Raw genomic sequence first — 115343 nt, forward strand, 5'->3', positions numbered from 1 at the left:
TCTCCGCCGAACGGAACTGAATCGACGGATATCGGTCGGCGTCGAAGCTCTTGAGCGCGTTGGCTTTCGCCACGATCTTCTCCGGTCCGATCAAGGGCGTCAGTCCGCCCTCGCCGTGGACCACCTCGATCGATCTCACCTCGGCGGTCAGGGAAACCGCGGCGGGAGCGCCCCCGGACCACTCGACTGTCGCAGACCAGGAGTTCACCGCGATCGTCAGGCGATGCCCCATCTTGGATGCTTTTCCTGTGACATCCGTCCGGACAGCCAACTGCCCGCCGTGCGATGCGTCGAGCGTCCAGGTCTCGGTAGTCATGCCCCGACTGTATCCGTCTCGCAGAACCGACGAAGGGACGCGGCGCAGGTGGTTAGGGTGGAGTTATGTTCTCCAATTCCCCTCGAACATTCGTCGCCGACGCCCTCCGCGGTTTCGTCGCCGCCACCGACGACGTCACCTGGCACGCCGATCCCGGCTATCTCACCCGCCGCTACCGCATCTCGGACGGTCAGGTCGCCCTGCTGTCCGGTGGGGGATCGGGGCACGAGCCGCTGCATGCCGGCTTCATCGGTCGCGGCATGCTCACCGGCGCGTGCCCGGGGCTGGTCTTCACCTCACCCAACGCTCTCCAGGTACACGAGGCATCCAAGGCCGTGGACTCCGGCGGCGGAGTGTTGCACATCGTGAAGAACTACACCGGCGACGTGATGAACTTCAAGATCGCCCGGGAGTTGTTGCAGGAGGACAGCATTGCCGCCGATGTCGTTCTCGTCGACGACGACGTGGCCAGTGAGAGCGAGGACGGCCCGGGTCGTCGCGGCACCGCGGCGACCATCGTCGTCGAAAAGGTGTGCGGTGCAGCGGCAGAACGCGGCGACAGCCTGCAGGCGATCGTCGCGCTGGGGCGTCGAACCGCGGAGAACGCACGCAGCATGGCGGTGGCGCTGAACCCGCCCACACTGCCGGGAGCGGACGAACCGTCCTTCGAGTTGCCCAGGGAAGAGATCGAACTCGGCATCGGCATCCACGGAGAACGCGGCACCGACCGCGTGCCCCGGCTGCCTGCCCAGGAGATCGTCGCGAAGCTGACCGATCCCATCGTGGACTCGCTCGGGTTGAACTCGGGCGAATCGGTGATCGCCGTGGTCAACGGGCTCGGGGCAACGCACCCGCTGGAGCTGCACCTGCTGTTCGGTGAACTCTCGGAGTATCTGCACAGCAAAGGGATCGAGATATCCCGCTCGCTCGTCGGCAGCTTCGTCACCGCGCTCAACATGGGCGGAGCCTCGATCACCCTCGTGCGCGCCGACGACGAGATGCTCGAACTCTGGGACGCGCCGACCGACGCGCCCGGTTGGCCCAACGCCCAGAGCCGTGGTGCGAAGCCGGTGGGCGAACGCGGAGGCTTCGGGCCCTCCTTCGAGCCCTCTGACTCCGGAGAGGTTTCGGCGTTCGCCTCGACATGGATCGGGACGTGGGCGCAGCGGGTACTCGACGAGGAACCTGCCTTGACCGAGCTGGATCGCAAGGCAGGCGACGGCGATTTCGGGACCAACATGGTGGCGGCCCTCGAACAGCTCGATCTGGACGCCGTCAAGGAAACCTACTCGGCAGCAACGGTATTCGAGGCGGTGAGTGAGGCCTACCTCGGCCATGCGGGCGGTACGTCCGGCGCGCTGTTCGGCATCTGGTTCCGCCAGTTCTACCGGACGATGCTGGAATCCGAGCCGGATCTCGCGGCTGTCGGGCAGGCCGCCCGTGCCGGGCTGGACAGCATCACCGAACTCGGTGGCGCACGGGTGGGCGACAAGACGATGGTCGACGCCATCGCCCCGGCCGTAGACGCGCTCGAGAAGGACGGCGGAACCTTGCAGGACGCTGCCGACGCGGCGAGAACCGGAGCCGAATCGACGAAGGACATCACCGCAAACCGCGGCCGTGCCAGCTACGTCGGTGAGGCCGCGCGCGGCGTCGTCGACCCCGGTGCGCTGGTCATGGCCTGGTTCTTCGAGGCGGCAGCTGGTTCTACCCCAGAGAGTTGAGAAAAACCGCCGCGATCGCTTCGAGGCCGGCCTGATCGTCGGCGTCGAAGCGATCGGGGACAGGGCTGTCCAGATCGAACACACCGATCAGCGTCTCGCCCTGGTGCAGCGGTACGACGACCTCGGAGCGAGTGTTGGCATCGCACGCGATGTGGCCCGGGAAGGCATGGACGTCAGAGACGCGCTGCGTCTCACGGGTGGTCGCGGCGGCACCGCAGACACCCTTGCTCAGGGCGATGCGCACGCAGGCAGGCTGACCCTGAAACGGCCCGACCACCAGTTCGGTGCCGTCGTACAGGTAGAAGCCGACCCAATTGACCTCGGGCAGAGCGTGATAGACCAACGCAGAGAGATTGGCGGCGTTCGCGATCAGATTCGACTCTTCGTATACCAGGCCGCGGGCCTGCTCGGTGAGCTGCTGGTACTGCTCTACCTTGGATCCGTTCAGTTCGGTCGCGGTGAAGGACATGCGCCGAGTCTAAGCGCACATCCCAGCACCACCAGATACGCCGACATCCCGCCCACTTGAATCCGTTGCGCGATGCCGAGCCCGTACTGACCGGGCAGATTGTCGGCGATCAACAGCCACGCGGTGGCCAGCGTCGTGAGGATCAGGACGGCAAGGCCCAGCGTGCGAAGCAGCGGGTACAGCCGGTAGCGGAACGCGGCCAGCGTGAACGCAACCATGACGGTGAAGATCGCGAACACCGCGATGGTGCTGGTGAGTGCGTGAAGATGATGGAGTTGCGGGAAGAGCCCGCTGGGTTCGATCGGGCAACTCGGATCGTCGGCCGCGACACACTCGAGGGGGAGTTTTGCGTCGGCGATGGTGGCGATACCGAAGATGCCCGACGCGACCCAGCCGGTGACGACGAGCCGTCGACGCGGGGTTGCCAGGAAGCCGAGAACCGCGGCGAAGACCATCAGTGAACCCGTGACGACGTCTGCGGTGGAGAAGAACTCGCGGTACGGCTGATCGCGGGCGTCGAGTTCGCTGAGGAACGAGGTGGTCGGGTCCAGGCCGGTATCGAGAAAGAACTCGGCCACCCACGCGGAGTACAGCAGTCCGGCGAGGATCAAGCAGATCGCCACTACGACCCGGCGGATATCCACGCCTTCAGTTCTCGAACGCACCGACCAAGGCTAGCCAGTCAGTACATCGGCAGTTGCCACCGCCAGTGCGACCGCGGAGTCGCAGTGGTCGGTCAGGACGGTCAGTGTGGGAACCGTGCGGGCATAGCGAGCGGCGGTGTCGTCTTTCTCGGGCATGCCGAGCACGGGGTTGCCCAACACGATGTCCGCGAAGCACGACGAATCGGAATCGCGTGTTTCGACGGTGTAGCCGCCCTGCTGGACGGGCTCGCGGTCCGTCGAACGCATGTCGCCGTCGACGTAGCCGAGCGAGACGTCGAGCATCGCCAGGCTGTCCGCAAATGTTGCCGAGGACGCCGTGAAATGGCAACGGTACGGATCGGACGCAGGGTTCCAGCGCTCCACCGTCCAGGTTGCGGGCAAGTGCTCCAGGACGGCGCACAGGTCTTTCATGGCGAGTGGAAGGTTGTACCTGGACTCGGCGCGCAGTGGTGGATCGTCCAACAGACCGAGTGCGGTCTCGGTAACGGATGTCGCTGCGGTGCACGCGTCTCCTACACTGCGGGACACCTCGATCGCGGCGAAACTACGACCGGATTCGGTGAGGTAACCCGTAATGGCCCCCGCGGTGGCACCGTCGAACTCCCCGCGAAGCGGAAAGCTGATGCGGCACGAGCCGTGCACCGAGTTGTCGAGATACACCTGTTCGCCACCGATCGTGACCTGCTCGGTCCCCGGGTCGTCGGACGTCGGCCGATACGCGTTCAGATCGATGGAGACGGCGTCGGTGGCGCTCGATGTCGCAGGTCTCAGGGTGGCCGAGCACGTGCTCAATTCGCCATCGGGGCGGAGCTGCACCACCGTGCCGAGGTCGGCGAGATCGTCCTCGGTGAGAAAACCGCAGGGGTCGAGACTTCGGACGAATTCCGCCGAGTCGGCGAGATATCGGTCTGCCTCCGACATCTCGAATCCATACTTGTTCTGCGGCGACGAACTGCCTGCGGGGAGAGCATTGCCGAGCAACACCACCGCGCATCCACTCGTCGATACCGACATCGCCAGCGCCACTGCCGCGAGCAACCAATTTCTACGCACCGTTTCCCCCGAACTCGAATCAACCGATCATGGGGTTGGACGCGCGGGGGCTCGAGATGGTTTCAAGCGGGAGTGGAGCCGAACTATTCTGCGGCAAGTTCGTCGACCACTCGGTCGGCTGCCTCGGTGGGGTCCTCGTGTTCCCAGATTCGTACGACGCGCCAGCCCTCCGCGAGCAGCTTCTCGTCCGTGTCGCGATCGCGCGTGACGTTGGCCGCCAATTTGTCGGCCCACCATTGCGCGTTGTTGCGGGGCTTGGTGGCGTGCACCGGGCAGCTGTGCCAGAAGCAGCCGTCGACGTAGACCGCGACCTTGCGCCTGGGAAACACCAGATCTGCTCGACGCCGCATGCCCTTCAGCGGAGCGCGATCGACGAAATACCGCAGGCCTCGACGGTGCAGCGCTCGCCGCAGCGCCACCTCGGGCTTGGTGTCACGGCGTTTCTGCTTGCTCAGCCGGGCACTGGTCTTGGCGTCGGTGGCGGGTCGGTCTGCGCTCACACCGGAACTCGATCGACGTATCCGCCCATGCGCTCGAGGTGTGCGTCGAGGTCGTCGAGAAAGCCGTCGACGAAACGGAGATTGCCTGCTCGTGCCCGCTTGAGGAATCCGGCGGTCGCTCGCGCGGAGAGCAGCTTCGAGTCGTCGAGGAAATCGATCAGGTCCTCGTAGGGCTCGTGTACCGGCATGGTCGTCACGTCGACCCGGTAGCTGGTGCGATCGCGTCCCCACGCTGCGGTCGGCCAGGCCTGACCAGGCAGCAGAGCTTGATCGTTCGACGCGTCGTACGGCTTCGGATCGTCGAGTGCGCTCGCCGCCCACGACGCCATGCGCACACTGACGGCATTGCCGACGAGCTTCCAGCGATGTCCGCTGCGGACACCGGGCTGCTGGACGGCGGGCAGCGTCCACTCCGGATCGAAGCCCTGCAGGCGTTCGGCCCCGACGATGCCGGGAGTGACGATCTCTCCGGACGGCAGGCGAACCGCCGGGGGACTGGCGATACCGAGCGAAGATCCGCCCTTGAGCGTCGGGACGGCGTTGACCGCCCAGCCCAGGCCGCGAATGCCCTCGGTCCAGTAGAAGCCGCACGGCTGTGTGGTGGGGTCGCCGTCGGGCAGCGGTCCTGCGTCCTGCGAGAACAGCACCTCCCGTGGATCGTCGGTGCGCGAGGCCAGCATCACCACCCGCTGTCGACGCTGCGGCAAACCGAACGCGCGGGCGTCGACGACGCGGTAGGCCCACATGTAGCCGAGGTCCTCGAGCGCGTCGGTGATGTGGCGCATGGCTGCCCCGCGGCCGAGCTGCAGCATGAACGGCACGTTCTCCATCAGCAGCCATCGCGGACCGCGTCGACGGGAGACCAGCCGAAACACCTCGTCCACCAAACCGGAACGGGCACCGGTGATGCCCGCGGTGCGTCCGGCCTGGGAGAGGTCCTGACAGGGGAAACCGGCTGCGACCAGTTCGGTGTCGGCGGGCAGGCTTCGAAGAGTGGTCACGTCCGTGTGCAGAGGTGTCTCGGGCATGCGCGCTCGAAGGACGGCCCCGGCTCCGGGATCGATCTCGCACAGCAACTGCGTCGTCCACCCCGCGTCGGCCAACCCCAGCTCGAGCCCGCCGATCCCCGCGAACAACCCGACCATCGACCGTGCGCTCACGTGTGCCCTTCCCTCGCCCGACGGTCCTACGTTACTCGAGAGTCGGTTCACTTGACCTCGACCTTGCTCGAGGTTTCACACTGGAATGCGAGGGCCGAAAAATCGGTTGGAAACTGAGCCTGTGCAATGAAATCATTCGAGCACAGCAATAAGGAGAAGAACTGTGTCTACGGGTGTGCTCGATCCCGAAACCCGAACCCTGGATCAGCCGTACCCGGACACCGCGAAGCCACCCAGCTCACTGCGTCGTTTCGCGCCGTTTCTGCTGCCGTACAAGTGGTTCTACATCGCCTCGATCGTGGTCTCGCTGATCGCCACCATGACCGGTCTGGTGATTCCGCTGGTGATGCAACGCGTCATCGACGGCCCCATCACCGATCGCAATTTCTCGGCAGTCTGGTGGCCCGCGGCGTTCGTCCTGTTGCTCGGCACCATCGACGCACTCGGTATCTGGGTTCGCCGATACCTGGTCTCCCGCCCGTCGAGCCAATTCGAGATCTCTGCGCGGGCAACGGTATTCGACAAGTTGCAGCGGTTGTCGGTCTCGGCTCACGAAAGCTGGGAATCGGGTCAGCTGCTCTCTCGCGCCATCGCGGACCTCGGCTCGCTGCGGCGGTTCATGGCCTTCATCGGCCCGTTCATCATCATCAACGCCGTCACACTCGTCGTCGGTATCGGCGTATTGCTGGTCCAGTCCTGGCAGTTGGGGCTGATCATGCTGGTGACGTCGGTACCGCTGGTGATCGCCTGCACCAAGTTCGAGACGCTGTATCGCGTCGTGGCCCGTGACGCTCAGGATCAGGCAGGCGACGTCACGACGACGGTCGAAGAGTCCATCCAGGGTATTCGCGTCCTCAAGGCATTCGGTCGAAGTGCCCACTTGGGCAAGCAGTTTCTTCGTCAGGCGCGCACGTTGCGTGGCACCGAACTGAAGAAGGTGCGCTACCTGGCGATCATCTGGGCGGTGATCGTCGGACTGCAGCCGATCACCATCGGCGCGATCCTGGCGGTGGGCACGTACTCGATCGTGCAGGGCACCATGACGGTCGGCACGCTCGTCGCGGCCATCGCCATCGTCACCTTCCTGCTGTGGCCGATCGAATCGTTCGGGTATCTGCTGGCCGAGCTGAACAACGCGCGCACGGCAGCGGATCGGTACTGGGAGATCATGGACACTCCCGAAACCGTCACAGATCCGGACAATCCCGTCGAACTGCCCGAAAGAATCCGTGGCCGAGTGCAATTCGATCGCGTCGGATTCACCTTTCCCGACGCGTCCTCGCCGCTTCTCACCGACGTCAGCTTCGTCGTCGAGCCGGGTGAGACCGTCGCGCTGGTCGGCAACACCGGTAGCGGAAAGACTGCACTGACGAACCTCGTGCCTCGACTGTTCGACGCCACCGAGGGGTCCATCACCATCGACGGAATCGACGTGGCCTCGATGCGGTTGGCCGATCTGCGCTCGATCGTCACGGTGGCGTTCGAGGATCCGGTGTTGTTCTCGGCCAGTGCGCGCGAGAACATCGCGCTCGGTTCGCCCGGCGCGTCCGATGCCGAGATTGCCGAGGCGTTGGAGATCGCGCACGCAACGGATTTCGTCGAGCAGTTGCCGTGGGGTCTTGACACTCGCATCGGTGAGCAGGGCATGAGTCTGTCCGGTGGGCAGCGGCAGCGGCTCGCACTGGCGCGGGCGGTGCTGGGCAAGCCGCGGGTGCTGGTGCTCGACGACCCACTGTCCGCGCTCGACGTGGACACCGAAGCCAAAGTGCAGAAGGAATTGCGGCGTGTGTTGGCGCATTCGACGACAGTGCTGGTGGCGCACCGGCCGTCGACCGCTGCGTTGGCCGACCGCGTGCTGTATCTCGAGAACGGAAGAATTGTGGAGCAGGGAACACACGAGGGACTGCTGGCGTCGTCGCCGCGGTACCGCGAGGTGATGGGGTCGATTCATGGCTGAGCAAACTGCAGCTGCGGATTGGCGCGGCGTCGGCGGTGAGGAATCCGAGGTCGACGCAACCGGAAACCTGGTGTTGGCCGGGCGTTCTCGCCGGTTGCTCGTCTCGTTGGTGCGCCCGTACAAGAAGCAGGCCCTGCTGTCCTTCCTGATCATTCTGGTCGACAACATCACCTACGTTGCCGGTCCGCTGTTCATCGCCTATGCGCTGGACAACGGCGTCGGCGCTGCGGGACAGGGTGATTGGGGTCCGCTGCTGTGGGCGGTCGGCGGCTACACCGGCTTCGGTCTGCTCGGGATGCTCACCACCTACGCGTTTCTCACCGTCTCCGGTCGGCTGAGCCAGAACATCCTGTACGACCTGCGCGGACGGGTATTCGACCATGCCCAGAAGCTGAGCTTGTCGTTCCACGAGAAGTACACCTCGGGACGGCTGATCTCGCGACTGACCAGCGATGTCGAGTCTCTGCAAACGCTCCTCGAGAGTGCGCTCAACGATGCCTTGACGGCGATCCTGTCGATGGTGTCGATCGCGATCATCCTGGTGTACCTCGACGTTCCTATGGCGATGATCGTGCTGGCCGGCTTCGTTCCGCTGGTCCTCGTCACCCGCTGGTCACAGCGGCGACAACGCCAGGGATACCGTCGAACACGGGTGGCGATCGCGCGCGTGGTGGTCCATTTCGTGGAGTCGATGGGCGGCATCCGCGCGGTGCAGGTGTTCCGACGCGAGGGCCGCAACGACGCCATTCTCAGCACCGAGGACTCGGAGTATCGCGACGCCACCACCGCGGCGCTGCGCGGTATGGCGAGCTACACCGGCATCGTGCGCTGGATCGGCAACGTCACGCTCGCGATCATCCTGGTGTTCGGTAGCTGGCGAGTGATCAACGGCCACATGGACATCGGTGTGCTCGCGGCCTACGTGCTGTATCTGCGCCGGTTCTACGGGCCGCTGGACGAGCTGGCGATGGTGTTCAACGCCTACCAGTCCGCCGCCGCTGCCCTGGAGAAGATCTCCGGTGTACTCGAAGAGGAGCCGTCGGTGACGGCACCGAAGAACCCGGTGGAGATCGGAACTGCGAAGGGCGACATCACGTTCGACGACGTGCACTTCGCCTACGGCTCCGAACGCGTCGTGCTGCCGGAGTTCTCGCTGCACGTACCCGCCGGACAGGTGGTCGCGATGGTCGGAGCCACCGGAGCAGGCAAGTCGACACTGGCAAAGCTGTTGGCGCGCTTCTACGATCCGACGGCCGGAGCCGTGCGGCTCGACGGCATCGACATGCGGGAGATCGGCGACGAGGACCTGCGTCGCAACGTCGTGATGGTGACACAGGAGTCGTTCCTGTTCTCCGGTTCGGTGGCAGACAACATCCGGCTCGGACGCCCCACCGCGACCGATGCGGAGGTGCGGGCAGCGGCGGACGCCGTCGGGCTGACGGAGTTCATCGCGTCGCTACCGGAGGGAATCGACACCGACGTGCGCAAGCGCGGAGGTCGATTGTCCTCGGGCCAAAGGCAATTGGTGGCCTTCGCGCGGGTGTTCCTGGCCGCGCCGTCGGTGATCGTGCTGGACGAGGCAACGTCGAGCCTGGACATCCCGAGCGAGCGACTGGTGCAGCGCGCACTCGAGACGATCCTGCAGGGGCGAACTGCGCTGATCATCGCGCACCGCCTGTCGACGGTGGCGATCGCCGATCGGGTACTCGTCATGGCCGACGGGAACATCGTCGAGGACGGAACCCCCGAGGACCTCATCGCGGGAGAGGGACGCTTCGCGCACCTGCACGAGGCGTGGGAAGACTCGCTGGTCTGATTTTCGTAACGCGTCGTCGGTCCACGGCGAAATGACCTGTATGAGAAGAACATTTGTAGCGGCAACACGAGTTGCCACCGTCGTCGTCTCAGGTCTGGCCTTTTCAGCAATCATCGGCGCAGGCGTTTCCCATGCCGACACTCAGGATTGCTCCATCTCCCACGATGCCGTCGGCGCGTCGGCAACGTGCCACGACACCGGTGCTCCTCCGGGGAGGGAGTACGTACTCATCACCGAGTGTTGGGGTTTCCATGTCACCGCCGCTGTGCCGTTCCTTGCGGTCGGTCCCTACACCTCGTCGAGCCGATCCTTCGTGCCGACAGGTCAGGCGTCGGGTAATTGCGGTTCGAGCTGGGGCCAGCCGACGTCGACCCTCGGTGTGGTCACCGGTGCCCACGTGGAGATCTATCGCCAGTGAGATCGGCCTGGTGACCGGCTGATCAGGTCCAGGGAGTTATCGGCGGCTTGACCCACATGATCTTCTCGTCCGAGTGCTGGGGCGTCGCGCCGTCGTGGCCCGGGTGTTCGGCCGCCCATGCGGATTTACGGTCGAGCAACTCGGCCACGATGGTCCACGTCTCCATCGTGCTCGGTGGGTGCAGGTCGGCAGCGCGGGCCAGCTTTCGGCGGACGGCGTCGGTGAGGTCGAGGAGTTCGGCACCGGTGATGCCGCGATCCCACACGTAACGCGCCAGAGCGGTCGCCTTGTCCTGTCGACTCTTCGCGGCCTGTTCGGAGTGCGCGAAGTCGAACTGCCCGCCGCCGGTGTTCTCTGTCGTCACGGGCACAACCTTAATGAACTGCGAGAAAAGGCACGTCCGCTTGATCTTCTGGGGGCCTCGTCGCCTACCGTAGGTGCGTGATCACTCAAGCATCGGGTGCAGAGCATGTCTCCATCCCCGCGACCGGCTCCGCAGACGCGAAAACCTGGCCCTCGATCCTCACGTGGCGAGCGCACGACGTTCCCCGTATGGAATCGGTGCGGGTCCAGCTCTCGGGCAACCGCATCAAGGCTGCCGGACGCATCATCGGTGCCGCGTGCAGCGATCACCCCGCCTTCAGCGCGTCCTACGACTTGGTGACCGACGAATACGGCGTCACCAAGCGACTCTCGGTGCGCACCTCGCTCGCGTCCGGTGACCGGCAGGCGTCCGTCAGCCGCGACGACGAGGGCTACTGGATGGTGGAGAACAGCACCAGCCATCAGCGCTCCACCTACAGTGGCGCACTCGACGTCGACATGGTGCTCAGCCCCTTCTTCAACACTCTGCCGATCCGTCGATTCGGTCTGCACACCCAGGTCCAGGACCTCGAGGTGCCGACGGTCTACGTGAACGTGCTCGACCTCAGCATTCAGGAGGCGACGCTGACGTACAGCAGCGGTTCCGAGGGCATCCACGTCATCTCACCGGTGTCGACCTCGTCCGTCACGGTCGATGCCGACGGCTTCGTTGTCGACTACCCGGGACTGGCCGAGCGGATCTGACGCACGACGCCACCGCGTCGACCCGCGTTCTGTAGGTCTTCCCGCCAGCCCGGTTCGCCCGGGGTGATGTCGGTGATCTCGAAGCGTCGATGCTGCTCGTACTGCAGGCGTGCGCTGTTGCCGGCGTCGACCAGCGTTTTCGTCGAGCCCTCGTCCAGTTCCTCGCGCGCTGCGGTGAGTGCATCCAGCGCCTCGTCGAGCGCGGTGCGCAGAGCGGCCGCGTTGCCCTCGGTCATCGCGCGGACGAGATTCGGCGACGACGACGCAACCCGCGTCCCGTCGCGAAACGAGCCCGCAGCCAGGCCGAGGGCCAGCGGTCCGCCTGCCGCCCCGACCATTGCCAGCGCCTCGGCCAGCAGGTGCGGTAGGTGCGAGATTCTGGCGACCGCGCGATCGTGCTCGACGCTCTCGGCCGGTACCACCACCGAACCGCAGTCGAGGGCGAGCCGGGCCACCCGCACCCACACGTCGGCGTCGACTCCCGGGTCCGTGGCCACCACCCACACCGCGTCGGTGAAGAGCGTCGGATCGGTGGCCGACCACCCCGACTGGTTGGTGCCGGCCATCGGATGCCCACCGACGTAGCGCGCCTGAAGTCCGCGAGTGGCCACGGCTGCGGCGACCTCGGCTTTGACGCTGACGACATCGGTGATCGGAGCAGCGGGCGCGTGCTCGGCGATTGCCGCCAGAACCGAGTCCACGGCAGGCATCGGAACGGCGATGACGATCAACGCGTCTTCTGCTGCGGCCCTGCTCAGCGCGGCTTCCAGGTCGGTACCGACGTCGTAACCGTCGGCGACAGCACCGGCGATCGCGTCGGCCGATCGGTTCCATCCCCACACCGGACGCCCCGCGTCGTGTGCAGCCCGCAGGATCGACCCGCCGATCAGTCCGAGACCCAGAACGCACACCGAGGAAGAAGTCACCCGATCAGATTGACACAGGTGGGTGACGTCGACAGGAGGTGGACTTCGAATACCGGCCCCTACCGGACTACCGTTGCGCGCATGGCCGCACAGCGCGCGAACAACAACCGCGCATCCGCACCGGAGTACGACGACCTCGAGGGATTCGGCGTTGCAGTTGTCCGAGAGGAAGGCAAGTGGACCGTCACGCCGCTGTCCGACGACGCACTGACCAGTCTGTCGGCGGCAGAGACCGAACTGCGTGAACTTCGCAGCTCGGGAGCTGTGTTCGGACTGCTCGATGTGGACGAGGAATTCTTCGTCATCCTGCGTCCCGCACCGAACGGCACCCGACTGCTGCTGTCCGACGCGGTCGCGGCAGTGGACTACGAAATCGCCGCGGACGTTCTCGATGCGCTGAACATCGAGATCCCCGACGTCGACCCCGATGAACTCGACGACATCGAGCCCTACGAGGAAGGCGACCTCGCCCTGCTGGCGGACCTCGGACTACCCGAAGCCGTCCTCGGCATCATCGTCGCCCTGACCGACGACTACCCCGACGAACAGCTGCAGTCCATCGCCGAACGCCTGGGCTTCGAGGACGAGTTCGCCGCAGCGGTGAACAAGCTGCGGCGGTAATCGATGCCGGTGTCCGACGCGGACATGATCCGAGCAGCCCTGTCGGCTGCGGCCGAGGCATCGGATGCCGACGTCCCCGTCGGAGCCGTCGTGTTCGACGCCTCGGGACGCGAGATATCCCGGGCCTGCAATGCGCGGGAGGCGTCGGGCGACCCCACCGGACACGCTGAAGTGATCGCGTTGCGTCGAGCAGCGGCTGTCCACGGTGACGGCTGGCGACTCGAAGGCTGCACCCTGGCCGTGACGTTGGAACCCTGCACGATGTGCGCTGGCGCGCTCGTGCTGGCCCGCGTCGGAGCGGTGGTGTTCGGAGCGTGGGAACCCAAGACCGGAGCCGTCGGCTCGCTGTGGGACGTCGTACGAGACCGTCGACTCACCCACAGGCCACAGGTTCGCGGTGGTGTGTTGGAAGCCGAGTGCGCCGAAATGCTGACCCGATTCTTCGCTCGTCAGAGATAACGATCTCGTCACATGGTGGCCTGGATGTTCGATTTTGTGGAGGGTGGAGGGCAGAGCGCAACGCTGCGCTCCGAACTTGCGAAGGAGACACTTATGGGACTCGGCGACAAGATCTCGAACAAGACCGAAGACCTCGGCGGCAAGGCGAAAGAAGCCGCAGGTTCGGCGACCGGAGACAGGGACCTCGAAGCAGAGGGCAAGGGCGACCAGACCTCGGCCGCGTTCAAGGACGGTGCCGAGAAGGTCAAGGACGCAGCCTCGAACATCAAGGACAAGCTCACCGGCAACTAGATTCGACGGCTGAGCAGGCGATTTAGCCTCAGGCCGTCATTCCGGTACAGTCTTCTGCGGTGGCGTGTCCGAGCGGCCTAAGGAGCACGCCTCGAAAGCGTGTGACGGGTAATCCCCGTCCGAGGGTTCAAATCCCTCCGCCACCGCCAAGAACTCCCCACCCGATCCGTCGGGTGGGGAGTTTTTTTGTGTGCGCGGTCTGGGGTGGGGCCGGCGGGGTTGGGTGCCGCCGCAAACGCGCGCGCATTCGTTAGACGCGTTCGGATTTGCTACCGGTTCGGGGTCTATTTCGCGCGCACCTGGCAAATGCGCGCGCGTTTGCGGGATCACCGGGCGCACTCAGGAGTTCACGGGTGCTGGTTCGCGGGTGCTGGGGTTCGGTCCTCTGCGGCTGAGTCTGTCGCAAATGCGCGCGCATTCGTCAGACGCGCGCGGATTTGCTACCGGTTCGGGGTCTATTTTGCGCGCACCTGGCAAATGCGCGCGCGTTTGCGGGGAGTGAGCCGGGGGCGGGGTGCGGGGATGGTGGCAGGGCGAGACCACGCAGCGACTCAGCCCCTCAGCACTGTCCCGCACCCGCGGCGTCGAGTCCCCGCAGAATTTCGTTCTGATCGCTGGGTGGGACGTCGTTCCAGCTGGGTGCGGTGGTCATTTCGTTGCGCAGACCTTCGACCGACGTGGCGCGATCGGAGATCCCGGTCTGCTCCAGTGCATCGATCGACGTCATGAACTGCGTGCAGGTCTGCTGGTAGAGCGCTTCACCGGTGACGCCGGAGGTCGCGTCGCTCGGGGCCGCGGGCTCGGCGGCGGGCGGTGCCTCCGGTGCTTCGGCAGCAGGAGCAGGGGCAGGAGCCGGAGCGGGCGCATCGACCGTGGTGCTGGCGGGCACTGTCGTGGACGTTGCAGACGTCGTCGTGGCTGCGGCGGAAGTGGTCGACGCTTCCTCGCTCGACGGGTCGCTGCTACATCCGGCAATCGAGACGGCCACGATCAGCCCGAGCAATCCGGTCGCGATTTTTCCGTTCATCGCCACTGTGTACCACCCCGGCGAAACCACCGACGTCAGAGCAGTGTCTGCGCACGTCCGGTGATGGTGCTCAGAGCCGTCGACCAGGCGCGGTTCTTCGGGTCGAGGAACGCGCCGTGTCCGGCTCCGGGCAGTACGACGAGCTCGGTGTCGGTGCTGCCTGCCTTGGTCGCGGCATCGACGTAGACGCGGCTCTGGTTCACCGAGACGGTTTGGTCGGCATCACCGTGCAGCGCGGTCAGTGGGACGTCGAGCGGGAGATATTCGATGGGGGAGGCGATCTTGTAGCGTCCGGGCACTTCGTTGGGCATGCCGCCGAGGAAGGCAGGCACGAACTTGTCGCCGCCGATGTCGGCCGCTCGTTTCATGTCGAAGACGCCGGCCATGATGGTGGCGCTGCGGGGCTTGATCTTCGGTTCCGCTCCGGGCGCATCGACCGGCATCAGGTGTCGAGCGGCAACCCATGCGGCCAGCTGTCCACCGGCGGAATGTCCGGCGACGTGGACGCGATCGAGGTCGAGTCGCCCGTCCGCCGCACCCTGCACGACGGTTGCCAGTGCCTCGGTGGCGTCGTCGACGTCGGAGAGGGTGTTGGCCCAATTGTTCGGGCCGCGCCGATATTCGACGTTCCAGACGGCGATGCCTTGATCTGCGATGGCCTTCGACATCTGTTGGAAGTACGACAGGTCGAGGTCTTCCTGCCACCCGCCGCCGTGAATCATCACCACCACCGGGAGCGAACTGGCGGTGTTCTCGGGTAGGTACAGATCGCCGATGTTGTCCGAGTCGTATCCGTACTTCAGTCTGATGGGATCCCCGGCTGGGGCCGATACCGGTTGCAGCGCAGCCGAATACGTCTCGGCGGTACTCGGTGAGGAGTCGGTGTCGGCGGAGCTGCAGCCGACCAGCGCCACAGCGAGCAGGCCGGAGAGGAAATGACGACGATTCACGCGCGCTGCGCCGTCCACTCGAGCAGTTCGGCGAGCGGCCAGGTGTTGATCACACGCTCGGCGGGCACGCCCCGCGCTTCGGCGCGGATGCAGCCGTAGCCCTGCCAGTCGAGCTGCCCGGGTGCATGCGCGTCGGTGTCGATGGAGAACAGGCAGTCGCGTTCGAGGGCGATGTCGATCAGTCGCTCGGGGGGATCCTGGCGCTCGGGCCTGGCGTTGATCTCCACTGCTGTGCCGAACTGGCGGCAACCCTCGAACACCACGGGAGCGTCGAACGTCGATTCGGGCCGGGTGCCGCGGCCGCCTTCGACGAGCCGTCCGGTGCAGTGACCGAGAACGTCGACGTGCGGGTTGGCGATGGCGGTGACCATGCGCTTGGTCATGGTCTTGGAGTCGGCTCGCAGATTGGAGTGCACGCTCGCCACCACCACGTCCAGCTCGGCGAGCAGACCTTCGTCCTGGTCGAGTGATCCGTCGTCGAGAATGTCGACTTCGATTCCGGTGAGGATGCGGAACGGTGCGAGCCGCTCGTTGAGCTCGGCGATGACGTCGAGCTGTGCTCGCAGGCGCTCGGCAGTGAGGCCGTTGGCGACCTTGAGGCGAGGGGAATGATCGGTGAGAGCGCAGTATTCGTGGCCGAGCCGCGCGGCGGTGCGCATCATCTCCTCTATGGGGCTGCCGCCGTCGGACCAGTTGGAATGGGTGTGCAGATCGCCCTTCAGTGCGCCGCGAAGTTCGTTGTCGCCGATGGGTTCTGCCGCGTCACGTTGCTCGCGGAGATAGTCCGGGACGTCCTGGGTCAGAGCCTGGCGAATGATCAGCGAGGTCTTGGCCCCGATGCCGGCCAGCGAGGACCAGCTGTCTGCCTTCTCGTGCTCGGATCGTTGTGCGGGTGTGAGGGATTCGACGACATCGGCGGCCCGGCGGTAGGCCTTGACTCGATGGGTGTCCGAGCGTGAGCGTTCGAGCCAATACTCGATCTCTCGAAGTGCGTCCACCGGATCCATGGGTTCCATTGTGCCTGGCGATACCGACACGTGTTCACGGGATAAACGGACAAAACTCTCAGGGAGTTACCAGGTCGCTCACTACCCATAGGCTTGAAGCTGCAACTATCATCGGCAGTCATGACCAAGAAATGGTGGATCGTAGGAGTAGTTGTCGTCGTCGTGGCGGCGCTCGGGCTGTACTTCGGCCCCAAGATCTATGCATCGCTGCAAGGAGACGACGCACCGGCAGCATCGGTGTCCACCTCGGGCGCGCAGGCCGCCAGTACCGAGAGCATCGACGGGCGGTGGATCGTCACCGCAGGTGACGCTGCCAACGCGACCGCTGCGGGCTACACCGTCGACGAGGTGCTCAACGGATCCGATGTCACGGTCGTCGGTTCGACGACCGAGGTCGCGGGCAACGTCGTCATCGCCGACGACACCCTCACCGAGGGCCAGGTGGTCGTCATGACCAACTCGATCAGCACCGACAGTGATCGTCGTGACAGCCAGTTCCGCGGCAACATCTTCGACACCGCCACGTACCCGACGGCGACGTTCAACATCGACTCGCCGATCGACCTGTCCTCGCTGCCCAAGGACGGCACCACCGAAATCGTCACCGCCGAGGGCACATTGACGCTCAAGGATCAGACGCGTCCGGTCTCGGTGCAGATGGAGGTGCTGCAGTCCGGTGACACGCTCATCGCGTCGGGCGCAATTCCGACCACGTGGGCCGATTACGGAATCGAACCGCCGTCGCTCGGCTTCGTCACCGTCGAGGGCTCGGGAACCGTCGACTTCCTGATCAATCTGAGTCAGCAGTAGCGCGTTCTCTCGCGGCTCCGGGTGTCCATCCCGGCGGTCCGACGAGATACCCGATGCGTTCCTTCCATGACCGCGATGCCGCAACATCCCGCGCGATGTTGCGGTATTCGTGTGTCTGGAGGGTCCAGATGTTGAAGGTGTCGACGGGCTTGGTGAGGCCGTAGTTCGGCCGCTCGACCTCCTCGGCGTAGGTGCCGAACAAGCGGTCCCAGATGATGAGGATGCCGCCGTAGTTCTTGTCGAGATACTGCGGATCGCGACCGTGATGGACGCGATGATGCGAGGGCGTGTTGAAGACGAACTCGAACGGACGCGGCAGCCGATCGATGCGCTCGGTGTGCACCCAGAATTGGTAGACGAGGTTGATCGAGAAGCCGACGAACACCATCCACGGCGGCATGCCCAGCAGGGGAAGCGGTAGCCACATGATGACCTCGCCGCTGTTGTTCCACTTCTGTCGTAGCGCCGCCGCGAAGTTGAAGTACTCGCTCGAATGATGGGCCTGATGCGTCGCCCAGATCAGTCGGGTTCGATGCGCGATGCGGTGATAGCCGTAGAACAGCAGGTCGACGCCCAGGATCAGGATCACCCACGTGTACCAGGCGTCGGCCGGGAGATGCCACGGCGCGACGTAGACATAGATGGCTGTGTAGCCGACGAGGGCCAGCGCCTTCCACGCCGTGGTGGTCGCGATGGACACCAGGCCCATGCTCAGGCTGGAGCGCGCATCTCTGGCGGAGTAACTACCGCGTTCACCGTCTTCGAGCTTCGCGGCCGCAATCCACTCGATTGCCAGCAGCAGTGCGAACGCGGGGATGGCCAACGCCACGGGATCGCGCAGCGGTTCGGGTAGAGCGTTCCACGCCGAACCGATCCAGTCGCTCATCGAACCTCCCGCGTGACAGTGAGAGGCCAAGTGTAACGCTGCCTGGCCGACTTTCCTACGGCTCGTACCGTGGAGGACGCACCTATCGACCAAGTGATCGGAGTCGGACTTGTTGCAGAAAATCGCATCCACGGCTGGAGAGGTGGTCTCGTCGGTTTTGGGTGTCGTCGGGATTCGGGTCGGTACCGAGGAACCGCAGCACACGAGCCGGCGACTGACCGATGCGGTCGAGATCCGTCGGTACGAACCACGCATCGCGGCGCAGACCACCGTGGACGCCGACGAGGAAGAGGCGCGCCAGGAGGGTTTCCGTCGCCTGGCCGGATACATCTTCGGTGGGAACGGGGGCAAACAGAAGGTCGCGATGACCGCTCCCGTCAGTCAGTCGTCCGCAGGCTCGCAGAAGATTGCGATGACTGCGCCGGTGTCGAGCACACCCGGCAGCGACGGCTGGGTCGTTCGGTTCTTCATGCCGGCCGAGTGGACGATGGACACGCTGCCCACGCCCGACGACGACCGTGTGACGTTGACGGAGGTTCCCGCCGAGACGGTAGCCGTGCTGCGTTTCAGCGGAGGCCGCGGCCGGGGCGACGTCGAACCGCAGATGGCAGCGTTGACCGAAGCGCTGCGCGCACACGGCATCGAGATGCTGGGTGAGCCGATGACCTGGTTCTACGATCCTCCGTGGACCTTGGCACCGTTCCGACGCAACGAGGTGGTCGTGGCGGTACCGGAAGGGTCCTGACGCGTCGGGGTATTCCGGCAACTGCTCGCTAATTTCCTACCGAAATGATAGGAATTTAGCGTGCACATCACGGCCAAGGCGGACTATGCGGTTCGGACGCTCGTCGAACTCGCTGCGGTCGGTGGGCAGCAGCCCGCGAAGGCCGAGGCGCTGGCCACCGCGCAGGGCATACCGCACAAGTTCCTCGAATCGGTGCTCTCGGATCTGCGTCGTGCAGATCTGGTGTGCAGTAGAAGGGGACCCGACGGCGGCTACTGGCTGGCGCGGGAGGCGTCGGACATTTCTGTTGCCGACGTGATGAGGGCCGTGGAGGGCCCGCTGGCGTCGGTGCGCGGTCAGCGGCCCGAGGATGCGGAGTATTCCGGTCCGGCCGAGCCGCTCACCAGAGTGTGGCTCGCGGTACGCGCCAATCTGCGTGCGGTACTCGAATCGGTGTCGCTTGCGGACATTGTCGAGGACGACTTGCCGGACTTCGTCGGGGAGCTGATCAGCGAGCCGACCGCATGGGCGCGTCGATGACGTGAGTCACATCTGCTGGTCGGTGTGGCGCGATCGTCAAAATTGCACATCACTGCAAACTTGCAGGATCGTGCAAGTTCCGTAGGTTGGTATGCGTGACCTCTCCGACGGGCCTTCGCGATCTGAAGAAGGCCGCCACCCGCGACGCCCTCGGCATGGCCGCCGTGCGTCTGGGTAAGGAACACGGCTTCGACGCGGTCACCGCCGACGCCATCGCGCACGAAGCGGGAGTCTCCACCCGCACGTTCCACAACTACTTCTCCAACAAGGAAGAAGCAGTTCTTCATCACATCGAAGTGTCTGCCCTCGAATGGTTCGAGCTCCTGCGCGCCAGGCCGTCTACCGAGCCCATCTGGGACTCGTTGCGGCACATCGCAATCAACCTCGTCGCGGACCCCGGTCGGGATCTGGACGACACCTTCGCGGCGGCGCGGCTGATCGAAGCCAACCCCGCCCTGATGGCCCGCAAGCTCGAGATGCACCAATCGCTGACCCGCAAACTCGGCGAAGCCATCGCCGAGCGAACCGGCACCGATATCGACACCGACCTCTACCCCAACCTGCTCCAGATGGCCGTCGGTGGTGCCGTCACGGCAGCACTGAACATCTGGGTCACCGACTCCGCCGGCGCATCGACACCGAGGGCCCTCATCGAGGACGCCTTCGATCAACTCCGAGCCGGGTTGCCCGAACCTCAGGGTCGTTCCGCAGGCTCCACTCCCGAGCCCAAGGGTCGTTCCGCAGGCTCCACTCCCGAACCCAACACCCTCACGTCCGAACCCAACCGAGGAGCTTGACAGTGGCCACCTATCTCTACCGAATCGGAAGATTCGCGTACCGACGCAAGGGCATGGTCCTCGGACTGTGGCTGGCGATTCTGGTTCTCGCCGGGGTGGGCGCTGCGACGCTGTCCGGCCCGACGGTCAACTCGTTCTCCATCCCGGGCACGCCCGCGCAGGCCGCACTGGACCTGCAGTCCGAGCGCTTCGGCTCCGCAGAGGATCCGCTGACCGCAGTCAGCGCGGAATACGTGTTCCAGGCACCCGACGGGCAGACGCTGGACACCCCGCAGTACACCTCGGCCATCGATGCCAGCATTGCCGAGATCCAGAAGATCGACGCAGCCAAGCCTGCGGAAGGTGCTCCGGCACTGGCCAACCCGGTCGCGGCCAACCAGTCGATCGTCGAGCGGTACACCGAAGCGGCGACGGAGGCGGGCACCCCGGCCGACCAGGTAGCCGCCGACGCCGCTGCCACGTCACCGCTGAGCCCCAACGGCAACGTCGGCACGGTCACCGTGCCGATCAACGTAGAACTCGCCGACGTCACCGACCAGATCCGCACCGAACTCGACGAGGCCGCGCAGCCCGCCCGTGACGCCGGCCTGACCGTCCTGCTCGGCGGTACCGTCGCGCAGGAGAACGTCTCGCCCGGCGGAACCTCGGAGCTCGTCGGTCTGGCCGTCGCCGCCGTTGTGCTGCTCATCATGTTCGGCTCCGCAGCAGCCGCGAGCCTGCCGCTCATCACCGCCATCGTCGGCATCGGTATCTCGAGTCTGGCGATCACCACGGCAACCGGCTTCGCCGACCTGTCGTCGTTCACGCCGGTTCTCGCCATCATGATCGGCCTGGCCGTCGCCATCGACTACTCGCTGTTCATCCTCGCCCGCTATCGACACGAGTTGACGCTCACCGACGACCGCGAGGAGGCCGTCGGGCGGTCCGTGGGAACCGCAGGCTCGGCCGTCGTGTTCGCCGGCGCGACCGTGCTCATCGCCCTCGTCGCACTGCGCGTCGTCGGCATCCCGTTCCTGTCCCAGATGGGTGCGGCAGCCGGATTCGCGGTGTTCATCGCGGTCCTCATCGCACTGACGTTCCTGCCCGCCATGCTCGGCCTCTACAAGGGCAAGGCCTTCGCAGGCAAGATCAAGGGCGTCAACACCACCGACCCGGAAGACCCGAACGCCAAGCCCACCAACGGACTCCGGTGGGCCCGCTTCCTGGTCAAGAAGCCCGCGTTGGGACTCATCGGCGGCATCGTTCTCCTCGGCGTCATCGCAGGCCCGACCACAGGACTGTCGTTGGCACTGCCGTCGACCGCCACCGCCGACCCGTCGACGCCCGCGCGTCAGGCCTACGACATCGTCGACGACGGCTTCGGACCGGGACGCAACGGACCGCTGCTGGTCATCGCCGACGCGTCGAACGTGGCCGAGGCCGATCGGACTGCCTCCTTCGGCAAGGTCGTCGAGGCCATCACCGGTCAGTCGGACGTCACGAACGCGCAGATCATCGCCGTCAACCCGGCCGGTGACACCGCACAGATCCTCGTCACCCCGTCGTCCTCGCCGAACAGTGAGCAGACCAAGAACCTGGTGGCGAACCTGCGTGACGCCGAACCGGGCGTGGTGGCGAGCGACGGCGTCTCCTACGGCGTCACCGGCCAGACGGCGCTCGAGCTGGACGTCTCCGAGCGACTGCAGGACGCGTTGATTCCGTACCTGGCGGTGGTCGTCGGCCTGGCATTCGTGCTGCTGATGCTGGTGTTCCGTTCCATCCTGGTGCCGCTGACCGCAACTCTCGGATTCCTGCTCAGCGTGCTGGCCACGTTCGGTGCCACGGTGTTCATCTTCCAAGAGGGTGGGCTCGGCCTGATCTCCAACCCGCAGCCGATCGTCAGCTTCATGCCGATCTTCCTGATCGGTGTCGTGTTCGGCCTGGCGATGGACTACCAGGTGTTCCTCGTCTCGCGAATGCGCGAGGAGTTCGTCCACGGAGCCGCCGCCAAGGATGCCGTCGTCAACGGCTTCAAGTACGGCGCACGCGTGGTCACCTCGGCAGCGATCATCATGATCTCGGTGTTCGCCGCATTCATCGCCGAGCCGGATTCGTTCATCAAGTCCATCGGATTCGCGCTCGCCGCCGCCGTGTTCTTCGACGCGTTCGTCGTGCGCATGGTGCTGATTCCGTCCGTGATGGCGCTGCTCGGCGACAAGGCCTGGTGGCTGCCGAAGTGGCTGGACAAGGTTCTGCCGGACGTCGACATCGAAGGTGCCAAACTGAAGACTGCACCGGAGAAGTCCGCGTAGTTCTCGACTGCAGCCGGTCGGCCGAAGATTGCCCGCAACACTCGAAAAACGGAGAGACTGTTATCCATGTGTACGAGTAATCTTCGGCCATCATGCTGATCCCCCTGCTGCGCACGTATCTGGCTCCGTACAAGATGCCGATCGTCGCGCTCATTCTGCTCCAACTGGTCGCCACACTGGCGGCACTGTTCCTGCCCAGTCTCAACGCCGACATCATCGACAAGGGCGTCACCACCGGCGACACGGGCTACATCCTCTCCGCCGGCGGAGTGATGTTGCTGGTGTCTGCAGTGCAGATCATCAGCTCGGTGTCCGCGGTGTTCATCGGTGCGCGCGCGGCCATGGGTGTCGGACGCGACCTGCGTGGGGCCATCCTGCATCGCGTCGGCACGTTCTCCGCCCGTGAGGTCGGCCAGTTCGGCGCGCCGTCGCTGATCACCCGCAACACCAACGACGTTCAGCAGGTGCAGTTGGTGATCGTCATGGGGTTCACCATCGTGGTGATGGCCCCCATCATGTGCGTCGGCGGCATCGTGATGTCGCTGCGCGAGGATCTCGGGTTGTCCTGGATCCTGATGATTGCGGTGCCGGGGCTCGCGATCTCCATGGGCCTGATCATCATCAAGATGGTGCCGGCGTTCCGCTCGATGCAGAAGCGGATCGACGCCGTCAATCGTGTTCTGCGTGAGCAGATCACCGGAATTCGCGTGGTGCGAGCGTTCGTTCGCGAGGATTTCGAGATCGACCGTTTCGGGTCGGCGAACGCCGCGCTCACCGGTACCGCTCTGCGCGTCGGACGGCTCATGGCCCTGATGTTCCCGACGGTCATGCTCATCAGCAACGTCACCAGCGTCGCCGTCATCTGGTTCGGTGGCCATGCGATCGACGAGGGCACGATGCAGATCGGCTCGCTCACAGCACTTCTGAGCTACATCATGCTCATCCTCATGTCGGTGATGATGGCCTCGTTCATCGCGATGATGGTTCCCCGCGCGTCGGTGTGCGCCGATCGCATCAGCGAGGTGCTCGCCACCGAATCCTCGGTCGTGTTGCCCCGCGAGCCCAAGACGTTCGTGTCGTCGCCGGGAACCGTCGAGCTCGTGAACGCCGAGTTCTCTTTCCCCGGAGCCGAATATCCGGTGCTGTGCGGGGTGAACCTCACAGCCGAGGCAGGCAAGATCACCGCCATCATCGGCGGCACCGGCTCGGGAAAGTCCACTCTCGTCAACCTGATTCCGCGACTCATCGACGTAACCGGCGGTGAGGTACGCGTCGGCGGAGTCGATATCCGCGAACTGGATCTGGACCTGCTGCGTTCCGAGATCGGCCTGATCCCGCAGAAGCCGTACCTGTTCTCGGGCACCATCGCGAGCAACCTGCGCTACGGCAAATCCGATGCCACCGACGACGAACTGTGGGAGGCACTCGAGATCGCCCAGGGAGCCGACTTCGTTCGCGCCATGCCCGAGGGCTTGGAGACGCCCGTCGCTCAGGGCGGTACGACGGTCTCCGGCGGTCAGCGGCAACGCCTCGCCATCGCTCGCGCCCTGGTGCGCAAACCCAGCATCTATCTGTTCGACGACTCGTTCTCCGCGCTGGACCTCACCACCGACGCCAATCTGCGCGCGGCTCTGAAGGCAGTGACGCGAGATTCATGCATGATCGTTGTCGCCCAGCGCGTCTCGACGATCATCGACGCCGATCAGATACTCGTACTCGACGACGGAAAGCCGGTAGGTGTGGGTACCCACGACCAATTGATGGCCGATTGCCCCACCTACGCCGAGATCGTCGACTCGCAGCACGCAGTGGGTGCACTGTGACCGCGCAGGTGGAGAAGGCGGAAGAGGAGGACATCGCCCCCGTCTCCAAGACTGTGAAGCCGGGAACCAAGGCCCGCAACTTCAAGGGTTCGTTCAAGCGTCTGGTGGGCCTGCTCGCTCCCGAGCGAGTGCTCCTGTCGGTGATGCTGGCGTTCGGTATCGCCAGCACCGTGCTGACCGTCGCGGCACCCAGCGTCCTCGGACACGCGACGGACCTCATCTTCAACGGCGTCGTCGGCCGCGAGCTCGATCCGGGTCAGACCAGAGATCAGGCCATCGACCAGCTCCGGGCGGAGGGGAACGATTCCATCGCAGATCTGGTGTCCGGTACGAACCTGACCCCCGGAGCCGGAATTGACTTCGGTGCAGTGGGAACCGTGCTGTTGTGGGTGCTGGTTCTGTATGTGCTCTCTGCGGTGCTGGCCTGGGCGCAGGGATACATCCTCAACATCGCGCTGCAGCGGCGAATCCTGTTGCTGCGCGGCAGCGTCGAAGCGAAGGTGCATCGCCTGCCGCTCAAGTACTTCGACAATCATGCTCGCGGCGAGACACTGAGCCGCGTCACCAACGACATCGACAACGTCTCCACGAGCCTGCAGCAGACGCTCAGCCAGTTGATCACCGGCATTCTCACCGTGCTGGGCATCCTCGGCGTCATGATCTGGATCTCGCCGTTGCTCGCTCTCGTTGCGGTGCTGACCATTCCGGCGTCGTTCGCGGTGACCGCCGTCATCGCCAAGCGCTCACAGCCGCACTTCGTGGCGCAGTGGAAGCACACCGGCAAGCTCAACGCGCAGATCGAAGAGACGTACACGGGCCACGAGATCGTCAAGGCCTTCGGCCGTCAGGCAGAGGTGGAACGCGAATTCGGCGAGCGCAACGAGAAGCTGTTCCAGTCGAGCTTCCGGGCGCAGTTCATCTCGGGCATGATCATGCCCGTCATCATGTTCCTCGGGAACATCAACTACGTGGTCATCGCTGTGGTCGGCGGGTTGCGGGTCGCGTCGGGCACGCTCACGCTGGGTGAGGTGCAGGCGTTCATCCAGTACTCGCGTCAGTTCACGCAGCCGCTCACCCAGGTGGGTTCGATGGTGAACCTGGTGCAGTCGGGTGTCGCGTCGGCCGAGCGTATCTTCGAGGTCCTCGACGCCGAGGAAGAGGACGCCGACCCGGCCGATGCGGTGCGGCCCACCGAGCGCCGAGGACGCGTCGAATTCGAGGACGTCTCGTTCGGCTACTCTCCCGACCGCCCGCTGATCGAGAACCTCTCGCTGGTTGCCGATCCCGGGCATCTGGTCGCGATCGTCGGACCGACCGGCGCGGGCAAGACCACCCTGGTGAACCTCATCATGCGGTTCTACGAGATCGATTCCGGCCGAATTACCCTCGACGGCGTCGACACCAGGAAGATGACCCGCGAGGAACTACGCGCTCGCACCGGAATGGTGCTGCAGGACACCTGGCTGTTCGGCGGAACCATTCGCGACAACATCGCCTACGGCGACCCGAGTGCCAGCGAGGAAGAAATCCTCGAGGCCGCGCGCGTCAGTTACGTCGACCGCTTCGTGCACTCGTTGCCCGACGGCTACGACACGATCATCGACGAGGAGGGCAACAACGTCAGCGCCGGTGAGAAGCAGCTCATCACCATCGCCCGTGCCTTCCTGGCCAAGCCGCTGATCCTCATCCTCGACGAGGCCACGAGCTCGGTCGACACCCGAACCGAGCTACTGGTGCAGAAGGCCACCGCGAAGCTGCGCACCGATCGCACCAGCTTCGTTATTGCACATAGGCTTTCGACCATCCGCGACGCGGACACCATCGTGGTGATGGAGAACGGCAGCATCGTCGAACAGGGCAATCACGAGGAACTGCTCGCGGCCAGGGGTGCGTACTTCCGCCTCAATGCGGCTGGAGCGGCTCCGCCTCAGGTGCACGGCTGAGTCACCGGTCCATTCGCAGGCTCCACTCCTGCCTCGTAGTGGGCTACGAATTTCCACTCACAAGCAGCGAAGCCGCATACTGACGCGGTGAGTTCCTCCAGTTTCGGCTTCGATATCGGCACCCGGCTCGACGGTGAGCTGGGCCGCACCGGCACCATCCACACACCACACGGTGACATCGCCACCCCCGCGTTCATCGCGGTGGGAACCAAGGCGACCGTCAAAGCGGTGCTGCCCGAGGCGATGAAGGAGCTCGGCGCGCAGGCTGTGCTCGCCAACGCGTACCACCTGTATCTGCAGCCGGGCTCGGACATCGTCGACGAGGCAGGTGGGCTGGGCAAGTTCATGAACTGGGACGGGCCGACGTTCACCGACAGCGGCGGTTTCCAGGTGATGTCGCTCGGTGTGGGGTTCAAGAAGGTCATCTCGATGGACGCCACGCGCGTGCAGTCCGACGACGTCATCGCCGAGGGCAAGGAACGGCTGGCTCACGTCGACGACGACGGGGTGACGTTCAAGTCCCATCTCGACGGCTCCAAGCATCGGTTCACTCCCGAGGTGTCGATGCAGATTCAGCATCGCCTCGGAGCAGACATCATGTTCGCGTTCGACGAGCTGACCACGCTGATGAATACCCGCGGCTACCAGGAGAAGTCGGTCGATCGGACGCAGGCGTGGGCGAAGCGGTGCGTCCTCGAGCACGAGCGTCTCACGATCGAACGCGCCGACAAGCCGTATCAAGCGCTGTTCGGGGTGGTGCAGGGCGCGCAGTACGAGGATCTGCGACGCAAGGCCGCACGCGATCTCGAGACCATCACCGGAGAGACGGGTCGCGGCTTCGACGGCTACGGCATCGGCGGCGCACTCGAGAAGCAGAACCTGGGCACCATCACTCGGTGGGTGAACGAGGAACTGCCCGAGCACAAGCCGAGGCACATGCTCGGCATCAGCGAACCGGACGACTTCTTCACCGCCATCGAGAACGGTGCCGACACGTTCGACTGCGTCAATCCCTCACGCGTGGCGCGCAATGCAGCGATCTACGTGCCGACGGGACGCTTCAACATCAACACCGCCAAGCATCGGCGCGACTTCACCCCGATCGACGAGAACTGCGACTGCTACACCTGCGCGCACTACACCCGCGCATACATCCATCACCTGTTCAAGGCCAAGGAGATGCTCGCCTCGACCTTGTGCACCATCCACAACGAGCGCTTCACGGTCAAGCTGGTCGACGACATTCGCGCCGCCATCGATCAGGGACGCTTCGCGGAATTCAAGACGGAGTTCCTGGGTCGCTTCTATGCGTCGAAGACTGCGTGAGCTGATCTTCGAGCTCCGAAATGCGCTGTAGCAGTTCCTGTTCCCGCTCGGCGGCCTTGCGCTGGTAGACCTCGGAGAGCTCCGCGAGGTAGGCCGCGTCGTAGCGGGGGATGATGCTGCGAGTGCAATTCCAGTCGAATGCCTCGACGTTGATGACGACGCTGCGTTCGCACGTGGCCGCGACGGTCATGTCGCCGATCTTCCTCAGTCGGTCCAGCAGCTCGGGGTCGTCGGCCTTCTCGACGGTACGCGCCCGTCCGTAGAGCTTGAGCCGTTGGCGCAGAGGGTAATTCACCAGAAGTAGCGCGACGCGATCGTCGTGATCGAGATTGGCCGCCGTCACGTACTGGTGGTTTCCGGCGAAGTCGGCGAAGCCGACCGTGCGATCGTCGAGAACCTGCAGGAATCCTCTCGGTCCACTTCGATACTGAATGTAGGGCCAACCGGTCTCGGCGACAGTGGCGATCTGGAACTGATCCAGCGCGCGAATCATGGCCTTCTCGCGAGTGTCGAGAGGCGTCGGACCGTCGTCGGGTCGTTCGGTCTGTGAGCCGTAGGCGGTGTAACTGCCGTCGACCTTCTGCCGCGCAATCGCAGCAGGACCGAACATCAAATGGTGATAGTGGTTGCTCTGCGGCACGGGGTTCACCATAGGGCAACCACCGCGTCGACGTAGTTCCGCGACGTTCCTGCGGGGCTACGTCGACGCGGTTGTCGATGGCGGTCGGTCAGGCCTGGAGTCCCAGCCCGATGAGGGTGCCGATTCCGACAACGGTGACGAAGATCAGCGGGATGCAGATGATGTCGATGAAGACACCGGTGCCGATCATGCGCTTCATGGGAATGAAGCCCGATCCATAGACGATCGCATTCGGGGGTGTTGATACCGGGAGCATGGCTCCGGCATTGGCGCCGAAGACGCCCGCCATGGCGGGAATGATCGGGTCCACTCCGATCGCGATGGCAATCGGAATGATGATGGGGACAACGATTCCGACACTTGCGGTGTTGCTGGTGGTCTCCGAGATCACCAGGGCGATGACGATCGCGATCAGACTGAGCATCCAGGTGCTGTTGACGCCGGTCAGGTCCGCCAGGCCTTCACCGAGGGTGGCCGCGAGTCCGGTCTTGTTCATCATCGCACCGATGGTCAGTCCGACACCGACGAGAACGACAGTGCCCCAATCGATTGCTGCCGCCTCCTTCCACGTCAACGTTGGCTCACCCGAGCCGTTTCCGCGGGGAAGGAAGAACAGAACGCAGGCAGTGAGGATCACGACGGATCCCTCGTTGAGGTTGTCGGTGACATTGGTGACGACGGTCGTGGTGACGCCGAAGGTGGTGACGAGTGACGGCAGAATCCACAGCACCACGGTGCCGACGAAGACGATGAGAACGTTGCGTTCGGGAACGGTCATCGAACCGAGCTCGGAGTACCGCGCGCGGAAGTACTCCTGGCCTCCGTGAATCTTTTTCACTTCCGGTCGATTGACGATGATCAGTGCAATCCACATGACTGCAGCCATGGCTACCAGATAGGGGCCGGACATGGACACCCAGTCGAAGAGGTCGACCTTGTAGCCGGTCATCGTCTCGATGGTTCCGCGTCCGATGACGTTGGCAATCCCGGTGATCGGCGTGAGAACCGAGCCGACGCTTGCGCCGTACGCGATCGCCAACATGAGCAGGCAGGAGAATTTTGTTCGATTGGTCTTGATGTCGGGGTTCTGCTTCTGGATGAGATCGCCGATGGTTTTGACGACACCGATTCCGATCGGCAGCAGCATTGCTGCTGTGGCCGAGGCGGATACGAACATCGACAGAATGCAAGCGACCAGTCCGAACGCGCCGGCAGTGCGGTACGTACTGTTACCGACCCCGGGCAGTGACAGGACCTTGAGGGCGAATCGTCGGTCGAGTCCGTGCACGGTCATGGCCCTGGCAAGGATGAAGGCACCGATCACCAGGAATACCGTCGCCGATCCGAATCCTCCGTACACCTCGGTCGGTGTGCCGACTCCGAGGACGACCATCGCGGCGATACCGAGCAGTGCGGTGACGGGAATCGGAACGGGCTCGGTGATCCACATCAGGACCACCACGGTGAGCACGGCCAGCATCGATTGTTGGTTGCCCGGTAGATCGAGTGGGGCGAACAGGATGCCGAGTAGCAGAATCGGAGCCCCGATCATGCCGATACGGCCCCTGATCAGATCGAAGCGCTCTTCGCTGGCGAGTTTTGCGGGTTCTTCCGTGGTGTGGGGTGCGAGGGTCATGAGGTCACCTGTGCAAGGTCGTCGATACGGGTCAGCGTCGGCCTGGTGACAGGGAGCTGCTGCCAGGACCGAACAGCATTCGAGACGATTCCGACGGCCTCGCCGAGATAGTCGTCGGCCGTGGTGAGCTTCTCGGGCAGAAGCGATTCCTTCCCGGCTTCACGGGCGACTTCGGGCAGAGTGTCGGCGAGCACGCGACGAGTCGATCGAGCGCGCGCAGCTGCTTCGTACACCAGGTCGTGGGCGTGCTCTCGGCCCATGGCGTCGGCGAGATGAATCATGTGGGCCTCGGCCATGACGAGTCCGCCGTCGAGGTCGAGGTTCTCACGCATACGGTCTGCGTCGATGCGCATACCTTCGGCAATGACGATCGCCTCCGAGAGGGCACTGCCGGCGAGAACGGCCAACTGAGGAATGACGTGCCATTCGATCTGCCATTCTCCGGCACTGCGCTCGTGTCCCGCCTCTTGGATCCGGGGCAGGGTGGATGCAAGTGCCGCTGCGGTTCCGGACAATCCGATGATCGCCTCGGAGGATATGGGATTCACCTTCTGCGGCATGGTCGAAGACGCCCCACGGTGGCTCGAGTAGGGCTCGAACACCTCACCGATTTCGGTACGGGACAGGTCGACGACGTTGCGTGCGAGCTTGGCGCACGCGCCCGCGATGGTGGCGCACAGCCACCCGAACTCGGCCAGCCCATCACGTTCGACGTGCCAGGGTGTGTCGGTGTCGTGCAGTTCCAGCAGCTCCGCGACCCGGTGTCGTACGGCGACGGATTGTGGCCCGTACGCGGCCGAGGTGCCGCCCGCACCGAACATGGAGATCATCGCGACGCGCGGCCGCGCCTCGGCCAACCGCGTTCGATGGCGGGTCAGCTGCCCGAGCAGCGTGGACAGCGTGGCTCCGAACGTGGTGGGGACGGCCTGCTGTGCGTGGGTTCGGCCCGGCATCACCGTGGTCGCATGTTCTTGTGCCAGCACGGCAAGGGCGTCACCGAATTGCTGGAGCTGTGCATCGAGAGCGATCATGGAGCGCGAGAGCTGCAGTGCCAGTGCGCTGTCCATGATGTCCTGGGTCGTGGCACCGTAGTGCACCCGCCCATCTGGGCCTGCGGGGAGCTGCGCGCTGATCTGCCGAACCAGTCCCAGAATGGGATAGCCGACATTTTTCGACGATTTCCACAGTTCGTCCCTGTCCACGATGTCGATCGTCGCGGCGGCGGCAATCGCGCGAGCATCGTCGACGGTGATGATGCCGAGCTCGCCCTGGGCGATGGCCAATGCGCGTTCGGTTGCCAGCCATCCTTCGATACACGAATCGGCGGAAAAGATATCGATCTGGGTGGGGTCCCCGGCGAGGTGCATGAGCATCGAGAACGGTCCAGACGAGGCGGCTTCCATACGGCGTCCTTTTGTCGACATGAGTGGAGACACTCGATCGATCCAATGTGATCGAGGTCATGTGGAATCGGTTCCATATCAATATGGGGCGACGCGTTGGATTTGTCAATCCCCGGCGCAGGCGACGCTCTGCGGGCAGTCCAAGTGCGGTTATGCTCGATGGCGTGGCCAAACTGCGCGATGTCGCCCTCCGCGCCGGCGTCGGCGTCGGTACGGCATCTCGTGCAATGAGCGGTCGCGGTTACGTCGATCCGGCCACTCGCCAACGCATCGTCGACGCCGCTGACGAACTCGGCTATCGGCCCAACAAGGTCGCGCGCGCACTTCGCGAGAACCGCACCGGGGTGGTCGGCTTGCTGCTCCCCGACATGGCGAACGAGTTCTACACCGAAAGCGCATCGGTCATTCAAGCCGTTCTGGCCGAGGCCGGACTTCAACTCGTCGTCGCGACGAGCGGGCCCGATACGGACACGGAAGACCGAGGCATCAAGTCTCTCCTGGACCATCGGGTGGACGGCATCGTGCAGGTCCCGGTCGATGCCGACCGGCTCATGCCGGCGGGAATCCCGATCGTTCAGCTCAACCGTCGCTCCAACCTGCTCCAGTGTGACGCGGTGGTGAGCGACGACGAAACGGGAATCCGCGAATTGACCGAAGCCGCAACAGCTCTCGGGCATCGCGACATCGCGTTTGTGACCGGAGATCCGGAGCACAGTACGAGCCGTGATCGTCTGCGCGGGTTCATGTCCGCTGCGCGGGATGCCGGACTGCAGGTGGATGGGGAGAGCGGGGGCCGGGTCCGCGTTCTCGATGGAGAGTTCTCTTCGAAGTGGGGTCGGCAGGCTCTCCATTCCCTTCGGGACGACCTTCCGACGATGGTGGTCGCAGCCAGCAGTCGCATCGCACTCGGTGTCCTGCATGGGTGTGCCGATCTCGAGATCGACATTCCGACCGAGTTGTCGGTTGCCGCGCACGGCGATCCGGAGTGGTATCAGGTGTTTCCGCCTGCGATCGCATGCTACGCACCGCCGTTGGCAGAGATGGGACGGGTGGCGGCGACCCTGTTGCTGGATCGAATGCAGACGGACGCGGTGCTGCAGGGGCCCGAGATCACCCGGCTGCGCGGCGAGGTACACCTGCGGAAGTCCTTGGCGTCGACACCTGGCCGCTGATTCGGCGAGGTAGCCTATTACTACCGACTGTGTAGTAATAGAATCGCCCTGGGGGGACCAGCATGTTCGACGACGCCTTACCTGTGAGTTCGTCCCAGGCCGACATCTGGATTGCCCAACAGTTCATGCCCGACGTGCCCTTCACCATTGCCTACTACGTCGACATCGTCGGTGCCGTCGACGTCGACGCGTTGGCCGGCTGTGGCGGCAGGGCACATCGAGAGTTCTCGTCGTCGACGATGCGCATCATCGAGGTCGACGGCACTCCGATGCAGCGGTTCGAGCCTCGGGAGACCGAGGCGGTAGAGATCCTCGATTTCCGCGGACACGACGGTCCGGCCGATGCCGCCAGGAGGTGGATGGACGACGATTGCCGCACGCCCTTCTCGATGGACGGACAGCTGGTGCGCTTGCGGGTTCTGCGCGTCGGGGACGATCGCGTTTTCTGGTACACCCGAGCCCACCACATCGCGCTCGACGGCTATGCCTCGATGAAGGTGCTCGAGCGGGCGGCGGCTCTGTATGCGGCCGCGTCTTGTGGCGTCGAGCCGGAGCCGATGAGTCCCACTTCACCGGCTGCCCTCCTTGCCGAGGACGAGCGCTACCGCGCATCCGCCCGCGCGCGACGCGATCGGGCGCATTGGGAATCCGCCGATCTGGGCCATGCCGCGCCCTGGGGCCGAAGTGCTCAGCCTGCGTCGGTGCCGATCGTCGTCGGGGAGGATCGATCGATCTCCCTCGCCGGTCCCGGTCATGCGACCTCGACAGTGGTGATCGCAGCGTTCGCCGCGTACCTGGCGCGCATGAACGACACCGACGACGTGGATCTGTCGTTGCCGGTCTCTGCGCGGCCGACAGCATTGCTGCGCCGGGCCGGATCGTCGTTGTCGCATGTGGTGCCGTTGCGGTTGCCGGGCGTCGGATCGGCGACGGTGAACAGCGTGGTCAAGTCGGCCGAGGTGGCGATCGGGGCCGTGCTGCGGCATCAGCGCAGCAGACCGCCGGCGTCCGAGAGTGGACATGCTCTGCGCGATGGGCGTTTCGGGCCGACGATCAACGTGATGATGTTCGCGAACACCGTGGCCATCGGCGACTTCGACGGTGAGATCGACATTCTGACCACGGGCCCGGTGTCGGACCTCGCCGTCAATATCTACCCCGGTCGAGGTGGAGAGCGGCCGCGCATCGACTTCGAGGCCAACCCCGCCGTGTACACGCCGAGCGACCTCGCTCGCCACCACCGACGGTTCCTGCACTTTCTCGACCGTTTTGCCGAGTCCGGTTGCGGGGATACCGCGGTAGCAGACCTCGACCTGTTCTTGCCGGAGGAACCGCGTACGAACCCCGCGTCGGTGGGCGTGGCCGTGACGGAGCAGGGATCACTGAACGATGTGTTTTCGACGGCAATCACGCGGCACGGCAATCGAATTGCAATCCAGGACGCCGAGGTCTCCATCACCTACGGAGAATTGGGGTCGAGAGTCGCAGCACTCGCATCCATCTTGATCGCCCGAGGAATCGGTGCAGAGGACCGGGTCGCCGTTCGCGTCGGCCGATCCGCCGAGGGGGTCGTCGCGTTCTGGGCGATAGCACGGGTGGGCGCGGTGTACGTTCCGGTCGACCCGAATCACCCCCGAGAGCGGGCGCAGTTCGTACTGCGCGACAGCGGGGCGGTGTTGGGCCTGTGCACGGGCGGCGGCGAGTCCGGTGAGGTCGAATGGTTGGACCTCGATACCGTTAGTGCAGAGGGAGACTCGGGCAACGTTGCCGCGACGACAGCACCGCACCAGGCGGCGTACGTCATCTACACCTCCGGTTCCACCGGCACACCCAAGGGCGTCGTCGTGACCCACGATGGCATCGCCGCTCTGGTGCAACAGATTCGGAGCAGCTACGACCTGAACGTCGAGTCCCGAGTCTGTCACCTCGCCTCACCCGGATTCGACACGGCCATCGTCGAAGTGTTGGCCGCAGCGACAGCAGGTGCGGCAGTGGTCATCGCGCCGCCGGACAGCTACGGCGGCGCAGAACTGTCGGAACTGATTGCTCGGCAGGCGATTACACATCTGCTGATCACACCCTCGGCTCTGGTCACGTTGGATCCCGCAGCTCTGGCGGGCGTCGGGACGATCATCATCGGCGGCGAAGCGGCCCCTCGGGATACGGTCGACCGCTGGTCGATGGGTCGACGACTGCTCAACGCCTACGGCCCCACCGAGACGACCTGCAGTGTCACGATGACCGCGCCACTGCACCCGGGCAGCACGGACGGAATCGGTCGAGCCATGGTCGGGGCGGTGATTCACCTCCTCGATCACACGCTGCGGCCTGTTCCGTCGGGTGCGGTCGGCGAGATCTACATCGAGTCGCCCGGCGTCGCACGCGGATATCTCGGTCGTACCGCGGACACAGCAGCGCGATTCGTCGGGAACCCGTTCGGCAGCGTCGGGAGTCGGATGTTCCGTAGTGGAGATCGGGCGCGTCTGCGCGGCGACGGGACACTGGAGTTTCTCGGCCGCACCGACGATCAGATCAAGATCCGGGGAAATCGCGTCGAACTGGGTGAGATCGACGCAGCGCTGCGGGCGCTTCCGGAGGTTGCCGCGGCGTCATCGGCAGTGCGCCGCAGCCACACTGGCGACATGCGTATCGACGGCTACGTCGTGGCCGCGCACAGCGAACACGTGCTCGACACCGAGCGCATGCGCAGGGATCTCACCGGGCGATTGCCTGCCCACATGGTGCCGGCGACCATCTCGATTCTCGACGAGATTCCGCTGACGATCAATCGGAAGGTCGATCGCGGCGCACTTCCTGCGCCGGACCTCACCACGTCGACGACCGGTGCTCCAACCGAGCCGTCCGGTGCCACCGAGGAGATGGTGGCGGCAGCGTTCGTACGCGTCCTCGGCAGGGACGGTATCGATTGCGCTGCGTCGTTCTTCGATCTCGGAGGTGACTCGCTGGCGGCGACCAGAGTCGTGTCGGCGGTGCGGGCCGAGGCATCGGTGGACATCGGCGTGCGAGACCTCGTCGAGGCCCCGTCCGTGCAGGCCTTGGCGGCGCGGATCGATACACGTCGCTGTGATGGGCTGCAGCAGAATTCGCGGCCCGAACGAGGTATGTCGCAGGGTGTGGCCGCGATCCCGCTGGCTCCGCAGCAACGTCACATCGATCGGAGTGCTCGGCTACCGCTGTACAACCTGCCGTTCACGGTCACGATGTCCGGGGAGTTCCACCCAGCGGCAGCCTCGCAGGCCTTGACCGATCTGATCGATCGGCACAGCACGCTGCGTACGCGTTATCCGGATGTCGATGGGGCTCCGGCTCAGGTCGTCGAGCCGGATTCTGCTGCGGTGGCACCGAATCTCGACGTTGTCGACTTCGATGACGCCGCAGTGACGTACACCCTGGAGGGACCGTTCGATATGCGCACCGAGTTCCCCATCCGGGCTCGCCTGTTCGCGGTAGCGCCCGATCGCCATGTGCTCGCGTGCGCTGTTCACCACAGTGCAGCGGACGGTTGGTCGCTGGGGCTGTTGGCGTCGGACTTCGTAGTGGCGTATCACGCCAGGATCGCCGGCACCGCACCGTCGTGGCCCGAACTACCCCTGCAGTACGCCGATTACAGCGTCTGGGCCGCTGACCGCGACGTGTCGGCCGACATCGAGTTCTGGCACGCGGAACTGGCGGGCGTCCCCAGTCTCACCGAGTTGCCGTTGGACCGCCCGCGGGCACGGGAGTGGGACTTCTCCGGCGCACGCACGTCGCTTCGTTTCGATGCACACGCGACGGAGAGGATGTCCGATTTGGCGCAGCGGTGTGGGACAGGACGATTCACCGTGCTTCGTGCGGCGCTGTTGATTCTGCTCGTAGAGGCCACGGAATGCACCGACCTCGTTATCGGAACCCCGGTTGCCGGACGCGACGATCCGAGGCTCGAGCAGGTCGTCGGTACCTTCACCAACACCGTCGCGATCCGGACGGACATCGCAGCCGCAACGACCGTCGACGACGTCGTGCAGGCCGCTCGGTTCAGCGAATTGCGGGCCTTCGACCATGCGTCGGTGCCGTTCGAGGACGTCGTCGCCGATCTCGCTGCCGAGTCGGCGCAGGCGCGTCACCCGATCTTTCAGGTCGCACTGTCGTGGGACGTCTTCAGCGCCGCGACCGTCGACGTCGGGAATGTTCGCTTCGAGATCACGCCGCGGCCGATCGACATCGCCAAGTGCGACCTTCATTTTCACGTCACCGAACATCGAGACAGCGAAGGTAAGTCGATCGAGACTGCGGTCGATATCGTCTATCCCACAGCATTGTTCGACGCGAATACCGTTGTCGCGCTGGGGCGGCGTCTCGAGCAGATCGTGCATGAGATGGTCGCACAACCCGACTCGACGTGGCGATCCCTGATAGCACTCGAACCGTCGGCACAACTACTACATGGTGTGTAGCATGTGCGGTGCGTGAGGTGCACGCGACTTCGAAGCCAGCGGGAGAACGCATGTCCACCTTCAACGGCCTACCGGCCCACATTCTGCTCGTTCACTTCATCGTGGTGCTGGCGCCGTTGACCGCGCTGCTCGCCATCGCGGCGAGTATCTGGTCCGGGGTGCGCAGCAGGCTCGTGTGGCTCATCGCAGCCCTGGCGGTGTTCACGTTGGTGTTGACGCCGTTGACGACCGAGGCAGGCGAGTGGCTCGAGAAGCGCGTCCCCGAGACCGCTGCGGTCGAACAGCACGCCGAAATCGGCGACTGGATGATCTTCTTTTCCGTCGGTCTTGTCGTCGTCGCCGCGGCGCTCGTGTTCCTGCATCTGCGTGAGCGTCGGGGCAGCGCGCCCGTGCGGTGGCAGTCGATCGCGGTGGTGGTCTTGGCAGTGGTGATCGGAGCGACCACAATCGTCCAGGTGTACAGAATCGGAGAGTCCGGCGCGCGCGCCGCGTGGGACGACGTATCGGTGACGGCCGGCGATGAGTGAGCCCGAGCCGAGCCTGCACGAGCACGAACCGCACGGAGATCTGTCCGGTCGGCTGAACTGGTTGCGGGCCGGGGTGCTCGGTGCGAACGACGGCATCGTCTCCACCGCCGGTCTGGTCGTCGGTGTTGCTGCCGCCACCACCGACCGTGGGTCGCTTCTGACCGCAGGCGTTGCGGGGCTTGTCGCGGGAGCGGTATCCATGGCACTCGGTGAATACGTCTCGGTGAGCACACAACGTGACGCCGAGCGCTCGCTGTTGATCAAGGAACGTCGAGAACTCGACGAGCAGCCCGAGCAGGAATTGGCCGAGCTCGCGGCGCTCTATGAGGCCAAGGGCCTGTCGGCCGACACCGCGCAGACCGTCGCTCGCGAACTCACCGAACACGATCCGTTTGCGGCACATGTAGATATCGAATTGGGAATCGACCCCGATGCGTTGACCAATCCGTGGCAAGCGGCCGCGTCGTCGGCGGTGTCGTTCATCAGCGGTGCGCTCTTGCCGTTGCTCTCGATCCTGCTTCTGCCCGCTTCGCAACGTATTCCGGTCACCTTCGTCGTCGTGTTGCTCGCTCTGGCGTTGACCGGAACCATCAGCGCGCGCCTCGGTGGAGCGCCGAGTCGCCCGGCGGTGACTCGAATCGTGATCGGTGGCGCGATCGCGATGGCGGTCACCTACGCGATCGGCCAACTGGCGGGCGTCGCGGGCATCTGACCGAGATCAGCGAAAGATCGAGGTGGCGACTTCTCCGGTTTCGGGGGCCACCACATCTTGGACGACGTCGAACAACGCCACCGAGATCACGGTGAACGCGAGGACGAGGACCAGTCCGGCCGCAAGGATTCCGCGATCCTGACGGTGTCGTGGTGGTTCGCTGAGGGCCTGCACGCGGCGAACGACGTCGCCGCCGGTACTGGCGAGAGTGCGGGTTCCATGGTCGAGGTGTTTGCGCAGCAAGGCGGTTCTGGCGATGGCAGACAACGTATCTCGACGGCCGAGTGCCGCTGCGCTCTCGTCGGCCTGACGCTCGGCGGCGTGCCGGACCTTCGGGGGCACCGGCCGAAGAATAGGGTCCAGCCGAGCCGCGATTTCACACATCTGAATCCACACGCTGTGGCGATGCCGTAGGTGCGCACGCTCGTGTTCGACCACGGCGCGTAATTCGTTGTCCGACAGAGCCTCCGCGAGGCCGGTGGTGATCACGACTGCACCTCCGCCAGAGGGGACGGCGAAAGCGTCGGGAACGTCGGAGTCGACCACGACGATGCCGCCCGTCGCCCGCGCCTCGTCACCGAACTCGGAGGCGATCGACGCGCCGACGGCGACGCGTCGAACATGGCGGGCGACCTCGACCACGCGCCAGAACATCCACGCGGAGATGATGATTCCCACCGTCATCCAGGCAAGCTCACCTGACGCCAGCAGCACCGCGGCAACCGCGGCCAGGGATGCGGCGACTGCAAACGCGGTGACCATCGACAGGATGGGCAACAGGACGACGGCAGTCGACGGGTTGAGTCGACGGTCGATGTGGTCGGCTCCGAATCCCAGCAGCAGTGACAGCACCCAGGGCAGGACTGCGACGACCAGGAGCAGGGTCATGGGTGTTGCTCGGCTGCGTCCGACTTGGCCAGAAGTTCTCGCAGCGTTGCCTCGTCCTCGGGGTCGAGTGCGGCCACGAAGCTGGCCAGTACGTCTGCGCGTTCGGCTCGGGCACCGAGTTCGGTCCGCATCCGCATTGCGGCCCGGAGTGCGGGGATCTCGTCGACCGGGGCATTGAGGGTGTAGACGAAGGATCGCCCACGCCGCTCGCGATCGACGAGGCCTTTGCCGTGCAGGCGCACCAGCGCGGTCATGACAGTGGTGTGGGCGAGCTCGGAGTCCAGATGCTCGCGGGCCTGGGCCACCGAGAGTTCCGTGTGCTCGCCGAGCAACTCGAGGATCGACTCCTCCAACTGTCCGGACGCTCTACGCACTGCGATTCCTCACTCGGGTCGGTTACTTCGAGGATAGGCGACGGGTGGCTTTCACGAAACCGATGTATGTCGTATTACTGGCGGACGGCACAATGCTGTAATACGCTGTCGGTATCAGCCCATCACCACGAGGACCAGCCATGAGCGTCGAAGCGAATACTCGCGCGATAGAGAAGACCGTCGTCACCGACTTCAGCGACCGTATGAGCTACGGCGCGTACCTGGACCTCGACACGTTGCTCAGCGCCCAGAAGCCGGTGAGCACCCCCGAGCATCACGACGAACTGCTGTTCATCATTCAGCACCAGACCACCGAACTGTGGCTCAAGCTGGTGCTGCACGAGACGCTGGCCGCGCGGGCGGCTCTCGATGCCGACGACATCGGCACCGCCCTCAAATGCGTCGCCCGGGTCAAGCGCATTCAGAAGACGCTGACCGAGCAGTGGTCCGTCCTGGCCACGCTCACCCCGACGGAGTACTCACAGTTCCGTGGGTTTCTCGGCAACTCGTCGGGTTTCCAGTCGCATCAGTACCGGGCCGTGGAGTTCGTTCTCGGCAACAAGAATGCGGGCATGCTGACGGTCTTCGAGTCCGATCCGGCTGCGCATCAATTGCTTTCGACGCTGCTGCACGAGCCGAGCCTGTACGACGCCTTCTGGCAGTCGCTGGCGCGTCAGGGGTACGACGTACCGGCATCGGCGCTCGATCGCGATGTCACCGCGGCATACACGTTCAACGAGGATCTGATGCCGCTGATCAAGTTCGTCTACGAGAATCACACCGAACATTGGGCGGTGTACGAAGCCTTCGAGGAGTTCGTCGATCTCGAGGAGAACTTCCAGCTGTGGCGCTTCCGGCACATGCGGACGGTGCTCCGTACCATCGGAATGAAGAGCGGGACAGGAGGCTCGAGTGGTGTCGGATTTCTGCAGAAAGCGCTCGAACTCACCTTCTTTCCCGAATTGCTCGCTGTGAGAACGGAAATCGGCCGATGATGGAACGTGCACTCGAACTCGACAACAAGGATCCGCTCCGCAGCTATCGCGACAAGTTCCTAGGCAGCGACGACCCGTCGATCACCGCGTATCTCGACGGCAACTCGCTGGGCCGGCCCACCAAGGCAAGCGTCGAACGGATCAATGCCTTCATGACGCAGGCCTGGGGTGGACGCCTCATCCGCGGTTGGGACGAGCAGTGGTTCGATCTCCCCGTCACCATCGGCGACGCCCTGGCCGACGCCACCCTCGGGGCAGCGTCCGGTCAGACCACGATTGGCGATTCGACGACGGTACTGCTGTACAAGCTGGCACGGGCGGCGATCGCCATGCGGCCGGGTCGCACCGAGATCGTCATCGACCGCGACAACTTCCCGACCGACCGATACTTGCTCGAAGGCATTGCAGCAGAGCTGAATATGACCCTGCGATGGATCGAGACGGACCGCCGCGGTGGTATCGAGCCCGAACAACTAGCCGAGGTGGTGGGGGAGAACACTGCCTTGGTGGTGATCACCCACGTCGCCTACCGGTCGGGCTTCCTCGTCGACGTGGCCGAGACGACGCGCATCACGCACGCAGCCGGAGCGCTGATGCTGCTGGATGTGTGCCACTCCGTCGGGTCGGTACCGCTCGAACTCGATTCCTGGGGAGTGGATCTGGCCGTCGGATGTACGTACAAGTACCTCAACGGAGGGCCCGGATCACCGGCCTTCGCGTACGTGCGCAGTGATCTGCAGAGCGATTTCGTCCAACCGATCTGGGGCTGGATGGGTCGCGCCGATCCGTTCGAGATGGCGCAGGGTTACGTTCCGGCACAGGGTATTCGACGCGTCATCAGCGGCACGCCGTCGGTGTTCGGGATGATCGCGATGCAGGACACCATCGAGATGATCGCCGAGGTGGGGATGAACGCGATACGCGCGAAGTCCGTCGCACTCACCGAATACGCCCTCGAGCTCGTCCGCGAGATGCTGATACCGCTCGGTGTGGAGATCGCCTCACCCGAGGATTCGAATCGACGCGGCGGTCATATCACCATCGACCATCCCGAGTTCAAGGCGATCACCGCTCGCCTGTGGGATAAGGGCGTCATCCCGGATTACCGCGCGCCGCAGGGTATTCGCCTGGGATTGAGCCCACTGAGTACCTCGTACCGAGAGGTGTATCTGGGAATCGTGGCGATCCGTGACGAACTCCGCGCCTAGCACTGCCGGGGCCATCCTCGACGACTTCGACTCTCGCCCGGGAAGCGCCACCTCCTTGGTGCGTACCGTGCTCGGGGCTTACGTTCGCCCTCTGGGAGGGTGGTTCGCCATCGCCGATTTTGTGGTCTGGATGGACGCACTCGGGGTGCCACCGGAGAGCACGCGCATCGCGGTGGCCAGGTTGAAGAAGAAGGGCGTCGTCGAATCGAGTAATCGAGACGGCCGCACCGGCTATCGCATCACCGAGCAGGCCGACGCGATGTTCGCGCGCGGCGACGGTCGGATCTTCGGGTTCCGGCGGATGGCCGACGGCGATCCGTTTCGGCTCATCTCGTTCACCATCCCCGAGACCCAACGCGCCGCGCGCCACCAACTGAGGCGTCGACTCACCGGAATAGGATGCGGCACAGTCTCACCCGGTCTGTGGATCGCACCCGAATATCTCGCGGACGAGGCCGGTGCCATCGTCGACGCGTTGGAGCTCTCGCCCTACGTGACGACGTTCGTCGCCTCCGAGGTCGCGCCACCGACCACGCTGCGTGAGAGCGCCGCGCAGTGGTGGGATCTGGCCGGCATCGCCGACCGGCATCGGGCATTCTTGGCCGCCTACGACTCCGAGGTTCCGGCCGGGGACCCTCGCGACGCGTTCGTCACGTTCGTGCCGTTGCTCGACGAATGGCGCGTCATTCCCTACGTCGACCCGGGCCTTCCGCCGTCCATGACGCCGAAGGACTGGCCGGGAACCCGGGCCGTCGCGACCTTCGAGGCAGCGCGAGAGCGCTACCTCGAGGTCAGTCGAGAATGGGTCGCGAGCTAACTGCTCTGGTACGACGGTTCGCGCTTCTTGATGTACGAGATGACGCGGTACGTGATCGGCATGACGATGACCTCGGCCAGTGTCTTCCACAGGAATCCGACGATGACGTAGTTGATGAAGTCGGTCCAGGTGGTGATGCCGATGACTCCGGCGGCGATGGAGCAGAAGATCAGGGTGTCGAAGAATTCGCCGACGATGGTCGAGCCGATCAGTCGCGCCCACAGGTGCTTTTCCTTGGTGCGTTCCTTGATCTTGACCAGGACGACGGAGTTGAGCAGCTGCCCGACGGTATAGCCGGCGAGACCGGCGAGGACGAGTCGGGGGACGACACCGACGACGGTTTCGAGGGCCTCTTGATTCTCGTAGAACGAGGCGGCGGGAAGTTCGATGGCGATCCAGAAGCACACGGAGGTGAGCAGCAACGATCCGAAGCCGAGGTAGATCGCGCGGCGTGCGGCCTTGAAGCCGTAGACCTCGCTGAGGACGTCGCCGAGGATGTAGGCGAGGGGGAACAGGAAGAATGCCCCGTCGGTGTTGATCGGCAGGATTTGGAAGGGTCCGAGCATGACGTCGGACGAGGCGAAGAAGGCGACACCTTTGCTGGCGGCCACGTTCGAGATCAGCAGCGTCGCGACGAAGAGCGCGACGATGGTGGGGTAGTAGCCCCGGCTGATGTGAGCGAACGTGGCCTGCCCAGACTCGGTGCCGCCGTTGGCGGCGGTGTGTTCGGTAGTGGTCACTGCTCGATCCAAGCACCGAGACGACGATGGGCGCGAATCCCGGGTGAGGGATACGCGCCCATCGGGGCAGATCTCAGGTCAGGCGACGCGTCCGCGCACCGTGACGCGGTAGGCGTAGGTTCCGGCGATGATCGTGATCGGGATGGAGACCAGCAGACCGATGCCGATGAGGACGGCACCGACGATGTTGATACCGACCAGGGCAAGGGCCAGCACGAAGAGGGTTCCACCGTTGGACGCGATCGCCTGGGCGCTGGCCTTGATGGCGGGAATCGGCTCGTCACCGCGGTCGATGACGAACTGGAAGGTCCACCACGTGAAGAACGTGATGACGATGCCGGGGATGACCAGCAGGACGAAGCCGATGCTGGTGGCTATGCCGACGAGGATGCCGGCGATGATGACGGCGGCAACATTGCCGAACTGGAAGAAGGACCCGAACCCGGGCTTGATCCCGTCCACCTCGTGCAGGGCACCGCGGACGAGTGCCGCTTGAATGAGGAGCGCGACGACGCCGACGACGACACTGAAGATCAAGCTGAGGACGACGTTGTCGGAGCTCAACACGAAGTTCAGGACGCCCTGGATGATCGCGGCGACGAGGACGATGCCGACCCAGACGAGGGCGTTCTCCTTGAACTTGTCGAAGCCATATCCGATTGCCGTTCCCACGGACAGCTGCGTCGGCATCGGCGACTCACCGAAGGCCGGAGGCGGCGGGTAGTTGCCCTGCGGGGGCGGTGGGTAGCCGCCTTGCTGGGGGTAATCGCCGGGAGGAGGCGGGTAGTTCCCGGGTGGTGGGTAGCCGCCCTGCGGAGGTGGTGGGTAGCCGCCCTGCGGAGGTGGTGGGTAGTTGCCCTGGGGAGGTGGCGGGTAACCGCCCTGCGGGGGCGGGGGGTAGCCGCCGGGGTTCTGTGGATCCTTGTCGGGGTCGTAGCCGCCTGAGGTCATCGTGTCCTTCTCCCTCGGGAAGAGTTGTCGCGGTCACTGTACGTCCGATTCGTCCCTGAGTTGGGTCCTGTCGCATTGCAACGTGATCTCGATCGGTCGGTAGGTCAGGTATTCGATGGGGTGAACACCCACGGTTCGCGCGGTACCAGTGTCGGCTTCCACTGTTCGAGCAGTTCCTCGGCGTTCTTCGCGTTCGGCACACCGAGCGAGGCGGTGATGAGCGACCACGCGTCGGGCCGCTCACGCAGTGTCACCGCGCCGTCCCGCTTGGCCAGGCGCTTGCCCTCGACATTGAGTGCGAGGGGCACGTGGACGTAGGTGGCGGGGGTGAGGCCGAGGAGCTGCGCCAGATACCCCTGCCGCGGGGCAGAGGTGAGTAGGTCGTCGCCGCGCACGATCTGGTCGACGCCTTGCGCGCCATCGTCGACGACGACGGCGAGGTTGTAGGCGGGCACACCGTCGGATCGGCGAAGGACGAAGTCGTCCACTTGGCCCCGGAACAAGCCGTGCAGCTGGTCGACGATGGTGAATTGTGTTACCTGCGAACGCAATCGAATGGCCGGTGGGCGGTCCTTCGCTGCTTTTTGGTCTGCGGTGAGATTGCGACAGGTTCCGGGATACGCGCCGTCGGGAGCATGCGGCGCGGATGCGGCCTGGAGGATTTCCCGACGCGTACAGAAACATTCGTACGTCATCCCCGCTGCGGTGAGCGCCCGAATCGTGGCGTCGTAGATTTCCCGACGCTCGGATTGCCGCATGATCGGCCCGTCCCAATCGAGTCCGATGGCGGCGAGGTCGTCGAGTTGGCGTTGCTCCGAGCCGGCTTTCACGCGATCGAGGTCTTCCACGCGCATGACGAAACGTCGTTCAGTGGAGCGGGCGAAGAGCCAGGCCAGTAGCGCGGTGCGGAGATTGCCGAGATGCAAGTCGCCCGAAGGACTGGGAGCGAAGCGTCCGGCGGGCATGGGAGCAGCTTAGTTTCAGGCGGCTTTGGAATTGGGATGATGGGCAGTGCCAGGCTGGCTGTGGCTTCATTTGTCAGAAGCTCTGATCTGGGCTCGTCCACGACCGACCCGATGTAGGCGTTGTAAATTCATTCTCCGTAGCAGCTCCGGGAAATCGCAGGGCCCAGCGCAGTTTCGCTCCGTAAGAATCGGGCGATGTAGCTTACCGGGCACTCGCTCCGAGCAAGGTTCGTCACTCAGACCCCTGAACGGCACCGACGGATCGACCGTCGCTCGGTACAGCGGCGGTCGGGAACGCTGTCACCGACATCGGACTGTAGCTACTCATGATCAAACTGAAGCAATGTTGGTCATTTCTGCGCAAAACTGAAGTGCCGTGCTAGTCTCGATCCACGATCAAGGAGGTCGGCTTGGACGCTGGACGCCGCTGGGCTCTCGAAACGCTCGGCACACACGGACCGCTCATCAGGGACCGGATACCGGCTCTCATCATGGCGGAGCACCATGGATCGCTGGGGGCGCAGGACGCATCCGGGCATCGCTCGACAGGGCACTACGGTTTGTTCTGGCGCGGAATCTTGGAGAAGTTCGAGGAACTCGGCCAGCTGCCCGGAGCGACGTTAGTGAGGCCCGACAAGGCTCCGTACAAGATCCCTGTCGTAAATGGAGTCGCCATATTCCCCTGGCGTTACTCCCCGTCGGTCAAGCGAGAGATGGCCTCGGTTCGGTTCGGTACCTCAGATTCACGAACTGCAATCGCTGACATTCGTCCGCCAATGCTGCAGGGAGAACTGGATCTCGACGTCCCGGATCCACAACTGACCGACGAAGAACGCGTACTCGTCGACGGTTTCAACAGATATATCAAGGATCCTGTAGTAGATACCGGCCGCCTGGTGTTAGTGGCGATCTGCAGCTCTGTCCGCGGACTTAACGCCGCGCAATGGGGCGAAGCCGTCCTGACTCCAGACGGCTTCATCTCGTGGGTCTCACAACCCGAAGACCTGCTTGCCCTTCCCGAGATGCGACCCGTCTCGACATCGCCGGTCGGAACCTTCACCTCCGGTCCGATCCCGAACAAGTTCCCAGCCCCTGACTCCGACGAAGCATCAGGATCCAATGAGTGACGACCGTCCTCAGCTTCACCTTTTCGGCTCCGACGACAGCGCTTCGGGCGTCATCGCGCACGGCTTCGAACCTGCCCGACTCACTCAGGCCCGAGTGCTCGCCGAACTCACCAAATCTGAACTGGCCGAGCAAGTATCAGTATCTCCAGCAGCAATAGGCCAGTTCGAGTCTGGAATCACAAGGCCACGCGCCGACATCGTCGACACGTTGAGCCGCGTGCTAGAAGTACCACCGGAGTACTTCGCCACCGGACGACCCGTGGGAAGACTCGATGCTGCCGATGCTCACTTTCGAAGTCTGCGCTCCACGCGAGCCAAAGATCGCTCAAAAGCGGCCGCTCATGCAGAGCAGGTGTGGGAATTGAGCCACGCTTTGGAAAAACGGGTCAGGTTCCCCGACCTTGCCCTTCCTCCGATCCATCCTGATGCAACGCCTTGGGAAGCTGCGAGGATATTGAGGGACTTCTGGTCGCTGCCCAGGGGTCCAGTGTCCCATCTCGCGGCATTGATGGAATCTAACGGGATCATCGTGTGCTTGATTTCCATGACCGACGAAGCGTTCGGGCGTGTGAAGGCCTACTCCACCGACGCCCTCGGTCGGCCGATCGTCATCGTCACCCCAGAACGCTTCAAATCGGTCCACGAATACCGTTTCACCTGCGCACACGAACTGGGCCACCTGCTGCTCCATCCGAACGCGCTACCAGGTGACCGCCAGCAGGAACGCGAAGCCGATCAGTTCGCAGCTGAATTCCTTACTCCACGTGTCGAAATCGAGCCACTGCTGCCGAAGACCGTACGGATCCCAGCTTTGGATGCATTGAGCAAGACCTGGGGGGTATCGATCGAATCACTGATATACCGCATGGGTGAACTCCGTTTAGTGTCCGAAGCATCAATTCGGCGCGCCCACCAACGGTTGGCAAGCATGGCCGGTCTACGTGTGGAAGAGGCGTTAGTGTCGTTCCCCGGCGAAGTCCCGAGCCTTCTCAGGGATGCTCTCGCACTTGCCGAATCCACCGACTACACCCGCAGTCAGCTGGCAGCCGAGTTGTGCTGGTCCGAAAGACATTTAAGTGCGATGCTCGGCGACGTCGACACCCGACCGAAATTGACCGTGGTGCGCAGGCCCACCGCGTGATTATCGATACCAGGTGATAGCAGGAAGGTTAACCGGCTATCGGAATCGCCGCTTGCCGCGCGTTCAACCTTGTTGCGACCACTCTGCGTGGGACTATCAGCTCGGGGCCGTCGGTCCCGAGTCATTGACAGCCCGTTCCATTCGCGCTCACCGCTCTCACAACTTGAACGGTCAGCTTGATTCGAGAGCATGCAAGGAGTCCCCATGAGGGTCGCGCGTATTCGCATCGAACGCTTCCGGGGCTACCGCCACGCCGAAATCGAAGTGCCTAGGAACATGGTGCTTGCGGGGGAGCCACAGGCGGGCCGTACCGACATAGTCGAAGCGCTCCGCCACGTCCTGGACGCCCGCAGCACGCGAGCGCGTGTGAACCCCATTGATGTATTTCGTCCCGCTGATAGTGAAGAAGCGGCCTTGACCGAGGTGGAGGTGACTCTGCTCGACCTAGGCAAAGACCTCGAAATTCTCCTCAGCGAGAGCCTCGAGACGTTCGACGAGGAGACCGGCGAGATAGCCACGTCAAGCAACGCGGGAGACGCGGTTCTCGGTGTCCGCCTCTGCTATCGAGCGCGATATGACCTCGATACGGACACCGGTGAGCACTGGGTTGACTACCCTGCACGGAGTAATCCCGCTGCTGATGTATTCAAGAGAGCGAGCCGGATCGAACGCGAAGCTCTGCCTGTTCAATTTGTCGACAGTGCACCGGCTCTCCAGCTGCGGGCTGAGGGCGTCCTCAGAGAGCTTCTTGCCGATGCTGACTCTCATAACCTGGATGCCGCCCTCACTAACTTAGATTCTGCTATTCACACTGCAACCGAATCCTTCTCGGAGACGGAAGTAGTCACGGGGGTCCTGAACAAGGTTATTGATTCTGGGCCACAGCTCCTCTTCAACATTGCTGATTCCGCCGACATCACTTTCCTAGCGGATGACGGCTCGATGGCTTCGCTGCTCAGGGCGCTCCAGCCAGCGATTTTGATGGGGTCAGCCGGGCACCTTCCAGTCCGCTCCCAAGGCTCGACTGTCGAAAATGTGCTCTCAGCAGCTGAAGCTGTCGCTGCTGCGCGGGACACTCAATCGGGTGTCGTCATCATCGGCGATGACTTCGGTGATCGTCTTGACTCATCGTCCTCCGAATACATGGCCCGGCTCATACATGTAACAGCAGGGCAAGCCATCCTCACGACACGCCGTCCCGAGGTTGCGCGAGCATTCGATCCCGGCGAGCTGGTTCGGCTTACGATCAGTCACGGAGAGAGACGGCAGCACCGGCTCCCAATAGTCACCGACAAGAGTAGCCGCGTAAACCGCAGGCTGGTCCTCGAACAGCTTCTTGCGGCTCTGAGCGCAAGAACTGTCGTCCTCGTAGAGGGACCGCTCGATGTCGAGGGGTACGGCGCGATCGCGTCGCGGCTTTTCGTTAAGACGAAAAAACCGCAGCACAGCCTACCCGCGAACGGTATTCGACTCGTCGCCCCGCCAGGTTCAGACGGCGGTGTCACCCGGCTCCCCGCAATCGCCGAGATCGCTCTAGAACTCGGCTTTCACGTCCGCGCAATTGTCGACAACGATAAGCCCGGACGAGAAGATCCAGCAGTCGGGGCACTCGCAGGCATGGTCGAACAACTCGTCGTTCTCCCCACACGCACCGCAGTGGAGGCTGCTCTCATTCGCGGCATATCTGGAGATCACCTCCGAGAGACGGTCGAGACTCTGGAAGACTTCGGAATGCCACTTCTTCCAACCGATCTGGATGATGACGATATCGCGGACCACCTCATCTCGACAAAAGTAATCAAGAAGCAGGGACTTGGCGCGGCCTGGGCGAATGCGCTAACGCACAAGCCACCAATCGCGCGATCTGTGATCGAAGCGATCTGCGGCGACAAACTCGGCCGCATCGAAATCCCTGATGTGGCATGAGCTTCTCCCCTCAAAATCCTGAGCAAAAGCAAGTGGTCGAAACGCACGCCAAACTTACTGTCGTGCTCGGTGGCGCGGGGGTCGGGAAGACGACAAGCGCGCTAGCCGCGGCGCACGCCCATCTCGAACGGGTAGCAGAAAGCAAACCACGCGACCGGGTCTTATTCCTGTCGTTCTCTCGTTCCTCGGTGGCACGCATCGCTTCCCGCGCAGACGAGATACTGGGCCGACGCGGCTCCCAGGTGGACATCATGACGTTTCACTCGCTGGCTTTTTCCGCTGTCCGGAGATTTGGGAGTCTCGTCGGACACGGGGATGCCATCCTAGTCAGCCCTGCTCGCGAGAAGCTCGGCCTTGCCGAGAACGAGATCGGATACAGCAAGCTCATTCCGTTATTGCTTAAAATTGGCCAGGCAGCACCTGCAGTTGCAGAGCACCTGCGCACACGATGGGGCCTAATAGTCGTGGACGAATTCCAGGACACTGGCAACTCACAGCAAGAGCTTCTCCAGCTGATTTCTCGGGACAGCAGGGTCCTACTGCTAGGCGATCCAAACCAGTGTATTTACACGTTTCTGGTCACGGACGGCGTGAGAGTGGAGCGTATCCACGAGGCGTGCTTAGCAGCAGGACCTGGGAACACCATCGTTCTCCCGGAATCTTCGTTTCGAGACCCCTCTGGGGTCATCCCGGCCGTGGCCAATGCCATCAGGGCGCGTTTGTTCGAGTCGGAAGCGATCTCGACTGCAATTAAGAAAGGGAGATTGGTCATCCGCAGCGGAATATCCGGTGCCGACGAGACAAGTAGTGTCACCCAAACTATCAGCGAGCTGACTTCCGAGGGTATGGGCGTTGCCGTATTCACACACCATAATGACATGCTCGCGGCGCTGTCCGATTCACTTGAAGCCGCCGGCATCGAACATGAAGTGGCCGGACTTAGCGACGCTCTTGCCGCCGCTCTCGACGCCCAGACCGCCATGGCAAGGTTTTACATCGGTGACTGCGGCTGGGGCAACGTCCTCGAAGCTTTAGCAGTGTTCCTTACGAGCGCGCAACGAGGCCCACAGGTTCCGGCCCTAGCACGTCAGGTAATGAATGGTTCGGGCCCTGTTTCCCTTCAGGAGCGCCTCGCTATTCTTCGAACGCGGCTCTCCGGTGCGATATCGGTTCAAGAAGTAACCGAGATCGCGGGTACGGCACATCATGCGCTTGGGCTGCCGCAGAAGTCTGGTGCTTGGCAGCAAGCCGGCGCATTGCTCTCGTTGATGCGCATGAGGGCTGCTCGCGCGGGCCGGGGACGAATCGATGATCGACAGCTCGTGGCGGGTATGTGTGTTGAAGCTCGTGAAGCAACCTATGCAGCGCTCACGGACGCCGTCACCAGCCCCCGCGAGGTTCAGTTGATGAATCTCTACCAGACCAAGGGGCGTGAAGCTGATGCGACTGTCGTGGTCCTGCGGGAAGGAGATTTCATGGGATTCGAGTCGGAGCCGTTCCCGAATACCAGCCGCCTCCTCTATGTCGTATTCTCAAGGGCTAGGCAGAGGATCGTGGTGTTGCTCGTAGGCGACAAGCTTCACGCGTCAGTTGCTCCACTTGCCATTCTCTCCGAGCTCTGAGTGCTTTGGTGAATCAATAAGAACTCAGCACTTCGCGTTCATTGTCGGTGCACGTCTTGGATTCACATGATTAGGCCACGAGCGGGCTGGTCCCTAAGGATCTCGACGTGGCGAAGTAATCTTCCTACTCGCTTCCCGCCCGGAGTGGGCCGTGAGCTCTAGGCTCAGACCATGCCTATCTCACCGCTTCAGGCCGCGACCGACGTGATGGACCGGGCGGATGCCCTGCTAGCGCATGCGGCTGGTGCGGCAAATCCTCTGGTGGTAGATGACACCCGCCGATCAGCGCTTGCGCTGGGTGTCGCGGCCCTTGACACGTATCTTCATTGGGCGCTAGCGGACGTTCCCTTGCGGCAGATGCCTTCGGCTCTCAAGGGGCTTGACGTACCTTTCGGAGATCTGGTCGACCTCAGCGAGGCAATGGTGCAGAACCGCGCCAGAATTAGACCGAAGGTGCGGGCGCGTGGCGTCCTTGAGCGCGCAATTTTAACTCGCACCTTCCAGAGCAGTCGCGAAGTCGAGCAGGCAATGCTCATGATCGGAATCCGGAACGCGTTTCAGAAGATCTCGATCAGAATTGCGCCGGCACATAAGCCTTCAGACATCAAAGACCGGCTCAACCGAATTGTGTATCGCCGCAACCGGATCGTGCATGAGGGCGATCTCCAGCGACAGTCACGGCCGCAGCAAATCAAGCGGGAAACGACGGAAGCTGCCGCGATCCAGACTGATCTAGATTGGCTGCGTACTCTGATCGTGGCCATCGACAAGGTTCTCGTGTAGGAACGCGCATCGCGTTGGTGCGGCATGACTTCAGGCAACTTCCTGAGCATCGTCCTTGCGCGCATCTACAGTGACCTAGTAGTTCGAGGACCGAAAGTAGCAAGCCGCGCTCGCAGAACGAGACAAAAGTGTCTGCAGCGCATGTCAGGCAGCCATTGCTGACTAGGGCGAAGCAAGGTCAGCACCCACGATGCGGACCATAGACATGGTGCTCGCGGCGAGACCCGGAAGACCTACAACATTGCATCGTCCAGTAGCCGGCAATTTACCTGACAACGCGGTAAATGGACATTTCGTGGCTGAATGACAGGCCCGAGCGTTGAATCCCGGGAGCGAGAGATGCCGGCTGCCACATCTTCGACCTCAACCCGTGACGACAAATCTCGCCCCACTCGGAATCTCCAATCCCACCGAATCTCCCACCTCTACTACTGATCCCGCCGCCAACTCCACCTTCACCATCGCCGACCCCACGGTCACATCGGCGATGCTACGGAACCCGGTAGGCCTCAGACCGGAAACCGCTCCACGAATCCCGTTGTCATCCAAAGTGATCAGCTCCTGCCGCAGCAGCAAAACTGCGCGTCCAGCCGGCAGTGAAACCCCTGCGACCTCCAACTCCCCGAGCTCGGAGCGATGTACCCCAACCCCATCCCACTGCCCCTCGATTTCGTTCATCCCACCCATCAGTCGCGACACTGCCAGCGTGCTCGGTCGCGTGTAGGCGGTCGCGATATCCGAGTGATGTTCGAGCCGGCCGTCGATGAGCACCGCCACGGAATCGGCCAGCACGGCCGCTTCCTGCTGATCGTGGGTGACGAGCAGCAGAGTCTGATCCAGCGTCGAGCGCAATTCGCGAACCAGGTCGTGCATCTCGGTGCGCAATACCGGGTCCAGCGCGCTGAAAGGCTCGTCCAACAGCAAGACTCGCGGTGAACCGGCGAGCGAACGCGCCAACGCCACCCGTTGCGCTTGCCCACCCGATACCTCGGACACCGCACGATCGCCGATGTCACCGAGATGCACCAGGTCGAGGTACTCCCGGGCCCGCTCGCGCGACCTCTTGCGACTCTCCCCGGCCGCGCGGTAAGCAAAGCCGATGTTGTCGAGTACCGACATGTGCGGGAACAACATCGGACGCTGGAACACCATGCCGACCCCGCGATTCTCGGCCGCAACACCGTTCACCTCGCGGCCGTCGATGCGCACCGTGCCGGCGGTGGGCGAATCTAGTCCCGCGATGAGACGTAGCGCAGTGCTCTTGCCCGAACCCGACGGACCGAGAATCGCCGTGCAGGATCCCGGTGACACGGTGAGATCCAACGAATCCAGGGCCGCAACCGAGTGACCGGCATGGACTTTGGTGAGTCCGTGAACGGACAGTTCGACGCTCATCGTGCACTCCTACGACGCAGCCGGGCCAGCATGAGCACCAGCAACAACGGCGGCACGACGGCGGCGACCGACAGCGCAGCCACCACCGAATCGTTACCGGTTCCCGCAGCGAACGAGGCGACGAGAATAGGCACGGTGACCAGTCTGCCCCCGCCGATCAACAACGTGATCACGTAGTCGCTCCACGCCACGAGGAACGCGAGCAACGCAGCCCCTGCCAACGCCGGAGCCAACAGAGGAATGCGAATCTGCCACAGCACCATGGCACTCGACGCACCGAGAGTGCGCGCCTCCTCCTCGTAGCCGATCTCGTACGCGCCGAACGCCACTCGCATCAGGTACGTCGTGTATGGGATCGCCGCGACGGTCAGCAGAGCGATCACCGCGACCGTGCTCGGAATGCGCGAGCGCAGCACCAGGACATCGAGCCCCAATGCCACAGCGAACGGGGGCAGGGCCAGCGGCGCGAAGAGAACTCCGGCCACAAAAGCGGGAAAGCGCACAGTCCCGTTCACCAGGGCGCGAGCGGCCAACGCACCCAATGGTGTTGCGATGGCGGCGACGGCGAGAGCGAGCATGGTCGATTGCACGAACGCATCGGCACCCCCGGCGTCGAGGGCGCTGCGGACGCCGTCGAATCCCCATTCCTGCGGAATCGATCCGGGAAACGACCAGCGATTGCTGATGGCCCACAAGACAACCGGAATCAGCGGCAACAGGAACCACAGGACCAGAACGGACCTGCCGACAGCGGGAGCAACCTTGTTCATTTCCACGCTGCCGATCTGCGCAGATAGTGCAGTGCCACCGCGGCCACGACCACCGTCAGAGCGGTGGCGATCGTCGCGGTAGCGGCTGCCTGCGGACGCGTCTGAAGATCGATCGAGGTGAACAGGCGAATCGCCATCACCGACAACGGCTCCGGATACGGTCGACCCAGAATGCGGGCCACCTCGTACGAGCCGACGGTGTAGGCGAAGGCGATGGCCGCCGACGCGATCAGCGCGGGCCGAGCCAACGGCAGCGTGACCAAACGGAGCCGAGTCCACCGGCCGGCGCCCAAGGTTGCGGCCGTCTCGTCGAATGCAGCTACTCGGGTAGCGAGAGTCCCGGCCACGACGACGGCCACGAAAGCCGATTCTTTCCAGGCATATTCGGCGACGACGGCGATCCACCACCGCCCGCCGACCAACTCCGGCCAGCCGCCGTCGGTCATGCCGAGTATGCGGGGCAGCATTCCCGAATCCGCCAGCAACAGGGCCATCGCGGCCGCCCCGATCAGGTGCGGCACCGTGACCGTCAATCCGGCGGCGGCCAACGCGGCGCGTCCACCCGACAACGCCGTCAGCGCAGCCGCGAGCCCGATCACCGTGGCCAAGGCGGTCGACACGACGGCGATCGACAGCGTCAACGCCATCGAGCGCCACCGGTCACCGCCCAGCGCGGAATACGCGTCGACCGACAATTCGGGGGTTCCGACCAACGGCATCAGACCCAGGCTCTGCAGCACCACGGTGCCGAGACCGCCGCCGACGACGAGAACGACCAAGACTACGGCGGGGAGTACCGCCGCGGTGCCGCGAAAGCTCTTCGTGGACGCGCTCACTGCCCGGCGAGCACGCTTCGGCGCCATCCCTCGTCGAGCGGGGTGACCCAGTCGGCCGAGAGTTCGGGATGCGCGTTCGCCGAGAGCTCCTCGTAGGAGGGCAGAACCGTCGAACTCGGCAACGCCTCGAACTGCGCGCGGGCGTCATCGGGCAATCGGTCGATATCGAGCACAGTGAACTGCCCCCACACGTCCGGCGTCGCCTTCTCGAGTTGTTGCTCGGGCGACAACGCGAGATTGGCAACCACCTGTGCCGCCGCCGACTTCCCCGATGTCGACGGAATGGCAAGGAAACTCGCATTCCCGACGGTTCCCTCGTCGAGCGTCAGGACGCGGGTCTCCGGTGGGAAGGTGCCGTCGGCGACGAGCTTCGGGAGGGTCGCGGGGCCGTACGTCATGGTCATGTCGACCTGGCCACCGGCGTAGAGGGCGTCGAGCTCGGAGGAGGACTGCGGATACGTCGTTCCCTCGCGCCACAGTGACGGGGCGAGCTCGTTCAATCGATCGAACAAAGCCGGGGCGAGTCGGTCGTAGGAGTCCTGATCGAACTGAGCGGGAACCTCGTCGACACCGCCGGAGGCGTTGATCAACGCCTCACGGACGAACACCGAGCCGGTGAAGTCCGGGGGAGCGGGGTAGGTGAAGCGGCCCGGGTTCGCGCGGGCCCAGTCGAGCACGCCGTCGAATGTCGTCGGCGGATCGGGGACGGCTGCTGCGTTGTAGACCAATGTGAATTGAGCTTTGTGCCAGGGTGATTCGCAGTTCTCGACTGGAGTGCCGAAGTCGTCGAGCAACAGTGGATCCTCGGGATCGGTCAGTTCCATGTTCGGCAGATTCTGCGTCCACCCGCACAGCCACGCGCCGGCCTGCTTACCGGTGCCGAAGTTCGCGCCGTTGACCCACACCAGATCGACTTCGCCGTCGGTGACCCCGGCCTGCCGCTCGGACAGGATGCGGTTGACGGCATCGGTCGTCGATTCCACCGGCACGCGCCGCAGTGTGACGCCCTCTTCGGCCGCCGCGGGAGTGAGCACGTCGTCGACATAAGCATTGCCCTGCTCGTCGCCGCCGTACATCCACAGCGAGACGGTCTGCCCCTGCGCCTGCTGTTGGATCTCGCTCCAGGACAAGTCCTCGGCGCGCGGAGCCTCCGATGATGGTGCTGCGCATGCGGTGAGCAGCAGCCCTGCGCTCGCCGCAATCGTCACTGCGCACCGTACTGAACGAATCACCGTGGGCCCTCCAGATCAACCGAAGCAGCCGTCGTCGACGCTGCCCTCACCACCGTAATCGGTCGAATGAGACAACCGCTGAACACGCGGGCACACCGGTCGTGTGCACAATGGATCCTGACCGCCGGACGAGAGGCACACACCGTGACGCAGGACCGCCCGACGCGTAGTCGCCGCGGCACGACCCTGAAATTGCTCGCGGCTGCCGTGGTCGTCATCGCTCTGGTGATCGTGCTCGGCACCGTCGACCTGCCCGATCCGTCGTTCATCCGTGACCGAGTAGCGTCGGCCGGGCCCTGGGGCATCGCGCTGTTCGTCGTGCTCTACACCGTCCTGTCGGCCACCCCGTTCCCCGCCAGCACGTTGACCATCGCGTCGGGACTGCTGTTCGGATTGGCGGTGGGCGCAACCGTCGTGGTGTTCGCCGCCACGATGGGGGCGTATCTCGGGTACTGGGGAGCGCGGGCGCTGGGACGCGGCCAGGTGGCTCGCACCGAATGGGACAGGCTCCGCCGGCTCGACGCCATGCTCGGGCGACGCGGATTGCTGTCGGTGCTGCTCGTGCGTCTGGTGCCGCTGCCGTTCTCCTTGGTGAACTACGCGGCCGGAGTCAGCGCGGTGGGGCAACGTGACTACGTGGTGGGCACCATGATCGGCATCGTGCCCGCGACCGTCGCCTACACCGCGCTCGGTGCGTACGGGACCTCGCCGCTGTCGTGGCCGTTCGCCATCGCATTGCTCGCCGTGCTGGCGATCGCGGCCGGATCGGCCTTGTTGGCACGCCGCCTGGGACTCACCGGTGCAGCCGAATGATCGACAGCTTTCTGCGCCGCCACCTCGCAAGCCCGCTCGATCGCTGTGCCCGCGCCCTCGACCGCCCCGCGATCACACCCGACCGGATCACTGCCGCGGGACTGGTGCTGGGCCTCGGTAGCGCACTGGCCGCGAGCCTGCAGTTCTGGTTGCTTGCTTTGGTTCTGTGGATCGTCTCCCGGATCGCCGACGGCCTGGACGGGCCGCTGGCGCGCAGGCGGGCGACAACAGCCGGCGCCGGCGGATTCTTCGACATCACAGCCGACTTCGTGGTCTACGGCACGACGGTGGTGGGCGTCGCGGTGGGCGCCTCGGCCGGATACGACGCCCCCTGGTGGCCGTTCCTGCTGGTGCTGTTGGCGTACTACATCAACGGCACCGCGTTTCTTGCGTTCTCCTCGATTGCCGAGCGCACCGGTCGCACCATCGACGACGGCCGCTCGCTGTCGTTCCTCGGAGGGTTGGCCGAGGGAGCCGAAACCATTGCAGTACACAGTCTCTGGCTGCTATTGCCCGGTATCTCGTGGCAGATCGCGATGGTCTGGGCGGCGGTGGTCGCGGTGAGCTCCACCCAACGGATCATCGCCGGGTATCGCGCGCTCTCCTGATCCACGTGCCGCGCACTTTCGCCAGCGCGGCCGTTGCTCGGGAAATCACCGGAGAACCCAACTGCACCTTCACGTCCGCTATCGCCGCGTTCCACGGCCCGTCGTTGTACGTCGGATACGGGTGCGTGGCTCCGGCGAGATCGCGGGTACGCAGCCCCTGCTCGATGGCGATGATCAGCTCCCCGATCGTCTCGCCCGCTCGCGGTCCCACCACACAGGCCCCGACGATGCGACGCTTGGCGTCGAGCACGAGCGTCGTCGATCCGTTCGTTGCATTCTCGGTGACGGCCCGGTCGACGTGATGGTGGTCGAGAGTCTGCAGCCGCAATCCACGCTGCCGCGCGGTCCGTACATCGATTCCCGCCGAGGCGATCTCAGGATCGGTGAACGTCACCCGCGGAGTTCCCGTCGTACTCACTGTTCGGTTCAGGCCGAGTGCTGCGTTGCTCGCGGCCAGACTGCCGTGCACCCCTGCGGTGTGCGTGAACTGAGGGTGACCGGTGAGATCTCCCGCTGCCCAGATACGGGGATTGGTGGTCCGCAGATTCGCGTCGACGCGCACGAATCCGTTGTCGTCCAACGACACTCCGGCCGCATCCAAGCCGAGTGATGCGGTACGCGGAGTCCGCCCGGTGGCGATGAGCACTCGATCGAATTGGATCTCGACACCCGTATCGGTCACGGCCGAACTTTCGTCGATACGCACGACGGCGGTGGAGGTCAGGACGCGCACACCCTCGCCGGTCAACGCCTGCGTCAGGATCGACGAGGCCTCAGGGTGCTCACGCGGCAGGATCGTGGCCGACCGTCCGACCAGAGTCACGTCCGATCCGAGGCGCGAGAACGCTTGCGCCATTTCGCAACCCACCGATCCGGCCCCGACGATCAGCAGCTTGTCCGGTAGCGCCGTCAGATCCCACAGGGTGTCGCTGGTCAGGTAGTCCACGTGCTCGATGCCGTCGATCGCCGGCACCGTGGGATGCGCACCGGTGGTCACGATCGCCTGACCGAAATGCAGCAGCCGTGTGCCGACGGACACGGTGTTCGGACCGGTGAACACGGCGTCACCGCTGATCACGTGGACTTCGGCCGCGGTCAGTGCTTCCGGTGAATCGATCGGCGCGATCTCGGCGATCGACCCGTGCACGTGCTGCATCACGCGCCCGAAATCCACGCTCGGTGGCTGGGTGACGATGCCGAATCTGGACGCGGATCGAACCGTCTGTGCCACCGAAGCCGCCGCGAGCAGTGCTTTGGACGGAACGCATCCGGTCCACAGACAGTCGCCGCCGGTGCGTTCGCGCTCGATCAATACGACGCGAATGCCGAAGCCGGCCGCGGTCTTCGCCGCCACGATGCCGGCGGTGCCGCCGCCCACCACAACCACGTCGGCGCGGCTGTCGGGCACACTCGAAGACGAACGACGGATTCCCATACCTCCCACTATGCCCGCGCCCTGGAGAGACCCGAGATGAGACGACCGACCAAGTACACGACGTCGGCGCGCCTGTACGACCTGATCTCCTTCGAATGGCCGGTGTATCGCGCCGGCCGGGAGGTGGCATTCGAGTTGCTGAATCTGCCTGCCGGAAGCCATGTTCTGGACCTCGGCTGCGGGACGGGGCTGAACTTCGCCGGGCTGCAGCGGATGATCGGACCGACCGGCTCGATCACCGGAGTCGACGCCAGCCCGCAGATGCTCGAACAGGCCCGGCTTCGGGCCCACCGGGCCGGTTGGAACAACGTCACGCTCGTCGCAGCCGACGCCACCACCCTCGCCAGCGCGGATCTGGGCAAGCGCGCCCCGTTCGATGCGGCCCTGAGCACCTACGCACTCTCGCTGATGACGCCGTGGCAGGCGGCCCTCGAGGCGATGATCGCGGCAACGCGAGTGGGCGGCGTCGTGGCCGTCGTCGACATGCAGCGGCCCGTCGGACGCGCGGCGGTGTGGACCCCGCTGGCGAAGCTTGCGTGCCGACTCGGAGGGGCGGACATCGAGGCTCATCCGTGGACGGCGATGACGCCACTGCTGCGCGATCTGTCGACTCGCTCCGTCCGCGGCGGCCACATCCAGGTCCGCGTCGGGACTGTCGTCTCGCGCCCAGCAGAGCCGAGTTCGTAGCCGACGCTCGCCTTCGTGACGACCGGACGAGCGTTCCCGGTGAGTTTTCGCGCGGGCCGAGGTCCACACGACCATGACGACACAGACAGTTTCCGTTCCCGGTGCGACCCTGACCTATGACGTGATCGGTGAGCTCGAGCCCGGGGTCACCCCTTTGGTGCTCATCGGCTCACCGATGGATGCCAGTGGGTTCGGTACGTTGGTGTCGCACTTCCGCGACCGGGTGGTCGTCACGTACGACCCGAGAAATGTCGGACGCAGTCGACGAGACGACGCGACCGCCGCAGTCACCTTCGGCGAACATGCCGACGACCTGCATGCAGTGCTCACCGCCGTCGGTCATGGACCGGTGGATGTGTTCGCCTCGAGCGGGGGTGCGGTCAATGCGCTGGTGCTCGTCAGCAGTTACCCGTCCGACGTTCGGATGTTGGTTGCGCACGAACCACCCGCCGGAGGCACGCTTCCTGACCGGGAGAACATCGCGACGGTGTGCGCACACATGGTGGCCACGTACGACGCGCACGGCCGCGGCCCGGCCATGGCCGAATTCATGTCGCTGCTGATGCATGCAGGCCCCATCGACGACGCGTTCTTCGCTCGCCCGGCACCGGACCCGGCGCAGTTCGGCCTCCCGACCGAGGACGACGGAACCCGCGACGATGCCCTGATGTCCAACATGCGCGGGGGAGGCGTCGATTTCGCGCCGGATGTCGACGCATTGCGTGCTGCTCCCACCACCGTGGTGATCGGAGTAGGCGAAGAATCCGGCGGCCCCGAGGACGGTCACATCGCGGCTCGCGCAGCGTATTCGACTGCGGCGCTCCTCGGATCGGAGCCGATCGTCTTTCCCGGCGGCCACTCGGGCTTCCTCGGCGGCGAATTCGGTCAGACCGGAAAGCCGACCGAATTTGCCGAGAGTCTGCGAAAAGCATTGGGCTGAAAAAGGTTTGTCCCGAAGAAGACCCCACCGAACCAGGAGACATCATGGGCCTCATCACGTTGGAGCTCTTCGCCACCCTCGATCTCGTCGCACAATCACCCGGAAGTCCCGAGGAAGATCCCGAGAACTTCCCCTACGGTGGCTGGCAAGTTCCTCTCCTCGACGAGGTCTCCGGGGCGCAAGTCGACGCCGCATACGAGGGCACGGACGCGCTCCTGCTCGGGCGGCGCACCTACGACATCTTCGCCGCGTACTGGCCGAACCAAAACGGCTCGTTCGCAACGCTGTTCAACGCCATACCGAAATACGTGGCCTCGCGCGGCACACCCGATCTGCGGTGGGACGGTTCGACCCAACTCGGACCGGACCTGGTCGGCGCGGTGCGTGAGATCCGAGATCGACACGACCACATCAAAGTGGTCGGAAGCCTCGATCTGGTGCAGACTCTGTTGCGCGAGAAGCTCTTCGATCGACTCGATCTGTGGGTGCATCCCATCCTTCTCGGAGTGGGAAAGAGAGTGTTCGCCGACGGCACGGTACCCAGCAACCTGACGCTGCTCGAGCCACCGGCCGTCGGTGACAGAGGCGCCGTCTACCTGCGTTACGGCCTCGAGGCCGGAACCCCGGGAACCGGCAGCATGGACGACGTGCAGGGCGGCTGATTCGGCCGAGACGATCACTTCTTCTGGCGTCGACTCCCGGCATGCCAGTCCTGTTGCACGCCCGCTTCGTCCTCTTGGACCCCAAGGGCCTTCAGTTGGGGGAGCTCACGCAGACTGCGCTTCATCTCGGCGAAGCCGGGGAAGCGAGCGAGTCCGATCACGTTGTCCCACAGCGGTACTGCCTCCTCGTCGCTGGGCAGTCGGCTGATCACCGGCCCGAAGAACGCGACGCCGTCCGGCGGCTCGAACGCGATGATGGGGGTTCCGACGTCCTTGCCGGTCAGCGAGAGCGCATGATCGGTCTCGGCGCGGATCTCCTCATCGAGAGTCGAATCATCCAGTGCTGCAGTGTGATGGGTGGGCAGCCCGAGTTCTTCGAGGATCGGGGCAAGGAATGCTGCGGTGCCGCGGTGGCCGTGGCTCGCGGCGTCGTCGGGCACAACCTCTGTGTCGAAGATGCGCGCTCCGAGGGCCTCGTACAGCGGCCCGACAGCGGCCGACCCGTGCTCACGACGAACAGAGGCAGCGGCCCGCAACAGTCGCAGACCAGCAGTGTGCCCGGCCTCGTACTCGGGTGGGAAGTGAGCGTCGTAGTCGATGTGGGAATTGAGCAGTCGCAGCGAGATGAATCGCCAGTCGACGGTGTACTCGCGCTGGGCTTGGACCTTGCGGACCCACTTGCTGGTCATCCAGGCGAACGGGCACACCGGATCGAAATAGAAATCGATATCGGCCATCGAGTGGACGCTCCTTCTCGGGACGGAAGTTCTGTCCACTCGACGGTATACGCCTCCCGGAGCATCAGTGGGCGGTCGCCTGCGCCGGTACCACCGAGACGGCTGGCCGTGGCAGGTTCCATCGGGTGCACCCGTCACGCAGCGCAGCGTCCACAGAGCGCACGACGGACGTCAGGTAGGGGACGGAATAGTTCATCCACTCCTCGGTCGGTCCTCCGCTCAGAATGATGCGGTGCACCGGCGACTCGCCCGTCGTGGACACGGACGTGCGGCGCAGCGTCTCCTCGGCGGCCGAAGCCCATTCGGCCGGATCGCTGGAGTTGTCGACGTCGCTGTGGAGGCCGACCACCTGCACTCGGTGACCGCAGAGTGCTGCCGGCGCATCGTTGTCGAGATAGACATATTTCGTTCGCTGCGCGCACTGTGTCAATCGAGCGATCTGCGGCTCCGTACCGACGACAAAACGGAACACCCCGCGGTGCACGGCACTGCGGATACCATCGGTGCCGGCTCCGCATCGAAACACTATGTGGTTCGGCCGAATCCCGCTGAGCTGCACACGATCGAGCTCGTCGTCATCGTGCGCGAGGACGGTGACACCGGAGTTCCGTACCCAAGTGGCGAGACCGTGATCGCCGAGCGCGTTCGCGCGGACACCGAAACCGACCCCTGGAATGACCCGACGCATGAGGTGAATCGAATTGTGCAGTTGTGTCGAGTGATCGGGCGCTTCGAGCGAGAGTGTCATGCACTCAGATATACGCTCGCGCGAACCGCTAGGGCAGTTCGTTGACGGAGTTTTGACGCGACGTACCGAGATTCTTACGGGGTGCAGATGGTCGAGGCGCATCTGTTACCGCGGTGTCAAGGTCATCGTCCGCAGCGTCAATTTCCCGTCAAGGCAGGGCTGTTCGCCTCCGATCGGGACGATGATCGACTGTAGGCCCGCACTCGGTCCGGTATCGACGAGGAGATGTGTTCGATGACGTTGTTGGATTATCTGCCGTCGCTCAGAGGTGCACTGTCGTCGCGGTTGGATCATGCCGTGTGGCCGAGTACGACGCACTATCGACACGGTCGAGTGACGGTGGCAGGAATGTTCCTCGACGACATTGCCGATCGTTACTCGACGCCGGTGTGCGTGATCGACGAAACCAGCCTGCGCGGTAGGTGCAATCGCATCGCGCTCGGGTCGTTCACAGCCGAAATGCTCTACAGGCCAGGCAGTGTGCTGGCTCCGGTTGTCGCGCGCTGGATAGGGGAGCAGCACTTGACGCTGGTCGTCGAGTCGATGGCAGCGTTGTCGTCCGCCCGGCAGCTCGGTGTCGATCCCTCCCACATCGTCGGTCGTGCGCAGAGCGCGCAGGTTGCAGATCTGCTGCTGTCACTTCCGGTGGGTGAGCGAGTGGGCCGAATCGTCGTCGCCGCAGGTCTTCACCGGATTTCGGATGCGGACCGTGCCGTAGCCGTCGCACAGTCGACTCTGGTCAGCACCGACGGCAATCGTGATTATGCGGAAAACGTCATCGCTCAGGTTGTCGATTGCCCTGCAACGGTATTCGACGGTGTCGAATGCAGCGCGGCCACCCTCGACGGCGTGTTCGCACGGATCGTCGAGTCTCTCGGGGTGATGGCTCAGGCCTACCGAGATCACGGCGTGCTCGGTAATCGCCTGCATCTACGGATCGATTCTCCGACGGGACTCGATAGTGCGCTCCTGTCCGACGTCGTCGAAGACGCCATCGACGAAGGCTGCATTCGGCATCGCTTTCCGCGTCCGCAGCTTGCCGTCGAGACCGGGGAGTCGATCACCGACGCGTCCATGGTGACGGTGTGCCGCGTCCGGTCGATCGACCGGACGGATTCACACAGAGTCGTCGTGGTGGTGGACGGTGGAACCGGTTGCGCCCCTGCCGGTCCGGCCGCGGCGGTCATCGCCAACCGCCACAGCCTGGGCGGCGAGGAATTGTTCGTACTCGCCGACGGCAGTGATCCTCTGCGTCGGTGCGTCATCGACTCGGAAGTGTCGCTCCCGGCAGATGTTCGGGTCGGTGACGTCCTCGCGATCGCCGACGGTCCCGGCGACTGCCCGAGCGTCCTGACACTGTCCGACGGGCAGGCCCACCATCTGGATCTGCTCCCCGAGATGCCAGCTCGGGTCCGGTTCATTCCACGAGTCGATACCCCATTCCCGTCTCGGTGATGAGATGTCGGGGCTTGCCCGGATCGATTTCGAGCTTGCGTCGAAGTTGAGACATGTAGATCCTCAGATAGTTGGAGCCGTGATCGTGCCCGGGACCCCAGACAGTTCGGAGTAGTTCTTTCTGCCCCACCAGCTTGCCCGCATTGCGGGCCAGCATCTCGAGGACTCCCCATTCTGTACGCGTGAGATGCACGATCTCGCCGTCCCTGGTCACCCTCTTGGAGGCCAGATCGACGGTGAAAGACGAGGTGGTCACCAGCGGGTCCGTAGGGGACGTCGTGATGGCTCGTCTGCGAACGGCGACGCGTAGCCGGGCCAGGAATTCGTCCATCCCGAACGGTTTGGTGATGTAGTCGTCGGCACCGGCGTCGAGAGCGTCGATCTTGTCGCCGCTGTCGGTGCGCGCGGACAGCACGATCACCGGAATCTCGCTCCATCCTCGCACACCGGCGAGCACGTCCAGGCCGCCGATATCGGGCAGTCCGAGGTCGAGGATCACGACATCGGGGTGCTCGGACGCAATGGCGCGTAGCGCGCCGGTCCCGGTGGCCGCGGTGACGACGTTGTAACCGCGGGCGGCGAGGTTGATGCGCAGTGCGCGCACGATCTGCGGCTCGTCGTCGACAACCAGAACCTTGATCGCGGAACGCGATTCACCCATGGGTCTGCTCGGAGAAGTCGCCTCTGGCAGTCGATTCCGCTCGGGCCAATTCGACGGTCATGGTCACTCCGCCACCTGCAGTATCGGACACCGTCACCGAGCCTCCCATGGCCTCGACGAACCCACGCACAACGGAGAGTCCGAGCCCGACGCCCGTGGTGTTGTCGCGGTCGCCCGATCGTTGGAAGGACTCGAACACAGCCTCTTCGCTTCCGGGCGCGATCCCAGGGCCGCTGTCGGCAACGGTGATCACCGCTCGGTCGCCGATGTAGGCGGCCCCGACCCGCACCGGCGATCCGGGTGCGTGTCGCAGCGCATTGTCGATCAGATTCGCCAGCACGCGCTCGAGCAGACCCGCGTCGGCCGAGACGGCGACGTCGTCCACATCGACGACGACGAGTTCGCGACCCGTGTGCGTCCCGACGAGCGCTGCGTCCACGGCATCCTCGACGTACACGATGGACCGGCTCGGCTGAATGACCCCCGCCGCCAATCGCGACGAATCGAGCAGGTTGCCCACCAGACCCGTCAGCTGGTCGGTCGATTCCTCGATGGTCGCCAACAGTTCAGCGGTGTCCTCGGTGGAGAATTCCACATCGGTCGCGCGCAGACTCGACACCGCAGCCTTGACCGCGGCGAGTGGTGTTCGTAGGTCGTGGCTGACCGCGGACAGCAGCGCCCGCCGAAGACGGTCGACTTCCTTCAGGCCTGCGGCGGTGCTGGCCTCCTGAGCGAGTTCGGTCTGCCTGATCAGACCCATTGCCTGGTTGGCCACTGCGCTGAGCACACGTCGATCGTGCGCACCGGTCTTGGTACCGGACAGGAGCAAGGTGAAGGAACCGTCGGGGGTGTCGATCGCGGTGTCGGCGTCATCGGGTGCGGCGGGCGGAGAATCACCGACGGATTCGACGATGACACCAGCACCTCTGATGATCGAGACCGCGCGCTGAGAGTACGTCTCGCGGACTCGCTCCAACAGCGTTCGAATGTCGCCGCCGCGCAACACCGTTCCGGCGAACAGTGTCAGGAGCTCGGCTTCCTGTGACGCTCGCCGAGCTTCGCGGGTGCGTCGGGCGGCCGCGTCGACGAGAAATGCCACCGCCACTGCCATGATGAGCAGCACAACGGTGGTGACGAAATTGTCGGGTTCGGCGATGGTGAAGCTGTACCGCGGATCGGCGAAGAAGTAGTTGAGTAACAATCCTGCGATCAACGCCGACAGTGCCGCGGGCGCAACGCCGCCCAGGAGCGCAACGGCGAGTACGACCATGAAGAACAGGGCACTCTCGCCGCCGAGATCGAGATATGGATCCACCAACAGCATCGCCAGGGCCGAGACGACGGGTACGACAACGGCGGCAACCCAGGACAGAATTCGTCGGTGCTTCGGGTTGGGCGGGATCAGCCGCCCGAGCCGAAAACCTCGACTGATCTGGTTGTGGGTGACCATGTGCACGTCGATCTTGCCCGAGTTCTGAATGACCGCAGCGCCGATGCCCTCGTCCAGTATTCGGGCCCAGCGAGACCGCCGCGAGGTTCCGATGACGAGCTGGGTCGCGTTGGCCCCCCGTGCGAAGTCGAGCAGCGTGGTCGGCACGTCGTCACCGACGACACTGTGCATACTTGCGCCGAGACTCGCTGCGAGTACGCGGACTTTCCCCATCTGCGGTGCCGAGACGCCGGTGAGGCCATCGCCGCGGATGACGTGGAGCACCATCAGTTCCGCGCTGGACCGCGAGGCGATCCGGCTCGCGCGACGCAGCAGGGTCTCGGACTCCGGTCCACCGGTCACCGAGACGACAACACGCTCGCGTGCCTCCCACGTGTCGGTGATGTCGTGTGTACTGCGGTATTTCGCCAACGCAGCGTCGACCTGATCGGCGATCCACAGCAACGACAGTTCGCGCAGGGCAGTCAGATTGCCCTGACGGAAATAGTTGCTCAGCGCTGCGTCGACCTTCTCGGCTGCGTAGATGTTTCCGTGCGAGAGCCGGCGGCGCAGCGCTTCTGGAGCCACGTCGACCAATTCGATCTGTTCCGCTGCCCGCACCACCGAATCCGGGACGGTTTCTCGTTGCGGCACACCGGTGATCTGCTCGACGACATCGTTGAGGCTTTCCAGATGCTGCACATTCAGGGTCGAGACCACGTCGATTCCCGCTGCCAGCAATTCCTCGACGTCCTGCCAACGCTTCTCGTGGGCGCTACCCGGGGTGTTGGTGTGGGCGAGTTCGTCGACAAGAACCAGCGAAGGTTCACGCTCGATGATCGCTGCGACATCGAGTTCCTGAGCGATCGATCCGCGGTAGTGAACTATCCGCGGAGGAACCAGTTCGATGCCGTCCAGTAATGCGGCGGTGCGGGCGCGGCCGTGGGTTTCCACCACGCCCGCGACCACATCGCACCCACGTTCTTGCCTGCGGTGCGCTTCACCGAGCATCGCGAAGGTCTTACCGACCCCCGGCGCCGCCCCGAGATAGATGCGCAATTCACCGCGATCGAGTCCTCCGGACCCCCGCTTGCCTGTCTTTTTTCCCATGTCGTCTACCCGCTGCCCTGGACCGTCGAGGCTCAGCTCGTACCGCACCCCGGTGCCGTCAGTCCCAGAGCGACATTGAGCTCCGGCACGTTCACCGTCTCGTTGCCGAGGAACCCGAGCTGCCTGCCGTCGGTGTGTTCGGCGACCAGAGCCGTCACCGCGTCGACGCTCATGTTGTTGACCTGCGCGACGCGTGGGATCTGGATCGCGGCGTAGGCGGGGCTGATATCGGGATCGATACCCGAGCCGGATCCGGTGACCGCGTCCACCGGCACAGCGGCCGGGTCGACGCCTTCACGCTCGGCGATGACGGCACGACGTTCCTCGATGAATGCCGCCAGTGCTTCGCTACTGGGGCCCTGGTTGGTCGGCAACGACGCGGCCGGGTCGCTCACGGCAAAGGCATCCTCGTCGGAGATGGATCCGGTAACTCGGTTGTGGAAGAACGGATCCGGCGCTCCCTCTTCGACCTGCGGGTCGACCCCGATCAGGCTGCTGCCGACGATGCACCCGTTCGCGTCACGCAGCGGCGACCCCTCGGCAGAGCTGGATCCGATGCGGCTCACCGCCCATACCGCCGCCGGATACCCGATACCGACGATGACCGTCAGCGCCAGCAGCACCGACAGTCCTGCCACGATCTGACCGAGAAATCTCTGTACGAAACGCATGTCAGCCTATCCCTGGGATGAAACGAACGACGAGGTCGATGAGCCAGATCCCGATGAACGGGGTGATGACGCCGCCCACTCCGTAGAGCAGCAGATTGCGGCGCAGCAGTGTCGAAGCGCTCGACGGGACGTAGCGAACACCCTTGAGTGCCAGCGGAATCAGCCCGATGATCACCAGAGCGTTGAAGATGACCGCGGACAGGATCGCCGATTCGGGGGTGGCTAGCCGCATGATGTTGAGGCCGTCGAGTTGTGGGTAGACGACGCTGAACATCGCCGGCAGAATCGCGAAGTACTTCGCGAGGTCGTTGGCGAGGGAGAACGTCGTCAATGCTCCGCGGGTGATCAGCAACTGCTTACCGATCTCGACGACCTCGATCAACTTGGTCGGATCGGAATCGAGATCCACCATGTTGCCGGCCTCTTTTGCTGCCGACGTTCCGGTGTTCATCGCAACGCCGACATCGGCCTGCGCCAGAGCGGGGGCGTCGTTGGTGCCGTCGCCCGTCATGGCGACCAGCCGGCCGCCTTCCTGCTCCTTGCGAATCAATGCGAGCTTGTCCTCGGGTGTGGCCTCGGCGAGGAAGTCGTCGACACCTGCCTCGGCTGCAATGGCTTTCGCGGTCCGCGGATTGTCACCCGTGACCATGACGGTCCTGATGCCCATGGCCCGCAACTGAGCGAATCGCTCCGCGATGTGGGGCTTGACGACATCGGAGAGTTCGATGACACCCAGTGCGCGGGCAGGACCGCCCTGGGGTGAAGTGGCGACCACCAGGGGTGTCCCGCCCATCTCGGCGATGCTGTTCGAGATGTCGTCTATCTCGACGGCGATCGAGGGACCGCCGTTGCTGCGCACCCATGCCAGTACCGAATCGGAAGCCCCCTTACGGACCTGGGTGCCGTCGAGATCGATTCCGCTCATGCGGGTTTGGGCGGTGAAGGCGACGAACTCGCCGGTCTTCTCGGTGTCCGTGGCGTGCAGCGGCAACGAGTATTCCAGTCCGCACAGATCGACGATGCTGCGACCCTCGGGTGTGCCGTCGGCGAGTGAGGACAACCGTGCTGCTGCGGCGAGTTCGCCTGCCGTCGTGCCGGGTGCGGGATGAAGCCCGGTGGCGCGACGGTTACCGAAGGTGATCGTGCCGGTCTTGTCCATCAAGAGCGTGTCGATGTCGCCCGCTGCCTCGACGGCGCGGCCGGACATCGCCAGGACGTTGCGCTGAACCAGTCGGTCCATACCGGCAATTCCGATGGCGGACAACAACGCTCCGATGGTCGTCGGAATCAGACATACCAGCAGTGCGATCAGCTTGATCGGGTCTTGCTGCTCGCCGCCGTACGCGCCCATCGGTCCGATGGCGACGACGGCCAGCATGAAGATGATCGTCAGCGAAGCCAACAGGATGTTCAGCGCGATCTCGTTCGGGGTCTTCTGGCGCGATGCACCCTCGACGAGGGCAATCATCCGGTCGACGAAAGTCTGGCCCTGGGCCGCGGTGATCCGTACGACGATCTCGTCGGAGAGCACTCCGGTGCCGCCGGTCACTGCGGAACGGTCACCGCCCGATTCGCGGACGACCGGCGCAGATTCGCCGGTGATGGCCGACTCGTCAACGCTCGCAATGCCTTCGATGACATCGCCGTCTCCCGGAATGATCTCGCCGGCCGAGACGACGACCTCGTCACCGACCTTCAATTCGGTGCCGGGAACCTCTTCGATGGTCCCGTTCGATGTCCGACGGCGCGCGACCGTGTCTCGCTTGACGGCACGCAGGCTCGCGGCCTGGGCCTTGCCTCGGCCCTCGGCCACGGACTCGGCAAGGTTGGCGAACAACAGCGTGAACCACAGCCACGCCGCTACGAGCCAGGAGAAAACGGAAGGATCGAGGACCGCGAGCACGGTGGTGACGAGGGAGCCGATGAGTACGACGAACATGACCGGGTTGCGGGCGAGATGCCGAGGGTCGAGTTTGGCGAACGCGGACGGCAGAGACGTCCACATCTGCCGGGGGCTGAAGTAACCGGATCGAACCGGGGTGGGGGAGTCGTCGACGTCGGACTCGTCGTCGATGAGCCTGGATGAGGTGACGGTCATTGCAGTGCCTCTGCGATCGGGCCCAAAGCCAGGGCCGGGAAGAAGGTCAGTGCCGCAACAAGAACGGCGGTTCCGAGTACCAGTCCGGTGAACAGCGGTCCGGTCGTGGGAAGAGTGCCCGGGTTCGGAGCGGTGCGTTTGGACGTGGCGAGGGAACCGGCCAGTGCCAGCACGAAGATGATCGGCAGGAAGCGTCCGAGCAGCATCGCGATGCCCAGGGAGGTCTGGAACCAGTCGCTGGTGACGGTCAACCCGCCGAACGCGCTGCCGTTGTTGTTCGAGGCGGAGGCGTAGGCGTAGAGGACCTCGGTGAATCCGTGGATCGATCCCGGCGTGCCCGGGTCACCCGAATTGCCCTGGAAGCCGGTGGTGGAGGACAGGATCACGGTGATCGAGGTGCCGATCAGAACCAATGCGGGCATCACCAGTACCGACAGTGCGGCGAGAGTGATCTGGCGCTGCCCGATCTTCTTGCCGAGATACTCGGGCGTACGGCCGACGAGAAGTCCACCCACGAACACCGCGATGATCGCCAGCACGAGCAGTCCGTACAGACCGGTTCCGACACCACCCGGGGCGATCTCGCCGAAGAGCATGTTGAGCAGGACGGCTCCTCCGCCGAGCGGAGACATGCTGTCGTGCGCGGAATTGACTGCGCCGGTGGAGGTTCCCGTCGTTGCGACGGCGAAAAGGGTGGATCCGGGAATGCCGAATCGAACTTCCTTGCCCTCCATCATCGAACCTGCGGCCTGCGCTGCGACGCCGCGCGCACCGGACTCTGCAACAGCAGTGACGGTGAGGAGAGCTGCGAACAGGGCCGCCATGACCGCCAGCAGGGTCAGACCTTGACGACGGTCGCCGACCATCGTGCCGAAGGTGCGGGTCAGTGCCACCGGGATGAGCAGGATCGAGATGATCTCGACGACGTTGGACAACGGGGTCGGGTTCTCGAACGGGTGCGCGGAGTTCGCACCGAGGATCCCGCCACCGTTGGTGCCCAGTTCCTTGATCGCTTCCTGTGACGCGACGGGAGCCAATGCATTGGAGACCGACGACCCGTCGAGTCCCGTCGAGGCGAAACCTGTGCTGAAGGACTGAATTACGCCTTGTGTCAGCAGGATCAGCGCGATGACGAACGACAGAGGTAGAAGGATGCGTAGGATTCCTCGAACGAGATCGACCCAGAAGTTTCCGATCTCGCCGCCGGTCCGCACGCGCACGAAGCCTCGGATGACGGCGATGGCGACAGCGAGGCCGACTGCGGCAGAAACGAAGTTCTGCACCGCCAAGCCCAGGGGCTGCGTCAGGTTCGACATCGTCGTCTCGGGTGTGTACGACTGCCAGTTGGTGTTGGAGACGAAGGAGATCGCGGTGTTGAACGCGACCGACGGGCTCACTCCCGACAGTCCTCCGTTCAGTGGAAGTACACCCTGAATTCGTTGCAGCACATAGAGAAAGAGGACGCTCGCAGCGGAGAAGCCGAGTAGCGAGAGTGCGTATCCGACCCAGGTCTGCTGGGACCGTGGGTCGATCCGGCAGAGGCGGTAGATCAGCTTTTCGATACGAAGATCTGCCCACACGGTCGTGCCGCCGCGGGTGCGCTGCAGGGTGGCTGTACTCCCCGCGGCACCGAGGCTTCCTGCGTCTGTATCGACATCATGTTCGGTGGCAAAGACTTTCGCCATGTAGTCGCCGAGGGGCACGTACGCGATCGCCAGAACGACGACGACCACGAGGATCTGGAGCGATGCTGCCAGAGCTGCAGTCATGTTCTCAGAACCTCTCCGGGTCGAGCAGAGCGACGAACAGATAGATGACCACTGCGGCGGCGATCACCACGAGTACGACGTTGATGGTTCCGTCGAGCGTCATTTCGCCTTCGCCTTCGTAGTGGCAGTGGTCGCCAACGCCCGCAGGATCAGTGCACACACACCGAATCCCGCGGCCGTGACGAGGAGATAACCCAAATCAGCCATGAACGTTCGAGCCTCTTCGACATAGTGCGGTCCAACGCATCTTCAGCGCTGGCGGTCCAGCGCTTCATCAGCGCTGGTCGGAGGGCTTATGGCCCTCCGGTCACCGATATGTTTACGCCGTCGAAATTGGCCTGAAGACGATCCTTACGGATCCTTTACGCCTGGGAATTCAGTCATGACACAAATATGACGCGGCCTTTTAGTCAGCTCTCTCCCAGCAGAGCCGAGCGCTGCTCGGTGACGACCGCGCGGATCGCGTCGACCACTGCTGAGACCTCCGGACGTCGCAGGGTTTCGGTGCGGGTGACGAGCCAGTAGGTCAGTTTGACCGCGATGGCGTCGGGCAGGATTCGTCGTAGGTCGGGGTGGCGGTCGGCCATGAAGCACGGCAGCAGTCCGATGCCCGCCGAGGCGCGAGTGGCCTCGACGTGGACGAAGACGTTGGTGGAGGTGACCGATTCGCGCATCGTCGGGGTGAAGTTGGGGGCCAGATCCAGATCGTCGACGTGCAACATGGAATCGATGAAATAGATGAACGGGTGTGCGGAGAGGTCGGCCGGCACCTGCGGCGTTCCGTGGTCCTCCAGATAGGCCTCGGATGCATAGAGGCCGAGTAGATAGTCCCCGAGTCGGATGGCCTCGGCGCGATGTACCTGCGGTTGGCCGACGACGATCTCGATGTCCAGGCCAGATCGTTGCTGCGACGCCCGCCGGGTGACCGCCACGATTTCCATGGACACCCGCGGATGAGCACGCTGTACCCGCGCCGCGGCCGGAGCAGCGATGTATGCGCTGAATCCATCGGTCGCAGAAATACGTACGACGCCCTCCAACGCACCTGCGTCGGTCGAGACGAGGGTCCGCAGCGCATCCTCGACGGCCTCGGCAGCGGCAAGCGCGCCGCGGCCCAGCTGTGTCAGTTCCCAGCCGCCGGCACCTCGGGTCAGGACGCGGCCGCCGAGCGTGTCCTCGAGTGCAGCGATGCGTCGGGAAATGGTCGTGTGGTTGATCCCCAGGTCGTCGGCCGCGGAGCTGTAGCGACCGGTTCGACTGACAGCGAGCAGCACCAGCAGGTCGTCTGCACTGGGGATCTTCGTGCCACCGAGCGTCATGTGTGCAGTTTTGCAGATCCGACCTGCGTTCATGGCTCTTGCGCCCACAAACATCTGCACCAATACTCAGAGCAACCCGCAGTTGTGTGGTCCATCACATGCATGAACCTGACGTGCTGAGTAACACAGGAGAAAACATGAGCGTCGATCAGCCGCTGACAGAACGACCCGAACCGGATCCCGATGCCACCCCCACAGGCCTGAAGAAGGTCGTCGGAGCATCGATGGCAGGCACCATCGTCGAGTGGTACGAGTTCTTCCTCTACGGCACCGCCGCAACACTGGTGTTCAGCAAGATCTTCTTCGCTGCCGGAACCAGTGAGCTCGACGCGATCCTCGCGGCCTTCGTCACCTACGCCGTCGGCTTCGTCGCCAGGCCGTTGGGCGGCATCGTCTTCGGCCACTACGGCGACAAGTACGGCCGAAAGAAGTTGCTGCAGTTCAGCCTCGTCCTCGTCGGCGGAGCCACGTTCCTCATGGGCTGCCTACCGACCTTCGAGGCGATCGGCTACTGGGCCCCGGCCCTGCTGGTGACGCTGCGATTCATCCAGGGCTTCGCCGTCGGCGGCGAATGGGGCGGTGCGGTTCTCCTCGTCGCAGAACACAGCCCCAACAAGTCTCGCGGATTCTGGGCCAGCTGGCCGCAGGCAGGCGTCCCCGCAGGCAACCTGCTCGCCACCGTCGCGCTGCTCGTTCTGACCACCACCCTGTCCGACGAGGCCTTCCTCAGCTGGGGCTGGCGCGTCGCGTTCTGGCTCTCCGCCGTCATCGTCTTCGTCGGCTACTACATCCGCACCAAGGTCTCCGACGCCCCGATCTTCCTCGAGGCCCACAAGCAGGCCGAGGTCATCAAGGCAGCGTCGTACGGCGTCTTCGAGGTCGTCAAGCGTTACCCGCGTGGCGTCTTCACCGCGATGGGACTGCGCTTCGGTGAGAACGTCATGTACTACCTCGTCGTCACCTTCTCGATCACGTACCTCTCGGTCGAGGTGGGTACCGATACCTCCACGATCCTGTGGTGGATGCTGATCGCCCACGCGATCCACTTCTGCACGATTCCGTTGGTGGGCAAGCTCGCCGACCGCGTCGGTCGTCGCCCGGTCTACTTCGCCGGTGCCGTCACCGCGGCCACGTGGGGCTTCTTCGCCTTCCCGATGATGAACAGCGGCCACAACGTCGTCATCATGCTGGCCATCATCATCGGCCTGATGTTCCACGCCTTCATGTACGCCACACAGCCGGCCATCATGGCCGAGATGTTCCCGACGCGGATGCGGTACTCCGGTGTGTCCCTCGGCTACCAGGTCACCTCGATCGTCGCCGGCTCGCTGGCCCCGATCATCGCCGTGAAGCTGCTCGACGTCTACGGCTCGTCCGTCCCGATCGCGGTGTACCTCGCCGTGGCCTGCGCCATCACCGTCGTGGCGGTCGTCGTCGCTCGGGAGACCAAGGGACTGGCGCTCGAGAGCATCGACATCGCCGACGCCAAGAACCTGGCCACCGAGGCCGAGCTGGCGAAGGCCGGTCTCAAGTGACCGACCTGAACGGACGCTCCGCCCTCGTCACCGGGGGAGCGTCCGGCATCGGGGCCGCCTGCGCTCGCGAGCTGGCCGGCCGGGGTGCGCACGTCACCGTCGCCGATGTGAACGACGTTGCGGCAAAGGAATTGGCGTCGGAGATCGGCGGTGACGTCTGGTCGGTGGATCTGCTCGACACCGCCGCGCTGGACGACCTCCGCTTGGACGTCGACATCCTGGTCAACAATGCGGGCATCCAGACCGTCGCACCGATCGTCGACTTCGACCCCGGCGCATTCCGCAGAATCCAGACGCTGATGGTCGAGGCTCCGTTCCTGCTCGTTCGAGCTGCGTTGCCGCACATGTACTCTCGCGGCTTCGGTCGAGTGATCAACCTGTCGTCGGTGCACGGACTGCGGGCCTCGGAATTCAAGGTCGCCTACGTCACCGCCAAGCACGCACTCGAAGGACTGTCGAAAGTGACGGCCCTCGAAGGCGCAGCCCACGGAGTGACGAGCAACTGCGTCAACCCGGGATACGTCCGAACGCCGCTGGTGGAAAAACAGATCGCCGACCAGGCCAAGGCACACGACATCCCCGAGAACGAGGTACTCGAGAAAGTCCTGCTGACCGAGGCGGCCATCAAGCGACTCGTCGAACCGGACGAAGTCGCCTCACTGGTGGGGTGGTTGACCTCCGAGAACGCGGGCATGGTCACCGGCGCGTCGTACACCATGGACGGTGGTTGGTCGGCTCGCTAGGTTCGGTGCCGCCCGCTCGGCGTCAATGGACCACTGCATACGTCTGACCGGTGCAATGGTCCATTGACGCGAACGGGGTAGACGCGAACGGGGTGGGCGCGCGGCCCGGTTGACGCGGGCAGGCGAATGACAACACCCTCGAACAGCAAGAAGCCCCCGTGACATGTCACGGGGGCTTCTCTGGCGGAGGATAGGGGATTTGAACCCCTGAGGGCGTTAACCCAACCCGCGTTCCAGGCGAGCGCCATAGGCCACTAGGCGAATCCTCCGTGGGGGAGCTTACCCGGTTACCCCCACCATCTCCCAAATCGGGAGGCGCGAAGGGTGGTGATGCGTTGCCCGACGGGAGGCGGCTACACTTCCTAACGGATCCCGCGCGGCGCGCATCCTGTGAACTCCCCCAGGGCCGGAAGGCAGCAAGGGTCAATGGGCTCTGCCGGGTGCGCGGGGTCCCCTTTATTTCAGTGACATCAACACTGTCCGGGGAACCAGTCACCGAGAGGCCGCTCCGCATGTCAGCGCAAACCCAGTTGGGTCTGATGAACCATGAGGAGCTTGCCTCCGAGCACGAGCGGCAGAGCGCGAAGTACACGCAGCTCAAGACCGAGAAACTCGCACTCGACCTCACCCGTGGCAAGCCGTCACCCGAGCAGCTCGATCTCGCAGCCGACCTGCTGACGCTCCCGGGCGCGGATTTCAAGGACGGCAACGGCACCGATTGCCGCAACTACGGCGGCCTTGCCGGCCTGCCGGAACTGCGGGCCATCTTCGGTGAACTCCTCGGCATCCCGGTGAAGAATCTGCTGGCCGGCAACAACGCCAGCCTCGAAATCATGCAGGACCTCGTGGTCTGGGCGCTGCTGCACGGTTTGCCCGACTCGCCGCGAGCCTGGTCGGCCGAGCCGAACGTGCGCTTCCTGTGCCCGTCCCCCGGATACGACCGGCACTTCGCGATCACCGAGAGCTTCGGCATCGAGATGATCCCCGTTCCCGTGGGACCCGACGGCCCGGACGTGCACGAGATCGCCAACCTGGTGGCGTCGGATCCGCAGATCAAGGGCATGTGGGTGGTCCCGAACTACTCGAACCCCACCGGTGCCGTGTACTCGGAGGACGTGGTTCGCGCGCTGGCCACCATGCCCACTGCTGCACCCGATTTCCGTCTGTTCTGGGACAACGCCTACGCGGTGCATCCGCTGACCGAGGAATTCGCGCCGTCGTACGACGTCCTCGGCATGGCCGCCGAGGCCGGTTTCCCCAATCGTGCGTTCGTGTTCGCCTCGACGTCGAAGGTCACGTTCGCCGGTGCGGGCGTCAGCTTCTTCGGCAGCTCCGAGGAGAACCTCGCCTGGTATCAGAAGCACCTCGGCAAGAAGAGCATCGGCCCGGACAAGCTGAACCAGCTGCGGCACCTGCGTTTCTTCGGTGATGCCGAAGGTGTGCGGGCCCACATGGCCAAGCATCGAGAGATCCTGGCTCCCAAGTTCGCTCTGGTGCAGCAGATTCTCGAGGACCGGCTCGGTGCGTCGAAGATCGCGTCGTGGACCGAACCCAAGGGCGGTTACTTCATCAGCCTCGACGTGCTCGAGGGCACGGCTGCGCGGTCGATCGCGCTGGCCAAGGACGCCGGAATTGCTCTGACGGCCGCCGGTTCGGCCTTCCCGTACGGAAAAGATCCGGAAGACAAGAACATTCGCCTCGCCCCGAGCTTCCCCTCGCTCGGTGAGCTGGAGAAGTCGATGGACGGCGTCGCGACCTGCGTATTGCTGGCCGCGACCGAAAAGTTGCTCGAAGGCTGACGCACGTGAGCGGAACCTCGCAGCAGGCTACGAGGTTCCGCTCACATGCGGCGAAGCCGCTCAGTGTCCGACGACTACCGCACCTTCGGGAGCCGAAGGCAACGGTCCGTTCTTCAGAAGCGTGGCCGAGAGCACCGCGCCGAGCAGGAAGATTCCCGACGCCCACCAGAACGTGGTGGTGTAGCTGGCGATCTCCGCGTTGGCCTGCAGCAAGGCCGCATCGGTTGCCGTCGCCATGTTCGAGCTGACGTAGCTGGTCGCCGCATTGGCGGCCACGGTACTCAGCAGCGCGGTGCCGATCGAACCACCGACCTGCTGCATCGTGTTCACCGTCGCCGATGCGACGCCGGAGTCGTCCGGATCGACGCCCGAGATCGCGCCCTGCATGGCCGGGGCCATGGTGGCACCGAGGCCGAGGCCCATGATGACCAGGCCGGGCAGGATGTGCGTGACGTAGCTGCTGTCGACGTCGATCTGCGTCAGCAGTGCCATGCCGATGGACGCCACGACCAGGCCGGTCGTCATCAGGATGCGGGGTCCGAAGCGGGGGAGAACCAGCGCGGTCGACAGTGTCGCGGTGAGGATGAGCGACGCGATCATCGGCATGAACGCGAACCCGGTGGTGATGGGTGTGTACTTCAGCGTGTTCTGCAGGTAGTAGGTCAGGAACAGGAACACTGCGAACATGCCTGCGCCGGTGACGAATACGGCGAGGAACGACCCTGCGCGAGTCCGGTTCAGGACGATCCGCAGCGGCAGCAACGGATGCTCGACGCGCATCTGGATGGTCACGAACACCGCGAGCAGCACCACACCTGCGGCCAGGAATCCGAGGGTGACCGAGTTGCCCCAGCCGTCGGACTCGGCGTGAGCGAAGCCGTAGACGATGGAGAACAGTGCGGCCGAGACGGCGAGGGTGCCGGGGATGTCGAGCTTGGGCCGGACATCGACCTTGTGCTTGGCCAGGAACAGGAACCCGCCGACGAATGCGAGCGCGGCGAAGATCAGGTTGACGTACAGGCTCCAGCGCCAGTTGGCCCATTCGGTGAGCATGCCGCCGAGCAGCAGGCCGAGAGCGCCGCCGCCGCCGGCGATGGCACCGAAGATGCCGAATGCCTTGGCGCGTTCCTTGGTGTCGGTGAAGGTGGTGGCCAACAGGGACAGGGCCGCGGGGGCGAGCAGAGCGCCGAAGAGACCCTGACCGGCGCGAGCCGCGACCAGCATGCCGAAGTTGACGGCCGCGCCGCCCACTGCCGACATCAGCGCGAAGCCGACGAGCCCGATGAGGAAGGTGTTGCGTCGTCCGAAGAGGTCGCTCAGTCGTCCACCGAGCAGCAGCAGGCTGCCGAACGCGAGTGCGTACGAGGTGACGACCCAGGAGCGGTCGGCGTTGTCGAAGCCCAGGTCGAGCTGGGCGGCAGGGAGTGCGATGTTCACGATGGTCGCGTCGAGCACGACCATGAGCTGAGCCAGTCCGAGCGTCGCGAGAATCAGCCAACGATTCCGATGCGAACGTTCGTCGACCGGCGAGGTGGTCGACGTGGCGTCGCCCACGTTCTCCGATGAAAGGGTGGTCATAGTGTCCTCGGTTCGACTATGCGGAGGTGTACCCTCCGGTTGTAGAGCTAAGGTAGCAGCTAAGTGGAGGAATGTCCTCCGCTTATCGGGTGAAACGGACATCGAATGAGTGTGAGAGCGGACACAGCGGCATCGAAGCCGCTACGGGCAGATGCCGAGCGCAATCGACGACGCATCGTCGACGCGGCCCGTGAGCTGTTCGCCTCGCACGGCATCGACATCACGCTCGACGACGTCGCAGCGCACGCCAAGGTGGGCGTCGGCACCGTCTATCGACGCTTTTCGTGCAAAGAAGAGCTGATCGACGGCGTGTTCGAGCAGCGTCTCGAAGACATGCTCGCCACCGCACAGCGCGCGCTCGAGGCCCAGGATCCATGGGAGGGGCTGGTGCAGTTCCTGACCGATGTGTGTGAGGGAATGTCGGCGGACCGCGGTCTCGGTGACGTCGTCCTCGGGTCCGACGAGGGCTGCCGCGGTATTGCTCAGGTTCGCTCGCGCATCGATCCGTTCTTCGAGAAGATCGTCGATCGAGCACTGGCCTCCGGGCAGCTACGGCCGGACGTGGCGGTCAACGACTTCTATCCCGTGCTCGGCATGATCGGCTCGTGCGTCGAATTCTCCAGCGCCGTCGACGCCGCCAACTGGCGTCGCTACTTCACCGTGTTGCTCGACGGCTTGCGGGGTGACGGCGTCCCCCGATCGACTCTGCCCGGGCGTCCGTTCACCAGCGACGAGGTCGACGCGGCCAAGACGGCAATGCATCGCCGACGTCGCTGATCGTGAGGAGCCCGAACCAGCCCCTATGCGTTGTGTGGTGCATCACGTAAGGTGCGTCACGATAAGTGCTACACGGGGTAGCGCTCACTTGAAGACAAGTGATCGACGTTGGGGGTTTCCAGGGTGCGGTACAAGCGCGTGTTCGGTTCGGCCGTCGCAGTGGCGGCAGTGTTCATCGGGGTGACGGCACCGGCTGTGTCGGCTGCTCCGTCCACGGGTTCGACCGTCGAATCCGATTTCTACGTTCCACCGAGTCCGCTGCCCGCAGGCTCGCCTGGTGACGTGATTCGGTCGGAGCCGTCGAATCTCGCTCTGTCGGTTCCCGGAATCGGCGGTCCGCTGCCCGGCGCGGCAACGCGAATCATGTACCGCAGCACCGATTCCAACGACGCAGCCAATGCCGTCACGGGAACCTACATCGATCCTGCCGCGGAGTGGGCCGGGCCCGGCCCACGTCCGCTCGTCGTCCTCGCCCCGGGAACCCAGGGTCAGGGCGATCAGTGTGCGCCGTCGAAGATGCTCAACAACGTCATCACCTACACCCCGCCGCTCGGCTTCATGGTCGAGTACGAGGTGCTCGCGGCGTACTCCCTGCTCTCGCAGGGCTACGGCGTGGTCATCACCGATTACGAGGGTCTCGGTACACCGGGTGCGCACACCTACGTCAACCGCGCCTCGGAAGCTCACGCTGTGCTCGACGCGGCCCGCGCAGCGCAGAACCTGCAGGGCACGAAGATCTCCGCTGACGGCCCGGTGGCCGCGTACGGCTACTCCCAGGGTGGTGGCGCAGCCGCTGCCGCAGCGGAACTCGCCGATGAGTACGCACCCGAGATGAACCTCGTCGGCACCTACGCAGGCGCACCTCCCGCTGATCTGAAGGCGACCCTCGAGCAGGTCGACGGCACCATTCTGACCGGCGTCATCGGGTACACCCTCAACGGTCTGCTCAACTCCGACCCCGGCCTGCGGCCCATCATCGACGAGAACATCAACGACGCAGGCAAGGCCATGCTGAATCTGGTCGCGAATCAGTGTGTCGGAGAAACGATTCTGAACGTCGGGCTGCACCGCACCAACGAGTACACCAAGACCGGTGAGCCGTTGTCGGTGGTGCTGGACAGGCTGCCCGTCGCTCAGGAGATCCTGGCCAAGAACAAGATCGGCGAGCGGACGCCGAATGCGCCGGTGCTGATTCAGTCCGGTACGTCCGACGACATCGTTCCCCACGGACAGGCCGTCGGACTGGCCGGTGACTGGTGCGGCAAGGGTGCCACCGTGCAGCTGAGCGCCGCGCAGGTTCCGGCCATCGTGCCGGGTTCCGGTGCAGGACACCTGATTCCGGACCTCCTCGGACTCGGCGAGGCGCAGAACTGGATCAAGGACCGGTTCTACGGAGTGCCCGCGCCGTCCAACTGCTGATCTGTCGAAGTACGGCCCGCGCGAATCAGCGCGGGCCGTACATGATCACCGCGACACCGATCAGTGCGATCGACGCTCCGGTGATGTCCCACCGGTCGGGTCGAAAGCCGTCGAGCACCATCGCCCACACCAGAGATCCAGCGACGAACACTCCGCCGTACGCGGCGAGGATGCGACCGAAGTTCGCGTCGGGCTGGAGGGTGGCGACGAAGCCGTAGGCGCCGAGGGCGATCACGCCCGCTCCCGCCCAGAGCCACCCGCGATGCTCGCGGATTCCCTGCCACACCAGCCATGCCCCACCGATCTCGAACACGGCTGCCACCGCGAACAGCATGACCGACCTCACAATGTTCATGCGACAAAGGCTCCCACAGCAGCGACTCGGTGTAGAAGGATGCGATTGGGGGTACAGGCCTACAGGCCCCGCGTCGAGGGCCGATTCGGTAGGGGTGAGTGGTACATGCGGGACAGTTACACGGAGGCGCTGGACTCACTGGCGTCGAACCTGTCCGAAATGTCGAGAATTGCCGAAAAGGCGATGGTCGACGCCACCAGTGCGCTGCTGACCGCCGATATCGTGCTGGCCGAGCAGACCATCGAATATCGCGAGGAGATCGACGCACTCGCGGCCGACTGGGAACACGGAGCCTTCGGCTTCCTGGCCCTGCAGGCACCCGTTGCCCACGATCTACGACGCGTCGTCTCCGGAATCAACATCGTCGCCGATCTGCAGCGGATGGGCGGCCTCGCCGTCCACGTCGCAGAACTGGTCCGTCGTCGCCATCCCGCGCACGTACTGCCGCCCGAGGTCGAGGGTGTGTTCGAGCAGATGGGTCGAGTTGCCGTCGCGCAGGCCGAGGCAACGCAGCGCGTCCTGGAAACCCGAGACGCCGAACTCGCCGCCGACCTGCGAATCCAGGATCAGGAAATGGACGCGCTGCACCGCAGCCTGTTCATGCTGACCTCCGCACCCGACTGGCCGCACGGCGTCCCGGCCGCAGTGGACATCACGCTGCTCGGGCGCTTCTACGAGCGATACTCCGACCACACCGTCGAGGTCGCCAAACGAGTCATCTTCCTGGTGACCGGCGATCGCCTCACCGACGAGTCATAGTCTGCGCGAACGGCCCGAAGATGGCAGGATCGGCACGATGAAACGTGACGTCTCTGCGTACCTCGATGTCGACGTGACCGAGGCCAGCACCCTCGAGTTCCAGATCGCAATCGCTCCGCATCCAGGAACCGATGTGTGGGAAGCACTCTCGTTCACACTCGACGGTCAGCCGATCGAAGCGCAGGAGATCAGCGGTGCTCACGGCACCCGCATCCACAAGATCCACGCCGGAGTCGGCAAGCTCGAGGCGTCGTACTCGGCAACGATCTACGGCAACACCGAGCCTGCTCCGGTCTCCGATTACGACCTCTCGCTGTACCTGCGGCCCAGCCGATACTCCGAGGCAGACAAGTTCTTCGGCTTCGCGGCAACGGAATTCGGTTCCTACCCGCCGTCGGAGAAGCTGCTCGCCGAGGTCTCGTCCTGGGTCGGAGCGCGGCTGAGCTACGTACCGGGCAGCAGCGACCCCATCGACGGCGCGGTCGACACCCTCCTCGCCGGTGCCGGAGTGTGCCGCGACTACACCCACCTCGTGGTGGCACTGCTGCGCGCAGTCAACGTCCCCGCTCGCCTGGTCGCGGTGTACGCACCGGGCTGCGATCCGATGGACTTCCACGCTGTCGCCGAAGCATTCGTCGAAGGACAGTGGCGAGTGGTGGACGCGACGTGCCTCGCACCGCGATCGACCCTGGTGCGCATCGCCACCGGACGCGACGCAGCCGACACCGCCTTCCTCGACAACCACGGCGGATCGATCATCCTCAACAGCGCCGTCGTCGGTGCCGTCGTCGACGGCCCGCTGCCCTTCGACGACATCACTCAACTGGTGTCGATCACCTGACGCCTCGGCCCGCCGGCGTGGCAGGATCGATGCCATGTCTCGCACACTCCACCTCGCAGGCGATCCTGAGGCCGATGCACTGCTCGCCGAGGATCCCTTCGCATTGTTGATCGGCATGCTGCTCGATCAGCAGGTACCGATGGAATCGGCGTTCGCAGGACCGAAGAAGCTCGTGGACCGTCTCGGTGACCTGAAAGTCGACACCGTCGCCGACGCCGATCCGGAGGAATTCGCGGCCCTGTGCGCGCAGACCCCGGCCGTCCATCGGTTCCCCGGTTCGATGGCCAAGCGCATCCAGGGGCTCGCGGCGTTCCTGGTCGAGAACTACGACGGGAAGCCGCAGGAGATCTGGACCCGCGACGATCCCGACGGTGCCGAAGTGCTCAAGCGTCTCAAAGCGCTCCCCGGCTACGGCGATCAGAAGGCCCGCATTTTTCTCGCACTGCTCGGCAAGCAGATGGGCGTCACGCCCGACGGGTGGCGCAAGGCCGCCGGAGCGTACGGCGACGACGGTGCGCGTCGATCCATCGCCGACGTGGTGGACGAGAAATCGCTGCTCGAGGTTCGCGAGTTCAAGAAGGCAGCGAAAGCCGCAGCCAAGAACAAGTAAGTCTGTCGGTGCCCGTCGATACAGTGACCAGAACTTTCACCGGGGGGCGAGATGACCGAGAGTATCGGGACCTACGAGGGCTGGCTGGCGTCTCTCGACGAGGACGCACTGACCGATCTGCTGCACCGTCGGCCGGACGTGGCCACCGACCCGCCACCGCGCTCGTTCGGCTTGCTCGCGCAGTTGCTCGGTGCACCGTCTCGGGTGTCGATGCTGCCGCGTCGACTCGACAGTGGCGCGCTCGCTCTCCTCGAATTGTTCGCGCTCATGGGCGATCTGAGCCGCGCCGAGATTGGGCACTGGGCCAGTGAGGGCCCGATCAACGAGACACCGCACATCGATGCCGCTCTCGCCACACTGACGGCCTACGGGTTGATCTGGCCGCACTCCTCACCCGGCGCAGGCACCGTCGAGTATTCGGCCATCGATCTGTCCGGGGTGTTCTCGCATCCGTTCGGACTTGCACGCAGGCAGCGAAAGCTGTTCCTGCACTGCGCCGTCGAGCAGGACCGGCTGGCTGTGCTGTCGATCCTCGGTATCGACCCGACGCTCGAGCGAGGGGCGCGCGCCGACTCCGTTGCAACTGCGATGACGCCCGAACGCATCAGGGCGCTGTTCGACGGCGGGTCGGAGGAGATGCGAGCGATGTTGTCTCGCTTCGTCGATGGCAAGCCGGTGTCACTGATCTTCGACATTCCATCGAGCGCGGGGACCCCTGCCTTCGAGCGTGGATTGTTGTATCGACTCGACGGGCACCGTGTCGAGATGCCGCTGGAGGTGAGCATCGCCCTGCGAGGGGTCGGGTGGCGTCTGCCCATCGAACTCGCGCCGCCGACCTTCGACACTCGCGTGCTCTCGCACGACGACGTGCGGCGCACTCGTTCCATCGCGCTGCTGCAGTTCTGCGAACACACGCAGGCGTTGCTGACAGCCGTCGACGCCGACGGCCTGACGACGATGAAGACCGGTGGCATCAGTGCCAAGGAGCTCCGGTCTCTGACGAGCAGGCTGGGATTCGCCGACGAACACGACACCGCGTTGATGCTGATGCTGGCACGCGAAGCCGGGCTGCTGGCCGAACGCGGAAAGACCGGCGTCGCGTTGACTGCGGCCTACGAGACGTGGTCGACGAGCACCCGAACCGAACAGGCGGCCACGCTGGTGACCGCGTGGTGGAGTTCGCCTTTCACTCCCACTCACCGAGTGCCCCGTGCGTCGCAGAAGACGGTTCCGGTGCTCAAGAAGATGCTCGACGACCCCGCGGCAGCGGACCTGCGCGCGACGGCGCTGACAGCTCTGCTCCGATACGAGGACGCCGACTCACCGGTGACGGTTCTGCACGATTCGGAGGACTTCGACCGGTACCTGGACTGGCACATCCCGGTCGTCTCGACGAGCGCCGGGCCCGGTCACGTGCACGCGCTGTGGCGGGAGGCCGGTCGACTCGGGATACTGGCCGACGGTGCGCCGACCGATCTGTGCCGCACGCTCACCGAGTTCCCTGCGGGTCGAGACGGTGACCCTCACGAAATCCGTGCGGCTCTGGCCGCACAGTTGCAGGACATGGCCGAGTGGGTTCCGTTCTCCGTTCGGCTGCTGCCCGATTCCACGGCGGTGGTGACCGGGCCACCGAGCACCGAAGTGGCGTCGATACTCGGCGCGGCCGCACAGCCCGAGTCGAGGGACGTCGCATCGGTCTGGCGGTTCACCCCGGCGACCATCCGGGGTTTCTTCGACACCGGCGGCACCGGCGAGGAGTTGATCGATGCCTTGACCGCGATGGCCGACACCGACCTGCCGCAGGCTCTGAGCTACACGATCCGGGACTGCTGGCGCACCTACGGCGCACTGGCCGTACGCAGGATTCCCTGCGCCATCGTTTCCAAGGACGTCGTCCTGCTGACGAACATCGAGACCGACGAGTCCCTGGCCGTGCTGCAGTTCCAGCGCCTCGCGCCCACCGTGCTCGTCAGTTCGGCCACGCCGATCGACACCATCGCCGTGCTCCGCAGAAACGGATACTCCCCGGTGCGGCACTCCGACACCGGGCAACTCCAACTCGACAGCGCACCTCGGGTCCGCGCGGGAGACAACCGGCCGACGCATCGTGCCGTCCACCCGGCACGGCATCGACGCGAACCACGCGAACTCGCGCGGCTCCTGCTGGCCGGTGGCAGCGGAACCGTCGATGAGGCACGAGTGCGGTCTGCACTGGATTCCCACAGCCGGCTGCTGCCCCGTGAGCTGGATCTGCTGACCGACGCCGCAGCGCGCGGCACACCCGTCTCCATCGACTACCAGAACTCGAGGGGAGCCATCGTGCGGCACGCGATCTCGGATGCGCTGCAGGACGGCCACTGGCTGTATGCGCTCTCGGAATCGACCGGCGGCCGCGAGAGCTTCGCCATCATGAACATCAGAGCGGTGTCCACCGGCCCACAATGACCGGCGATGCAACTGTGTCCGTGGTCGCCGGTACCCTTTCGGGCGTGGCCCTCTACCGGAAGTACCGTCCTGCGACGTTCGCCGAGGTCGTCGGTCAGGAGCACGTCACCGAGCCGATCAGCGTGGCGTTGGACAGCAACAGAATCAACCACGCCTACCTCTTCTCCGGGCCGCGCGGCTGCGGAAAGACCTCCTCGGCGCGCATCCTCGCCCGATCGCTGAACTGCGCCGAAGGTCCGACATCGACGCCCTGCGGCGTGTGCAACTCCTGCGTCGCCCTCGCGCCGGGCGGACCGGGCAACTTCGACGTCGTCGAGATGGACGCGGCCAGCCACGGTGGCGTCGACGATGCCCGTGATCTGCGAGACAAGGCCGTGTACGCCCCGGCCGAATCGCGCTACGTCATCTTCATCATCGACGAGGCACACATGGTGACCCCGGCAGGCTTCAACGCGCTGCTCAAGGTCGTCGAAGAACCACCCGAGCACCTGGTCTTCATCTTCGCGACCACCGAGCCCGAGAAGGTGCTCCCCACCATCCGCTCGCGTACCCACCACTACCCGTTCCGGCTGCTCGCGCCGTCGACGATGCGCGTTCTGCTGGAGAAGATCTGTGGCCAGGAACAGGTCCCGGTCGAGGATGCGGTCTACCCGTTGGTCATCCGCGCAGGCGGCGGTTCGCCCCGTGACTCGCTCAGCGTCATGGATCAGCTCCTGGCCGGAGCCGGGCCCGAGGGCGTCACGTACCCGCGGGCACTGTCACTCCTCGGCGTCACCGACGTCGCACTGATCGACGAGGCCGTCGACGCATTGGCCGCCGGCGACGGCGGCGCACTGTTCGGCACCGTCGACAAGGTGATGGACGCGGGCCACGACCCGCGTCGCTTCGCCATCGACCTCCTCGATCGCATGCGAGACCTGATCCTGATGAAGGCCGTGCCCGACGCCGGAGAACGCGGTCTGGTCGACGTGCCGGGCGACGTACTCGAGCGACTGCGTGACGAGGCCGATCTGTTGGGTTCGGCGACGCTGACTCGCTACGCCGAGATCGTGCACTCCGGACTCGGCGAGATGCGCGGTGCCACGGCCCCGCGTCTACTGCTCGAAGTGATGTGCGCCCGCATGCTGCTGCCCTCGGCCTCCGATGCGGAGTCCGCGGTGCTGCAACGACTCGAACGCGTCGAACGTCGCTTGGACGTCACCCTTCCGGCGGGGGAGCAAGCAGCCGTCGCGCAGGCAGCCGCGGATCCGACGCGACCGCAGCTGCAACCCACCGAGGAACCCGCACCCTCGGGTCCGGCACCGGTGAGCAAGTTCCAGCGACCGTCGCAGCGCCCGCCGGCCGCAGAGCCGGCAGCGCCCGCTCCCGTGGTGCCCGCACCGGCGCCAGCTCCCGTAGCGCCCGCACCCGCTGCCTCTATTCCGGCACCCGAACCGGCGCCCGCTCCAACACCCGAACCGGCGCCCGCTCCAACACCCGAACCGGCGCCCGCTCCAACACCCGAGCCGGCCCCGACACCCGAACCGGCCCCGGAACCCGAGCCGACTCCGACCCCGGAGCCTGAGCCGACTCCGGTCCCGGAACCCGAGCCCGTCCCGACACCCGAGCCGACCCCAGAACCTGAACCGGCACCCGAGCCGACTCCGGAACCTGTTTCTGCACAACAGGACTCGGTTCCCGCCGCCTCGGTGCCGCACGAGGATTTTCCGCCGGAGCCCGAGGACGATTACGGTCCCGAACCGGATCCCGTGTTCGAGTCGGAACCGGAACCCGTGGCGGCCCCTGCAGCCGCGTCGAGCGAGCCCGATGCAGCTGCGGTTCGCGCGGTGTGGTCCGAGGTGCGCACGAAGGTACGAGACCGCAGCCGGACCGTCGAGGTGATGCTCTCCGGTGCCTCGGTGCGCACCGTCGAGAACGGCACCATCACGCTCGGCCACGACTCGGCACCGTTGGCCAAGCGGCTGGAGGAACCCCGCAACGCCGACGTCATTCGCGACGCTCTGCGTGACGTCTTCGGTGTCGAATGGTCGGTGGTGTGTCTGGTCGGTGCCGCGGCACCACCGGAACAGTCATCAGCAAAAAAAGATGAACCGGCAGCGAAACCCGCGTCGCTGCCGAAGTTCTCGAGGCCGAGCCAGGCAGGGGCTCCCCGTCCCACGTCGGACGGGTTCGGATCAGCGGGCGACGGATCCTCGGCTGGCATCGGGGCGGACGACATTCCGATGCCGGAAGCGCCGGACTACCCCGACGAGCCCGAGCCGATAGGCCCACCGCCACCGGAGACCCCGGAGGACGAGGAAGAGCTGCTTAAGGCCGCGGCCGAGCCTGCCGATCCGACGGTGCGCCGCGACCCGGAAACCGTCGCGATGGAGCTGTTGGTCAGCGAGCTGGGAGCGGTACCGCTCAAAGAGATCTGATCGACGGGCGTGTCAGCCGACGGTGAGATCCTCGTTGTCGGCGAACACCAAGCGGCCACTGTCGAGTGCCACGGCCCAACGCCGTGCCACCGCCCAGTCCCGTGAGGTGGTGTCGGGTGTCTGAACACCGAAGTCCTCGACGATGGCTCCGGTTTCGTAGGCGTCCTGACCGGCCTCGTCGTCGGTGCCGGTGGAGTGAATGCGTACTTTGACGCGAGCGCCCACGGTCAGTTCGTCGTCGGTTTCCATGGAGGTCTTCTTCCGCGTTCGGTAGATCTGATCTATCGGGGTGTCCCGAGCCGACGTCGTTCAAACCTCAACAGTCGGATCGGTCATGGAGGACGCTCGTTTCGGTCCTTATATCGGATCCACCCGCGGCCCTACTGTGGCATGAGCTGAGGTCTGTCATGGCCTCGCACCGATGCGGCCGGCCGCGACGGCGACCGCGAGAAGATCGAGTATCTGGAAGGAACTGCGCGCTGTGACTACAGAGGCATTCATTTATGAAGCCATCAGGACTCCCCGAGGCAAGGGAAAGAACGGCTCCCTGCACTCGGTGAAGCCGATTTCCCTGGTGACCGGCCTGATCGACGAGCTTCGTCGACGTTTCCCCGACATGGACGAGAACCGGATCTCCGATCTCATCCTCGGAGTGGTCTCACCTGTCGGAGATCAGGGTGCCGATATCGCGCGCACGGCAGTGCTCGCAGCGAAGATGCCCGACACCGTCGGCGGATTCCAGCTCAACCGCTTCTGCGCGTCCGGTCTCGAAGCCGTCAACCTGGCTGCGCAGAAGGTGCGCTCGGGTTGGGACGAGCTCGTCGTCGCCGGTGGCGTCGAGTCGATGTCGCGCGTGCCGATGGGCAGTGACGGCGGCGCGTGGGCAATGGACCCCGTCACCAACTACGACACCTACTTCGCCCCGCAGGGCATCGGTGCCGATCTCATCGCGACGATCGAGGGGTTCAGCCGCGAAGACGTCGACGCCTATGCCGTGCAGTCCCAGGAGCGCGCCGCAGCGGCGTGGTCCGGTGGCTACTTCGCCAAGTCCGTCGTTCCGGTGACGGATCAGAACGGCCTCCTCATCCTCGATCAGGACGAGCACATGCGTCCGGGCAGCACCGTCGAATCGCTCGGCAAGCTGAACCCGGCCTTCACCGGCATCGCCGCCATGGGCGGGTTCGACGACGTCGCGCTGCAGAAGTACCACTGGGTCGAGAAGATCGATCACGTGCACACCGGCGGCAACAGCTCCGGCATCGTCGACGGCGCAGCACTCGTCCTCGTCGGCAGCGAGCAGGCCGGTAAGGACCTCAACATGGTGCCGAGGGCGCGCATCGTCGCGACGGCCACCAGTGGTGCCGATACGACCATCATGCTGACCGGGCCCACCCCGGCGTCGAAGAAGGTTCTCGCGACCGCGGGCCTGACCGTCGACGACATCGATCTCTTCGAGCTCAACGAGGCATTCGCTTCCGTCGTGCTGCGTTTCCAGAAGGATCTGAACATCCCGAACGAGAAGCTCAACGTCAACGGTGGTGCCATCGCCATGGGCCACCCGTTGGGAGCAACCGGAGCGATGATCACCGGCACCGTGCTCGACGAGCTCGAGCGCCGCGGCGGTCGATACGCGTTGATCACCCTGTGCATCGGCGGCGGCATGGGCGTCGCCACCATCATCGAGCGAGTCTGAGGTATTACGATGTCTGACAACATGATTCAGTGGGACCAGGACGCCGACGGTATCGTCGTTCTGACGATGGACGACCCCAACCAGGGCGCCAACACGATGAACCAGCTGTACAAGGATTCGATGGGAGCGACCGTCGACCGCCTCGAGGCCGAGGTCGACTCCATCACCGGCGTCGTGCTCACCTCCGCCAAGAAGACGTTCTTCGCAGGCGGCGATCTGCACACCCTCATCGCCGCTCAGCCCGAGGACGCCCAGCGGGTGTTCGACGAGGTCCAGGAAGTCAAGAGCCAGCTGCGTCGCATCGAGAAGCTCGGCAAGCCCGTCGTGTCCGCCATCAACGGCGCTGCACTCGGCGGCGGACTCGAGATCGCCCTCGCGACGCATCACCGCATCGCGGCCGACGTTCCCGGTGTCCAGATCGGTCTGCCCGAGGTCTCGCTGGGACTGCTGCCCGGTGGCGGTGGCGTTGCCCGCATCACGCGACTCCTCGGCATCCAGACCGGCTTCATGACCGTCCTCGCCCAGGGCACCCGGTTCCGTCCGGCAAAGGCTCTCGAAATCGGTCTCATTCACGAATTGGTCGGCAGCATCGACGAATTGGTGCCCACCGCCAAGGCCTGGATCAAGGCCAACCCCGAGGGTGGCGTCGCACCGTGGGACGTCAAGGGCTACAAGATCCCCGGCGGCACGCCGTCGAATCCGAAGCTCGCACAGATTCTGCCTGCATTCCCGTCCAACCTGCGCAAGCAGATCAAGGGCGCACCGATGCCGGCTCCGCGTGCGATTCTCGCCGCCGCCGTCGAAGGTGCGCAGGTCGATTTCGACAACGCGTGCACCATCGAGTCGCGTTACTTCACCGAGTTGGTCACCGGTCTGGTGTCCAAGAACATGATTCAGGCGTTCTTCTTCGACCTGCAGGCGATCAACGCAGGCAAGTCCCGTCCCGACGGCATCGAGAAGACCACCTTCACCAAGGTCGCGGTTCTCGGCGCAGGCATGATGGGCGCAGGCATCGCGTACGTGTGCGCCAAGGCCGGAATAGACGTGGTGCTCAAGGACGTTGCCCTCGAGTCGGCGCAGAAGGGCAAGGCCTACTCCGAGGCCATCGAGGCCAAGGCACTCTCGCGTGGCAAGACCACACAGGAGAAGTCCGACGCTCTGCTCGCGCGTATCCACCCGACGGCCGATGCCAAGGACGTCGAGGGCGCCGACCTCGTCATCGAGGCCGTGTTCGAGTCGGAAGAGTTGAAGCAGAAGGTCTTCCAGGAGATCGAGGACCTCGTCGATCCGACGGCGCTGCTCGGTTCCAACACCTCGACGCTGCCCATCACGAGCCTCGCTCAGGGCATCAAGCGTCAGGAAGACTTCATCGGAATCCACTTCTTCTCCCCTGTGGACAAGATGCCGCTGGTGGAGATCATTCGTGGCGAGAAGACGTCGGATGCGGCCTTGGCCAAGGCATTCGACCTGGTTCAGCTCATCAAGAAGACCCCGATCGTCGTCAACGACAGTCGCGGCTTCTTCACCTCGCGGGTCATCGGCACGTTCATCAACGAGGCCATCGCGATGCTGGGCGAGGGCGTCGAGCCGTCGACCATCGAGCAGGCAGGTCTGCAGGCCGGCTACCCGGCTGCGCCGCTGCAGCTCTCGGACGAGCTCACGCTCAACCTGATGCAGAAGATCCGCAAGGAGACCTACGACGCGCTCATCGCCGCGGGTCAGACTCCTCCCGAGGATCCGGCCGGTGCAGTCATCGACAAGATGGTCGACGAGTTCGAGCGTCCGTCGAAGGCCAAGGGTGCGGGCTTCTACGAGTACGAGGACGGCAAGCGCACCGGACTGTGGCCCGGACTGCGTGATGCGTTCAAGTCGGGTTCGGCGGACATCCCGTTCGAGGACCTCAAGGAACGCATGCTGTTCATCGAGGCCATCGAGACGCAGAAGTGCTTCGACGAGGGTGTGCTGAACACCACCGCCGACGCCAACATCGGCTCGATCTTCGGCATCGGCTTCCCAGCCTGGACCGGAGGCGTGCACCAGTACGTCGTCGGCTACCCGGGAGGTCAGGCCGGATTCGTCACTCGTGCAGACGAATTGGCGAAGAAGTACGGCGATCGCTTCCAGGTTCCCGCCTCACTGCGCTAGCACCACTGCCGAAGGCACCTACCCGCGGTGCGCGATCAACCTCTCGGCGCCGTCTGTGAATTGTTGCTTCATCAATTCGCAGGCGGCGTCGATGTCGTTTCGAACGAGTGCCTCGATGAGTTCCTCGTGGTTGCGCACTGCCGCGCGGCCCCATTCGCGGTCGGTGGCATAGAGGCGAGTGGGTGTGTAGCGGGTGGCATTGTTGAGAAACCACGCCAGTTTCGCGGATTCGGCGAGTCGGTTGAGGACTCGGTGAAACTCGAATTCGCAGTTCTCGACGTCCTCCGGCCTACCGTTCTCGACCGCGATCGACAGCGCAGCGGTGAGTTCGGCGAGCCGGTCGAGCTCGGTCTCGGTGATCTTCGGCGCGGCGCGGCGAACCAGCTCGACGGCGATGCGCCCCTGCAGCCAGAAGATGTCGACGATGTCGTTGGGAGTCAGCGGCGAGACCTTGTATCCGCGATGCGGGACGAGTTCGACGATGCCCTCACCCCGCAGCGTCAGCAGTGCCTCGCGTACCGGAGTGACGCTCACCCCGAGTTCGGCGGCGGTCTCGTCGAGTCGGATGAAGTCGCCCGGGCTCACTTCGCCGGACATGACGAGGTGCCGGACGTGGTTGGCCACCTCCTCCGACAGCTGCGGCCGTCGGCGCAGAACCGATGCTCGACGCTTGTCCACCATGGGGAAAGCCAATCACACCGTGGGCTTGGTACGAAGCACGACCTTCGCGACGGGTTCGACGACGCGGGCGGCAATCGGTCCGAGGATGGCCATCAACAGCACGTAGGCCGTCGCCAGAGCGGTCAGCTCGCCCTCGACGGCTCCGGCGGCCACAGCCAGCCCGGCGATGACGATGGAGAACTCACCGCGCGCCACCAGCGCGGCACCGGCACGCAGCCGTCCCGGACGACCGATTCCCTGACGGCCCGCCGCCCACCAGCCCGTCGCGATCTTCGTGGCGGCCGTGGTCACCGCGAGCACGACGGCCCAGCCCAGAACGGGTGGGATCGTCGCGGGATCGGTGGCGAGCCCGAACACCACGAAGAACATGGCTGCGAACAGGTCGCGTAGCGGTTCGAGGACGCGGGTGGCGTTGTCGGCCGTCGACCCGGAGATAGCGATGCCGAGCAGGAACGCGCCGACGGCGGCCGAGACCTGCAGTTCCGACGCGATGCCGGCCACCAGCAGGGCCGACCCGAGGACTTTGAGCAGCACGACCTCGCGGTCGGGACTGTCGACGATCGCGGAGACCAATCTGCCGTACCGGAGCGCGACGACGAGCACGAACGTGATGACCAGCAGTGAGATACCCAGGGCTTCGAGTCCGCCGAGGAAGCTCACTCCGCTCAGTACCGCGGTGAGAATGGGCAGGTAGACGGCCATCGCGAGGTCCTCGAACACCAGGATGGACAGCACGACGGGCGTTTCACGGTTGCCGAGCCGGCCCAGATCGGTGAGGACCTTGGCGATGATCCCCGAGGACGAGATGTAGGTGACACCGCCCATCACCAGGGCTCCGATTCCGCCCCAGCCGAGCAGCAGTGCGACGGCAGCACCAGGAGCGAAGTTCAGGACGATGTCGACCAGTCCGGCCATCCACGATCGGCGCAGTCCGGTGACGAGTTCGGTGGCGGTGTATTCGAGTCCGAGGAGAAGCAGCAGCAGGATGACGCCGATCTCGCTGGCTATTTCGCTGAACTCGTCGATGCCACCGAGGGTGACGATGCCGCCGTTGCCGAAGGCGAGGCCACCGAGCAGATAGAACGGGATGGGGGAGACGCCGATTCGACCGGCGAGCCGAGCGAGCAGACCGAGAACGAAGAACACTGCGCCCAGCTCGGTGAGGGCGAGCGCGCTCTCGGCCATCGCTCAGCCCCGACTGGTCTCAGGCATGGCCGAGCAACTTGGCCGCTGCGTCGAGTCCCTCTGCGGTGCCGACGGCGACCAGCAGGTCACCTGCGGCGAGCGTGAAATCGGGGGTGGGTGACGGTTGTACCTGACCGGCGCGCATGACAGCGACGATCGATACTCCGGTCTTGGTGCGCATCGCGGTGTCGCCGAGTGTGCGGCTGACGAACCGGGAATTGGCGCGAATGGGGAGTTGGCGGGTGTTGATTCCGGGGAGGTCGCGATGCTCTTCCCCGAGCTGAGCGATGAGTTGCGGCGACCCGAGCAGATTGCCCAGGGCCGCCGCTTCCTCATTGCTCAGCGTGATCGATGCCTGCGTGGCATCGGGGTCGTCCTTGCGCGAGACGATCAGCTCGTTCGCGCCGTCCTTGCGGGTGATGACGCCTATGCGGCGCCCGGAAGCGAGGGCGAAATCCTTCCGCACCCCGATCCCGGGCAGCAGGGTCACTTCGACGTTCATGGCCGAAATGCTAGCCCTGCAGGCAGCGCATTATCGCAGGATCGGGCGTGGAGCCCGACCCATCTCGATCAGGATGCGACGGCAGCCAGGAGGGCTTCGCGCTGGTTTGCACCGAGGCCACCGATACGGCGGGTATCGGCGATGGACAGCTGCTCGAGCAGCTGTGCGGCGCGCACGGAACCAACACCCGGCAGGGCCTTGATCAGGGCGGACACCTTGGTCTTCTTGACGATCTCGTCGTTCTCCGCCTTGGCGAGAACGTCAGCGACGCTGAGTTCGCCGGACTTGACGGATGCGAGCAGCTTCGACCGCGCAGTGCGTGCCTCGGCCGCCTTGGCCAGCGCCGCGGTGCGCTGTTCCGGTGTCAATACTGGTAAAGCCATGGCCTGTTCTCCTCGATTGTGGTGACCCGTCGCTCGTTGACAGGTCTCGACCCTCTTGCATCGTGCCTGGTGGCTCTTCCAATCTAACCGAACAACACGGGTGTCATTCACGGTCGAACCACCGAACCTTCCCAGCCAGGCTACGTCCTATCCGATTCGTGGTGTGCCCCGACCAGCACATCGGCCCTCCGAGGCCTGATGTATCGGGTCCGTTCGACGGCTCATGCCGGGTCCGCCGATGCCAGCAACCAACGGTCGCCCGAGCGTTCGAGTCCGATCAACATCCGGGAGGAATCGGTCCGCCCATCGGGCACCGCGAGATTGGACACCTCCTGATCGAGGAACACCGCAACGACGGCGTGTTCACCGTCGATCTCGACGATTCCGGCCGTGACTGCGTGACCGGTCGCTCGGCCCTGACCCTGGGTCAACAAGTCGGTCAGGCTCGTCGACACGTCCCGATAGTCGGTGGCGAAATCGTCGGTGGACGATGCGATCACACGGTCGAGATTCGTTGTCGGTGTGGCGTAGTCGTAGGTGGAGAGCTCCTCGGTGTACTGCCGTGCCGAGTCCAGCGCCTCGGTTCGGAGGCCGTCCATCGTCCGGCTGCCTTGATACAGGTAGCCGAGCACGGCGACGCCTGCGACGAGAGCGACGAACAGCACTAGTGCGATACCTCGGCGGATGGTCATTGCTGTACTCCTTCGAGCAGTTTCTTCCAGTAGTCGAGCGCCTCGAGTCCAGTGGGAATCAGCACCGGATCGTCGGCGATCGGTGGTCCGGTCACGTTGCCGGGACGGGTCGAATCGGTCAGGCCCAGGTCGTTGGGACGGGGTGCGTTCTGTGACCCGCGTTGGGCCAGGTTCTCGCCGGGCGGGCAGTACAGCGTCAGATTCGGATCGCGCGGAGATTCGTCGCCGACGGCGCGGCGGGGGGTGTCGTACCAGCAGACCGGGCCCTGGGTTGCGACCAGCGTGAAGTCTCCGCGGTCTCCGTGTACGACGGAGGTGAGTTTGCCGAGCGTGTCGGGCAGGGCGGTGAGCAGCGCCGACAGTGCGGGGGTTCGGTCGCCCAGAACTCCGGTCACCGACACCAGATTGGTGAGAAGGGCCCCTGCTGTTCCTCGGGTGTCGTCGAGAAGGTGCTGGGTTCTGGTGAGCATCGCGGGGGACCGGTCGAGCAGGTAGACCAGTGACGGTTCGTTTCCCACGAGTTGTCCGGTCACATCACGTGTCACAGCCGCGGTGGCCGGGAGCGAGTCCGATGCAGGCGCGAGTGCGTCGAGCATCGGGAGCCCGGTATCGAGAATGTTGGCCAACGCCGGTGCCTGCGCGTCGAGCATTCGGGTGAGGGTGTCGACGTCGTCGATCACTCGGCCCAGCGCAGGCCCGGTCCCGTCGAGGGCCGTCCCCATGGTCTGCGTGAGGGAACTCACCGTGGCGGGATCGATCGAGTCGACCAGTGTCGAGATGCTGGTGATGACCTCGTCGAGTCGGCGAGGCCGATCGGCGTCGTCGACGGTCAAGGTGTCCCCGTCGACGAGATACGGGCCCTCGGCGGTGGTGGGAACGATGTCGAGTGTCTGAATGCCGAGTGCGTTGCTGTCGGTCACCCGAGCCGGTGAGCCGACGGGAACGGAGGCGTCGGGATCCAACGAGACTGCGATGTCGGCGCCGAGCCCGTCGGCGGACAGCGCCACGTCGGTGACTCGACCGATCTCGATTCCGCGATAGGTGACGCCCGCGCCCACTCCCAGGTTCGCGGCATCGGTCGTCGTGGCGGTCACCGTGATCGAACCCTGCAGTGCCGAGGGGCCGAGCGCGTAGACGGTCCCTGCGACGAGTGCCACCACGGACGTGATGGCGAAGAGAATCAGCTGAACGGTGACGGGCCGCCTCATCTCGGGCCCCGCAACACCGGTGCCAACAGCTGCCCGAGTGCCGAGGGCACCTCGGCGATGCGCCCACCGGTGGTCAACTCGCCCACTGTCTCGGGCAGGTCGAGTGCGCCGTCGAAGGCGAGGTAGTCGCCCCGCACGGCTCCGCTGAAGCCTGCGATGAAGTTGTTCATCTCGTTCAGAGTCGGGGTTATCGAATCGTTCCATCCCTGAACCGAACTCAGTACGCGGGCGATGTCGTCGACACCGTCCTCTAGTTGCTTCCCGTTGTCCGACAGAATGTCTCGAGCCGTCGCGGCCAGCGAGGCGGTGTTGTCGAGCAGGGACGCCAGTCGGTCGCGTTGCTGGACGAGCAACTCGATCGTCGGCGCGGACACGGCGAGTCCGTCGTCGATGACGGTGCGATTGTCGGCCAGCGCGGCGGAAACGTCGCGTGCGGCCTGCAGTACGCGATCGAATTCGCCGCGCTGCGCGTCGGCTGCGGCGAGGATGGTGTCGGTGCTGCGCAGCAGCTCCCCGACCTGCGGTCCACGGCCGGAGAATGCCGTGTCGAGCTCGGTGACGATGGTGTCGAGCTGGCCGATTCCGCTGCCGTTCAGTACCAGACCGAGTGCGGCGAGCGATGATTCGAGTTCGGGCCCGATGTCGGTGTCGGTGATGACGGCACCGTCGGACAGCCGATCTCCCGACGGCGTCTGCGGTGGATCGAGTCGGATGTACGGATCCCCGAGCGCCGATGCCACCTCGATCGATGCGGTGACATCTGCCGGAACCGCTACGGCTCGGGACAGGCTCAGCCCGATCCGAGCCAGACCCCCGTCCGTAGACAGGTCGTGGACCCGGCCGACCAGTTGCTGCCCACTCCGCACCTCGGCGCCGAGCCGGATGCGGTCGGCTCGCGAGAACTCTGCGGTCACACGGTAATCGGACCCGTCCGCAGACCGGCCGAGTGGAAGTTCGCCCAGACCGACACCGCATCCGGTGAGTGTGCCGACGAGGACGGCCGACACCGCCAGGGCAGCGGGGCCTCTCATCGGCCCTGCGCCAACAGTTGAATGAGGCCCAGTGGATCGGATGCTCCGATGGGCACCGGTATCGGGTTGGTGAATCCGGCCCCGGTGCAGATGGGCAGAGCCAGGTCGCGGCACAGCGGAACCGTCGAGGCGAACTGGTCGAGATCGGTTGAGACGTTCAAACGGATGCGTCCTCGCTGGTCGTCGCCGATTGTTCTGCCGATGTTCTGCATCGCCAACGGCAAGACGTCCATCAGTTCGGCGAATTGTGCTTCGTGCGTGGCCAATCGACCGGTCAGGTCGGCGGCGTTGTCGAGTGCGGCGCGTAGGTCGTCGCCCCGGCCGGCGAGCAGACGGTCGAGTTCGTCGAACATGGACGTCAGTTGGGCGATCGGAGTGCCCACATCGAGGTCCTGAGTGCGGAACTCCTGCCCGAGACGATCGAGCGAGTCCACCACCGATTCCACTGCACCGTCCCGTCGGTCGACGGCGGTGATCAGCTGGTTCACGGTCTCGACGAGTGCGCCGATGTTCTCGCTGTTCCCGCCGATCACGGCGGTTGCCTGCGCGATGTTGCGGATGGCCTCGTTGACCGCCGGTCCTGTTCCGTCGGTGGATTCGGCGAGCTCGGCCGCTGCGGCCCCGAGGTCCGCTCCCTCGGGACCGACTGCAGTGGCGATCACGTCAACACTGTCGAGGAGCTGGTCGAAGTTGATGGGCGAGTGGCTGCGCTCGACCGGAATGACGCTGTCACCGAGCTCTTCTCCGCCCTGATACACCGGTCCGATCTCGACGAATCGGTCGCTGATGACCGACGGATTCATGACGTACGCCTCGGCGTCGGCCGCAATGGCGTCGTCCGAGGTGATGGACATGACGACGCGCACCGCATTGCCCCGGGGCGTGATGTCGGTGACGGTCCCCACCGGAACTCCGAGAATCCTGACCGGGCTTCCGGGGTGGACGCCGTTGATGTAGGCGAAATCTGCTGTGACGGTGGTCGAGTGCTCGGAACCGTGGAGAACGAACCAGCCGCCGACCAGAGCAGCCACCGCGATCAGCGCTGTCGGTCTCTTCTTCATCGGCATCCCGTCTGAATGCCAAGGGTGCACAGGAGATTGTCGGCGATGGGGCCGGCCGGGGCCGAGACGTCGACCCAATTTCCGTTGCCGGTGGCGTCGGTGACTGCGCGCAAGGCGGCGGGCAGGGTCGTCATGAGTGTGTCGATGTTCTGCCCGTTTCGGTCGAGGGTGTCGGTGACCCCGCGCAGGTTGCCGATCAGACGATCGAGCTCCTCGGAGTTGTCGTCGAGGAATGTCGACGCGGTGGCGGTGACGGTTCGGAGGTCGTTCACCAATTGGCTCAGTGCAGTCCGTCGATCGGCCAGGACCGACAGCACGAACTCGGCGTTGCTCACCAGAGACGACAGCGATGCACTCTCCGCGGCGAGCGACGTGGTCAGGGATCGGGATGCATCGAGCAATCCGGAGATCTGCTCGTCGTTCTCGGCCAACAGCGCCGATGCCGAACCGATGCCGGTGATGGCGTCACGGACCGTCGAACTGTTCTCCGGCAACGACTCTCTCAGGGTCCGAACCATCTCCTCGAGTCCGGGTACGTCCACCTCTGCGGCGGTGGTGTTCGCGGCGGCGGAGATCTGGTCGAGTGAGTACGGAACCGATGTTCGCTCGAGGGGGATGGTGTTGTCCGTTCCGAGGGAACCGCCGCCGTCGGGGACGACCTCGAGGTAGCGCTTTCCGAGGATGGTCCGCAGCTGGATCGACGCATGCGTTCGGTCGCCGAGCGTGTGGTCGCGGTCGAGCCGGAACGAGACCTGTACGTGCGTACCGACGATGTCGACGCTGTCGACCCGGCCCTCGGGTACTCCGGCGACGTAGACGGGATCGGACTCGGTGAGCCCGCCTGCATTCTCGAATTGTGCTGTGTAGGACCGAGTGCGGACCAGGTACCAGGCCTGCGGTATCGCCAGGGCGCACACCAGTGCCACGACGATCATCACGATCCCGCCCACACCGAGCTTGGTGGTCGTCATCGGCAGATCTCCGAGTGAGTCGTGCCGAAGATGTTCGCTTCGGAGCTGCCTGCCAGCAGCGTGAAGTTGCACGTGTAGAGGTTGAGCCAACCGCCGTAGTCGCCGATGCGATTGATGGACCGGGCGAGCTCGGGAAGCAACGTCATGGTTCGGTCGAACGGTTCTGTGTTGGCCGTCCATGCATCGGTCGTCGCAGTGCTGTCGGCTACGACGGCATCGAGCGGAGCGGCCGCATGCGTCAACAGTTCGGCCAACGAGCGCATCGAGTCCGATCCGTCCTCGAGTGCGGATACGAGCTGATCTCCGTGTCGGACCGCCACATCGCCGAGCTCGGCAAGCCCGTCGATCAGGCGCGTGATGTCGGCAGAACGCGAGTCGAGATCGCTCGTCACCGATCCGAGGTTCGCGATCAGTTCGTCGAGAATCTGCTCGTTGTCGGTCAGCCCGCGGGTCATCGACGCCACTCGCACCAACAGCGATTCGATCGCGGAGGACCGACCCGAGAAGGCGTCGACGATCGAGCGCGCCAACGAGTTGATCTGGTTCGGGTCGATCGCGTCGAACAGCGGCTCGAAGCCGTTGACCAACGCGGTCAGGTCGACGGGAGGAGAGGTTCGCGACAGCGGTATCACCTCGTCCGCCGCCAGGGTGCCGGACGGGTCGGCGGGGGTTTCGAGCGCCAGATACCGGGCACCGAGCATGTCGCCGTAGCGAATTGCGGCGGTGATGTTCCCGGGCAGGTGTACGTCGGACCGCACGGAGAACGACACCGCGGCGATGCTGGTGGGTCCGTCGGTGGTCGACCGAACGTCGGCGACCTTGCCGACCCGGACTCCTGCGAGGGTCACGTCGTTGCCGTCCCGCAGGCCCTCGACGCCGACGAACTCGGCGCTGTATCGGGTCGTGGCACCGCCGACCGGGACATCGAGCGTCTGGATGACGACCACGGCCGACAGAGCACCTGCGGCGACGAAGGCGGCAAGCGAGATCAGGGGTCGGATACTCATCGGACGGTCACCTCGGTGCCACGGAGCAGCGGAGCCAGCAGCAACGTGCTGGCGGGATTCAACGGGAGCGATGTGCCGGTTGCGGCGTCCTGTAGCTCGGCCAGCGCGCAGTTGGGACCGGCGAGACCGGGATACTGCGGGCAGTCGGCGGCGGTATAGGGGAGCGGTTCGGAGAAGTCGGGTACCGCGGTGACGTCGAACTTGCCCGAGGCGAAGATCCGCGCACCGGCCTCCCCGAACGGCCCCAACCGATCGAGCGTCGCCGTGAGGCCGTCGGAATCCTGCGCGAGCGCACCGAGTGCCGCGCCGCCGCTGTGAACGACAGTGATTGCTGCACTGCGGTTCTCGGCCACGACGGCCCGAGTGGACTCGACTGTCCCTGCCGCAGCGGTCAGTAGTGCCCGCACGCCGTCGGATCGATCGAGCAGCGTCTGCGACACCCTGGTCGCTGCAGCGACCGAGGCGAGTACGTCCGGTGTTGCGGCAGCGATGTTCTCGGTCAACTCGCGCAGCTGCGGCATACGGCTCAGGGCGGCCTCGATGCCGGGTTCGAGTCGGTCGGTGACCGAGGCGAGCCGGTCGATACTCTCGCCGATGCTCTGACCTCTGCCGCGTAGAGCCGTGCCGAGCGCGGTCAGAGCCAGCTGCGCCTGATCCGGTTCGAGGCCGTCGAGGAGGTCGGTCACCGTGCGGAACAGATCGCTCGCCTGGACTGCGTCGGCAGACGCGTCCGGTTGCAGCGCCATCCCGTCGGCCAGTGCCGAGGAGGACGATCGATCGACTGCAACGAGCTGAATGTAGATGTCTCCGAACAGAGTCCGCGGCACCACCCGAACACGCGCGGAGGCAGGCACCGTACCGATTCGGTCGGCGTCGATACGCATCGTCACTCGAGATCGATCGACACCCGGCTCGATGTCTACGACCTCACCCACACGAACGCCGAGGTACTGCACGCCGATCTCCCCGGTGAGCAATCCCGCTGTCGCGGGAAGCACGACCGATACTTCCGGTGCGGAGTCGAAGGTGCCCGAGCTGTAGGCAACCGATGCCACCGCCGCGACCACCGCGGTGCAGGACGCGACGATTCCGCGGAACACGAGCATGCTTCGGCCGGGTCCGAGACGACGGGGAGCCGGTTGGTTCGGGCCGGTCACGAGGCACCGAGCCCGGGCACCGTCGGCACGATTCCCCACAGCGCGAACGTCAGGAACACGTCGGTGATCCCGATCGCCAGAATCGAGGTACGCAGCGCGCGGCCGGCGGCGCGGCCGACCCCTTCCGGTCCGCCCGATGCGTGAAAACCGTACGAGCAGTGGACGAGCGCGACGATGATCGCGAACACGACCGCTTTGACGACCGAATACAGCAGATCGCTCGGGGCCAACGCGAGGTGGAAGTAGTAGTCGTACGTGCCGGCCGAGCTGCCGCCGAACGTGACGACGACCAACCGAGTGGCGACGTAGGCGGCGATGAGGCCGACCATGTAGATCGGCACGATGCACACCACTGCCGCGATCAGCCTGGTGGTGGCCAGGAACGGAATGGGCCGCACCGCCATCGAATCGAGTGCGTCGATCTCCTCGGAGATCCGCATGGCACCGAGTTGGGCGGTGAATCCGGTCCCGACCTTGGCCGCCAGGGCGATACTGGCGATGACCGGTGCAAGCTCCCGGGTGTTCGCCAGTGCCGAGAGCAGCCCGGACAGGGAGGTCAAACCGATCAGGTCGAGACCGCGGTAGGTTTCGACACCGACCATCATCGCTGCGACGGCCGACATCGCGAACACGATGCCGATGGTGCCGCCGCCGGCGAGCAGCGACGCGTATCCGAAGCTCACCTCGCCGATGTGGTGCAAAACGTGTTTCGAGTACCGGCGCATCGTGTACGGGATGGCCGCGATGGTCTCGAACCAGAAGGTGACGTGCCGGCCGACGTCCACCATGGCCGAGGTTGCAGCCCGGGTTCTGCGCTGGAGTCGAACGCGGGTGTCGAAGACCATCAGTACGTACCGACCGCGGGAACGACGACTGCATAGAGTTGTGACAGAACGGTATTGACGACGAAGACCATGACGAATGCCAGTACGACGGCCTCGTTCACCGCGTCGGCGACGCCACTCGGTCCGCCTTCGGCGTGCAGACCCCGGTACGACGCGATGAGCGTGGACGTCACCGCGAAACAGGCCGATTTGATCATGGCCATGACAAAATCGGAGACGCGGCCGTATTCGGTGAAGGTGGCCAGAAACGCGCCTGCGGACTGATCGGCGACGAGTACCTGGTAGAACAGGCACGCCGACACACCGACGAGGGTGACCATGGCGCAGATGACAACGGCGACGACAACTGAGGCGACGAGCCGGGGAACCACCAGTCGGGCGACGACGTCGACGCCCATCACTTCCATGGCGGCGATCTCCTCGCGGATCGTCCTCGATCCGAGATCGGCACAGATCGCCGATCCGGCAACGCCGGCGAGCATCAGTGCGCACACCAACGCCGCAGCCTGACCGACCACCACGAACGCCACGACTGCGCCGGAATATGCTCCGGCACCGAGCCTTCCCGCCAACGACCCGACCGACACCGCGATCAGTACGCCGATGGGGAGCATCAACAGCAGAGCGGGAACCGTGCACACACGCGCGACGAACAGAGCCTGGTTGACGGTCTCGGCGACCGGTAGCCGGCCTCGAACGATGTCGGTCACGGCGCGCGCGCAGGCGGTCGTCGAGAACGCCGACAGGCCACCGATCTGATCGACGAGATCGCGAACCGGACCTCGCGCGACCGGTGGCTCGAATCTCATCGGTCAGGCCGGCGTCGGCGAATAGGTTTTTCTGAGCGAGACCTTCAGAACCTTGCCGCTGGCGTTGCGGGGCAAAGCATCGACGATCACCAGATCCTTGGGGTGCTTGAACCGGGCCAGGTGATCACCGAGCCACACGGTCAACTCCTCGAGCGTGAGATCGGGCGTGTTCTGGGAATCGTGAAGTGCGACAACGGCGACGGGTACCTCGCCCCACTTGTCGTCGAGGCGCCCGATCACGGCTGCCTCGAGAATTCTCGGGTGCGAGAACAGCACGTTCTCGACCTCCGCGCAGTAGATGTTTTCGCCGCCCGAGATGATCATGTCCTTCTTCCGGTCGACGACGAAGACGAAGCCTTCCTCGTCCTGCCTCACCAGATCGCCGGAGTGGAACCAGCCGCCGTGGAAGGCATCGGCCGTGGCATCGGGGTTCTCCCAGTAGCCGCGCATCAATGTCGGCCCCCGGTAGACGATTTCGCCGATCTCACCCTGAGCTACATCGTTCATCTCGTCGTCCACCACTCGGGCCGCGATGGTCGGGATCACGCGTCCGACGGATCCGATCTTGCGCAGTGCATCCGAGCCGTCGAGGACACAGGTGATGGGCGACATCTCGGTCTGGCCGAACACGGCGACGTTCAGCGCATCGGGGAACGTTGCCGACATGGCCTTCAGTACGGTGTCCGACGCAGGTGCCGCACCCCAGGAAATCACCCGGAGCGCAAGCTTTCTGGGGCTGCGAGACTGCTCGGCGCACATGGCCTGCCATTGCACCGGTACGAGAAACAGGTTGGTGACGCGTTCTGCGGCCAGGACATCGAGCAGGGTGCCGGGGTCGAAAGCGCCCACCGGGTAGATCACGGTGGTGATGCCGAGCAGCAGGCTCGGGGCGAGGCTTCCCAGTGCCGCGATGTGGAACATCGGGGAGGCGCAGAATCCGACCTCGTCGGTCTCGCTCATCTGCAGTGCGCGAATGCAGGTGAACGCCTGGGCCTGCATGTTCGCGTGGGTGAGAACGGCACCCTTGGGTCGTCCGGTGGTGCCCGAGGTGTAAATGATCAGTGCGGACGCGTCGTCGGGCACGTCGACTGCCGCTGCGGGTTCGCTTTCGGCGAGCAGGCGCTCGTAGGATTCGCCGACGGTGATGACAACCGGTGGTGAATCAGCCTGTTTGACAACCGCGTCGACGAGTGGTGTGAGAGTTTCGTCGGTGATCACGATGGTGGATCCGCTGTTCAGGGCGAGAAACGCGACTTCGGGTGGAGTCATTCGGAAATTGACCGGGACGGCCAGAGCGCCCAGTGCGTTGATGGCCAGAACCGCTTCGAGGTACTCGGGTCGATTGAGCATCACGATCAGTACTCGGTCGCCGAAGCCGACCCCGCGTTCCTTCAGCGCCCCCGCGAACCTCGACACTCGATCGTCCAGTTCGCGCCAGGTGATCGATCGCCCCTGAAACCGCAGGGCCACGTTCGTCGGCTGCATCGTTGCGTGCCGTCGAACATGGTTGTTCCAGTTGCTTCGGTTGGAAAGCTGGGGTTCGTCGGTGTGAATCGTGCGTGCAGTCGAGTCCGTGTGAGCGGCCATCGCCGGTTCCTCTCTGAGCCGTGAGGCGGGGGTTCGAGTGTGGTGCAGCTTACCTGGGGAGCGGTGGTTTGTCTGTGGTTAGTGGAGTGCATTTCTGCAGGTCATTCGGTCAGTAAGTTCATCGAGATTCGCGTCGGGAACGAGGCTGTCGGTGGTTCAGCACGGCGTCGAGTCCCTGGACGAATTCCGGTGCCGTCAGCAGTTCGACCTGCCCGGCGGTCTCCCTCTCGAGTGCGTCGTCGAGCAGTGCCAGCGTCGACGCCGTCAGAGCCCGCTTGGTCAACTCCAGTGCGCGACGCGGACCGCGGGAGAGCGTGCGTGCGATCGTGCGAACATGCTCGTCGAGGTCCTGGGGAGCAACTGCCGCGGTGATGAGCCCGCAACGGGCGGCATCCGCCGCGCTCATCGGCTCACCGAGCAGCGCCATCGCGCCTGCGCGTGCGCGTCCGATCGCGGCCGGGACCAACAGGGTGCTACCACCGTCGGGCATCAGGCCGAGCGACGTGAACGGCAAGAGGAATTGGGCGTCCTCGGCCGCGTAGACGAGATCCGCGGCCAGCGCGATCGACACCCCGATCCCCGCTGCGATGCCGTTGACCTGTGCTATCACCGGCATCGGCACGTCGAGCACCGCACGTACCAGGGCCGCGGCTACCCGCATCGTCTCCTCGGCGTCGGCCTGTGCGTCGGAAGACGGCTCGGCAGCAGCCATTTCGACGATGTCGGCACCGGTGCTGAAGGCGGAACCGGTGCCCGTCACGATCACCACTCGCACCGTAGGGTCGGACGCGGCCGTGGTCAGTGCGTCGATCAGGGCCTCGGCGGTGGGGCCGTCGAGAGCGTTCATCCGGTGGGGCCGGTCGATGCGCAGCGAGAGGATTCCAGCGGCCGACGTGCAGTGCAGGCCGTTCGTCACGATGAACTCCTGTCGGCCGTCGGTGTTACCCAGTTGCGAATTGCGGCTAACTTAGCGCATCAAATCGACTGATTGTCAGTGTTTCAGAGAAATCCGTCGAACGGATCGTTCGTGTTCGAGCTACCGCTACGATGGGGAACGAACGTCGGGTTCGGTCCCGTCGGTACGAGGACAGGTCATGACTGACACAGGTGCAGCGACGCAACGCCGTCGACCACGAAATCGCAAAGCGCAGATTCTGACAGCGGCGGCAGAGGCGTTCAGTGAACGCGGCTACCACCCTGTCGGCATCGAGGAGATAGCGGCCACGGTCGGGATCTCGGGTCCCGCGCTGTACCGGCATTTTCCGACCAAGTACGCACTGTTCGCCAGTGCAGTCCTGCGATTGGCCGATTCGTTGCTCGCGGCAACCGATCCCGCGGTCATCACTCGAGAGGATCCGGAGGACCGGCTCGACGCGGTCATCGGTGCCGTCATCCGAACCACCATCGACAACCGTCGAACCGGTGGACTGTATCGGTGGGAAGGGCGCTACTTGGTGGGGGACGATCGGCGCGCCCTGCGCCGGTCGATGGCAACGCTGCACGAGCGCGTGACGAATCCGCTGCGACAGCTTCGCCCCGATCTGTCCGAGGCCGACGCAGCCATGCTGGCCACCGCGTCCATCAGTGCGGTCGCCAGCATCACCGCGCATCGATCGGCGTTGTCGGCCAAACAGATCGAGGAGTCGATGCTTGCTGCCGCACGGTCGATACTGCGGACCGATCTTCCGCAGCAGGGCAGTGAATCTCCTCACCGCGAATCCGTGCTGGAGCATGCGTCGAAACGCGAAGAGCTGCTGCACCATTCGATTCGACTGTTCTATCTGCACGGTTACCACGAGGTGGGCCTGGACGACATCGGCGCAGCAGCGTCGATCACCGCCTCCAGTGTCTACCGCTACTTCCCCAGCAAGGCCGAGCTGCTCGAGGCTGCGTTGCACCGTGCCAACGTCCAGCTCACCGACACCCTCGCCGGTGCGCTCGAGCACTCGGATTCCCCGGTCGACGCGGTGCGGACCTTCGCCAGGCTGTACACCGAATTGACCTTCCGGCAGGGCGAACTGGTGGCCGTGTACTTCGCCGAGATCGGAAACATTCCGGCCGATCGGCGGACCGCACTGCGCCGGATCCAGCGCCACAACATCGACGGCTGGGCGCAGTTACTGCGTGAGGCACGGCCGAACACGAGCGTGGTGGTCTCAAAATTTCTGATCCACGCCGCTCTCGGGTTGGTCTTCGATGTCGGTCGCACGGTGCGGTTCGAGCGCTCCGACCGAACCATGGCCAGGGTGCAACAGACGATGACAGCGGTACTTCTGGGATGAATCCACTCGATGTGAAACGGAGAACAGCTATGACCGATCGTGAAACGATTACGCGTACAGACGAATTGGTGGCACGGACCTCGGGTGTCTCGGCAGCGGAACTCGACGAACTCTGGTCGCAGCTCGCCCCCGTACGCGCCGAGGACATCCTCGGAAGCTGGACCGGTGCCGCCTTCCAGACCGGCCACGGACTGTGCCGGGCACTGCCCGCCAGCAAGTGGCACGGAAAGAACTTCATCTCCGTCACCGAGGCGCAACCGTTGATCTGCCGCGCCGACGACGGCTCGCTGTTCTCCAACGTCGAGATGGGGTCGGGGGAGGCATCGCTGTGGAACATCGAGTTCCGGGGCGAGGTGACCGCCACGATGGTGTACGACGGCAAAGCCGTCTTCGATCACTTCAAGCAGATCGACGACGGCAGGCTGATGGGCATCATGAACGGCAAACCGGAGCTCGTGCTCTCTCGCGGCGAGCACTTCTACTTCGTGTTGGAGCGCGACCGATGATCGCCGCGCGGGCACTGCTCTCGCGTGATCCAGCCGAGTCCTTCACCGTCGAGAACATCGACATCGACGAACCCCGCGACAACGAGATCCTGGTCCGGATGAAGGCGACTGGGATCTGTCACACCGATCTCGTTGCGCGACGGGCAGGTTCGGCCGAGAGGCCGGCTCTGCTCGGGCACGAGGGCGCAGGTGTGGTCGAGTCGGTGGGCCGGTCCGTCCGCGGGATCGATCCGGGCGACCATGTGGTGCTGACGTTCCGGCACTGCGGTGTGTGCGGCAATTGTCGGCAGGGACGGCCGGCCTACTGCGTGGACGGCCACGCTCTGAACCAGTTCGGTGCACGCGCGGACGGCACGTCCCGCGTTGTCACGAGTACCGGTGCTCCGGTGCTGGACGGATTCTTCGGGCAGTCGAGCTTCTCCGAGTTCGCGCTGACCCGCCAGGACAACACCGTCGTCGTCGATCGGGATATCGACCTCGCTGTTGCCGCTCCGCTGGGGTACAGCGTGCAGACCGGTGCCGGGGCGGTGCTGAACGTCCTGAAGCCTCGGTCGGGGGACACCGTGGTGGTGCACGGAGCAGGTGGGGTGGGGATGGCGGCCGTGCTCGCGGCGATCACCACCGGTGCCCGCGTGATCGCGGTGGAGAGATCCAGCGCCAGAAGAGAATTGGCGTCGAGTCTCGGTGCACACGTGGTGATCGATCCGGCGTCGGAGGATGCGCGCGCCGAGTTGTCGGACGCGACCGACGGAGGCGCAACGCACGCACTCGACACCACCGGCAACGCAGAGGTGATCGGTGACGCGATGGCCGCTCTCGGCAAGGGCGGCACGCTGGCGATCGTGGCTCTCGGCCGCGGTGTGTTGCAGCTGGATCTGCTGGATACGGTGTTGAGCGGCAGGGGGATTCGCGGATGCCTCGAGGGGGACGCCGTCCCGCAGCAGTTCATCCCGGCACTCGCCGAGATGTACTCCGCGGGGGCGCTCCCCGTCGATCGGCTGATCACCCGCTATCCGTACGACCGGATCGACTCCGCTCTCGGCGACCACCGCCGCGGAGACACCGTCAAGCCGGTGCTGGAGTGGCCCTGACCGGTGCTGCCGAATCGGCGGTGTACGGGCAGGTGGTAGCTCCCAGATCCCGAGGGCGGTAGCCGACGGGGTAGCCGGGGTAGGTCTTGTTCGACGCGTCGGCGGTGGCCCGCGAGTGCGTCCGCTTGGGTAGGAACCGCTCCACGCGGGCCCTGGCGCGAAGACCCCGCACGGCGGCCCGCTCGACCGTCGCCGAGCCCGACGGGAAGCCGAAGGCACCGGCCATCCGGTCGTCCAGCAGCGCGAAGACTGCCTGCTTCACTGCAGGGGTCAGCGCAGCGGGGTACCAGGAGCAGTACAGATCGAGGGTGTACGTGCCGATCCGTCGATTGTCCTCGGTGAAGCGGAACGTGCGCTCCTCGTAGTCGAGCTTGAACTGCGCGAGCTCGGTGTACGACTCGGGGATGTTCTTGATGCCCATTCGTTTTCCCACTTCGCAGTAGAAGTGGAACGTGGCGAGTCGTTCCTTGGGGTGCAGGCGACGCCATCCGTAGGTGTCGATCCACTCGATCGGCTCGTAGATGAACGTCGTCAACACGTAGAGCATGTCGTCGTTCGAGATGTCGTACTTTCCGTGCATTCGGTTGACCATCCGAAGCGACTCGCGCCCCCGCTCGGAGTCGTATCCGTGCTCGAGCAGTTCGGCCATCAACAGCGAGGTGTCGTCGTAGCGCTTCTGCGGTCGTTTCTCGAATTCGCCGGTCTCGGCCAACAGCGCCGAGATGGTCGGCACGCAGTAGGTACGGAACAACGCGAATTCGAGTGCACGCTGGTAGTCCCACGGGAACTCGTAGCCGGCGGTGATGCGATGGATCGTGTGGCAGTCCCGCACCGGGTCGAGTTCCTCGATACGCCGGAGCCAGCCGAAGCGCCCCTTCTTCGGCGTGATGTCCATGGTCAGCTCCGTCCGTGCCGAAGCTTGAGCACCAGCGTCGAGATCTTCATGTCCCGTGCCTTCCGCTTCATCGTCAGCAGGTTGAGCGGAGATGCGAAGCTCTGCACCGCAAGCGATTTGACGGTGCTGAACTCTCGCAGGCCGTCGGCGCCGTGGATGCGGCCGAATCCCGAGTCGCCGGTGCCGCCGAAGGGCAGTGCCGGGATGCCGGCGAAGCCGAGGACCGAATTGACCGTGACCACACCGCAATCGAGCTTCTCGGCGGCGCGTCGACCCACCGCGGTGTCCTTGGTGAACACCGACGCACCGAGTCCGTAGGCGGAGGCGTTGGCCCGCTCGATGCCCTCCTCGAGATCGCGAACCTTGTTCACCACCACCGTCGGACCGAAGGTCTCCTCGGTGATCGCCGTGGAATCCTCCGGCACGTCGGTGAGGATGACGGGGTCGATGTAGGGGCCGTGGAGCGAGTCGAGTCCGCCGAGCACGGCCTTGCCGCCCTTGGCCAACGCGTCCTCGATCTGGCCGCGCACGATGTCGCTCTGCTTGGCCATCGTCATCGGGCCGTACGACGAGGTTCCCACGCCGCCGGGCTTCAATGCCTTCACCGCGGCGGTGAACTCGGTGACGAACCGGTCGTACGCAGGCTCGGCGACGTAGATGCGTTCCACACCGGCGCACGTCTGCCCGGCGTTGCCCATCGCGCCGAACGTTGCGAACTCCACTGCGGCAGCGATGTCGGCGTCGGCATCGACGAGCATGGCGTCCTTGCCGCCACACTCGGCGACCAGGGGAGTCAACGTCTTCGCGCACGCGGCCATGACCTTCTTGGCCGTGGCGGTCGAACCGGTGAAGGCAATCTTGTCGACGGTGGATTCGCACAGCGCCGAGCCGGTGGAGCCGTCGCCGGTCACCGTCTGGAACACCGGGTGCGGGGCGGCGAGCGACGCCCATTTCTCGGCCAACCACACACCGACCCCCGGCGTGAGTTCGCTGGGCTTGAAGACCACGGTGTTTCCGGCGGCCAGTGCGTAGGCGATGGAGCCCATCGGGGTGTACAGCGGGTAGTTCCAGGGACCGATCACCCCGACGACGCCGAACGGGCGGTAGCCGACGTACGCCTTCTGATTCACCGAGATGAGCCCGGAGCCGACCTTGCGCTGCCGGAGGATCTTCTCGGCATTGCGGGCCGCCCAATCGATGTGTTCGACGCCCATCATCACTTCGAGTATCGAGTCCTCGTCGGGCTTGCCGGTTTCGGCGGCGATGACGGCAGCGAGACTCGCGGCGTCCCTGGCGATGGCGGACTTGAATTCGAGCAGCCACCGTTTGCGTCCGACGAAGCCCTGCACATCCCACCAACGCGCGGCCGACCGGGCGCGAGCGACGGCGGCGTCGACCTCTGCAGGGCCCGCGATCGGGTACGCGGCGAGTGCGACACCTGTTCTGGGGTCGAGGCTTTCGAAGGTGCTCTCGTTCGTTCGTTCGATCTGGTCCGTCACGGGCTCTATCCTCCAGCAGATCGCATCACATATATTTGATGTGATTCAATGTTGTCCAGGACACACTATGCGTCGCTTCCGGTTGCTACAACCCCCCGTTGCCCCGATGTGCAGGAGCCGATCCATGAGTATCGATCTCACCCAGGAACAGACTGCGTTCGCGCAGGCCGTCGCGTCATTCTGTGCCAAAGAGGCGGGCACCAGGTCCCAACGGGATGCCCTCACCGAACACGGCAAGCACACCCACAACCAAGCGCTCTACGACAAGATGGCCGACCTGGGCTGGTTGGGAGCGATCATCTCGGAGGACCACGGTGGGGCAGGCGGCAGCACCGTCGACCTGTGCATCCTCCTCGAAGAATCAGCCAAGGCCATGGCACCCATCGGCGGTATCGGACCCACCTTGATCACCGGCGCGGCGTACGAGAAGTTCGGCACGCCCGCGCAGAAGGACACTGTTCTCGGCGGCATCGTCGCCGGGCGCAGCTATTCGATCTCGATGTCCGAGCCCGAGGCCGGCTCGGATGTGGGAAATCTGACCTGCCGTGCCGAGAAGACCGACTCCGGTTGGCTGATCAACGGCCAGAAGACCTGGTGCTCGAATGCGCATTTCGCCGATCGGATCTTGCTCGTCGCACGTACGGGCAGAGAAGGTGGCAAGCACGAGGGTCTGACGATGTTCGACGTCCCGGCCGATATCGAGGGCCTGAACATCGTCGGCATCGACACGATGGGTGGAAAGGAAGTCAACGACCTGTACTTCACCGACTGCGTGCTTCCCGAGGACGCGGTGGTCGGGGTGGAAGGGCAAGGATGGTCGCAGCTGATGACCGGTCTGAACATCGAGCGCCTCATTCTCGCGGCGATGATGCTCGGTACCGCGCAACGAGCGTTCGACGACACACTCGACTTCATCACCCAGCGAAAGCAATTCGGCAGGCCCGTCGGGACGTTCCAAGCACTGCGGCATCGAATTGCCGATCTGGCCACCGAGATCGAGTGCGGACGGCTGCTGGTCTACCACGTGGCTCGGTTGGTCGACGAGAACCCGACGAAGCTGTTCCCCCGCGAGGCCTCGATGGCCAAGCTCAAGCTCACCGAGACCGCGAAGAAGGTGGCACTCGAAGGCATGCAGATGATGGGCGGTTACGGTTACGCCACCGAGTTCGACATGGAGAAGCACGTCCGGACGACTCTCGTGTCCTCGATCTACGGCGGTACCAACGAGATTCAGCGTGACATCATCGGCAAGACGTACGGACTCTAGGTCATCGTGTTGCGTCGTCGCCCGCAGCTCTCGGAGGATGTCGCCGCAAGTATTCGCCAGCAGATCGTCACGGGTGCGCTCGAGCCGGGTGCATTCGTGCGAATCGACGAAACGGCCACCGAGCTGGGTGTGAGCGCGACACCGGTGCGTGAAGCGCTGGTGTCTCTCCGCGGTGAAGGACTGGTGGAGCTGGTACCGCGGCGTGGCTACCGCGTCAGCGAACTGACGCAGCAGGACATCGACGACATCTTCTGGTTGCAGGGCACGATTGCGGGCACACTTGCCCGCCGCGCGGCCCACGTCATCACCGACGAACAGATCGACGCAGTGCGCGCGCTGAACGACCGGCTACGTGATGCGGTGTTCCGACGCGACCTCGACGGCATCGAATCCTGTGAGTTCGAATTCCACAGGTACATCAACAAAGTCGCCGGTGGAGCCAAGCTGGCATGGTTTCTGTTGGGTGCCGTCAGATACACGCCGGCCCGAATGTACGCGTCGAACCGGCAGTGGTGCGAGCATGCGCTCAGCAGCCACGAGGAACTGATCGAGGCATTTCGTCGACGGGACGCCGACGGTGTCGCAGACCTGATGTGCACGCAGTTCCTCGTCGGTGCGACATTGGTTCACGGGCTTCACGGGTGATGTGGTTTCACCGGTGAGGTGGCCAACAACAGTTCGGTGCACCGGTCGACAACGGCGTCCTCGCTCAGTTCCAGTTCTCCGCCGAGCCACGCGGTGAGGACCTGAGCGAATCCGCCGACGACGAAATGGGTTGTCAGGTCGAGATCGTGGTCCCTTGTCGTGCCGTAGAACTCGGTGGCCTGAGTGGCCAGCAGATGGGCGAACATCTTCGTCGACTCGGCTCGTTTGGCCACCAGGATGTCGCCGACCGACGTGGCGGAGAAGAGGAGGAACCCGCGGCGTGGGTCTTCGGCGACAGCGCGCACGATCGCACGGATCCCGGCGTGTACCCGTTCGCGGTCGTCCTTCGGTGCTGCGGCGACCGCGTCGAGCGCGATGGCCGCGACATCGTCGACGACGTGGTCGTACACCGCCACCATCAGCGCGTCCCGGTCTGCGAAGCTCTCGTAGAAGTAGCGGCTGACGACGCCGGCCCGGCGGCATACCCCGCGAACGGTCAAGTCGGGCTTCGCTGTTCCGAGCAGATCGAGGCCGGTCTCGATGAGGATGCGCCGACGCTCGGCGACTCGCGCCGAACCGTCGACGCCGCCGTAGGTGCGGGGTGAATCGGGCATGGATACATCTTGACATCCCCTGGCATCCACGCCTAGCTTGATCTGAACACAGGCGTACTCAGATTGCTGACAGTGAAGGAATCGATTGCAACATGACTGTCGACACCGACTTTCTGCGCAAGTCCATGACCGGGTTCGGCCTGCTCGCCGGGTCGGCGAACGTCATCATGCAACTCGGGCACCCCGCCGTCGGGTACGGAGTGTTCGAGAGCCGCGTGGAATCCGGACAGATCAACCGGCACCCGATCAAGCGCACCCGAACCACGTTGTCCTACCTCGCCGTCGCGGGTATGGGAGACGACAAGACCAAGGCCGCATACCGCAAGGCGACCAACAGATCCCATGCGGCCGTGCGGTCGACGGCCGACAGTCCGGTGAAGTACAACGCCTTCGATCCCAACCTGCAGCTGTGGGTGGCGGCGTGCCTCTACCGCGGTTTCGAGGATGTGTACGTTGCGCTGTACGGGCCACCCGATCCGGCCGTTGCAGACGAGATGTATCAGGCGTGCCACGTACTCGGCTCGACACTGCAGATGCCGCCCGAGATGTGGCCCGCAGATCGAGCGGCGTTCGAGAAGTACTGGGAAGCAGCGCTGAACGACATTCACATCGACCCGACGATCAGGCGTTACCTGTACGGCATCGCCTCGGCCACGTTCGCCAGACCCGCAGCACTGCATCCGCTGATCGGGCCGTTCTTTCGCTTCGTGACCACCGGATTCCTACCCCAGCGATTCCGGGACGAGATGGAATTGCCCTGGGACCCGGTCAAGCAGAGACGGTTTGCGCTACTGCTGCGCAGCGCGTCCCTGCTCAACCGGATGTTGCCGCCTGTCGTGCGAGCACTGCCGTTCAACATCCTGCTGCGCGATGTCGAGCGTCGGATGCGTTCGGGGCGGGCGCTGGTCTAGTTCGAGCCTCAGCTCAGATGATGCGGCTGCGGGTGCGACTTGTGACCCTCGTCCGAGCCCTCGTTGTCCTGATGGCCGTTCGCTGTTCCCTGTACACCCGTCCCGGCCGGAACCATGGAAATGATCACCGACTTCGAGGTGGGGCAGTTGCTCTGCAGCGCAGTCGAATCCAGCGGAATCAACGGATTGGTCTCGGGGTAGTACGCAGCAGCCGACCCGCGCGGGGTGTCGTACTCGACGATGCGGAACGACGGTGCGCACCGTTCCACGTCGTCGTCGTCCCACTTGGTGACGAGATCGACCATGTCGCCGTCGCGGAAACCGAGCGTCGAGATGTCTTCTCGGTGCACGAAGATGACGCGTCGGCCGTTCTCG

General features: G+C 64.7%; 108 protein-coding genes, 2 tRNA genes and 1 other RNA gene (2 of these 111 only partly in view). 54 read left to right on the forward strand and 57 right to left on the reverse strand.

The genetic code is table 11. From position 1 onward, the window contains the following. On the reverse strand, positions 1-316 hold the 5' portion of the coding sequence (locus CH295_RS11630; RefSeq protein ID WP_094740772.1) for a YceI family protein. It extends 236 nt beyond the left edge of the window; 316 of the gene's 552 nt are visible here — the first part of the coding sequence; the start codon lies at positions 314-316; the stop codon falls past the left edge of the window. 65 nt (positions 317-381) lie between these two features. On the opposite strand from CH295_RS11630, the gene CH295_RS11635 reads away from it, so the two are divergent. Next, positions 382-2040 carry a dihydroxyacetone kinase family protein gene (locus tag CH295_RS11635; protein WP_094740773.1) on the forward strand — a complete coding sequence of 553 codons (1659 nt, stop codon included), beginning with the start codon at positions 382-384 and terminating at the stop codon, positions 2038-2040. Here the strand turns inward: CH295_RS11635 and msrC are convergent. The 5 genes from msrC to CH295_RS11660 all read right to left on the reverse strand — a co-directional run bounded on the left by msrC (position 2024) and on the right by CH295_RS11660 (position 5872). Beyond that, a complete protein-coding gene (gene msrC / locus CH295_RS11640) occupies positions 2024-2509 on the reverse strand; it encodes a free L-methionine (R)-S-oxide reductase MsrC (protein WP_094740774.1) in 486 nt (161 codons plus the stop codon). The genes CH295_RS11635 and msrC overlap by 17 nt on opposite strands. Continuing rightward, positions 2485-3174 (reverse strand): DUF998 domain-containing protein, encoded by a 690-nt coding sequence (locus CH295_RS11645; RefSeq protein WP_252342005.1) that lies wholly within the window; start codon positions 3172-3174, stop codon positions 2485-2487. The genes msrC and CH295_RS11645 overlap by 25 nt, the downstream gene beginning before the upstream one ends. A gap of 9 nt (positions 3175-3183) precedes the next feature. Next, the gene (locus CH295_RS11650; RefSeq protein ID WP_141217006.1) at positions 3184-4227 is read right to left on the reverse strand and encodes a hypothetical protein; all 1044 of its coding nucleotides are present in this window, start codon (positions 4225-4227) and stop codon (positions 3184-3186) included. 83 nt (positions 4228-4310) lie between these two features. Continuing rightward, the gene (locus CH295_RS11655) at positions 4311-4727 is read right to left on the reverse strand and encodes a very short patch repair endonuclease (RefSeq protein WP_094740777.1); all 417 of its coding nucleotides are present in this window, start codon (positions 4725-4727) and stop codon (positions 4311-4313) included. Next, on the reverse strand, positions 4724-5872 hold the full coding sequence (locus CH295_RS11660; protein ID WP_170945886.1) for a DNA cytosine methyltransferase: 1149 nt from the start codon (positions 5870-5872) through the stop codon (positions 4724-4726). Before CH295_RS11660 ends, CH295_RS11655 begins: the two co-directional genes overlap by 4 nt. Positions 5873-6050: 178 nt before the next feature. On the opposite strand from CH295_RS11660, the gene CH295_RS11665 reads away from it, so the two are divergent. From CH295_RS11665 to CH295_RS11675, 3 genes are read left to right on the forward strand one after another with little or no spacing between them, the layout of a single operon-like run. Continuing rightward, positions 6051-7844, forward strand: a complete 1794-nt coding sequence (locus CH295_RS11665; RefSeq protein WP_094740779.1) for an ABC transporter ATP-binding protein — start codon at positions 6051-6053, stop codon at positions 7842-7844. After that, positions 7837-9660 carry an ABC transporter ATP-binding protein gene (locus CH295_RS11670; RefSeq protein WP_094740780.1) on the forward strand — a complete coding sequence of 608 codons (1824 nt, stop codon included), beginning with the start codon at positions 7837-7839 and terminating at the stop codon, positions 9658-9660. The genes CH295_RS11665 and CH295_RS11670 overlap by 8 nt, the downstream gene beginning before the upstream one ends. 40 nt (positions 9661-9700) lie before the next feature. Continuing rightward, a complete protein-coding gene (locus CH295_RS11675) occupies positions 9701-10078 on the forward strand; it encodes a hypothetical protein (protein WP_252342006.1) in 378 nt (125 codons plus the stop codon). A 22-nt stretch (positions 10079-10100) separates the two neighbouring features. Here CH295_RS11675 and CH295_RS11680 read toward each other — a convergent pair whose 3' ends face one another. Further along, positions 10101-10442, reverse strand: coding sequence for a hypothetical protein (locus CH295_RS11680; RefSeq protein WP_037188837.1), 342 nt, complete (start codon positions 10440-10442; stop codon positions 10101-10103). Positions 10443-10519: 77 nt separating this feature from the next. Here CH295_RS11680 and CH295_RS11685 point away from each other — a divergent pair, with 77 nt between their 5' ends. Further along, entirely contained in the window at positions 10520-11146 is a 627-nt protein-coding gene (locus CH295_RS11685; protein ID WP_230596146.1) for a putative glycolipid-binding domain-containing protein, read from the forward strand. Here the strand turns inward: CH295_RS11685 and CH295_RS11690 are convergent. Continuing rightward, positions 11119-12090 (reverse strand): prephenate dehydrogenase, encoded by a 972-nt coding sequence (locus CH295_RS11690; RefSeq protein ID WP_094740781.1) that lies wholly within the window; start codon positions 12088-12090, stop codon positions 11119-11121. The genes CH295_RS11685 and CH295_RS11690 overlap by 28 nt on opposite strands. A gap of 63 nt (positions 12091-12153) precedes the next feature. Here CH295_RS11690 and CH295_RS11695 point away from each other — a divergent pair, with 63 nt between their 5' ends. From CH295_RS11695 to CH295_RS11710, 4 genes are all read left to right on the forward strand, one after another. Continuing rightward, positions 12154-12693, forward strand: a complete 540-nt coding sequence (locus CH295_RS11695) for a tRNA adenosine deaminase-associated protein (RefSeq protein WP_094740782.1) — start codon at positions 12154-12156, stop codon at positions 12691-12693. 3 nt (positions 12694-12696) lie between these two features. After that, positions 12697-13152, forward strand: coding sequence for a nucleoside deaminase (locus CH295_RS11700; protein WP_094635742.1), 456 nt, complete (start codon positions 12697-12699; stop codon positions 13150-13152). 93 nt (positions 13153-13245) lie between these two features. Continuing rightward, a complete protein-coding gene (locus tag CH295_RS11705; RefSeq protein WP_094635769.1) occupies positions 13246-13443 on the forward strand; it encodes a CsbD family protein in 198 nt (65 codons plus the stop codon). Between the two features lie 58 nt (positions 13444-13501). After that, positions 13502-13592: transfer RNA gene (locus CH295_RS11710), tRNA-Ser, on the forward strand. Between the two features lie 410 nt (positions 13593-14002). Here CH295_RS11710 and CH295_RS27500 read toward each other — a convergent pair. From CH295_RS27500 to CH295_RS11725, 3 genes are read right to left on the reverse strand one after another with little or no spacing between them, the layout of a single operon-like run. Then, positions 14003-14470 (reverse strand): hypothetical protein, encoded by a 468-nt coding sequence (locus CH295_RS27500; protein ID WP_141217007.1) that lies wholly within the window; start codon positions 14468-14470, stop codon positions 14003-14005. A gap of 35 nt (positions 14471-14505) precedes the next feature. Next, positions 14506-15420, reverse strand: a complete 915-nt coding sequence (locus CH295_RS11720) for an alpha/beta hydrolase family protein (RefSeq protein ID WP_094740984.1) — start codon at positions 15418-15420, stop codon at positions 14506-14508. Continuing rightward, positions 15417-16427: a PHP domain-containing protein gene (locus tag CH295_RS11725; protein WP_094740985.1), complete on the reverse strand. Its 1011-nt coding sequence runs from the start codon at positions 16425-16427 to the stop codon at positions 15417-15419. Before CH295_RS11725 ends, CH295_RS11720 begins: the two co-directional genes overlap by 4 nt. A gap of 120 nt (positions 16428-16547) precedes the next feature. Here CH295_RS11725 and CH295_RS11730 point away from each other — a divergent pair, with 120 nt between their 5' ends. Beyond that, complete coding sequence (locus tag CH295_RS11730) at positions 16548-17237, forward strand: YceI family protein (protein ID WP_094740783.1); 690 nt, start codon at positions 16548-16550, stop codon at positions 17235-17237. Here the strand turns inward: CH295_RS11730 and CH295_RS11735 are convergent. Continuing rightward, positions 17218-18123 carry a sterol desaturase family protein gene (locus tag CH295_RS11735; protein WP_094740784.1) on the reverse strand — a complete coding sequence of 302 codons (906 nt, stop codon included), beginning with the start codon at positions 18121-18123 and terminating at the stop codon, positions 17218-17220. The genes CH295_RS11730 and CH295_RS11735 overlap by 20 nt on opposite strands. A gap of 109 nt (positions 18124-18232) precedes the next feature. Between CH295_RS11735 and CH295_RS11740 the strand changes: the two genes are divergently transcribed. The 7 genes from CH295_RS11740 to tgt all read left to right on the forward strand — a co-directional run bounded on the left by CH295_RS11740 (position 18233) and on the right by tgt (position 27567). After that, entirely contained in the window at positions 18233-18868 is a 636-nt protein-coding gene (locus CH295_RS11740) for an SOUL family heme-binding protein (protein WP_094740785.1), read from the forward strand. A 60-nt stretch (positions 18869-18928) separates the two neighbouring features. Continuing rightward, positions 18929-19387 (forward strand): RrF2 family transcriptional regulator, encoded by a 459-nt coding sequence (locus tag CH295_RS11745; RefSeq protein ID WP_037187662.1) that lies wholly within the window; start codon positions 18929-18931, stop codon positions 19385-19387. 95 nt (positions 19388-19482) lie between these two features. Next, positions 19483-20184 (forward strand): acyl-CoA-like ligand-binding transcription factor, encoded by a 702-nt coding sequence (locus CH295_RS11750; protein WP_170945873.1) that lies wholly within the window; start codon positions 19483-19485, stop codon positions 20182-20184. 2 nt (positions 20185-20186) lie between these two features. After that, the gene (locus CH295_RS11755) at positions 20187-22475 is read left to right on the forward strand and encodes an MMPL family transporter (RefSeq protein WP_094740787.1); all 2289 of its coding nucleotides are present in this window, start codon (positions 20187-20189) and stop codon (positions 22473-22475) included. 92 nt (positions 22476-22567) lie between these two features. Further along, on the forward strand, positions 22568-24298 hold the full coding sequence (locus CH295_RS11760; RefSeq protein WP_094740788.1) for an ABC transporter ATP-binding protein: 1731 nt from the start codon (positions 22568-22570) through the stop codon (positions 24296-24298). A gap of 8 nt (positions 24299-24306) precedes the next feature. After that, the gene (locus CH295_RS11765; RefSeq protein WP_288143186.1) at positions 24307-26241 is read left to right on the forward strand and encodes an ABC transporter ATP-binding protein; all 1935 of its coding nucleotides are present in this window, start codon (positions 24307-24309) and stop codon (positions 26239-26241) included. Positions 26242-26328: 87 nt separating this feature from the next. Next, a complete protein-coding gene (gene tgt / locus CH295_RS11770) occupies positions 26329-27567 on the forward strand; it encodes a tRNA guanosine(34) transglycosylase Tgt (protein ID WP_094740789.1) in 1239 nt (412 codons plus the stop codon). On the opposite strand, the gene CH295_RS11775 is transcribed toward tgt, so the two are convergent. The 3 genes from CH295_RS11775 to CH295_RS11785 form a co-directional block, all read right to left on the reverse strand. Continuing rightward, on the reverse strand, positions 27521-28177 hold the full coding sequence (locus tag CH295_RS11775; protein WP_502694496.1) for a pyridoxamine 5'-phosphate oxidase family protein: 657 nt from the start codon (positions 28175-28177) through the stop codon (positions 27521-27523). The two genes, tgt and CH295_RS11775, sit on opposite strands and share 47 nt — an antisense overlap. Before the next feature lie 118 nt (positions 28178-28295). After that, positions 28296-29843, reverse strand: coding sequence for an SLC13 family permease (locus CH295_RS11780; protein WP_094740791.1), 1548 nt, complete (start codon positions 29841-29843; stop codon positions 28296-28298). Then, positions 29840-31246 (reverse strand): class-II fumarase/aspartase family protein, encoded by a 1407-nt coding sequence (locus CH295_RS11785; RefSeq protein WP_252342009.1) that lies wholly within the window; start codon positions 31244-31246, stop codon positions 29840-29842. The genes CH295_RS11780 and CH295_RS11785 overlap by 4 nt, the downstream gene beginning before the upstream one ends. 164 nt (positions 31247-31410) lie before the next feature. On the opposite strand from CH295_RS11785, the gene CH295_RS11790 reads away from it, so the two are divergent. The 4 genes from CH295_RS11790 to CH295_RS11805 all read left to right on the forward strand — a co-directional run bounded on the left by CH295_RS11790 (position 31411) and on the right by CH295_RS11805 (position 38111). Continuing rightward, entirely contained in the window at positions 31411-32418 is a 1008-nt protein-coding gene (locus tag CH295_RS11790; RefSeq protein WP_212556166.1) for a LacI family DNA-binding transcriptional regulator, read from the forward strand. An 83-nt stretch (positions 32419-32501) separates the two neighbouring features. Continuing rightward, entirely contained in the window at positions 32502-36872 is a 4371-nt protein-coding gene (locus CH295_RS11795) for a non-ribosomal peptide synthetase (protein WP_252342010.1), read from the forward strand. 50 nt (positions 36873-36922) lie between these two features. Further along, positions 36923-37399, forward strand: a complete 477-nt coding sequence (locus tag CH295_RS11800) for a DUF2231 domain-containing protein (protein ID WP_037187676.1) — start codon at positions 36923-36925, stop codon at positions 37397-37399. Then, on the forward strand, positions 37392-38111 hold the full coding sequence (locus CH295_RS11805) for a VIT1/CCC1 transporter family protein (RefSeq protein WP_037187678.1): 720 nt from the start codon (positions 37392-37394) through the stop codon (positions 38109-38111). The genes CH295_RS11800 and CH295_RS11805 overlap by 8 nt, the downstream gene beginning before the upstream one ends. Before the next feature lie 6 nt (positions 38112-38117). On the opposite strand, the gene CH295_RS11810 is transcribed toward CH295_RS11805, so the two are convergent. Together CH295_RS11810 and CH295_RS11815 are read right to left on the reverse strand one after the other, a co-directional pair. Beyond that, positions 38118-38999, reverse strand: a complete 882-nt coding sequence (locus tag CH295_RS11810; protein ID WP_094740794.1) for a M56 family metallopeptidase — start codon at positions 38997-38999, stop codon at positions 38118-38120. Further along, positions 38996-39373, reverse strand: coding sequence for a BlaI/MecI/CopY family transcriptional regulator (locus CH295_RS11815; RefSeq protein ID WP_094635730.1), 378 nt, complete (start codon positions 39371-39373; stop codon positions 38996-38998). Before CH295_RS11815 ends, CH295_RS11810 begins: the two co-directional genes overlap by 4 nt. 140 nt (positions 39374-39513) lie before the next feature. On the opposite strand from CH295_RS11815, the gene CH295_RS11820 reads away from it, so the two are divergent. Genes CH295_RS11820 through CH295_RS11830 form a run of 3 tightly spaced genes read left to right on the forward strand, consistent with a single transcriptional unit; the run spans position 39514 to position 42393 of the window. Then, positions 39514-40368: a tryptophan 2,3-dioxygenase gene (locus CH295_RS11820; protein WP_094635729.1), complete on the forward strand. Its 855-nt coding sequence runs from the start codon at positions 39514-39516 to the stop codon at positions 40366-40368. Further along, positions 40368-41576, forward strand: coding sequence for a kynureninase (gene kynU, locus CH295_RS11825; RefSeq protein WP_094740795.1), 1209 nt, complete (start codon positions 40368-40370; stop codon positions 41574-41576). Before CH295_RS11820 ends, kynU begins: the two co-directional genes overlap by 1 nt. Further along, a complete protein-coding gene (locus CH295_RS11830) occupies positions 41557-42393 on the forward strand; it encodes a PaaX family transcriptional regulator (protein WP_094740796.1) in 837 nt (278 codons plus the stop codon). The genes kynU and CH295_RS11830 overlap by 20 nt, the downstream gene beginning before the upstream one ends. Here CH295_RS11830 and CH295_RS11835 read toward each other — a convergent pair. From CH295_RS11835 to gluQRS, 3 genes are all read right to left on the reverse strand, one after another. Continuing rightward, positions 42390-43133 carry a queuosine precursor transporter gene (locus tag CH295_RS11835; RefSeq protein ID WP_037187689.1) on the reverse strand — a complete coding sequence of 248 codons (744 nt, stop codon included), beginning with the start codon at positions 43131-43133 and terminating at the stop codon, positions 42390-42392. The two genes, CH295_RS11830 and CH295_RS11835, sit on opposite strands and share 4 nt — an antisense overlap. A gap of 78 nt (positions 43134-43211) precedes the next feature. Next, complete coding sequence (locus tag CH295_RS11840; protein WP_094740797.1) at positions 43212-44084, reverse strand: hypothetical protein; 873 nt, start codon at positions 44082-44084, stop codon at positions 43212-43214. 104 nt (positions 44085-44188) lie between these two features. Then, positions 44189-45049, reverse strand: coding sequence for a tRNA glutamyl-Q(34) synthetase GluQRS (gene gluQRS / locus CH295_RS11845; protein ID WP_094740798.1), 861 nt, complete (start codon positions 45047-45049; stop codon positions 44189-44191). A gap of 410 nt (positions 45050-45459) precedes the next feature. Between gluQRS and CH295_RS11850 the strand changes: the two genes are divergently transcribed. From CH295_RS11850 to CH295_RS11870, 5 genes are all read left to right on the forward strand, one after another. Continuing rightward, complete coding sequence (locus CH295_RS11850) at positions 45460-46176, forward strand: hypothetical protein (protein WP_094740799.1); 717 nt, start codon at positions 45460-45462, stop codon at positions 46174-46176. Next, complete coding sequence (locus tag CH295_RS11855; protein WP_094740800.1) at positions 46169-47317, forward strand: XRE family transcriptional regulator; 1149 nt, start codon at positions 46169-46171, stop codon at positions 47315-47317. The genes CH295_RS11850 and CH295_RS11855 overlap by 8 nt, the downstream gene beginning before the upstream one ends. Positions 47318-47521: 204 nt before the next feature. Then, on the forward strand, positions 47522-49243 hold the full coding sequence (locus CH295_RS11860; protein ID WP_094740801.1) for an OLD family protein: 1722 nt from the start codon (positions 47522-47524) through the stop codon (positions 49241-49243). Next, positions 49240-50865 (forward strand): UvrD-helicase domain-containing protein, encoded by a 1626-nt coding sequence (locus tag CH295_RS11865; RefSeq protein ID WP_094740802.1) that lies wholly within the window; start codon positions 49240-49242, stop codon positions 50863-50865. The genes CH295_RS11860 and CH295_RS11865 overlap by 4 nt, the downstream gene beginning before the upstream one ends. A 171-nt stretch (positions 50866-51036) precedes the next feature. Continuing rightward, complete coding sequence (locus tag CH295_RS11870; protein ID WP_141217008.1) at positions 51037-51648, forward strand: hypothetical protein; 612 nt, start codon at positions 51037-51039, stop codon at positions 51646-51648. A gap of 363 nt (positions 51649-52011) precedes the next feature. On the opposite strand, the gene CH295_RS11875 is transcribed toward CH295_RS11870, so the two are convergent. Genes CH295_RS11875 through CH295_RS11890 form a run of 4 tightly spaced genes read right to left on the reverse strand, consistent with a single transcriptional unit; the run spans position 52012 to position 55857 of the window. Continuing rightward, the gene (locus CH295_RS11875) at positions 52012-53043 is read right to left on the reverse strand and encodes an ABC transporter ATP-binding protein (protein WP_094740804.1); all 1032 of its coding nucleotides are present in this window, start codon (positions 53041-53043) and stop codon (positions 52012-52014) included. Continuing rightward, on the reverse strand, positions 53040-53813 hold the full coding sequence (locus tag CH295_RS11880) for an ABC transporter permease (RefSeq protein ID WP_094740805.1): 774 nt from the start codon (positions 53811-53813) through the stop codon (positions 53040-53042). Before CH295_RS11880 ends, CH295_RS11875 begins: the two co-directional genes overlap by 4 nt. Further along, entirely contained in the window at positions 53810-54649 is an 840-nt protein-coding gene (locus CH295_RS11885; RefSeq protein WP_094740988.1) for an ABC transporter permease, read from the reverse strand. Before CH295_RS11885 ends, CH295_RS11880 begins: the two co-directional genes overlap by 4 nt. Continuing rightward, complete coding sequence (locus CH295_RS11890) at positions 54646-55857, reverse strand: ABC transporter substrate-binding protein (RefSeq protein WP_170945874.1); 1212 nt, start codon at positions 55855-55857, stop codon at positions 54646-54648. Before CH295_RS11890 ends, CH295_RS11885 begins: the two co-directional genes overlap by 4 nt. Before the next feature lie 168 nt (positions 55858-56025). Between CH295_RS11890 and CH295_RS11895 the strand changes: the two genes are divergently transcribed. Next, complete coding sequence (locus tag CH295_RS11895) at positions 56026-56694, forward strand: TVP38/TMEM64 family protein (RefSeq protein WP_252342011.1); 669 nt, start codon at positions 56026-56028, stop codon at positions 56692-56694. After that, the gene (locus CH295_RS11900) at positions 56691-57302 is read left to right on the forward strand and encodes a CDP-alcohol phosphatidyltransferase family protein (protein ID WP_094740806.1); all 612 of its coding nucleotides are present in this window, start codon (positions 56691-56693) and stop codon (positions 57300-57302) included. Before CH295_RS11895 ends, CH295_RS11900 begins: the two co-directional genes overlap by 4 nt. On the opposite strand, the gene CH295_RS11905 is transcribed toward CH295_RS11900, so the two are convergent. Next, positions 57274-58710, reverse strand: coding sequence for a dihydrolipoyl dehydrogenase family protein (locus CH295_RS11905; RefSeq protein WP_252342012.1), 1437 nt, complete (start codon positions 58708-58710; stop codon positions 57274-57276). The two genes, CH295_RS11900 and CH295_RS11905, sit on opposite strands and share 29 nt — an antisense overlap. A gap of 63 nt (positions 58711-58773) precedes the next feature. Between CH295_RS11905 and CH295_RS11910 the strand changes: the two genes are divergently transcribed. From CH295_RS11910 to CH295_RS11920, 3 genes are all read left to right on the forward strand, one after another. Further along, entirely contained in the window at positions 58774-59424 is a 651-nt protein-coding gene (locus CH295_RS11910) for a class I SAM-dependent methyltransferase (protein WP_094740808.1), read from the forward strand. A gap of 73 nt (positions 59425-59497) precedes the next feature. Beyond that, positions 59498-60364, forward strand: coding sequence for an alpha/beta fold hydrolase (locus CH295_RS11915; protein WP_094740809.1), 867 nt, complete (start codon positions 59498-59500; stop codon positions 60362-60364). Between the two features lie 44 nt (positions 60365-60408). Beyond that, positions 60409-61026 (forward strand): dihydrofolate reductase family protein, encoded by a 618-nt coding sequence (locus CH295_RS11920; protein ID WP_094740810.1) that lies wholly within the window; start codon positions 60409-60411, stop codon positions 61024-61026. A gap of 14 nt (positions 61027-61040) precedes the next feature. Here the strand turns inward: CH295_RS11920 and CH295_RS11925 are convergent, their stop codons facing one another. Both CH295_RS11925 and CH295_RS11930 read right to left on the reverse strand, forming a co-directional pair. Next, complete coding sequence (locus tag CH295_RS11925) at positions 61041-61763, reverse strand: mycothiol-dependent nitroreductase Rv2466c family protein (RefSeq protein ID WP_094740811.1); 723 nt, start codon at positions 61761-61763, stop codon at positions 61041-61043. A 64-nt stretch (positions 61764-61827) separates the two neighbouring features. After that, a complete protein-coding gene (locus CH295_RS11930; RefSeq protein ID WP_094740812.1) occupies positions 61828-62511 on the reverse strand; it encodes a hypothetical protein in 684 nt (227 codons plus the stop codon). 234 nt (positions 62512-62745) lie between these two features. On the opposite strand from CH295_RS11930, the gene CH295_RS11935 reads away from it, so the two are divergent. Then, complete coding sequence (locus tag CH295_RS11935) at positions 62746-63966, forward strand: type III PLP-dependent enzyme domain-containing protein (protein WP_094740813.1); 1221 nt, start codon at positions 62746-62748, stop codon at positions 63964-63966. Here CH295_RS11935 and CH295_RS11940 read toward each other — a convergent pair. The 7 genes from CH295_RS11940 to CH295_RS11970 all read right to left on the reverse strand — a co-directional run bounded on the left by CH295_RS11940 (position 63929) and on the right by CH295_RS11970 (position 73023). Beyond that, entirely contained in the window at positions 63929-64627 is a 699-nt protein-coding gene (locus CH295_RS11940) for a response regulator (RefSeq protein ID WP_037187725.1), read from the reverse strand. The two genes, CH295_RS11935 and CH295_RS11940, sit on opposite strands and share 38 nt — an antisense overlap. Beyond that, a complete protein-coding gene (locus CH295_RS11945; protein WP_094740814.1) occupies positions 64620-67166 on the reverse strand; it encodes a sensor histidine kinase in 2547 nt (848 codons plus the stop codon). The genes CH295_RS11940 and CH295_RS11945 overlap by 8 nt, the downstream gene beginning before the upstream one ends. Before the next feature lie 32 nt (positions 67167-67198). After that, the gene (locus tag CH295_RS11950) at positions 67199-67837 is read right to left on the reverse strand and encodes a potassium-transporting ATPase subunit C (RefSeq protein ID WP_094740815.1); all 639 of its coding nucleotides are present in this window, start codon (positions 67835-67837) and stop codon (positions 67199-67201) included. A gap of 1 nt (position 67838) precedes the next feature. Further along, positions 67839-69935: a potassium-transporting ATPase subunit KdpB gene (kdpB, locus tag CH295_RS11955; protein ID WP_094740816.1), complete on the reverse strand. Its 2097-nt coding sequence runs from the start codon at positions 69933-69935 to the stop codon at positions 67839-67841. Continuing rightward, positions 69932-71704, reverse strand: coding sequence for a potassium-transporting ATPase subunit KdpA (gene kdpA / locus CH295_RS11960; protein ID WP_094740817.1), 1773 nt, complete (start codon positions 71702-71704; stop codon positions 69932-69934). The genes kdpB and kdpA overlap by 4 nt, the downstream gene beginning before the upstream one ends. A gap of 4 nt (positions 71705-71708) precedes the next feature. Beyond that, positions 71709-71807 carry a K(+)-transporting ATPase subunit F gene (gene kdpF / locus CH295_RS11965; RefSeq protein WP_080734555.1) on the reverse strand — a complete coding sequence of 33 codons (99 nt, stop codon included), beginning with the start codon at positions 71805-71807 and terminating at the stop codon, positions 71709-71711. Between the two features lie 307 nt (positions 71808-72114). Then, positions 72115-73023, reverse strand: a complete 909-nt coding sequence (locus CH295_RS11970; RefSeq protein WP_094740818.1) for a LysR family transcriptional regulator — start codon at positions 73021-73023, stop codon at positions 72115-72117. Positions 73024-73160: 137 nt separating this feature from the next. Here CH295_RS11970 and CH295_RS11975 point away from each other — a divergent pair, with 137 nt between their 5' ends. Together CH295_RS11975 and CH295_RS11980 are read left to right on the forward strand one after the other, a co-directional pair. Further along, the gene (locus tag CH295_RS11975; protein WP_037187735.1) at positions 73161-74558 is read left to right on the forward strand and encodes an MFS transporter; all 1398 of its coding nucleotides are present in this window, start codon (positions 73161-73163) and stop codon (positions 74556-74558) included. Further along, positions 74555-75301: a 3-hydroxybutyrate dehydrogenase gene (locus CH295_RS11980; protein ID WP_094740819.1), complete on the forward strand. Its 747-nt coding sequence runs from the start codon at positions 74555-74557 to the stop codon at positions 75299-75301. Before CH295_RS11975 ends, CH295_RS11980 begins: the two co-directional genes overlap by 4 nt. A 181-nt stretch (positions 75302-75482) precedes the next feature. Here the strand turns inward: CH295_RS11980 and CH295_RS11985 are convergent. Continuing rightward, positions 75483-75570: transfer RNA gene (locus tag CH295_RS11985), tRNA-Ser, on the reverse strand. 95 nt (positions 75571-75665) lie between these two features. Between CH295_RS11985 and ffs the strand changes: the two genes are divergently transcribed. Together ffs and CH295_RS11995 are read left to right on the forward strand one after the other, a co-directional pair. After that, an RNA gene (ffs, locus tag CH295_RS11990) (signal recognition particle sRNA small type) lies at positions 75666-75760 on the forward strand. 53 nt (positions 75761-75813) lie between these two features. Next, positions 75814-77100: an aspartate aminotransferase type Ic gene (locus tag CH295_RS11995; RefSeq protein ID WP_094740820.1), complete on the forward strand. Its 1287-nt coding sequence runs from the start codon at positions 75814-75816 to the stop codon at positions 77098-77100. Between the two features lie 60 nt (positions 77101-77160). Here CH295_RS11995 and CH295_RS12000 read toward each other — a convergent pair whose 3' ends face one another. Then, positions 77161-78678, reverse strand: coding sequence for a DHA2 family efflux MFS transporter permease subunit (locus tag CH295_RS12000; protein WP_170945875.1), 1518 nt, complete (start codon positions 78676-78678; stop codon positions 77161-77163). 105 nt (positions 78679-78783) lie between these two features. On the opposite strand from CH295_RS12000, the gene CH295_RS12005 reads away from it, so the two are divergent. Together CH295_RS12005 and CH295_RS12010 are read left to right on the forward strand one after the other, a co-directional pair. Next, positions 78784-79455 carry a TetR/AcrR family transcriptional regulator gene (locus CH295_RS12005; protein ID WP_094740821.1) on the forward strand — a complete coding sequence of 224 codons (672 nt, stop codon included), beginning with the start codon at positions 78784-78786 and terminating at the stop codon, positions 79453-79455. A gap of 123 nt (positions 79456-79578) precedes the next feature. Further along, entirely contained in the window at positions 79579-80874 is a 1296-nt protein-coding gene (locus CH295_RS12010) for a lipase family protein (RefSeq protein WP_094740822.1), read from the forward strand. Positions 80875-80899: 25 nt separating this feature from the next. On the opposite strand, the gene CH295_RS12015 is transcribed toward CH295_RS12010, so the two are convergent. After that, positions 80900-81229, reverse strand: coding sequence for a YnfA family protein (locus tag CH295_RS12015; protein WP_037187749.1), 330 nt, complete (start codon positions 81227-81229; stop codon positions 80900-80902). A gap of 105 nt (positions 81230-81334) precedes the next feature. Between CH295_RS12015 and phoU the strand changes: the two genes are divergently transcribed. From phoU to CH295_RS12040, 5 genes are read left to right on the forward strand one after another with little or no spacing between them, the layout of a single operon-like run. Continuing rightward, on the forward strand, positions 81335-81988 hold the full coding sequence (gene phoU / locus CH295_RS12020) for a phosphate signaling complex protein PhoU (RefSeq protein WP_037187751.1): 654 nt from the start codon (positions 81335-81337) through the stop codon (positions 81986-81988). 37 nt (positions 81989-82025) lie between these two features. Continuing rightward, entirely contained in the window at positions 82026-82829 is an 804-nt protein-coding gene (locus CH295_RS12025; RefSeq protein WP_052047332.1) for a transglutaminase-like domain-containing protein, read from the forward strand. A gap of 34 nt (positions 82830-82863) precedes the next feature. Continuing rightward, positions 82864-83439, forward strand: a complete 576-nt coding sequence (locus tag CH295_RS12030) for an HhH-GPD-type base excision DNA repair protein (protein WP_094740823.1) — start codon at positions 82864-82866, stop codon at positions 83437-83439. A 51-nt stretch (positions 83440-83490) separates the two neighbouring features. After that, positions 83491-85884, forward strand: a complete 2394-nt coding sequence (locus CH295_RS12035; RefSeq protein ID WP_094740824.1) for a helicase-associated domain-containing protein — start codon at positions 83491-83493, stop codon at positions 85882-85884. Positions 85885-85928: 44 nt separating this feature from the next. Continuing rightward, a complete protein-coding gene (locus CH295_RS12040; RefSeq protein ID WP_094740991.1) occupies positions 85929-88301 on the forward strand; it encodes a DNA polymerase III subunit gamma and tau in 2373 nt (790 codons plus the stop codon). 12 nt (positions 88302-88313) lie between these two features. On the opposite strand, the gene CH295_RS12045 is transcribed toward CH295_RS12040, so the two are convergent. After that, on the reverse strand, positions 88314-88550 hold the full coding sequence (locus CH295_RS12045) for a hypothetical protein (protein WP_037187758.1): 237 nt from the start codon (positions 88548-88550) through the stop codon (positions 88314-88316). 232 nt (positions 88551-88782) lie between these two features. On the opposite strand from CH295_RS12045, the gene CH295_RS12050 reads away from it, so the two are divergent. Further along, the gene (locus CH295_RS12050; RefSeq protein ID WP_094635701.1) at positions 88783-89994 is read left to right on the forward strand and encodes an acetyl-CoA C-acetyltransferase; all 1212 of its coding nucleotides are present in this window, start codon (positions 88783-88785) and stop codon (positions 89992-89994) included. Between the two features lie 9 nt (positions 89995-90003). Next, positions 90004-92139, forward strand: a complete 2136-nt coding sequence (locus CH295_RS12055; RefSeq protein WP_037187762.1) for a 3-hydroxyacyl-CoA dehydrogenase NAD-binding domain-containing protein — start codon at positions 90004-90006, stop codon at positions 92137-92139. An 18-nt stretch (positions 92140-92157) separates the two neighbouring features. On the opposite strand, the gene CH295_RS12060 is transcribed toward CH295_RS12055, so the two are convergent. From CH295_RS12060 to CH295_RS12130, 15 genes are all read right to left on the reverse strand, one after another. Then, positions 92158-92820 carry a GntR family transcriptional regulator gene (locus tag CH295_RS12060; RefSeq protein WP_052047333.1) on the reverse strand — a complete coding sequence of 221 codons (663 nt, stop codon included), beginning with the start codon at positions 92818-92820 and terminating at the stop codon, positions 92158-92160. Positions 92821-92832: 12 nt separating this feature from the next. Further along, positions 92833-94005, reverse strand: a complete 1173-nt coding sequence (locus CH295_RS12065) for a cation:proton antiporter (protein ID WP_037187764.1) — start codon at positions 94003-94005, stop codon at positions 92833-92835. A gap of 19 nt (positions 94006-94024) precedes the next feature. Further along, positions 94025-94507 carry a cation:proton antiporter regulatory subunit gene (locus CH295_RS12070; protein WP_037187765.1) on the reverse strand — a complete coding sequence of 161 codons (483 nt, stop codon included), beginning with the start codon at positions 94505-94507 and terminating at the stop codon, positions 94025-94027. Positions 94508-94575: 68 nt separating this feature from the next. Next, positions 94576-94890: an integration host factor, actinobacterial type gene (gene mihF, locus CH295_RS12075; RefSeq protein WP_008712632.1), complete on the reverse strand. Its 315-nt coding sequence runs from the start codon at positions 94888-94890 to the stop codon at positions 94576-94578. Positions 94891-95111: 221 nt separating this feature from the next. Beyond that, positions 95112-95582: an Rv1363c family protein gene (locus tag CH295_RS12080; RefSeq protein WP_094740825.1), complete on the reverse strand. Its 471-nt coding sequence runs from the start codon at positions 95580-95582 to the stop codon at positions 95112-95114. Beyond that, a complete protein-coding gene (locus tag CH295_RS12085) occupies positions 95579-96790 on the reverse strand; it encodes an MlaD family protein (protein WP_094635699.1) in 1212 nt (403 codons plus the stop codon). Before CH295_RS12085 ends, CH295_RS12080 begins: the two co-directional genes overlap by 4 nt. Continuing rightward, on the reverse strand, positions 96787-97821 hold the full coding sequence (locus tag CH295_RS12090) for an MCE family protein (RefSeq protein WP_252342013.1): 1035 nt from the start codon (positions 97819-97821) through the stop codon (positions 96787-96789). Before CH295_RS12090 ends, CH295_RS12085 begins: the two co-directional genes overlap by 4 nt. Continuing rightward, entirely contained in the window at positions 97818-98882 is a 1065-nt protein-coding gene (locus CH295_RS12095; RefSeq protein ID WP_252342014.1) for an MCE family protein, read from the reverse strand. Before CH295_RS12095 ends, CH295_RS12090 begins: the two co-directional genes overlap by 4 nt. Further along, positions 98879-99853: an MCE family protein gene (locus tag CH295_RS12100; RefSeq protein WP_094740827.1), complete on the reverse strand. Its 975-nt coding sequence runs from the start codon at positions 99851-99853 to the stop codon at positions 98879-98881. Before CH295_RS12100 ends, CH295_RS12095 begins: the two co-directional genes overlap by 4 nt. Further along, on the reverse strand, positions 99850-100860 hold the full coding sequence (locus CH295_RS12105) for an MCE family protein (RefSeq protein ID WP_094740828.1): 1011 nt from the start codon (positions 100858-100860) through the stop codon (positions 99850-99852). Before CH295_RS12105 ends, CH295_RS12100 begins: the two co-directional genes overlap by 4 nt. Then, positions 100857-102017 carry an MCE family protein gene (locus CH295_RS12110; protein ID WP_252342015.1) on the reverse strand — a complete coding sequence of 387 codons (1161 nt, stop codon included), beginning with the start codon at positions 102015-102017 and terminating at the stop codon, positions 100857-100859. The genes CH295_RS12105 and CH295_RS12110 overlap by 4 nt, the downstream gene beginning before the upstream one ends. Beyond that, positions 102014-102862, reverse strand: a complete 849-nt coding sequence (locus tag CH295_RS12115) for an MlaE family ABC transporter permease (RefSeq protein ID WP_094740829.1) — start codon at positions 102860-102862, stop codon at positions 102014-102016. The genes CH295_RS12110 and CH295_RS12115 overlap by 4 nt, the downstream gene beginning before the upstream one ends. Further along, positions 102862-103671, reverse strand: coding sequence for an MlaE family ABC transporter permease (locus CH295_RS12120; protein ID WP_037187781.1), 810 nt, complete (start codon positions 103669-103671; stop codon positions 102862-102864). Before CH295_RS12120 ends, CH295_RS12115 begins: the two co-directional genes overlap by 1 nt. Positions 103672-103674: 3 nt before the next feature. Next, positions 103675-105258 carry a fatty-acid--CoA ligase FadD5 gene (gene fadD5, locus CH295_RS12125; protein WP_094740830.1) on the reverse strand — a complete coding sequence of 528 codons (1584 nt, stop codon included), beginning with the start codon at positions 105256-105258 and terminating at the stop codon, positions 103675-103677. A gap of 118 nt (positions 105259-105376) precedes the next feature. Further along, on the reverse strand, positions 105377-106174 hold the full coding sequence (locus CH295_RS12130; protein WP_288143185.1) for an enoyl-CoA hydratase-related protein: 798 nt from the start codon (positions 106172-106174) through the stop codon (positions 105377-105379). Between the two features lie 178 nt (positions 106175-106352). Here CH295_RS12130 and CH295_RS12135 point away from each other — a divergent pair, with 178 nt between their 5' ends. From CH295_RS12135 to CH295_RS12145, 3 genes are read left to right on the forward strand one after another with little or no spacing between them, the layout of a single operon-like run. Further along, on the forward strand, positions 106353-107540 hold the full coding sequence (locus CH295_RS12135; RefSeq protein WP_094740831.1) for a TetR/AcrR family transcriptional regulator: 1188 nt from the start codon (positions 106353-106355) through the stop codon (positions 107538-107540). A 29-nt stretch (positions 107541-107569) separates the two neighbouring features. Further along, entirely contained in the window at positions 107570-108046 is a 477-nt protein-coding gene (locus CH295_RS12140) for a DUF4334 domain-containing protein (RefSeq protein ID WP_094740832.1), read from the forward strand. Next, positions 108046-109137 (forward strand): NAD(P)-dependent alcohol dehydrogenase, encoded by a 1092-nt coding sequence (locus CH295_RS12145; protein ID WP_094740995.1) that lies wholly within the window; start codon positions 108046-108048, stop codon positions 109135-109137. The genes CH295_RS12140 and CH295_RS12145 overlap by 1 nt, the downstream gene beginning before the upstream one ends. On the opposite strand, the gene CH295_RS12150 is transcribed toward CH295_RS12145, so the two are convergent. Together CH295_RS12150 and CH295_RS12155 are read right to left on the reverse strand one after the other, a co-directional pair. Further along, positions 109112-110032: an oxygenase MpaB family protein gene (locus tag CH295_RS12150; RefSeq protein ID WP_037187789.1), complete on the reverse strand. Its 921-nt coding sequence runs from the start codon at positions 110030-110032 to the stop codon at positions 109112-109114. The genes CH295_RS12145 and CH295_RS12150 overlap by 26 nt on opposite strands. A 2-nt stretch (positions 110033-110034) precedes the next feature. Continuing rightward, positions 110035-111552, reverse strand: coding sequence for an aldehyde dehydrogenase family protein (locus CH295_RS12155; protein WP_502694497.1), 1518 nt, complete (start codon positions 111550-111552; stop codon positions 110035-110037). Between the two features lie 103 nt (positions 111553-111655). On the opposite strand from CH295_RS12155, the gene CH295_RS12160 reads away from it, so the two are divergent. Next, complete coding sequence (locus CH295_RS12160) at positions 111656-112798, forward strand: acyl-CoA dehydrogenase family protein (protein ID WP_037187793.1); 1143 nt, start codon at positions 111656-111658, stop codon at positions 112796-112798. 6 nt (positions 112799-112804) lie between these two features. Then, the gene (locus tag CH295_RS12165; RefSeq protein WP_037187795.1) at positions 112805-113443 is read left to right on the forward strand and encodes a GntR family transcriptional regulator; all 639 of its coding nucleotides are present in this window, start codon (positions 112805-112807) and stop codon (positions 113441-113443) included. On the opposite strand, the gene CH295_RS12170 is transcribed toward CH295_RS12165, so the two are convergent. Then, positions 113434-114057, reverse strand: a complete 624-nt coding sequence (locus CH295_RS12170; protein ID WP_094740834.1) for a TetR/AcrR family transcriptional regulator — start codon at positions 114055-114057, stop codon at positions 113434-113436. The two genes, CH295_RS12165 and CH295_RS12170, sit on opposite strands and share 10 nt — an antisense overlap. A gap of 92 nt (positions 114058-114149) precedes the next feature. Between CH295_RS12170 and CH295_RS12175 the strand changes: the two genes are divergently transcribed. Beyond that, positions 114150-114968: an oxygenase MpaB family protein gene (locus CH295_RS12175; protein ID WP_094740835.1), complete on the forward strand. Its 819-nt coding sequence runs from the start codon at positions 114150-114152 to the stop codon at positions 114966-114968. An 8-nt stretch (positions 114969-114976) separates the two neighbouring features. Here the strand turns inward: CH295_RS12175 and CH295_RS12180 are convergent, their stop codons facing one another. After that, positions 114977-115343: the 3' end of an FdhF/YdeP family oxidoreductase gene (locus tag CH295_RS12180; protein WP_037187805.1), read on the reverse strand. It continues 2000 nt past the right edge of the window; only the last 367 of its 2367 coding nucleotides appear in the window; its start codon lies off the right edge, out of view — the gene reads right to left on this strand; its stop codon occupies positions 114977-114979.

The sequence above is a fragment of the Rhodococcus sp. 14-2483-1-2 genome, from assembly GCF_002259405.1.
GTDB lineage: Bacteria > Actinomycetota > Actinomycetes > Mycobacteriales > Mycobacteriaceae > Rhodococcoides.

What these genes read in the sequence shown, in the direction of transcription:
- CH295_RS11635 (WP_094740773.1), top strand. Translation starts at nt 382, where the DNA reads ATGTTCTCCAATTCCCCTCGAACATTCGTCGCCGACGCCCTCCGCGGT.
- msrC (WP_094740774.1), bottom strand. Translation starts at nt 2,509, where the DNA reads ATGTCCTTCACCGCGACCGAACTGAACGGATCCAAGGTAGAGCAGTAC.
- CH295_RS11660 (WP_170945886.1), bottom strand. Translation starts at nt 5,872, where the DNA reads ATGGTCGGGTTGTTCGCGGGGATCGGCGGGCTCGAGCTGGGGTTGGCC.
- CH295_RS11670 (WP_094740780.1), top strand. Translation starts at nt 7,837, where the DNA reads ATGGCTGAGCAAACTGCAGCTGCGGATTGGCGCGGCGTCGGCGGTGAG.
- CH295_RS11675 (WP_252342006.1), top strand. Translation starts at nt 9,701, where the DNA reads ATGAGAAGAACATTTGTAGCGGCAACACGAGTTGCCACCGTCGTCGTC.
- CH295_RS11695 (WP_094740782.1), top strand. Translation starts at nt 12,154, where the DNA reads ATGGCCGCACAGCGCGCGAACAACAACCGCGCATCCGCACCGGAGTAC.
- CH295_RS11700 (WP_094635742.1), top strand. Translation starts at nt 12,697, where the DNA reads ATGCCGGTGTCCGACGCGGACATGATCCGAGCAGCCCTGTCGGCTGCG.
- CH295_RS11705 (WP_094635769.1), top strand. Translation starts at nt 13,246, where the DNA reads ATGGGACTCGGCGACAAGATCTCGAACAAGACCGAAGACCTCGGCGGC.
- CH295_RS27500 (WP_141217007.1), bottom strand. Translation starts at nt 14,470, where the DNA reads ATGAACGGAAAAATCGCGACCGGATTGCTCGGGCTGATCGTGGCCGTC.
- CH295_RS11725 (WP_094740985.1), bottom strand. Translation starts at nt 16,427, where the DNA reads ATGGATCCGGTGGACGCACTTCGAGAGATCGAGTATTGGCTCGAACGC.
- CH295_RS11730 (WP_094740783.1), top strand. Translation starts at nt 16,548, where the DNA reads ATGACCAAGAAATGGTGGATCGTAGGAGTAGTTGTCGTCGTCGTGGCG.
- CH295_RS11735 (WP_094740784.1), bottom strand. Translation starts at nt 18,123, where the DNA reads ATGAGCGACTGGATCGGTTCGGCGTGGAACGCTCTACCCGAACCGCTG.
- CH295_RS11760 (WP_094740788.1), top strand. Translation starts at nt 22,568, where the DNA reads ATGCTGATCCCCCTGCTGCGCACGTATCTGGCTCCGTACAAGATGCCG.
- CH295_RS11775 (WP_502694496.1), bottom strand. Translation starts at nt 28,177, where the DNA reads ATGTTCGGTCCTGCTGCGATTGCGCGGCAGAAGGTCGACGGCAGTTAC.
- CH295_RS11780 (WP_094740791.1), bottom strand. Translation starts at nt 29,843, where the DNA reads ATGACCCTCGCACCCCACACCACGGAAGAACCCGCAAAACTCGCCAGC.
- CH295_RS11785 (WP_252342009.1), bottom strand. Translation starts at nt 31,246, where the DNA reads ATGGAAGCCGCCTCGTCTGGACCGTTCTCGATGCTCATGCACCTCGCC.
- CH295_RS11800 (WP_037187676.1), top strand. Translation starts at nt 36,923, where the DNA reads ATGTCCACCTTCAACGGCCTACCGGCCCACATTCTGCTCGTTCACTTC.
- CH295_RS11805 (WP_037187678.1), top strand. Translation starts at nt 37,392, where the DNA reads ATGAGTGAGCCCGAGCCGAGCCTGCACGAGCACGAACCGCACGGAGAT.
- CH295_RS11810 (WP_094740794.1), bottom strand. Translation starts at nt 38,999, where the DNA reads ATGACCCTGCTCCTGGTCGTCGCAGTCCTGCCCTGGGTGCTGTCACTG.
- CH295_RS11820 (WP_094635729.1), top strand. Translation starts at nt 39,514, where the DNA reads ATGAGCGTCGAAGCGAATACTCGCGCGATAGAGAAGACCGTCGTCACC.
- kynU (WP_094740795.1), top strand. Translation starts at nt 40,368, where the DNA reads ATGGAACGTGCACTCGAACTCGACAACAAGGATCCGCTCCGCAGCTAT.
- CH295_RS11840 (WP_094740797.1), bottom strand. Translation starts at nt 44,084, where the DNA reads ATGACCTCAGGCGGCTACGACCCCGACAAGGATCCACAGAACCCCGGC.
- gluQRS (WP_094740798.1), bottom strand. Translation starts at nt 45,049, where the DNA reads ATGCCCGCCGGACGCTTCGCTCCCAGTCCTTCGGGCGACTTGCATCTC.
- CH295_RS11855 (WP_094740800.1), top strand. Translation starts at nt 46,169, where the DNA reads ATGAGTGACGACCGTCCTCAGCTTCACCTTTTCGGCTCCGACGACAGC.
- CH295_RS11860 (WP_094740801.1), top strand. Translation starts at nt 47,522, where the DNA reads ATGAGGGTCGCGCGTATTCGCATCGAACGCTTCCGGGGCTACCGCCAC.
- CH295_RS11865 (WP_094740802.1), top strand. Translation starts at nt 49,240, where the DNA reads ATGAGCTTCTCCCCTCAAAATCCTGAGCAAAAGCAAGTGGTCGAAACG.
- CH295_RS11870 (WP_141217008.1), top strand. Translation starts at nt 51,037, where the DNA reads ATGCCTATCTCACCGCTTCAGGCCGCGACCGACGTGATGGACCGGGCG.
- CH295_RS11875 (WP_094740804.1), bottom strand. Translation starts at nt 53,043, where the DNA reads ATGAGCGTCGAACTGTCCGTTCACGGACTCACCAAAGTCCATGCCGGT.
- CH295_RS11880 (WP_094740805.1), bottom strand. Translation starts at nt 53,813, where the DNA reads ATGAACAAGGTTGCTCCCGCTGTCGGCAGGTCCGTTCTGGTCCTGTGG.
- CH295_RS11900 (WP_094740806.1), top strand. Translation starts at nt 56,691, where the DNA reads ATGATCGACAGCTTTCTGCGCCGCCACCTCGCAAGCCCGCTCGATCGC.
- CH295_RS11910 (WP_094740808.1), top strand. Translation starts at nt 58,774, where the DNA reads ATGAGACGACCGACCAAGTACACGACGTCGGCGCGCCTGTACGACCTG.
- CH295_RS11915 (WP_094740809.1), top strand. Translation starts at nt 59,498, where the DNA reads ATGACGACACAGACAGTTTCCGTTCCCGGTGCGACCCTGACCTATGAC.
- CH295_RS11920 (WP_094740810.1), top strand. Translation starts at nt 60,409, where the DNA reads ATGGGCCTCATCACGTTGGAGCTCTTCGCCACCCTCGATCTCGTCGCA.
- CH295_RS11925 (WP_094740811.1), bottom strand. Translation starts at nt 61,763, where the DNA reads ATGGCCGATATCGATTTCTATTTCGATCCGGTGTGCCCGTTCGCCTGG.
- CH295_RS11930 (WP_094740812.1), bottom strand. Translation starts at nt 62,511, where the DNA reads ATGACACTCTCGCTCGAAGCGCCCGATCACTCGACACAACTGCACAAT.
- CH295_RS11935 (WP_094740813.1), top strand. Translation starts at nt 62,746, where the DNA reads ATGACGTTGTTGGATTATCTGCCGTCGCTCAGAGGTGCACTGTCGTCG.
- CH295_RS11940 (WP_037187725.1), bottom strand. Translation starts at nt 64,627, where the DNA reads ATGGGTGAATCGCGTTCCGCGATCAAGGTTCTGGTTGTCGACGACGAG.
- CH295_RS11945 (WP_094740814.1), bottom strand. Translation starts at nt 67,166, where the DNA reads ATGGGAAAAAAGACAGGCAAGCGGGGGTCCGGAGGACTCGATCGCGGT.
- CH295_RS11950 (WP_094740815.1), bottom strand. Translation starts at nt 67,837, where the DNA reads ATGCGTTTCGTACAGAGATTTCTCGGTCAGATCGTGGCAGGACTGTCG.
- kdpB (WP_094740816.1), bottom strand. Translation starts at nt 69,935, where the DNA reads ATGACCGTCACCTCATCCAGGCTCATCGACGACGAGTCCGACGTCGAC.
- kdpA (WP_094740817.1), bottom strand. Translation starts at nt 71,704, where the DNA reads ATGACTGCAGCTCTGGCAGCATCGCTCCAGATCCTCGTGGTCGTCGTC.
- kdpF (WP_080734555.1), bottom strand. Translation starts at nt 71,807, where the DNA reads ATGACGCTCGACGGAACCATCAACGTCGTACTCGTGGTGATCGCCGCC.
- CH295_RS11970 (WP_094740818.1), bottom strand. Translation starts at nt 73,023, where the DNA reads ATGACGCTCGGTGGCACGAAGATCCCCAGTGCAGACGACCTGCTGGTG.
- CH295_RS11975 (WP_037187735.1), top strand. Translation starts at nt 73,161, where the DNA reads ATGAGCGTCGATCAGCCGCTGACAGAACGACCCGAACCGGATCCCGAT.
- CH295_RS11995 (WP_094740820.1), top strand. Translation starts at nt 75,814, where the DNA reads ATGTCAGCGCAAACCCAGTTGGGTCTGATGAACCATGAGGAGCTTGCC.
- CH295_RS12000 (WP_170945875.1), bottom strand. Translation starts at nt 78,678, where the DNA reads ATGACCACCCTTTCATCGGAGAACGTGGGCGACGCCACGTCGACCACC.
- CH295_RS12005 (WP_094740821.1), top strand. Translation starts at nt 78,784, where the DNA reads ATGAGTGTGAGAGCGGACACAGCGGCATCGAAGCCGCTACGGGCAGAT.
- CH295_RS12015 (WP_037187749.1), bottom strand. Translation starts at nt 81,229, where the DNA reads ATGAACATTGTGAGGTCGGTCATGCTGTTCGCGGTGGCAGCCGTGTTC.
- phoU (WP_037187751.1), top strand. Translation starts at nt 81,335, where the DNA reads ATGCGGGACAGTTACACGGAGGCGCTGGACTCACTGGCGTCGAACCTG.
- CH295_RS12025 (WP_052047332.1), top strand. Translation starts at nt 82,026, where the DNA reads ATGAAACGTGACGTCTCTGCGTACCTCGATGTCGACGTGACCGAGGCC.
- CH295_RS12030 (WP_094740823.1), top strand. Translation starts at nt 82,864, where the DNA reads ATGTCTCGCACACTCCACCTCGCAGGCGATCCTGAGGCCGATGCACTG.
- CH295_RS12035 (WP_094740824.1), top strand. Translation starts at nt 83,491, where the DNA reads ATGACCGAGAGTATCGGGACCTACGAGGGCTGGCTGGCGTCTCTCGAC.
- CH295_RS12045 (WP_037187758.1), bottom strand. Translation starts at nt 88,550, where the DNA reads ATGGAAACCGACGACGAACTGACCGTGGGCGCTCGCGTCAAAGTACGC.
- CH295_RS12055 (WP_037187762.1), top strand. Translation starts at nt 90,004, where the DNA reads ATGTCTGACAACATGATTCAGTGGGACCAGGACGCCGACGGTATCGTC.
- CH295_RS12060 (WP_052047333.1), bottom strand. Translation starts at nt 92,820, where the DNA reads ATGGTGGACAAGCGTCGAGCATCGGTTCTGCGCCGACGGCCGCAGCTG.
- CH295_RS12065 (WP_037187764.1), bottom strand. Translation starts at nt 94,005, where the DNA reads ATGGCCGAGAGCGCGCTCGCCCTCACCGAGCTGGGCGCAGTGTTCTTC.
- CH295_RS12070 (WP_037187765.1), bottom strand. Translation starts at nt 94,507, where the DNA reads ATGAACGTCGAAGTGACCCTGCTGCCCGGGATCGGGGTGCGGAAGGAT.
- mihF (WP_008712632.1), bottom strand. Translation starts at nt 94,890, where the DNA reads ATGGCTTTACCAGTATTGACACCGGAACAGCGCACCGCGGCGCTGGCC.
- CH295_RS12080 (WP_094740825.1), bottom strand. Translation starts at nt 95,582, where the DNA reads ATGACCATCCGCCGAGGTATCGCACTAGTGCTGTTCGTCGCTCTCGTC.
- CH295_RS12085 (WP_094635699.1), bottom strand. Translation starts at nt 96,790, where the DNA reads ATGAGGCGGCCCGTCACCGTTCAGCTGATTCTCTTCGCCATCACGTCC.
- CH295_RS12090 (WP_252342013.1), bottom strand. Translation starts at nt 97,821, where the DNA reads ATGAGAGGCCCCGCTGCCCTGGCGGTGTCGGCCGTCCTCGTCGGCACA.
- CH295_RS12095 (WP_252342014.1), bottom strand. Translation starts at nt 98,882, where the DNA reads ATGAAGAAGAGACCGACAGCGCTGATCGCGGTGGCTGCTCTGGTCGGC.
- CH295_RS12100 (WP_094740827.1), bottom strand. Translation starts at nt 99,853, where the DNA reads ATGACGACCACCAAGCTCGGTGTGGGCGGGATCGTGATGATCGTCGTG.
- CH295_RS12105 (WP_094740828.1), bottom strand. Translation starts at nt 100,860, where the DNA reads ATGAGTATCCGACCCCTGATCTCGCTTGCCGCCTTCGTCGCCGCAGGT.
- CH295_RS12115 (WP_094740829.1), bottom strand. Translation starts at nt 102,862, where the DNA reads ATGGTCTTCGACACCCGCGTTCGACTCCAGCGCAGAACCCGGGCTGCA.
- CH295_RS12120 (WP_037187781.1), bottom strand. Translation starts at nt 103,671, where the DNA reads ATGAGATTCGAGCCACCGGTCGCGCGAGGTCCGGTTCGCGATCTCGTC.
- fadD5 (WP_094740830.1), bottom strand. Translation starts at nt 105,258, where the DNA reads ATGGCCGCTCACACGGACTCGACTGCACGCACGATTCACACCGACGAA.
- CH295_RS12135 (WP_094740831.1), top strand. Translation starts at nt 106,353, where the DNA reads ATGACTGACACAGGTGCAGCGACGCAACGCCGTCGACCACGAAATCGC.
- CH295_RS12140 (WP_094740832.1), top strand. Translation starts at nt 107,570, where the DNA reads ATGACCGATCGTGAAACGATTACGCGTACAGACGAATTGGTGGCACGG.
- CH295_RS12150 (WP_037187789.1), bottom strand. Translation starts at nt 110,032, where the DNA reads ATGGACATCACGCCGAAGAAGGGGCGCTTCGGCTGGCTCCGGCGTATC.
- CH295_RS12160 (WP_037187793.1), top strand. Translation starts at nt 111,656, where the DNA reads ATGAGTATCGATCTCACCCAGGAACAGACTGCGTTCGCGCAGGCCGTC.
- CH295_RS12170 (WP_094740834.1), bottom strand. Translation starts at nt 114,057, where the DNA reads ATGCCCGATTCACCCCGCACCTACGGCGGCGTCGACGGTTCGGCGCGA.
- CH295_RS12175 (WP_094740835.1), top strand. Translation starts at nt 114,150, where the DNA reads ATGACTGTCGACACCGACTTTCTGCGCAAGTCCATGACCGGGTTCGGC.